This window comes from Cryobacterium luteum (assembly GCF_900110125.1).
Taxonomy (GTDB): domain Bacteria; phylum Actinomycetota; class Actinomycetes; order Actinomycetales; family Microbacteriaceae; genus Cryobacterium; species Cryobacterium luteum.
Genome location: NZ_FOCN01000004.1, coordinates 1 through 114,073, shown reverse-complemented (window position 1 = coordinate 114,073; position 114,073 = coordinate 1). Strand labels below are relative to the sequence as shown.

Annotated in this window: 104 protein-coding genes and 2 riboswitches (1 of these 106 cut by a window edge); of the genes, 50 read left to right on the top strand and 54 right to left on the bottom strand. The window is 65.5% G+C overall.

The features are described 5' to 3' along the window. Positions 1-1,429: the 3' portion of a DEAD/DEAH box helicase gene (locus BMW72_RS06225; RefSeq protein WP_092108372.1), read on the top strand. It extends 161 nt beyond the left edge of the window; only the last 1,429 of its 1,590 coding nucleotides appear in the window; its start codon lies off the left edge, out of view; its stop codon occupies positions 1,427-1,429. A gap of 237 nt (positions 1,430-1,666) precedes the next feature. On the opposite strand, the gene BMW72_RS06220 is transcribed toward BMW72_RS06225, so the two are convergent. After that, positions 1,667-2,536: a PHP domain-containing protein gene (locus BMW72_RS06220; RefSeq protein ID WP_092108370.1), complete on the bottom strand. Its 870-nt coding sequence runs from the start codon at positions 2,534-2,536 to the stop codon at positions 1,667-1,669. Between the two features lie 88 nt (positions 2,537-2,624). Between BMW72_RS06220 and BMW72_RS06215 the strand changes: the two genes are divergently transcribed. After that, positions 2,625-3,671 carry an endonuclease/exonuclease/phosphatase family protein gene (locus BMW72_RS06215; protein ID WP_092108368.1) on the top strand — a complete coding sequence of 349 codons (1,047 nt, stop codon included), beginning with the start codon at positions 2,625-2,627 and terminating at the stop codon, positions 3,669-3,671. A 119-nt stretch (positions 3,672-3,790) separates the two neighbouring features. Continuing rightward, on the top strand, positions 3,791-5,335 hold the full coding sequence (locus tag BMW72_RS06210) for an aminopeptidase P family protein (RefSeq protein WP_092108366.1): 1,545 nt from the start codon (positions 3,791-3,793) through the stop codon (positions 5,333-5,335). Between the two features lie 69 nt (positions 5,336-5,404). Here BMW72_RS06210 and BMW72_RS06205 read toward each other — a convergent pair whose 3' ends face one another. Next, positions 5,405-5,932: a YflT domain-containing protein gene (locus tag BMW72_RS06205; protein ID WP_092108364.1), complete on the bottom strand. Its 528-nt coding sequence runs from the start codon at positions 5,930-5,932 to the stop codon at positions 5,405-5,407. A 95-nt stretch (positions 5,933-6,027) separates the two neighbouring features. Between BMW72_RS06205 and BMW72_RS06200 the strand changes: the two genes are divergently transcribed. Genes BMW72_RS06200 through BMW72_RS06190 form a run of 3 tightly spaced genes read left to right on the top strand, consistent with a single transcriptional unit; the run spans position 6,028 to position 9,111 of the window. Then, positions 6,028-7,359: a magnesium transporter MgtE N-terminal domain-containing protein gene (locus tag BMW72_RS06200; RefSeq protein WP_092108362.1), complete on the top strand. Its 1,332-nt coding sequence runs from the start codon at positions 6,028-6,030 to the stop codon at positions 7,357-7,359. Beyond that, positions 7,346-7,948, top strand: a complete 603-nt coding sequence (locus BMW72_RS06195; protein ID WP_174721743.1) for a DUF1003 domain-containing protein — start codon at positions 7,346-7,348, stop codon at positions 7,946-7,948. Before BMW72_RS06200 ends, BMW72_RS06195 begins: the two co-directional genes overlap by 14 nt. A gap of 11 nt (positions 7,949-7,959) precedes the next feature. Continuing rightward, positions 7,960-9,111 carry an Mrp/NBP35 family ATP-binding protein gene (locus tag BMW72_RS06190; RefSeq protein ID WP_092108360.1) on the top strand — a complete coding sequence of 384 codons (1,152 nt, stop codon included), beginning with the start codon at positions 7,960-7,962 and terminating at the stop codon, positions 9,109-9,111. Between the two features lie 4 nt (positions 9,112-9,115). Here BMW72_RS06190 and ppk2 read toward each other — a convergent pair whose 3' ends face one another. Beyond that, positions 9,116-9,940 (bottom strand): polyphosphate kinase 2, encoded by an 825-nt coding sequence (gene ppk2 / locus BMW72_RS06185; protein WP_092108358.1) that lies wholly within the window; start codon positions 9,938-9,940, stop codon positions 9,116-9,118. Positions 9,941-9,963: 23 nt separating this feature from the next. Next, positions 9,964-10,353, bottom strand: coding sequence for a sec-independent translocase (locus BMW72_RS06180; protein ID WP_092108356.1), 390 nt, complete (start codon positions 10,351-10,353; stop codon positions 9,964-9,966). An 87-nt stretch (positions 10,354-10,440) separates the two neighbouring features. On the opposite strand from BMW72_RS06180, the gene BMW72_RS06175 reads away from it, so the two are divergent. Continuing rightward, complete coding sequence (locus BMW72_RS06175; RefSeq protein WP_092108354.1) at positions 10,441-11,073, top strand: O-methyltransferase; 633 nt, start codon at positions 10,441-10,443, stop codon at positions 11,071-11,073. Positions 11,074-11,202: 129 nt separating this feature from the next. On the opposite strand, the gene BMW72_RS06170 is transcribed toward BMW72_RS06175, so the two are convergent. The 3 genes from BMW72_RS06170 to dapE all read right to left on the bottom strand — a co-directional run bounded on the left by BMW72_RS06170 (position 11,203) and on the right by dapE (position 13,823). Further along, positions 11,203-11,379 carry a DUF3117 domain-containing protein gene (locus tag BMW72_RS06170; RefSeq protein ID WP_092108645.1) on the bottom strand — a complete coding sequence of 59 codons (177 nt, stop codon included), beginning with the start codon at positions 11,377-11,379 and terminating at the stop codon, positions 11,203-11,205. 93 nt (positions 11,380-11,472) lie between these two features. Beyond that, positions 11,473-12,687: a hypothetical protein gene (locus BMW72_RS06165; RefSeq protein ID WP_241983894.1), complete on the bottom strand. Its 1,215-nt coding sequence runs from the start codon at positions 12,685-12,687 to the stop codon at positions 11,473-11,475. Between the two features lie 14 nt (positions 12,688-12,701). Further along, positions 12,702-13,823 (bottom strand): succinyl-diaminopimelate desuccinylase, encoded by a 1,122-nt coding sequence (gene dapE, locus BMW72_RS06160; protein ID WP_092108352.1) that lies wholly within the window; start codon positions 13,821-13,823, stop codon positions 12,702-12,704. Between the two features lie 17 nt (positions 13,824-13,840). On the opposite strand from dapE, the gene dapD reads away from it, so the two are divergent. Together dapD and BMW72_RS06150 are read left to right on the top strand one after the other, a co-directional pair. Continuing rightward, positions 13,841-14,827: a 2,3,4,5-tetrahydropyridine-2,6-dicarboxylate N-succinyltransferase gene (dapD, locus tag BMW72_RS06155; RefSeq protein WP_092108350.1), complete on the top strand. Its 987-nt coding sequence runs from the start codon at positions 13,841-13,843 to the stop codon at positions 14,825-14,827. 87 nt (positions 14,828-14,914) lie between these two features. Further along, positions 14,915-17,524 (top strand): penicillin acylase family protein, encoded by a 2,610-nt coding sequence (locus BMW72_RS06150; protein WP_092108348.1) that lies wholly within the window; start codon positions 14,915-14,917, stop codon positions 17,522-17,524. A 445-nt stretch (positions 17,525-17,969) separates the two neighbouring features. Here BMW72_RS06150 and BMW72_RS06145 read toward each other — a convergent pair whose 3' ends face one another. The 6 genes from BMW72_RS06145 to BMW72_RS06120 all read right to left on the bottom strand — a co-directional run bounded on the left by BMW72_RS06145 (position 17,970) and on the right by BMW72_RS06120 (position 26,242). Next, positions 17,970-20,060 (bottom strand): DUF222 domain-containing protein, encoded by a 2,091-nt coding sequence (locus BMW72_RS06145; protein ID WP_092108346.1) that lies wholly within the window; start codon positions 20,058-20,060, stop codon positions 17,970-17,972. Positions 20,061-20,385: 325 nt separating this feature from the next. After that, entirely contained in the window at positions 20,386-21,858 is a 1,473-nt protein-coding gene (locus BMW72_RS06140) for a nitronate monooxygenase (protein ID WP_241983893.1), read from the bottom strand. A 427-nt stretch (positions 21,859-22,285) separates the two neighbouring features. Further along, on the bottom strand, positions 22,286-23,572 hold the full coding sequence (locus BMW72_RS06135) for a citrate synthase (RefSeq protein ID WP_092108639.1): 1,287 nt from the start codon (positions 23,570-23,572) through the stop codon (positions 22,286-22,288). Positions 23,573-23,789: 217 nt separating this feature from the next. Next, positions 23,790-24,899, bottom strand: a complete 1,110-nt coding sequence (gene dapC, locus BMW72_RS06130) for a succinyldiaminopimelate transaminase (RefSeq protein ID WP_277871548.1) — start codon at positions 24,897-24,899, stop codon at positions 23,790-23,792. 9 nt (positions 24,900-24,908) lie between these two features. Next, positions 24,909-25,232, bottom strand: coding sequence for a ferredoxin (gene fdxA, locus BMW72_RS06125; RefSeq protein ID WP_092108342.1), 324 nt, complete (start codon positions 25,230-25,232; stop codon positions 24,909-24,911). A gap of 59 nt (positions 25,233-25,291) precedes the next feature. Continuing rightward, entirely contained in the window at positions 25,292-26,242 is a 951-nt protein-coding gene (locus BMW72_RS06120; RefSeq protein ID WP_134450362.1) for a PIG-L deacetylase family protein, read from the bottom strand. 160 nt (positions 26,243-26,402) lie between these two features. Here BMW72_RS06120 and efeU point away from each other — a divergent pair, with 160 nt between their 5' ends. The 3 genes from efeU to efeB are packed head-to-tail and all read left to right on the top strand — an operon-like array spanning position 26,403 to position 29,793. Continuing rightward, entirely contained in the window at positions 26,403-27,272 is an 870-nt protein-coding gene (efeU, locus tag BMW72_RS06115; RefSeq protein WP_092108338.1) for an iron uptake transporter permease EfeU, read from the top strand. Positions 27,273-27,301: 29 nt separating this feature from the next. Then, on the top strand, positions 27,302-28,471 hold the full coding sequence (gene efeO, locus BMW72_RS06110) for an iron uptake system protein EfeO (RefSeq protein WP_092108336.1): 1,170 nt from the start codon (positions 27,302-27,304) through the stop codon (positions 28,469-28,471). Then, the gene (gene efeB, locus BMW72_RS06105; RefSeq protein WP_092108334.1) at positions 28,468-29,793 is read left to right on the top strand and encodes an iron uptake transporter deferrochelatase/peroxidase subunit; all 1,326 of its coding nucleotides are present in this window, start codon (positions 28,468-28,470) and stop codon (positions 29,791-29,793) included. Before efeO ends, efeB begins: the two co-directional genes overlap by 4 nt. Before the next feature lie 78 nt (positions 29,794-29,871). Here the strand turns inward: efeB and typA are convergent, their stop codons facing one another. Both typA and BMW72_RS06095 read right to left on the bottom strand, forming a co-directional pair. Further along, positions 29,872-31,782, bottom strand: a complete 1,911-nt coding sequence (gene typA / locus BMW72_RS06100) for a translational GTPase TypA (protein ID WP_092108332.1) — start codon at positions 31,780-31,782, stop codon at positions 29,872-29,874. A 133-nt stretch (positions 31,783-31,915) separates the two neighbouring features. Continuing rightward, the gene (locus tag BMW72_RS06095; RefSeq protein WP_092108330.1) at positions 31,916-33,703 is read right to left on the bottom strand and encodes a dipeptide ABC transporter ATP-binding protein; all 1,788 of its coding nucleotides are present in this window, start codon (positions 33,701-33,703) and stop codon (positions 31,916-31,918) included. A 59-nt stretch (positions 33,704-33,762) separates the two neighbouring features. Between BMW72_RS06095 and BMW72_RS06090 the strand changes: the two genes are divergently transcribed. Continuing rightward, positions 33,763-34,371, top strand: a complete 609-nt coding sequence (locus BMW72_RS06090; RefSeq protein WP_092108328.1) for a PH domain-containing protein — start codon at positions 33,763-33,765, stop codon at positions 34,369-34,371. Positions 34,372-34,391: 20 nt separating this feature from the next. Here the strand turns inward: BMW72_RS06090 and BMW72_RS06085 are convergent, their stop codons facing one another. The 7 genes from BMW72_RS06085 to BMW72_RS06055 form a co-directional block, all read right to left on the bottom strand. After that, positions 34,392-35,426, bottom strand: a complete 1,035-nt coding sequence (locus BMW72_RS06085; protein ID WP_092108326.1) for an ABC transporter permease — start codon at positions 35,424-35,426, stop codon at positions 34,392-34,394. Continuing rightward, positions 35,427-36,959 (bottom strand): ABC transporter permease, encoded by a 1,533-nt coding sequence (locus BMW72_RS06080; RefSeq protein WP_092108324.1) that lies wholly within the window; start codon positions 36,957-36,959, stop codon positions 35,427-35,429. A gap of 122 nt (positions 36,960-37,081) precedes the next feature. Then, on the bottom strand, positions 37,082-38,866 hold the full coding sequence (locus BMW72_RS06075; RefSeq protein ID WP_092108322.1) for an ABC transporter family substrate-binding protein: 1,785 nt from the start codon (positions 38,864-38,866) through the stop codon (positions 37,082-37,084). 332 nt (positions 38,867-39,198) lie between these two features. Continuing rightward, complete coding sequence (locus tag BMW72_RS06070; RefSeq protein WP_092108320.1) at positions 39,199-40,947, bottom strand: ABC transporter ATP-binding protein; 1,749 nt, start codon at positions 40,945-40,947, stop codon at positions 39,199-39,201. Then, positions 40,944-41,891 carry an ABC transporter permease gene (locus tag BMW72_RS06065; RefSeq protein ID WP_092108318.1) on the bottom strand — a complete coding sequence of 316 codons (948 nt, stop codon included), beginning with the start codon at positions 41,889-41,891 and terminating at the stop codon, positions 40,944-40,946. Before BMW72_RS06065 ends, BMW72_RS06070 begins: the two co-directional genes overlap by 4 nt. Then, positions 41,881-42,810 carry an ABC transporter permease gene (locus BMW72_RS06060; protein WP_092108637.1) on the bottom strand — a complete coding sequence of 310 codons (930 nt, stop codon included), beginning with the start codon at positions 42,808-42,810 and terminating at the stop codon, positions 41,881-41,883. Before BMW72_RS06060 ends, BMW72_RS06065 begins: the two co-directional genes overlap by 11 nt. A gap of 129 nt (positions 42,811-42,939) precedes the next feature. After that, on the bottom strand, positions 42,940-44,595 hold the full coding sequence (locus BMW72_RS06055; RefSeq protein WP_241983892.1) for a peptide ABC transporter substrate-binding protein: 1,656 nt from the start codon (positions 44,593-44,595) through the stop codon (positions 42,940-42,942). Between the two features lie 344 nt (positions 44,596-44,939). Here BMW72_RS06055 and BMW72_RS06050 point away from each other — a divergent pair, with 344 nt between their 5' ends. Then, entirely contained in the window at positions 44,940-45,728 is a 789-nt protein-coding gene (locus tag BMW72_RS06050; RefSeq protein ID WP_092108314.1) for a CPBP family intramembrane glutamic endopeptidase, read from the top strand. 171 nt (positions 45,729-45,899) lie between these two features. Here the strand turns inward: BMW72_RS06050 and BMW72_RS06045 are convergent, their stop codons facing one another. The 7 genes from BMW72_RS06045 to BMW72_RS06015 form a co-directional block, all read right to left on the bottom strand. Further along, positions 45,900-46,421, bottom strand: a complete 522-nt coding sequence (locus BMW72_RS06045; RefSeq protein WP_092108312.1) for a hypothetical protein — start codon at positions 46,419-46,421, stop codon at positions 45,900-45,902. 10 nt (positions 46,422-46,431) lie between these two features. Then, positions 46,432-48,102, bottom strand: coding sequence for a hypothetical protein (locus tag BMW72_RS06040; RefSeq protein ID WP_092108310.1), 1,671 nt, complete (start codon positions 48,100-48,102; stop codon positions 46,432-46,434). After that, entirely contained in the window at positions 48,095-48,973 is an 879-nt protein-coding gene (locus tag BMW72_RS06035; protein ID WP_134450361.1) for a hypothetical protein, read from the bottom strand. The genes BMW72_RS06040 and BMW72_RS06035 overlap by 8 nt, the downstream gene beginning before the upstream one ends. Before the next feature lie 128 nt (positions 48,974-49,101). Continuing rightward, positions 49,102-52,002 carry an aminomethyl-transferring glycine dehydrogenase gene (gene gcvP / locus BMW72_RS06030; protein ID WP_092108306.1) on the bottom strand — a complete coding sequence of 967 codons (2,901 nt, stop codon included), beginning with the start codon at positions 52,000-52,002 and terminating at the stop codon, positions 49,102-49,104. A gap of 8 nt (positions 52,003-52,010) precedes the next feature. Continuing rightward, on the bottom strand, positions 52,011-52,382 hold the full coding sequence (gene gcvH, locus BMW72_RS06025; protein WP_092108304.1) for a glycine cleavage system protein GcvH: 372 nt from the start codon (positions 52,380-52,382) through the stop codon (positions 52,011-52,013). Positions 52,383-52,428: 46 nt separating this feature from the next. Further along, positions 52,429-53,580 (bottom strand): glycine cleavage system aminomethyltransferase GcvT, encoded by a 1,152-nt coding sequence (gene gcvT / locus BMW72_RS06020; RefSeq protein WP_092108302.1) that lies wholly within the window; start codon positions 53,578-53,580, stop codon positions 52,429-52,431. A 65-nt stretch (positions 53,581-53,645) separates the two neighbouring features. After that, positions 53,646-53,747, bottom strand: a riboswitch (glycine riboswitch). Between the two features lies 1 nt (position 53,748). After that, positions 53,749-53,844, bottom strand: a riboswitch (glycine riboswitch). A 27-nt stretch (positions 53,845-53,871) separates the two neighbouring features. Then, a complete protein-coding gene (locus tag BMW72_RS06015; RefSeq protein WP_092108300.1) occupies positions 53,872-54,498 on the bottom strand; it encodes a DNA-3-methyladenine glycosylase I in 627 nt (208 codons plus the stop codon). 80 nt (positions 54,499-54,578) lie between these two features. Here BMW72_RS06015 and BMW72_RS06010 point away from each other — a divergent pair, with 80 nt between their 5' ends. Both BMW72_RS06010 and BMW72_RS06005 read left to right on the top strand, forming a co-directional pair. Continuing rightward, positions 54,579-55,559 carry an ABC transporter ATP-binding protein gene (locus BMW72_RS06010; RefSeq protein WP_092108298.1) on the top strand — a complete coding sequence of 327 codons (981 nt, stop codon included), beginning with the start codon at positions 54,579-54,581 and terminating at the stop codon, positions 55,557-55,559. Beyond that, positions 55,556-56,389 (top strand): ABC transporter permease subunit, encoded by an 834-nt coding sequence (locus tag BMW72_RS06005; protein WP_241983891.1) that lies wholly within the window; start codon positions 55,556-55,558, stop codon positions 56,387-56,389. The genes BMW72_RS06010 and BMW72_RS06005 overlap by 4 nt, the downstream gene beginning before the upstream one ends. Positions 56,390-56,461: 72 nt before the next feature. Here BMW72_RS06005 and BMW72_RS06000 read toward each other — a convergent pair whose 3' ends face one another. Continuing rightward, positions 56,462-57,064 (bottom strand): LON peptidase substrate-binding domain-containing protein, encoded by a 603-nt coding sequence (locus tag BMW72_RS06000; RefSeq protein WP_092108296.1) that lies wholly within the window; start codon positions 57,062-57,064, stop codon positions 56,462-56,464. A 272-nt stretch (positions 57,065-57,336) separates the two neighbouring features. Between BMW72_RS06000 and BMW72_RS05995 the strand changes: the two genes are divergently transcribed. Then, positions 57,337-57,696, top strand: a complete 360-nt coding sequence (locus tag BMW72_RS05995) for a LysR family transcriptional regulator (protein ID WP_092108294.1) — start codon at positions 57,337-57,339, stop codon at positions 57,694-57,696. A 126-nt stretch (positions 57,697-57,822) separates the two neighbouring features. On the opposite strand, the gene BMW72_RS05990 is transcribed toward BMW72_RS05995, so the two are convergent. From BMW72_RS05990 to BMW72_RS05980, 3 genes are all read right to left on the bottom strand, one after another. Further along, positions 57,823-58,617: a bacteriorhodopsin gene (locus tag BMW72_RS05990; protein WP_241983890.1), complete on the bottom strand. Its 795-nt coding sequence runs from the start codon at positions 58,615-58,617 to the stop codon at positions 57,823-57,825. 236 nt (positions 58,618-58,853) lie between these two features. Beyond that, positions 58,854-60,518, bottom strand: coding sequence for an ABC-F family ATP-binding cassette domain-containing protein (locus BMW72_RS05985; protein ID WP_092108290.1), 1,665 nt, complete (start codon positions 60,516-60,518; stop codon positions 58,854-58,856). 205 nt (positions 60,519-60,723) lie between these two features. Further along, positions 60,724-61,134: a rhodanese-like domain-containing protein gene (locus BMW72_RS05980; RefSeq protein ID WP_198410989.1), complete on the bottom strand. Its 411-nt coding sequence runs from the start codon at positions 61,132-61,134 to the stop codon at positions 60,724-60,726. A gap of 123 nt (positions 61,135-61,257) precedes the next feature. On the opposite strand from BMW72_RS05980, the gene BMW72_RS05975 reads away from it, so the two are divergent. From BMW72_RS05975 to BMW72_RS05965, 3 genes are read left to right on the top strand one after another with little or no spacing between them, the layout of a single operon-like run. Continuing rightward, positions 61,258-62,517, top strand: coding sequence for an MFS transporter (locus tag BMW72_RS05975; RefSeq protein ID WP_241983889.1), 1,260 nt, complete (start codon positions 61,258-61,260; stop codon positions 62,515-62,517). Between the two features lie 40 nt (positions 62,518-62,557). Continuing rightward, complete coding sequence (locus BMW72_RS05970) at positions 62,558-62,914, top strand: thioredoxin family protein (protein ID WP_092108286.1); 357 nt, start codon at positions 62,558-62,560, stop codon at positions 62,912-62,914. Positions 62,915-62,918: 4 nt separating this feature from the next. Beyond that, positions 62,919-63,473, top strand: a complete 555-nt coding sequence (locus tag BMW72_RS05965; protein ID WP_241983888.1) for a DUF4395 domain-containing protein — start codon at positions 62,919-62,921, stop codon at positions 63,471-63,473. Positions 63,474-63,497: 24 nt separating this feature from the next. On the opposite strand, the gene BMW72_RS05960 is transcribed toward BMW72_RS05965, so the two are convergent. Then, on the bottom strand, positions 63,498-65,345 hold the full coding sequence (locus BMW72_RS05960; RefSeq protein ID WP_092108284.1) for a sigma-54-dependent Fis family transcriptional regulator: 1,848 nt from the start codon (positions 65,343-65,345) through the stop codon (positions 63,498-63,500). 167 nt (positions 65,346-65,512) lie between these two features. On the opposite strand from BMW72_RS05960, the gene BMW72_RS05955 reads away from it, so the two are divergent. The 5 genes from BMW72_RS05955 (at position 65,513) to BMW72_RS05935 (ending at position 73,299) form a co-directional block, all read left to right on the top strand. Continuing rightward, positions 65,513-67,369, top strand: coding sequence for a hydantoinase/oxoprolinase family protein (locus tag BMW72_RS05955; RefSeq protein ID WP_092108282.1), 1,857 nt, complete (start codon positions 65,513-65,515; stop codon positions 67,367-67,369). A 46-nt stretch (positions 67,370-67,415) separates the two neighbouring features. Continuing rightward, positions 67,416-67,883 (top strand): acetone carboxylase subunit gamma, encoded by a 468-nt coding sequence (locus tag BMW72_RS05950; RefSeq protein WP_092108280.1) that lies wholly within the window; start codon positions 67,416-67,418, stop codon positions 67,881-67,883. A 2-nt stretch (positions 67,884-67,885) separates the two neighbouring features. Continuing rightward, positions 67,886-70,012 (top strand): hydantoinase/oxoprolinase family protein, encoded by a 2,127-nt coding sequence (locus tag BMW72_RS05945; RefSeq protein WP_092108278.1) that lies wholly within the window; start codon positions 67,886-67,888, stop codon positions 70,010-70,012. A 52-nt stretch (positions 70,013-70,064) separates the two neighbouring features. Next, positions 70,065-72,401, top strand: a complete 2,337-nt coding sequence (locus BMW72_RS05940; RefSeq protein ID WP_092108276.1) for a hydantoinase B/oxoprolinase family protein — start codon at positions 70,065-70,067, stop codon at positions 72,399-72,401. A gap of 100 nt (positions 72,402-72,501) precedes the next feature. Then, complete coding sequence (locus tag BMW72_RS05935) at positions 72,502-73,299, top strand: hypothetical protein (RefSeq protein WP_092108629.1); 798 nt, start codon at positions 72,502-72,504, stop codon at positions 73,297-73,299. Positions 73,300-73,374: 75 nt separating this feature from the next. On the opposite strand, the gene BMW72_RS05930 is transcribed toward BMW72_RS05935, so the two are convergent. From BMW72_RS05930 to ychF, 5 genes are all read right to left on the bottom strand, one after another. Further along, the gene (locus BMW72_RS05930; protein WP_092108274.1) at positions 73,375-74,094 is read right to left on the bottom strand and encodes a DUF2461 domain-containing protein; all 720 of its coding nucleotides are present in this window, start codon (positions 74,092-74,094) and stop codon (positions 73,375-73,377) included. A gap of 9 nt (positions 74,095-74,103) precedes the next feature. Further along, positions 74,104-74,673, bottom strand: coding sequence for an HhH-GPD-type base excision DNA repair protein (locus tag BMW72_RS05925; RefSeq protein ID WP_092108272.1), 570 nt, complete (start codon positions 74,671-74,673; stop codon positions 74,104-74,106). A 116-nt stretch (positions 74,674-74,789) separates the two neighbouring features. Further along, positions 74,790-75,008, bottom strand: coding sequence for a DUF4177 domain-containing protein (locus BMW72_RS05920; protein WP_174721742.1), 219 nt, complete (start codon positions 75,006-75,008; stop codon positions 74,790-74,792). A 96-nt stretch (positions 75,009-75,104) separates the two neighbouring features. Continuing rightward, positions 75,105-75,779, bottom strand: coding sequence for an SDR family NAD(P)-dependent oxidoreductase (locus tag BMW72_RS05915; protein ID WP_092108268.1), 675 nt, complete (start codon positions 75,777-75,779; stop codon positions 75,105-75,107). 200 nt (positions 75,780-75,979) lie between these two features. Beyond that, positions 75,980-77,053, bottom strand: coding sequence for a redox-regulated ATPase YchF (ychF, locus tag BMW72_RS05910; RefSeq protein WP_092108266.1), 1,074 nt, complete (start codon positions 77,051-77,053; stop codon positions 75,980-75,982). Positions 77,054-77,129: 76 nt separating this feature from the next. On the opposite strand from ychF, the gene BMW72_RS05905 reads away from it, so the two are divergent. Then, complete coding sequence (locus BMW72_RS05905) at positions 77,130-77,744, top strand: exonuclease domain-containing protein (RefSeq protein ID WP_092108264.1); 615 nt, start codon at positions 77,130-77,132, stop codon at positions 77,742-77,744. 72 nt (positions 77,745-77,816) lie between these two features. Beyond that, positions 77,817-79,256 (top strand): DNA recombination protein RmuC, encoded by a 1,440-nt coding sequence (locus BMW72_RS05900; protein ID WP_092108262.1) that lies wholly within the window; start codon positions 77,817-77,819, stop codon positions 79,254-79,256. A gap of 100 nt (positions 79,257-79,356) precedes the next feature. Here the strand turns inward: BMW72_RS05900 and glpX are convergent, their stop codons facing one another. Continuing rightward, on the bottom strand, positions 79,357-80,289 hold the full coding sequence (gene glpX / locus BMW72_RS05895; protein WP_092108627.1) for a class II fructose-bisphosphatase: 933 nt from the start codon (positions 80,287-80,289) through the stop codon (positions 79,357-79,359). 208 nt (positions 80,290-80,497) lie between these two features. Here glpX and fbaA point away from each other — a divergent pair, with 208 nt between their 5' ends. Both fbaA and BMW72_RS18355 read left to right on the top strand, forming a co-directional pair. After that, entirely contained in the window at positions 80,498-81,523 is a 1,026-nt protein-coding gene (gene fbaA / locus BMW72_RS05890; RefSeq protein WP_092108259.1) for a class II fructose-bisphosphate aldolase, read from the top strand. 39 nt (positions 81,524-81,562) lie between these two features. Further along, on the top strand, positions 81,563-82,153 hold the full coding sequence (locus BMW72_RS18355; RefSeq protein WP_134450360.1) for a DUF6264 family protein: 591 nt from the start codon (positions 81,563-81,565) through the stop codon (positions 82,151-82,153). A 36-nt stretch (positions 82,154-82,189) separates the two neighbouring features. Here BMW72_RS18355 and BMW72_RS05880 read toward each other — a convergent pair whose 3' ends face one another. Next, positions 82,190-83,230 (bottom strand): 4-hydroxy-3-methylbut-2-enyl diphosphate reductase, encoded by a 1,041-nt coding sequence (locus BMW72_RS05880; protein ID WP_092108625.1) that lies wholly within the window; start codon positions 83,228-83,230, stop codon positions 82,190-82,192. Positions 83,231-83,377: 147 nt separating this feature from the next. On the opposite strand from BMW72_RS05880, the gene xseA reads away from it, so the two are divergent. From xseA to BMW72_RS05855, 5 genes are all read left to right on the top strand, one after another. Next, positions 83,378-84,619 carry an exodeoxyribonuclease VII large subunit gene (xseA, locus tag BMW72_RS05875; protein ID WP_092108255.1) on the top strand — a complete coding sequence of 414 codons (1,242 nt, stop codon included), beginning with the start codon at positions 83,378-83,380 and terminating at the stop codon, positions 84,617-84,619. A 5-nt stretch (positions 84,620-84,624) separates the two neighbouring features. Next, a complete protein-coding gene (locus BMW72_RS05870) occupies positions 84,625-84,879 on the top strand; it encodes an exodeoxyribonuclease VII small subunit (protein ID WP_092108253.1) in 255 nt (84 codons plus the stop codon). After that, on the top strand, positions 84,876-85,529 hold the full coding sequence (locus tag BMW72_RS05865) for a DUF4245 domain-containing protein (protein WP_092108251.1): 654 nt from the start codon (positions 84,876-84,878) through the stop codon (positions 85,527-85,529). Before BMW72_RS05870 ends, BMW72_RS05865 begins: the two co-directional genes overlap by 4 nt. Next, on the top strand, positions 85,526-86,176 hold the full coding sequence (locus BMW72_RS05860; RefSeq protein ID WP_092108249.1) for a carbonic anhydrase: 651 nt from the start codon (positions 85,526-85,528) through the stop codon (positions 86,174-86,176). Before BMW72_RS05865 ends, BMW72_RS05860 begins: the two co-directional genes overlap by 4 nt. A 67-nt stretch (positions 86,177-86,243) precedes the next feature. Beyond that, positions 86,244-87,668, top strand: coding sequence for a class II fumarate hydratase (locus tag BMW72_RS05855; protein ID WP_092108247.1), 1,425 nt, complete (start codon positions 86,244-86,246; stop codon positions 87,666-87,668). A gap of 58 nt (positions 87,669-87,726) precedes the next feature. Here BMW72_RS05855 and phoH2 read toward each other — a convergent pair whose 3' ends face one another. The 3 genes from phoH2 to BMW72_RS05840 all read right to left on the bottom strand — a co-directional run bounded on the left by phoH2 (position 87,727) and on the right by BMW72_RS05840 (position 91,280). Continuing rightward, positions 87,727-89,037, bottom strand: coding sequence for an RNA 5'-3' helicase PhoH2 (phoH2, locus tag BMW72_RS05850; RefSeq protein ID WP_241983907.1), 1,311 nt, complete (start codon positions 89,035-89,037; stop codon positions 87,727-87,729). 271 nt (positions 89,038-89,308) lie between these two features. Then, positions 89,309-90,430 (bottom strand): aminotransferase class V-fold PLP-dependent enzyme, encoded by a 1,122-nt coding sequence (locus BMW72_RS05845; protein ID WP_092108245.1) that lies wholly within the window; start codon positions 90,428-90,430, stop codon positions 89,309-89,311. 64 nt (positions 90,431-90,494) lie between these two features. Beyond that, complete coding sequence (locus tag BMW72_RS05840; RefSeq protein ID WP_092108243.1) at positions 90,495-91,280, bottom strand: isoprenyl transferase; 786 nt, start codon at positions 91,278-91,280, stop codon at positions 90,495-90,497. Positions 91,281-91,349: 69 nt separating this feature from the next. Between BMW72_RS05840 and trhA the strand changes: the two genes are divergently transcribed. Further along, entirely contained in the window at positions 91,350-92,051 is a 702-nt protein-coding gene (gene trhA, locus BMW72_RS05835) for a PAQR family membrane homeostasis protein TrhA (RefSeq protein WP_092108241.1), read from the top strand. Between the two features lie 14 nt (positions 92,052-92,065). Here the strand turns inward: trhA and BMW72_RS05830 are convergent, their stop codons facing one another. Both BMW72_RS05830 and mca read right to left on the bottom strand, forming a co-directional pair. Continuing rightward, complete coding sequence (locus tag BMW72_RS05830; RefSeq protein WP_092108239.1) at positions 92,066-92,323, bottom strand: hypothetical protein; 258 nt, start codon at positions 92,321-92,323, stop codon at positions 92,066-92,068. After that, on the bottom strand, positions 92,320-93,186 hold the full coding sequence (mca, locus tag BMW72_RS05825) for a mycothiol conjugate amidase Mca (RefSeq protein ID WP_241983887.1): 867 nt from the start codon (positions 93,184-93,186) through the stop codon (positions 92,320-92,322). The genes BMW72_RS05830 and mca overlap by 4 nt, the downstream gene beginning before the upstream one ends. An 81-nt stretch (positions 93,187-93,267) precedes the next feature. Between mca and BMW72_RS05820 the strand changes: the two genes are divergently transcribed. Continuing rightward, positions 93,268-93,756: a DUF4307 domain-containing protein gene (locus BMW72_RS05820; protein ID WP_092108237.1), complete on the top strand. Its 489-nt coding sequence runs from the start codon at positions 93,268-93,270 to the stop codon at positions 93,754-93,756. Between the two features lie 95 nt (positions 93,757-93,851). Further along, positions 93,852-94,343, top strand: coding sequence for a transcription elongation factor GreA (greA, locus tag BMW72_RS05815; protein WP_092108235.1), 492 nt, complete (start codon positions 93,852-93,854; stop codon positions 94,341-94,343). 198 nt (positions 94,344-94,541) lie between these two features. Here greA and ilvA read toward each other — a convergent pair whose 3' ends face one another. Both ilvA and BMW72_RS05805 read right to left on the bottom strand, forming a co-directional pair. After that, a complete protein-coding gene (ilvA, locus tag BMW72_RS05810) occupies positions 94,542-95,777 on the bottom strand; it encodes a threonine ammonia-lyase (RefSeq protein ID WP_092108233.1) in 1,236 nt (411 codons plus the stop codon). A gap of 3 nt (positions 95,778-95,780) precedes the next feature. Continuing rightward, the gene (locus BMW72_RS05805) at positions 95,781-97,190 is read right to left on the bottom strand and encodes an AI-2E family transporter (protein WP_241983886.1); all 1,410 of its coding nucleotides are present in this window, start codon (positions 97,188-97,190) and stop codon (positions 95,781-95,783) included. Between the two features lie 114 nt (positions 97,191-97,304). Here BMW72_RS05805 and BMW72_RS05800 point away from each other — a divergent pair, with 114 nt between their 5' ends. Further along, positions 97,305-98,525 (top strand): winged helix-turn-helix domain-containing protein, encoded by a 1,221-nt coding sequence (locus tag BMW72_RS05800; protein ID WP_092108231.1) that lies wholly within the window; start codon positions 97,305-97,307, stop codon positions 98,523-98,525. 5 nt (positions 98,526-98,530) lie between these two features. Here BMW72_RS05800 and BMW72_RS05795 read toward each other — a convergent pair whose 3' ends face one another. After that, entirely contained in the window at positions 98,531-99,415 is an 885-nt protein-coding gene (locus BMW72_RS05795; RefSeq protein WP_092108229.1) for a M48 family metalloprotease, read from the bottom strand. An 11-nt stretch (positions 99,416-99,426) separates the two neighbouring features. Further along, the gene (locus BMW72_RS05790; protein ID WP_092108227.1) at positions 99,427-99,993 is read right to left on the bottom strand and encodes a LemA family protein; all 567 of its coding nucleotides are present in this window, start codon (positions 99,991-99,993) and stop codon (positions 99,427-99,429) included. Positions 99,994-100,211: 218 nt separating this feature from the next. Between BMW72_RS05790 and BMW72_RS05785 the strand changes: the two genes are divergently transcribed. After that, positions 100,212-100,961 carry an ABC transporter ATP-binding protein gene (locus tag BMW72_RS05785; protein WP_092108617.1) on the top strand — a complete coding sequence of 250 codons (750 nt, stop codon included), beginning with the start codon at positions 100,212-100,214 and terminating at the stop codon, positions 100,959-100,961. Continuing rightward, a complete protein-coding gene (locus BMW72_RS05780; RefSeq protein WP_092108225.1) occupies positions 100,958-101,692 on the top strand; it encodes an ABC transporter permease in 735 nt (244 codons plus the stop codon). The genes BMW72_RS05785 and BMW72_RS05780 overlap by 4 nt, the downstream gene beginning before the upstream one ends. A 10-nt stretch (positions 101,693-101,702) precedes the next feature. On the opposite strand, the gene BMW72_RS05775 is transcribed toward BMW72_RS05780, so the two are convergent. Then, the gene (locus BMW72_RS05775) at positions 101,703-103,160 is read right to left on the bottom strand and encodes a glycoside hydrolase family 1 protein (protein ID WP_092108223.1); all 1,458 of its coding nucleotides are present in this window, start codon (positions 103,158-103,160) and stop codon (positions 101,703-101,705) included. A gap of 211 nt (positions 103,161-103,371) precedes the next feature. On the opposite strand from BMW72_RS05775, the gene BMW72_RS05770 reads away from it, so the two are divergent. The 4 genes from BMW72_RS05770 to BMW72_RS05755 are packed head-to-tail and all read left to right on the top strand — an operon-like array spanning position 103,372 to position 107,545. Next, positions 103,372-105,594, top strand: coding sequence for a hypothetical protein (locus BMW72_RS05770; protein WP_134450359.1), 2,223 nt, complete (start codon positions 103,372-103,374; stop codon positions 105,592-105,594). Positions 105,595-105,620: 26 nt separating this feature from the next. After that, positions 105,621-106,547 carry a Ppx/GppA phosphatase family protein gene (locus BMW72_RS05765; RefSeq protein WP_092108219.1) on the top strand — a complete coding sequence of 309 codons (927 nt, stop codon included), beginning with the start codon at positions 105,621-105,623 and terminating at the stop codon, positions 106,545-106,547. Between the two features lie 37 nt (positions 106,548-106,584). After that, positions 106,585-107,136, top strand: coding sequence for a dihydrofolate reductase family protein (locus tag BMW72_RS05760; protein WP_092108217.1), 552 nt, complete (start codon positions 106,585-106,587; stop codon positions 107,134-107,136). Positions 107,137-107,152: 16 nt separating this feature from the next. Continuing rightward, entirely contained in the window at positions 107,153-107,545 is a 393-nt protein-coding gene (locus BMW72_RS05755; RefSeq protein ID WP_092108615.1) for a RidA family protein, read from the top strand. Between the two features lie 166 nt (positions 107,546-107,711). On the opposite strand, the gene BMW72_RS05750 is transcribed toward BMW72_RS05755, so the two are convergent. Together BMW72_RS05750 and BMW72_RS05745 are read right to left on the bottom strand one after the other, a co-directional pair. After that, positions 107,712-108,260, bottom strand: a complete 549-nt coding sequence (locus tag BMW72_RS05750; protein ID WP_092108215.1) for a hypothetical protein — start codon at positions 108,258-108,260, stop codon at positions 107,712-107,714. A gap of 9 nt (positions 108,261-108,269) precedes the next feature. Then, positions 108,270-108,815 carry a DUF7010 family protein gene (locus BMW72_RS05745; RefSeq protein WP_134361292.1) on the bottom strand — a complete coding sequence of 182 codons (546 nt, stop codon included), beginning with the start codon at positions 108,813-108,815 and terminating at the stop codon, positions 108,270-108,272. A 177-nt stretch (positions 108,816-108,992) separates the two neighbouring features. Here BMW72_RS05745 and BMW72_RS05740 point away from each other — a divergent pair, with 177 nt between their 5' ends. The 5 genes from BMW72_RS05740 to BMW72_RS05720 all read left to right on the top strand — a co-directional run bounded on the left by BMW72_RS05740 (position 108,993) and on the right by BMW72_RS05720 (position 112,696). Beyond that, positions 108,993-109,433, top strand: a complete 441-nt coding sequence (locus tag BMW72_RS05740) for a VOC family protein (protein ID WP_092108211.1) — start codon at positions 108,993-108,995, stop codon at positions 109,431-109,433. 116 nt (positions 109,434-109,549) lie between these two features. Further along, positions 109,550-110,206, top strand: a complete 657-nt coding sequence (locus tag BMW72_RS05735; protein WP_092108209.1) for a GNAT family N-acetyltransferase — start codon at positions 109,550-109,552, stop codon at positions 110,204-110,206. 101 nt (positions 110,207-110,307) lie between these two features. Continuing rightward, positions 110,308-111,201: a dihydrodipicolinate synthase family protein gene (locus BMW72_RS05730; RefSeq protein ID WP_092108207.1), complete on the top strand. Its 894-nt coding sequence runs from the start codon at positions 110,308-110,310 to the stop codon at positions 111,199-111,201. A 723-nt stretch (positions 111,202-111,924) separates the two neighbouring features. After that, positions 111,925-112,395 carry a hypothetical protein gene (locus BMW72_RS05725; protein ID WP_092108205.1) on the top strand — a complete coding sequence of 157 codons (471 nt, stop codon included), beginning with the start codon at positions 111,925-111,927 and terminating at the stop codon, positions 112,393-112,395. Further along, complete coding sequence (locus BMW72_RS05720; RefSeq protein WP_092108203.1) at positions 112,385-112,696, top strand: transcriptional regulator; 312 nt, start codon at positions 112,385-112,387, stop codon at positions 112,694-112,696. The genes BMW72_RS05725 and BMW72_RS05720 overlap by 11 nt, the downstream gene beginning before the upstream one ends. Positions 112,697-112,923: 227 nt before the next feature. On the opposite strand, the gene BMW72_RS05715 is transcribed toward BMW72_RS05720, so the two are convergent. Then, positions 112,924-113,556 carry a LysE family translocator gene (locus BMW72_RS05715; protein WP_092108201.1) on the bottom strand — a complete coding sequence of 211 codons (633 nt, stop codon included), beginning with the start codon at positions 113,554-113,556 and terminating at the stop codon, positions 112,924-112,926. Positions 113,557-113,714: 158 nt separating this feature from the next. Between BMW72_RS05715 and BMW72_RS18960 the strand changes: the two genes are divergently transcribed. Further along, on the top strand, positions 113,715-114,073 hold a 359-nt coding region (locus BMW72_RS18960), incomplete at its 3' end, for a hypothetical protein (RefSeq protein ID WP_208598213.1).

Sequence of the window (114,073 nt, the reverse complement as noted above, 5' to 3'; positions counted from 1 at the left end):
CTTCGGCCTCCCGGTCATCCAGCGCCTCGGCCTCGATCCCGAGCCGGGCGTGCAGGCCCTCATCGTCGTTCCGACCCGCGAACTGTGTGTGCAGGTCTCCGAAGACCTTGAGCTCGCTGCGGCCGGCCGCAAAACCAAAATCGTCTCAATCTACGGCGGCAAGGCCTATGAGGGGCAGATCGAAGCGCTCAAGGCCGGCGCGCAGATTGTCGTCGGGACCCCCGGCCGCCTGCTCGACCTTGCCAGCCAGCGTCTGCTGACCCTCGCCAACGTGCGCGAAATGGTGCTCGACGAGGCCGACAAGATGCTCGACCTCGGTTTTCTCTCCGACATCGAAAAGCTCTTCGCGCAGACCCCGTCGACCCGGCACACCATGCTCTTCTCGGCGACGATGCCCGGACCGATCGTGGCGCTGGCACGTCGGTTCATGAACCGCCCGATCCACATTCGGGCGACCGACCCCGACGAAGGCCTCATGCAGGCCAACATCGAGCACCTCGTCTACCGGGCCCACAACATGGACAAGGATGAGGTCATCGGCCGCATCCTCATGGCCGAGGGCCGCGGCAAGACCATCATCTTCACCCGTACCAAGCGCGCCGCGGCGAAGCTCGTCGAGGAACTCGGCGACCGCGGCTTCAACGCCACCGCCGTGCACGGCGACCTGAACCAGGAACAGCGCGAACGCGCCATGGCCAGCTTCAAGAGTGGCAAGAAAGAAATCCTGATCGCAACGGATGTCGCCGCGCGCGGCATCGACGTCGAAGACGTCACCCACGTGATCAACCACACCATTCCCGAAGACGAGAAGGCCTATCTGCACCGCGTCGGCCGCACCGGTCGCGCCGGTAAGACCGGTATCGCGGTCACCTTCGTTGACTGGGACGACCTGCACAAGTGGTCGCTGATCAACAAGGCTCTCGAGTTCGGCCAGCCGGAACCGATGGAAACCTATTCCTCGTCGCCGCACCTGTACACCGACCTGAACATCCCGGCCGGCTCGAAAGGCCGCCTGCGAGCGACCCCGGTGAAGGATGCCAGCGCCCATGAAGGGCGTGCTGGCGATGCTCGTACCGGCGGCGCCGGCCGTTCCGGCGGTGCCCGCTCGGCGGGTGCGGGAAGCCGTTCCGACGCCGGTCGGTCCGGTGCGGCCCGACCGGCTCGCTCCGAGGGTGGACGCGGCTCCGGCCGCGGCGACTCCACGCGCAACGTCGACCGTGCGGCGACAAGCCCCGTGGCCGACGATGCCGGCCGGCCCACCCGGTCGCGCACCCGCGTCGGTTCGAGCACCAACCCGGATGCTCCGGCCGCGACCCCCGCTGCCGGCACGCACGATGGCGGCGGAGCCGAGCACCACGACGGCAACAATGCTCCGCTGCGTCGCAGCCGCACCCGTCGTCGCTCGCCGCAGACCGGCAGCGCCATCTAACAGCTGTTCAGTTTCACGCGCGCCCGGCACTCGGGCTGCCCTTGCTTCGGCCTTGGCAGTCTCGGTGGGCGGGCGTTGTTGTTCACAACAGCGGAAATTCCCTGCTCAGAGCCCCAAAACCGGCGATGCCTGACCGGTTCCGTAGCAATCTACGCAGTTCCCGCGACGACCGTCGTGGCGACCCCGTCGGCTGGGTCAGGCACTGAGCTGCGCACCGCGGCCCGATCAAGACGGTAGTCAGCCGTAGACGGGAGTCGACCCGCGGCCCTCCGCGATGATGCGCTCGAGCACGTCGGGAGCGGTGGTGTTCTCGCCGAGCCGGTTCGGTTTTCCGGTGCCGTGGTAGTCACTCGACCCGGTCACGAGCAGCCCAAGCTTGGCGGCGAGTTCGAAGAGATGCGCGGTGGGTTCTGGCTTGTTCTCGCGGTGCCCCAGTTCAAGACCGAATAGTCCGGCTTCGGCCATGGTCGTCAGCCGGGCCTCCGAGACGACGTCGCCGATCCCGCGTGTGGCGGGGTGCGCGATGATCGGCACACCCCCGGCCGCGCGCACGAGCTCAATCGCCCGCAGCGGGTCCGGGGCGTAGTGCGGTTGAAAATAGCCGGCCTTCCAGTGCAGAATATCGGCGAAGGCGGCACTGCGATTCAGGGCGTGTCCCCGGGCGACGAGGGCGTCGGCGATGTGCGGCCGGCCCACGGTCGCGTCGGGAGCCGTCTGGGCGAGCACGTCGGCCCAGCTCAGGTCGTAATCGACACCGATGCGGGCGACCATCTGCTCGGCCCGGCTGAGACGGGCAGCACGCACCCGGGTCATTTCGGCCAGCAGCGCCGAGTCGGCCGGGTCGAAAAGATATGCCAAAAGGTGCACACTGGCGTACTGCACCCGGGTACTGAATTCCATTCCGGGAATAAGTGTGAGGTGCTCGTGCCGCGCGGCAGCGGATGCCTCGGCCCAGCCAGCCGTCGAATCGTGATCGGTCAGCGCAATGGTGCCGAGACCCGCGGCGGACGCCGCCCGAACCAGCTCGGCCGGGGTCTCGGTACCGTCCGAGACGCTCGAATGAGCGTGCAGGTCGACCGGACCCTGGAATTGCCGCGCGACTACCATGACCCCATGCTAGTTGGCCGCTTGCAGCCGGTCCGCGCTGCCTGCGTCGTTGGGGATTCCCCAGAAATCTGATCTAGGGTTCAGAGCAATGTTCCCCCGTCTCCTTCGCGCCCTGATCTTCATCGGCGCCGCCGTTATTCTGCTGGTCCTGACCTGGCCGCAGGCATTCGGCCTGCACAACACCTGGGTTGTCGCCCACCTCGTCTCGTTTCGCGCGCTCGCTGTCATCGGCGCGAGCGCCGGGCTCATTCTGCTCGGGCTGTTGCGCTTCATCAGCCCACTGCGTCGATCCCTCGGCATGGCGATGGTGTTGCTCGCCCTGTTCGCCGTGGCCAATGTCGGCATTCTGGCCTCTCGCGGTTTCATCGCGAGCAGCGCGCTGGCCACCGAGGGCAGCATCGAACCGGATGCCGGTTCGGTGACGGTACTCAGCTGGAACACGCTCGGCGATGCCCCGGGAGCGGAGGTCATCGCCGACCTCGCGGTGGCGCAAAGCGCCGACGTCGTGACACTGGCAGAGACCACGGAGGAGACCGGCATTCTGATCGCCGAAGCGATGCGCGACGCCGGCCGCCCCATGTGGGTGCACACTCTCGCATTCGACCTGATCTCCAAGGCGCGTTCCACGACCCTGCTGATCAGTCCGGACCTCGGCGAGTACGTTGTGAGCAATGCGGCGGGATCCGGCCCGCCCGGCAACACCAACGTGCTGCCGACCGTCGTGGCCGAACCGGCGGACGGGACCGGCCCGACCGTAGTGGCCGTGCACGCGGTCGCCCCGATCCAGTACGAGATGTCGAACTGGCGCAGCGACCTCGACTGGCTCACCACCCAGTGCCTGGGTGAGAACGTGATCATGGCCGGCGATTTCAACGCGACCCTGGACCACATGGCGGGGCGGGCCGATGGGGCCGCCGGCGCCGTTCTCGGCAACTGTGCCGATGCCGCTTTATCGGCCAGTGCGGCCTCGACCGGCACCTGGCCCACGAGCGTTCCCGCGCCGCTCGGCAGCCCGATCGACCACGTGATGGCCACCCCGAACTGGTCAGTGACCGCGCTGCAGGTGGTCGAATCCCTCGATGCCGCGGGCAGCGACCACCGGCCGATCGTGGCGACACTGAGGCCGGCCTCCTAAACGCCGGCCTCCTAGACACCGGAGGACGCAGCGCATGACGCGCGCGCAGCATCCGCTCGTCGCAGCATCTTCAGCCGCGTGATCGGCCGCCGCCCAGAGTGCGGTGCGAGAATGGAGGAATGGCTGATACCACTGCTCCCGTTCTTGTCCCCGCCGCTCGCTCGAATGAGAACCGTTCGACGACACCGGGATCCACCGGTTTCAAATCGTTCATCGGGAGCGGCTGGGCCGCGCGCACCGACGCACTGCCGTCGGCCCGGGAGCAGGCGCCGTTCGCCGCCGCGCGCCGCGCCCGTATCTCCGCACAGTACCCCGGCCAGCGCCTGATCATCCCGGCCGGCCGGCTGAAGCAACGCTCCAACGACACCGACTATGCCTTTCGTGCGCACTCCGCCTTCGCCCACCTCACCGGCTGGGGTAGTGACAGCGAGCCCGGCGCCGTGCTCGTGCTCGAACCGGCGGCCGCCGGCGGCCACGATGCGACCCTGTACTTTCGGGAACGGGCCGGCCGGGACTCCGACGAGTTCTACGCCAACCCCGATATCGGTGAGTTCTGGATCGGCCCGCGCCCATCCGTCGCCCAGGTGGCGAGCGACCTGGCCCTGGCGGTACGCGGCATCGCGGAGCTTGCCAGCGTGCTGCACAGGGTCGACAGTGAAACCCTCGTGCTGCGGGAATCCGACCCGGCCTTCACCGAGCAGGTCGACGAAGCCCGTCTGCGGTTCGCCGCCGAACGGGTACTGGGCAGCAACGCCACCGACTCCCCCTTCAGCATCGAAATCAATGCCGAGCACGAGCCCGACGCTGCGCTGGCCCGCGACCTCTCCGAACTGCGCCTCGTGAAGGACGCCTGGGAGATCGCGCAGATGCGCCTCGCCGTCGCGGCCACCGCCCGCGGCTTCGACGACGTCATCGCCGACCTCCCCCGGTCGAGCGTGCATGCCCGCGGGGAACGCCTGGTCGAGGGTGTGTTCAACACCCGCGCCCGCAGCGACGGCAACACCGTCGGCTACGACACCATCGCCGCGTCCGGCCCGCACGCCTGCATCCTGCACTGGACCCGCAACGACGGCGTCGTCGCTCCCGGTGACCTCATTCTCGTCGATGCCGGCGTTGAGCTCGACAGCTACTACACCGCTGACATCACCCGCACCCTGCCGGTCAACGGTGTCTACAGCGAGATTCAGCGCCAGGTCTACGAAACGGTGCGGGAAGCAGCGGATGCCGCCCTCGCCATCGTTCGCCCCGGCGCGGTGTTTCGCGACGTGCACGCCGCCGCGATGGCCGTCATCGCCCGGCGCACCGCCGAGTGGGGCATGCTTCCGGTCACCGCGGAAGAGGCACTGCAGCCGGAGAACGGGCAGCACCGCCGCTACATGGTGCACGGCACCAGCCACCACCTCGGGATCGACGTGCACGACTGCGCCCAGGCCCGCCGGGACATGTATATGGACGGCGTGCTCGAACCGGGCATGGTCTTCACAATCGAGCCTGGACTGTACTTTCAGCCGGACGACCTCACCGTGCCGGTCGAATTCCGCGGCATCGGCGTGCGCATCGAGGACGACATCCTGGTGACTGCGACGGGTGCCGAGAACCTCTCGGCGGCGATCCCCCGCACCGCCACCGAGGTCGAGGCGTGGATCGCCGCGTCGCAGCGCTAACCCTGGACGCGAAAGCGGGTGAAGTGTCACCGGAGCCGGCTGCAGCAGCACTTCACCGCTCTCGCGTGACTATTCAGAGGTGGTGGGCGATACCGGCGGCTCGGGGTCGCGTTGGCCACCGAGCAGGTTGCGGGCTCGGTTGACCAGCTCGGGGTCGACGACGACCTCATAGCTGGTCGCAATGACCTGCATCGTCGAGGTGAAGTCACGCCGGCGCCGGTTGATGGCGTAGCTGGCAATGCCCAGAAGCATGCCGAACCCGGCGCCCATGATCAGGGCGGCAAACACGAACGGCAGGCTCGAACCGGTCGGTGAGAACAAAAAGAACAGAATTCCGAAGAAGATTCCGAGCCACGCACCGGATGCCGCTCCCGCGAGCGCAACCCGGCCGTAGGTGAGTTTGCCGGTCACCCGTTCGACACTCTTCAGGTCGTTGCCCACGATCGAGAGCTGTTTCACCGGAAAGTCGGCCTTGGCGAGGGTGTCGACAGCGGCCTGCGCGTCGGCGTAGGTGGCGTAGGTGGCGAGTACCTCCCCGCGCGGCAACACGGGGGGCAGCACCGGGCGGCGTCGGGAGAAAAGGCTCTGGTTGCTCATGGCGCCATTCTTCCACGCCCACCTGACCCTGCGGAGAAATGACGACGCGTTTGTGGCGGGCCATTATTTTCAGGCCAGTGCCCTACATTTATAGGGTGAGTGCCTCCAGAGTTTTTGTTGCCCGACTGGCCGGGTGCACCGTTTTCGACCCTGCGGGCGACCGCGTGGGCAAGGTGCGCGATGTTCTCGTGGTATATCGAAAAAACGACCCACCCAGCGTTGTCGGCCTGATCGTGGAAATTCCGGGCAAACGACGCGTGTTCGTGTCGATCAACCGGGTCACCAGCATCGGCAGCGGCCAGATCATCACGACCGGCCTGATCAACGTGCGCCGCTATGCACAGCGTGGCGGCGAAGTGCGTGTCATCGCCGAATTGCTCGGCCGCAAAGTGGTCTTCAAGGACGGTTCGGGCGAGGCCACGATCGAGGACGTCGCCATCAAGGAAGGTACCGAGGCCGACTGGGCCATCAGCCAGCTGTTCGTGCGCCGGCCCAAGTCCAGCCCCTCACCCTTCGTCAAGGGTGTCACAACCTTCACGACCTGGGCCGAGGTGCACGAGAAAGAGACCAAGGGCCAGGCGCAGTCGGCCGAGCACCTCATTGCGACCTATTCCGACCTGAAGCCGGCCGACCTCGCCAACACCCTGCTCGACCTGCCCCGCGAGCGCATGTTCGAGGTGGCCGGCGAACTGCCGGACGATCGCCTCGCCGATGTGCTCGAGGAGATGCCGGAAAGCGACCAGGTCGGCATCCTGACCAGCCTCGGCGACGCCCGCGCCGCCGACGTGCTTGATCAGATGCAGCCCGACGACGCAGCCGACCTCATCGCCCAGCTGCCGGAGGAGCGCGGTGAGCAACTGCTCGACCTGATGGAGCCCGAAGAAGCCGAAGACGTGCGTTTTCTGCTCTCCTACGCCCCGGACACCGCCGGCGGACTCATGACGACCGAGCCCATCATCGTCTCGGCCGATGCCACCGTCGCCGAGGGGCTCGCGCGCATCCGTCGTTACGATCTGGCTCCCGCGCTCGGCGCGGCGATTTGCGTCACCCTGCCCCCCTACGAAGCGCCCACCGGCCGTTTTCTGGGCATGGTGCATTTTCAGCGGATGCTGCGCTACCCGCCCCACGAACGCCTCGGCACGCTTCTCGACGCAGGGCTGGACCCGGTGACCGCCGACACGTCGGCCGCCGAGGTCAGCCGCATCCTGGCGAGCTACGACCTGGTTTCGGTGCCCGTGGTCGACGAGAATTACCGACTGGTCGGGGTGGTGACCATTGATGACGTGCTCGACTACCTCCTGCCCGACGACTGGCGCAGCCACGACGGCAACGATGATGTGCGGCGCCGTACTGCCGCACGCAGCGAGCTGAGAACCGGCAGCATTCCGCTGCCCGGAGCGCAAAGGACACCTCGTGGCCCGCAATAACCGCGCCGACCTGCGTCTGGACGTGCCGAAGGGCCTCAGAACCGGCAACATCGTGGGCCTCGGTCGAAGTGGTCGCGGTCTCAACCGGGTCGGTCGGGACCGGTTCGGCCGCTTCACCGAAGCCATTGCCCGCGGCATGGGTACCCCTTGGTTCCTGCTCGGCCTCACCCTGTTCGCCGTCGCCTGGATCTCCTGGAACACCCTGGCCCCCGAAGCCTGGCGCTTCGACTCCGTCGCCCTCGGGTTCATCGCGCTCACCCTCGTACTCTCGATGCAGGCTTCCTATGCCGCGCCGATGATCCTGCTTGCCCAGAACCGGCAGGACGACCGCGACCGGGTGCAGTTCGAACAGGACCGGCAGCGAGCCGAACGCACCCTCGCCGACACCGAGTACCTCGCCCGGGAGGTGGTGGCTCTGCGCATCGCGATCAAGGACATGGCCTCGAAGGACTTCATCCGCGCGGAACTGCGCACCTTGCTCGAGCACTTAGATGAGCGCAGTCACTTGGACGAGCGCAGTCGCCTGGACGAGCGTTCAGACCCCGACAGCACCAGCACCAGCACCAAGGAAAGCCGCCCCACCGCATGAATTCTGCCGCAATGGCGTCAACACCGGACAGCATCCGCTCGCGCGTTCTCACCGCTCTGGCCACAGTGACCGACCCGGAGATTCGCAAGCCCATCACCGAGCTGGACATGGTGTCGGGGGTGACGGTGAGCGATACGGGGGTGGTGACCGTCGGCATCCGCTTGACCATTGCCGGTTGTCCGGCCGCTGCACGCATTGAGAGCGATGTTCTCGCCGCCGCCGAGGCGGTGTCGGGCGTGGGGCGCGCCAACGTCAAGGTCGCCGTCATGACGCGCGAGCAGCGCACCGCGCTCACCGAGAAGCTGCGCGGCGGCCAGGTGGAACGCAGCGTGCAGTTCGGCCCGGAGTCGCTCACCCGGGTCTACGCGATCACGAGCGGCAAGGGCGGGGTCGGTAAGTCCACCGTCACCGCGAACCTGGCCGTGGCCCTGGCCGCAGAGGGACTGCGGGTGGGCATCGTCGACGCCGACGTGCACGGTTTCAGCATTCCCGGCCTGCTCGGCCTCGTGCACGACGGCCTCGCGGTCAAACCGACCCAGGTCGGCGACATGATCCTGCCGCCGATCGCGCACAACGTGAAAGTCATCTCGATCGGCATGTTCATCGACGACGCCTCGGCCGCCGTCGCTTGGCGCGGTCCGATGCTGCACCGCACCATCAAACAGTTTCTCACTGATGTCTACTTCGGAGACCTCGACGTGCTGCTGCTCGACCTGCCGCCCGGAACCGGCGACGTTGCTATCACGGTCGGCCAGCTGCTGCCGCACGCCGAGGTCATCGTGGTGACCACCCCGCAGGCGGCGGCGGCCGATGTGGCCGAGCGCAGCGGCATCGTGGCCCGTCAGACCGGTCAGAGCGTGTTCGGCGTGATTGAAAACATGTCAGCGATGGTGCAGCCCGATGGCAGCCTGCTCGAACTGTTCGGTTCGGGCGGCGGCGCGGAGGTCGCTCGGCGTCTGTCGGTCGGCCAGACTGTGGCCGTGCCGGTACTCGCGCAGGTTCCGCTGAGCCTGGCCCTGCGCAGTGGCGGGGATGCCGGGCTGCCCGTGGTTCTCGGGGCGCCGGATGACCCCGCAGCGCGCGCCATCCTGACGCTCGCCCGCAGCATGAAGACGCGCGCCAGGGGCCTGGCCGGACTGAGCCTGGGCCTCCGGCCTCGCTAGCGCGCTACTCCTTGAGCTTGACCAGTGTCGCCGCGTGGTCGGGAACCTGGTGGTTCTCCTCGCGCGGCGGCCGCTCATAGTCCGAAGCCGGCGGGCGCGGCGGAATGTGCACCTTCGGCGGGTCGGTTTTCTCGTAGGGCACGAGCGAGAGCAGATGGCTGATCACGTTCAGCCGGCTGGCCCGCTTGTCTTCGCTTTCGACGACCCACCAGGGGGCTTCGGCGATGTCGGTGTGCACGAACATCTCGTCTTTCGCCTTGGAATAGTCCACCCATTTAGTGATCGACAGCACGTCGGTTTCGGAGAGCTTCCAGCGGCGCATCGGGTCGTTCAGCCGTGACCGAAAGCGCCGTTCCTGTTCCAGGTCCGACACCGAGAACCAGTACTTGACCAGCAGGATGCCGTCTTCGACCAGCATCCGTTCGAACAGGGGGGCCTGGTGCAGAAACCGACGGTATTCATCGCTGGTGCAGTAGCCCATGACCCGTTCGACGCCGGCCCGGTTGTACCAGGAGCGGTCCATCAGCACGATCTCACCGGTAGACGGCAGGTGATCGATATAGCGCTGAAAGTACCATTGGCCGCGCTGACGTTCGGTCGGCATCGGCAGAGCCACGATGCGGGCGACCCGAGGGTTGAGGTACTCGGTGATGCGTTTGATCGCCGAACCCTTGCCGGCGGCGTCGCGGCCCTCGAAAATCACCACGACGCGGGCACCGGATGCCTTCACCCACTGCTGCATCGTGACCAGTTCGGCCTGCAGGCGGGCCAGTTCGGCTTCGTAGACCTTCTTCTTGACGCGCACAACCGTCGGGGGGCTTTTCGACATCGGATCTCCTTTGCGAACGGGCTTCAGGTGGCCTCAGAATCGAACGGGGCCGGCTCGAGCGCGGCCAGGGCCGCCTCCCGGGCACGCTTGCGTTTCAGGTAGGCGCCCTCTGGATTGGGTTCGGCGCGAGAAATCGTCGCCGATTGTTCTTTGAGGGGGTCTTCGTCGGCGAGGGCTTCCCGGATTATGCGACGCGGGTCATACTGGCGCGGGTCCAGCTTTTTCCAGTCCAGATCGTCGAACTCCGGGCCCATTTCGTCGCGCATGCGATCCTTGGCCCCATTGGCCATGTCGCGCAACTGGCGCACGAGACGAGCGAGTTGGGCGGCGTAGTGCGGTAGTTTGTCGGGGCCGAGCAAGAAGACAGCGATAATCCCGATCAGAAGAATCTTCTCGAAAGTCAGCCCAAACATGTCCTTAGAATAACTGTCCGGCGAGGCATCCACAGACCACACGCGCCCCGGCCCTAGTCTTGACCTAATCATCTACTGGAGTTATCTGTGTCTGACATTGAATTGAACTGGAAATTCTCCGACGACTGTGTCGTGGAGTCCGAAGCCATCGCCCGAGCGCGCCAGCAATCCCTGGAGCTGGGGATCGACGCGATCGCTCCCTCGGTCGGGGCGCAATCGGCCGTTCTGGCCGCCGCCACCGGGGCACGCAGCATCCTGGAGGTCGGCACGGGAGCCGGAGTGTCGGGCATCTGGTTGCTGACCGGGGCTCCGGGCGCCACCCTCACCTCGATCGATACCGAGGTCGATCATCTGCAGCACGCGAAGGCGAATTTCACCGAGGCGAAGATTCCGGCCAACCGGGTGCGCCTGATCACCGGTAAGGCCAGCGAAGTTCTGCCACGCATGAACGAGAATTCCTACGACATCGTGTTCATCGACGCCGACCCGCAGTCGGTCATCGAATACGTCGAGCATGGCCTGCGCCTGGCCCGCCCGGGGGGAACGGTGCTCGTCGCGCACGCCCTGTGGCGCGGCCGGGTGGCCGACCCAGCCCAGCGCGACGATGTCGCAACCGGGTTCCGCACGCTGCTGACCGAAATCGCCGCGTCGAGCGCCGTGATCAGCGCGCTCTCCCCCGTTGGCGACGGGCTGCTGCAGATCACCAAGCTGCGCGCCTGACCGAACGCAGACACGCAGACACAAAGGAACGGCTGCTTTCGCAGCCGTTCCTTTGTGTTGCTGAGGGCCTTTGTGTTGCTGAGAGCCTTTGTGTCGCTGAGGCCCTTCGTATTGCTGAGGAACGCGAGGCTACTTCGCCGCGGCGACAACCCCGGCGAGTGCATCGTGAAGTTCCTTGGCCTCGGCGTCGTTCACTGAGACAACGAGGCGACCCCCACCTTCGAGCGGTACACGCACGATGATCAGGCGCCCCTCTTTTACAGCCTCCATTGGACCGTCTCCGGTCCGTGGCTTCATGGCCGCCATGAACTCCCCTTCCATTCGTCTGTGTCTGTCCATTATCGACCATCTCGGCCCGAGACGTAAATTCGAGTCAGTTTCGGGGTCGAGCGCCACTCGTTACGGTGGCGTCCAGTCGTACCCGTCCACGCCCCAGCAGATCAGCAGCCACCCCCACTGGCCGGCGATGAAGAGCAGCACGATCGACACCCGGTAGAGCCTGCTGCGCGGCAGCGCGGCCGCTCCGAGCAGCGGAAACATGGGCATGAGCAACCGAAACGTGCTCGATTGGGGGAAGAACACCGCGAGCAGGTACAGGCCGTAACTGGCCACCCACAGTCGCAGGTCCACGCCGAGCCCACGCACCGCCGGCGTGAACAGCAACACGGCACAGGCCAGGATGAGGGCGGTGACCACCACGATGCCCCACGGGCTGCCCAGCCACCAGACGCCACTCTGAAACCACGCGGTGAACGGCACCAGTTCCTGATAGCCGATGTACGGCGCCCGCCAGGCCAGCTCGGTATCGGTGTACGCCATGAGGTCGCCGGTGACCACCCCGGCCGTGATGGGCCAGGCCAGTCCCAGGAGTGCGCTGAAGACGGCGACGGATGCTGCCAGCATCCGCTCACGAGGTGCAAACGGGTCGCGGGAACGCGTGACGAAGCGATAGATCACGTGGAGGCCGAGGGCCAGGGCGAAGGCGAGGCCGCTCGGCCGGGTCAGTGCCATCACCGCGATCACCGGGAACAGCAACCAGTATCGGCGTTCGAGGAGCAGGTAAAGCGCGAGGGTCAGAAAGAACAGGTACATCGATTCCGCGTAGGCGAACTGCAGAATCGGCGACAGCGGGGCAACGCAGAACAACACGACCGAGAACAACGCCGTCGCCGGTGACTGCACTCGTATCATCAGGCGGTAGAGGAGCAGGGCGGTGCCGAGACTGAACGCGACCGACACGAACACCGCGACCGGCGCCCACGGCAGGGTGCTCAGTTCCATCAGCAGCCGGGCGAGCACCGGGTATCCGGGCATGAAGGCCCAGGCGCTCTCGCCGATCTGCCCGGCGTCGGTGACCGGCAGCACGCTCGGGTAGCCGCCGATCGCGACGATGTTGTACCAGCGGCCGTCCCACATGGTGGCGAAATCGGTGTATTTCGGACTCGCGCCGGTCCACGCGTTCGGGCCCTGCACGCTTGCCAGTACGAGCACGAGACTCGTCGTGACCAGGCGCGACAGAGCCCAGACCACGAGCACTTTGCCCCACCACGGGGTCAGCCGGTAGCGGGCGAGCCAGGCGGCCGGCAGCCGGTGCGCACGAAGTGGGCCCAACACGGGTTTCTCGGGCGTTAGCGAACGGATGCGGTCAGCCAGGCGCGCAGACCGTTCTCACACGCCGTGATCTCGGCCAGGGCCACACGTTCGTCGTCGGCGTGTGCTTTGAGCGGGTCACCGGGGCCGTAGTTGACGGCCGGAACGCCGAGGGCTGAGAAGCGGGCGACGTCGGTCCAGCCGTACTTGGGGGTGGCGACACCGCCAACGGCGTTCAAGAATTCGCGGGCGAGCGGGGCGTCGAGACCCGGCCGGGCGCCTTCGGCGCGGTCCACCACGGTGAGGTCGTAGCCGGCGAACAGTTCGCGCAGGTGGGCGACGGCCTCGTCGCCGCTGCGGCTCGGGGCGAAGCGGTAGTTGACGTGCACCATGCATTCGTCGGGGATGATGTTGCCGGCGACACCGCCGGTGATGCCGACCGCGTTGAGGCCTTCGCGGTAGACGAGGCCCTCGACTTCGACCTCGCGGGCCTGGTAGGCGGCCAGAATGTTGAGGATCGGCGCGGCCTTGTGGATGGCGTTGTCGCCGACCCAGCTGCGGGCCGAGTGCGAGCGCAGGCCGAACGTGCGAATTTCCACGCGCAGGTTGCCGTTGCACCCGCCCTCGATCCGGCTCCTGGTCGGTTCGCCGAGAATGGCGAAATCACCAGCGAACAGGTCGGGACGGTTGCGGGCAAGACGGCCGAGGCCGTTGAGGTCGTCGGAGACCTCTTCGTGGTCATACCACATCCAGGTCACGTCGACTCCTGGATCGCTCAGCTCGGCTGCGAGCTTGAGCTGCACGGCTACGCCGGCCTTCATGTCGACGGTGCCGCGGCCCCAGAGATACTCGGTGCCGTCGATCGTCTCGTAGCGGGTGGGCAGGTTGTCGTTGAGCGGTACGGTGTCGATGTGACCGGCGATGACGACCCGCTGGGCACGACCGAGGTTGGTGCGGGCGACGATGGTGTCGCCGTCGCGCATGATCTCGAGGTGGTCGAAACCTTGCAGGGCGGCGACGATCGCGTCGGCGAGGTCGGTCTCAGCGCCCGAAACCGACTCCATGTCGCAGATCTGCCTGGTTAGTTCGATGGACGTGGCCGTCAGGTCAAGCACGGTGAGTGGTGCGGGAGCGCTGGGGTCCGGAGTCGAAGAAGTCACCCTACTAATCTAGAGGTATGCCCTCCGTTGTTTCCGAAAACGCCCTGCCCGCCGTATCAACCCAGGCCTGGGGGTATGGTCTCGCGACTATCGCCGTTGACGGCACCGTGCTCGACACCTGGTTTCCGTCCCCGGCACTCGGTGCGCTGCCGACCGGGCGGGATCGCTGGATTGTTCCCGCCTCTCTCAGCGAAGCGGCTGGCGACGATGCCCGCCGCGCGGTGCGCCTCGAAGCGGTCACGGTGGAGATCACCCTGACTGCGGCGCCGGCCAGTACCTCGGATGCCTATCTGCGCCTGCACCTGCTCTCCCACCTTCTGGTTCTGCCGAACAGCATCAACCTCGACGGCATTTTCGCGCACCTGCCCACCGTGGTCTGGACCAATGCCGGCCCGATGCTGCCGGTCGACTTCGCCCGCCTGCGCCCGGCCCTGCAACGCGCCGGCATCCAGGCGAGCGGCGTCGACAAATTCCCGCCGCTGCTCGACTACGTCGTACCGGCCGGTGTGAGAATAGCGGATGCCTCCCGGGTGCGGCTCGGCGCCCACCTCGCCCCCGGCACCACCGTGATGCACGAAGGGTTCGTCAACTTCAACGCCGGAACCCTCGGCTCCTCCATGGTCGAGGGCCGGATCTCGCAGGGCGTCGTGGTCGGTGACGGCGCGGATATCGGTGGCGGGGCATCCATTATGGGCACCCTCTCCGGCGGCGGCACCCAGCGGATTTCGATCGGCGCGCGTGCCCTGCTCGGCGCCAACTCCGGTGTCGGCATCGCGATCGGCGACGACAGCGTCGTTGAGGCCGGGCTCTACGTCACGGCCGGCACCAAGGTTGTTCTGGTTGGCGAACCCCGACTCACCGACGGCACGTTCGCGACGGTGAAGGCGGTCGAGCTCTCCGGCGTGCCGAACCTGCTGTTTCGCCGAAATTCCGTCTCGGGCGCCGTCGAGGTACTCGCCCGCAGCGGCAGCGGAATAACGCTGAACGCCGCGCTGCACGCGTAACACCCGCACCGGATGTCGGTGGGTTCCGCTAGCATCCGGGTAGCGGCATCCGCTTGGTAGGGATCGCGCAATTCACGAGGGAGTGATGTGGGCACCGACGCACCGCGCAGCAAGGGGCACCGACGGGTTCGGCGGTTATTGATCGCGCTCGCGGTCGTGGCCGGCCTGGTCCTGGTCACCGCGGGGCTCGGAGTATGGACGGTCACTCGGTCGTTCCCGACGCTCGCGGGCACCGTCGACATCGCGGGACTGACCGACCAGGTCACCGTCGTTCGTGACTCGGCGGGAATTCCGCAGATCACGGCGAAGACCGCGGCCGACCTGTTCATTGCGCAGGGCTATGTGCATGCCCAGGACCGGTTCTGGGAGATGGACTTTCGCCGCCACGTCACGAGCGGCCGATTGTCGGAGCTGTTCGGCGAGAGCCAGGTCGGTACCGACACGTTTGTGCGCACGCTTGGTTGGCGGGCCGTCGCCGAGCAGGAAGTCGCCCTGCTCGACCCGGTCACGCTCGGCTATTACCAGGCCTACGCCGACGGAGTGAACGCCTACCTCGACACCCATCGGGGCGCCGACCTGTCGCTCGAGTACGCGGTGTTAAGCGTGCAGAATCCCGGCTACGAGGTAGAACCGTGGACCCCGGCCGACTCGGTGGCGTGGTTGAAGGCCATGGCCTGGGATCTGCGGTCCAACCTCGACGATGAGATCGACCGGGCCCTGCTGTCGACGACACTCACCCCCGCCGAGGTGACCCAGCTGCACCCCGATTATCCGGTCGGCCAGCACCCCACCATCACCGGCACTCAGGCGGTCACCGCGCCGTCAGCCGGTGCACCCGCCGCCGAACGGAGCCTCGATGTAACGGATACGCCCGCCGCCCTGGTCGACCCCGACACCTATACCCAGGCTCTCGGTGAGCTGCGCGCTTCGCTCAGCTCTGTTCCCGAACTGCTCGGACCGGCCGGCGGTGAGATCGGCTCCAATTCGTGGGTGGTCTCCGGTGCACTCACCGACACCGGGCTGCCCCTGCTGGCCAATGATCCGCACCTCGGACCGGCTCTGCCCTCGGTTTGGTATCAGGTGGGGCTGCGCTGTCAGTCAATCAGCGAGGAGTGCCCGTTCGACGTTGCCGGGTACAGCTTTTCGGGTATGCCCGGCGTCATTATCGGTCACACCGAGCGTATTGCCTGGGGCTTCACCAACCTCGGCCCCGATGTCGCCGACCTCTACATCGAAAAGGTCACGGGCGAGAGCTACGAATTCGACGGTGTCGCCAAACCGCTGCTGCTGCGCGACGAGAAGATCTCCGTCGCCGGCGGTGACGACGTGAAGATCGAGATTCGATCGACCGAACATGGCCCGCTCCTGAGCGGCTTCGAGGGCACCGTCTACCCGCAGATCGCGAGCGATTTTCCCGAGGCTGCGCAACTTCCTCCGGCCCCGGAAGCAGCGGCGGGCACACCACCGACCACGTATGAGCTGTCCCTGCAGTGGACGGCTCTGACGCCGGGCCGTACGGCATCCGCTATCTTCGCCCTGAACCGGGCGACCGACTTCACCAGTTTTCGCGCAGCGGCCGCCCTGTTCGACGTACCGGCGCAAAACCTCACCTACGCCGACGTTGAGGGCAATATTGGCTACCAGGCGCCGGGGCTCATCCCCATTCGGGCCAGCGGCAACGGCACCCTGCCCGTGCCGGGCTGGACCAGCCAGTACGGCTGGGCCGGCTACATTCCCTTCGACGCCCTGCCGAGCACGTTCAACCCGCCGAGCGGATACATCGTCACGGCCAACAACGCGGCCGCCGACCCCGGGAATCCCTACCTGCTGACCGCCGACTGGGACCTGGGCTACCGGGCGAATCAGATCACGGCCCGGTTGAACGAACTGATCGCCGCGAAAACCCCGCTGACAGCGGAGTTGATGAGCGACATTCAGGCTGACAATTACAGTGCCATCGCGGCTGCTCTCGTTCCGGCCCTGCAGCAGGTGCGCCTGGGCGGTGACGCCGCCGAGGCGCAGAAGCTGCTCGATGGCTGGGACTATCAGGTCGACGCCGACAGCGCGGCGGCCGCCTATTTCAACGTGATCTGGCGCACGCTCCTGCACGATATGTTCACCGGCAAGATCGATGATGGAGCGGCTCTCACGGGCGGCGACCGCGCCTTCTCGGTGGTCACGAGCCTGCTCGGGCAGCCCGATTCCCCATGGTGGTCTAACCCGGCCTATGGCACTGTCGGGCAAGAGAGCATGCTGCGGCGGGTGATGACGAATGCGGCGAAGGAGGCCACCGATCTGATGGGCTCAAACCCGACCGCCTGGCAGTGGGGTAGCATCCACACGCTGGAGCTGAAGAATGCCAGCTTTGGCGAATCGGGCATTGCACCGCTGGAGTGGCTGTTCAACCGCGGCCCGTATGAGCTCGCCGGAGGTTCAGCCGTCGTCAACGCGGTGGGTTGGGATGCGACCCAGGGGTATCAGGTGGACTGGGTACCGTCGATGCGGCAGGTGATCAGCCTGGAAAACTTCGACGACTCCACCTGGATCAACCTCACCGGAGCATCCGGTCACGCCTTCCACTCCAACTACACCGATCAGGCACCGCTCTGGCGTGACCATGAGACCCGCCCGTGGTTGTTCACTCCGGCTGCCATCAACGAGAACGCGTCCAACACCTTGACCCTCGAGCCCGCCTAACGTCAATGGAGCGGCAGCGCCAGCTTGCTAGTAAGTTATATGGGATTGTAGTAATCCGGTCTATGGTGTGCGCACGCGAATTCCGCCGCGTCGCGCCGTCGTCGCAGCCAACGAACCCACCGTGCTCGTCGCCGAAGACTGCAACACCAACCCCCGCGGACCCGGTTGCTGACCACGGCCGCGCCGGCCAAAAAAGATCCAAGCTGAGGATCGTTTGCAAAGACACTACTATTCAGACTCGTTGCCCGTGAAAGCAGATGTGCTTTCGAAAACTACGGTGCACTCCTCACGGAAGCAAACGTGCATCTCACGGGCGCCCTGAAGCGGGCGGCTCTGTCTCTGGTCGTGGCAATCCGCTGGTCGAGCACGTCGGGACCGCTATATCCGAACGTGCCGCTGACTAGGGAACAGGCAGTGGATTTCTCGGGCGCAGCAACCCGGTGCATCACTGCGGCGAGTCAAGCAGGAGCGGCTCCAGCATGAGCGGGTTCTTGCTGGGCAGGGCGATGAGCGTCTGCGCCGGGTCGATTTCGACGGCGGGTTGCAGCCAGTATTCGTCGTCTCGGAGCAGGATTTTCCAGTGTCGGTTGTGGAGCAGTAGGTGGTGCAGGGCGCAGAGCAGAATCGCCTGGTCGATGTTGGAAAGTCCCTGTTCGGCCCAGTTTTCGAGGTGGTGCGCTTCGGTCCAGGAGGGTGGTCGGTCGCAGTCGGGCCAGCGGCAGCCGCCGTCGCGCACGGCGAGGGCTCGGCGTTGTTCCCGGTTGAACAGGCGTTGGTCTCGTCCCATGTTGAGGGGTTGCCCGGCCTGGTCGAACAGGATGCCGAGATAGCCGGAGTCGCACAAATGTCGGGCAATGGTCTCCACTGAAACCGGTGCCGGGTTGCCCTCGAGATAGCCGAACGACCCTCTAGTCCCGGCACCCGCCAACGTTTCAGTGGGTGTAGCACCCCCGGTGCTCCCGGTGCTTCCGCTGGTTCCGCTGGTTCCGCTGGTTCCGGTAATTCCAGTGGTTCCGGTAATTCCAGTGGTTCCGGTAATTCCAGTGGTTCCGGTAATTCCGGTAATTCCGGTGGTTCCGGTCGTTCCGGTCGTTCCGGTCGTTCCGGTCGTCCCGGTCGTTCCGGTCGTTCCGGTCGTCCCGGTCGTTCCGCTGGTTGTGTTGGTGTCGGTGATTCCGGTGATCCCGGTGGTTGCGGCTGTTCCGGTCGCGGTGCGCTCGGCAGGTTTCGTCGGTGTCGGTGTCGCGCTGCTCGGTGAGGGGGTGCGGGCATCCGCTGTGGCGACTGGCGCGGCCGGGGCAGGGATGGTGGTGGGGCGGTCGTGCTCGGTCACGATGACCTGCACGACCGGGCGACGACCACCGAACAGCGTGTTCGGATCGGCGTCGGCGCCGAGCTTGAGCAGCTGAGTGAAGGAATCCGCGGCAATCTGATCCACCGTGCGCGGGTCGTCCTTGACGCTCTGCGCCCACGCTGCCCGCTGCGGGTCGACGAACCGTACTCCGCCGCGGCGCGGGCTGGTCAGCGCGTCGTAGGTCGCGATCCACAATTCGCCCTGCTCCGGCGGCAACAGCGCGTGCAGCGTCACCATGCCATCGGCCCGACGCCACAGCGACCAGGTCGTGTCGTCCCGGGCCTGCTTCTCCCGCGCCAGAATGCCCGCCGCGTCCAGTTCGTCACGCAGCCGGCGGGCGCGTTTGTAGGCCTGCTCGGTATTCAGCGCCGGAGCCTCCGCCAGCAGCACCTGCAGGGCGGCGGTGAGTTTCTTCGCGGTGATCGCCTGGTCCAGGGTGCCCAGGCCGCGCAGCAGGGCGTCACCGACACCGGGCGAGAAGATGCCGGCCGCGACAGCGTGCACGATCGGCGCCTGCCACGGCACCACCACCACCTCGACCAGCGGCGTCGGCAGCGTCACCGCGACCGGCGGGACGACCGGGACGACCCGGACGACCGGCCCGACCGGGCGGGGCACGGCCTCCGGCAGCGGAAGGTCGGGGTGCAGCTCGGCCCAGGCCGCGGCCCGATCCGCTTCCCGGGCCTCCCACTGGGCGGCTTCCCAGTCGGCCTGCCGTTGCGCCTGAGCCCCAGCGAGAGCCGCCGCGTCCAACGCTTCCGCGGCAGCAACAGCGGCGGCCGCAGCCGCCGCGTCGGCCGCGGCCTGCGCGACCCGCTGCGCCTCTCGGGCCTCGGCCGCCCGGCGTTCGGCCATCTCGGTCTCCCGCATCAGCACGCCGACCGCGAGCAGCCGGCCCGCCTCGATACGGCTCAGGCCGGTCGCGTGCTGCACCATCAGCGTGGGGTTGCCAAACCCGTGCCGCGCTGCCAGGCCGGACTGGCCCAGCCGTGGCCGGGACCGCTCAGCGATCGTGCCCGCCAGCAACGCCGCCGCCGTATTCGTCAACCGCAACAGCGCGGCGATCGGACCCCGAGCGGCGAGCACCTCGGCATCACTCAAACCGGCGAACTCGGCGCTGGACCCGCCGAGCGCGGCCACAACGACCGCCGCCCGGGTGAGCTCCAATGCCAGGTTGTTCATGATTCAACTCAACACCCGACCACCGACACGAGCAAATGTCACGTTCACTGGCGCTAAACCGGGCAAAACCAACAGGGAGTCCCCCAGAGGATGCTTTGACGCCGTTTCCGCCGCAAGCGACGGGCCTTCACCGCGACACCGGATCGCACCTCGACTCCGATCGCGGATCGATCGCCCCGCGGGCGCAACAGCCAGATGACAGTGGCGTCAAACGTTCAGCGCCGCTCATTCATCGAAGGAAAGGCTCGTGGCCCACGACGAGTCGCCTGGCTATCCCCGGTGGGGGGCGAGATTGGTCCCGAGCGAGGGTGGGTGGCTGTCCGAATCAGGCCTCGAGGTACGCCACGGCTTCGGCGGCAGACCAGCCGTCCGGGTACCGGGCGCGCAGGGCCATGACCCCAACCAAATCGGTGCCGAGAGTGACCAGCGGCACCTCCCGGTATCCGTCGCGCCGAGTCTGGCCGAGACTCACGTTGGCCAGCAGAGCGTTGCACAGGCACTTACGGCCGGCAGCCTCTTCACTGGAGCCGCCCTTGCGCACAAAAGTCGCGACCGGTTCCGCCGGGCACCGATAACCGATCACTCCCGGCGTGCGTTCGTAGGGCACCCGCAGGTATCCGAGGTCGCAGAGCCGCGGTCGCTCTTCGTACAGGGTGTCATCCGACAGGGTTTCGGGCAACGTCGCGACTTTGAAGGGGAATCCCGTCGAAGAGGCTAGCGGGTCGGTGCGAATCTGCAGCCCGGGGCCGTCGATTTCACCGAGCAGCTGTGCCCGCAGGGTCTCATCAAGGCCGGACTCGGCAGCGAGGGCGAACAGTGTGCCGACCTGCACGCCCGCAGCACCGAGCGCGAGGGCTTCCCGAACCCGGTCGGGGGTGCCGTAACCGCCGGCGACCCAGAATGGCAGGCCGACCGCAGCGACCTTGGCCAGGTCAGCGTCGTCCCGGGGGCCGTAGACCGGCTGGCCGTCATCGTCGAGGGAACCGCGCCCGCGTGGCGGTGCGTTATGCCCCCCGGCTCGTGGGCCTTCGATGACGAAGCCGTCAGGGCGGGTCGACTCCTCGCGAGTCAGGTACACGGCGAGCACATGAGCGGCGACGATGGCCAAGAACCGGGGCCGGTGTAACGGCGGCAGCTGCCCGCCGATCAGTGCTTGTGGGTTGAACTCGACGGAATAGCGGGTGGTCGAGTTCTCGACGTGCAGATCGAGCGACCGGGTCTCGTGCTCGGCCAGCCCGGTGAGCAGTGCGGGAATCTCGGCCGGGATTCCCGCCCCCATCAGCACGTAGTCGACACCGGCCAGCATGGCTCCGTAGGCCGCGCTCGGTGTGGCCAGCTGCACCTTTTCGAGAAAGTTGATTCCGACCAGGCCGTCATGGCCCTCCTTGGCCAGCCAGACCTCGACGAAGTTCGCCACGACAGAGAGTTCCAGCGATTTCACGAGCGGATGCTGGCTGGGCTTGGCGATCGGAAGATACGGAATTTCCGGGCCGCGACCGCCGGCGCGAAAGTACTTGCGCAGCACCCGGTCGGCGAGGGCCGACACCGGAAAGTGCTCGAGGGCGCGGCGCACGTGTCCGCCCTGGTCGCCGTCCTGCAGGCGTCGCGCGATGACGGTGTCGAGGGCGGTGCCGCTGACGACGCCGAGCTGCCCGGTCTTCGACACAGCACGGGCGAGCTCCCACGACGAGACACCGACGCCCATGCCGCCCTGAATGATCGTCGGCAGCGTCCGTGAGGAACGCAGAATCGGGGCTGTTGCGAGTGTCGCGGAGGCGGTCGTCTCGAGCAGAGTCATGGCGAACCTTTCGGTTACGGACACCACGGCTAGGAGCCCTCACCCAGCGTATTCCCGTGCATATTCCGCCTCGCGAATACATTCCGGGAAACCCCCGGGCATCTCTTGAGCGGCGGCAGCACCCATCCTGCGACGCACCGGCCGAGACCGCACCGGCGACACACCTCGACCAGGGTCTGGGGCAGATCTCTCGGGTACACCGGTTGCCTCGGTGTGACGCGGCCTGGTGCGCACCGCCGGGAACCCGAACGGATGCGTGCGGGCGGTCTGCGGTGACCCGCCGGGCATCCGCTTTCGCGGTACCGCACGGTGTCAGACCAACCCCGACCGCATCCGGGCACGGCCTCGACGCGTCCATGGCATAGACATGGCATGTCCATGGCACGTCCATGGAGCGAGCCGTCCGACGGCCGCGTCGACGTGGCTGTTAGCGCACCGGGTAGTCGCGGGCCGGGGACCCCACGTAGAGCTGCTGTGGGCGGCCGATCTTGGTAGCCGGGTCCTCGTTCATTTCACGCCAGTGCGCGACCCAGCCGGGCAGACGGCCGATCGCGAAGAGCACGGTGAACATGCGCGTCGGAAAGCCCATCGCCTTGTAGATGACTCCGGTGTAGAAGTCGACGTTGGGGTACAGGCGACGTTCCTTGAAGTAGTCGTCGTTGAGCGCGATGTGCTCGAGCTCCTGTGCGATGTCGAGCAGGTCGTCCTGCACGCCGAGGGCGGCGAGCACTTCGTGGGCACTCTCCTTGACCAAGGTGGCACGCGGGTCGTAGTTCTTGTAGACCCGGTGGCCGAAGCCCATGAGCTTCACGCCCTGCTCCTTGTTCTTCACCCGTTCGACATACTTCTCGACGCCCTGACCGGAGGCCTGGATCTCACCGAGCATCGACAGCACGGCTTCGTTGGCGCCGCCGTGCAGCGGGCCGAACAGAGCGTTGATGCCGGACGAGACCGACGCGAACAGGTTGGCCTCGGTCGAACCGACGAGGCGCACCGTTGACGTGGACGCGTTCTGCTCATGGTCTTCGTGCAGCATGAGCAGGCGTTCGAGCGCCTTGCTGACGACCGGGTTGACCTCATACGGCTCGGCCATGTTGCCGAAGTTGAGCTTGAGAAAATTGTCGACGAAGCTCAGGGAGTTGTCGGGGTAGAGAAATGCCTGGCCGACGCTCTTCTTGTGGGCGTAAGCGGCCATGACCGGCAACTTCGCCAGCAGCCGAATGGTCGAAATTTCGACCTGTTCCGGGTCCTTCGGGTCGAGCGAGTCCTGGTAGAACGTCGACAGCGCCGAGACACCGGAGGCGAGCACGCTCATCGGGTGCGCCTTGTGCGGCAGCGAATCAAAGAACCGTCGCATGTCTTCGTGCAACAGCGTGTGGTGACGGATGCGATCGTCAAAGTTGGCGAGTTCGCTCGCGCTGGGCAGCTCACCGTAGATGAGCAGCCAGGCGGTCTCGAGAAAGTTCGAGTTTTGGGCGATCTGCTCGATCGGATACCCGCGATAGCGCAGGATGCCGGCATCGCCGTCGATGTAGGTGATCGCGGAGCGCGTCGCCGCGGTGTTCACGAAACCGTAGTCCAGCGTGGTGAGGCCGGTCTTCTTGGTCAGTGTGGAGATGTCGATGCTCGACACGCCGTCCACACTGGTCAGGATGGGGAACTCTGCGCTCCCGCCGGGAAAGGTGAGGGTGACCTTGTTGGGGTCAGCGCTCATCGGTGCGCCGGATGTTGTCTGCTGCGCGACGTCGGTCACGGAGCCTCCTCGGGTATCACTGCCGGATGAAATGTGGCGACGCGTCACTGAGCCGGCCAGGTGTACAACTGCTGTGGTCGAATCTGTCGCGACTACAGCCTAATCGGCCAGACCGCCTACTGTTGCATCAGCTAAGAGTTCGGGCGGTTCGTTGGTGGAAGTCCACAGTGACGACCCCCTACTCGGGGCTGGCACGAAGGCGTGCGGCTGCGGCAGCAATGCGTTCGTCGGTCGCCGTGAGCGAGAACCGCACGTGTTGCGGGTAAACATCGCCGTAAAACGGACCGGGTCCGGCCAGAATTCCGCGGGAGGCGAGCCGTTCGATGGATTCCCACGCCGGTCGTTCTTCCGTGGCCCAGAGGTAGAGACCGGCCTCGCTCCGGTCGATGCGAAAACCGGCTTGCTCGAGGGCTGGTCGCAGCACGTCACGTCGGGCCCGGTAGCGCTTTTTCTGCACTGCAACGTGCTCGTCGTCGTCGAGGGCGGCGATCATCGCCTCCTGCAGCGGCGCCGGAAGCATGAGCCCCGCATGTTTGCGTACGGTCAGCAGGCGCCCGAGAACGCCGCCGCAGCCGGCCGCGAAGGCCGCGCGATAGCCTGCCATGTTGGACTGCTTGCTGAGTGAGTAGATCGCCACAATGTTGCGTCGGTCGCCCTCGATCACGCGTGGGTCGAGGATGCTGGGGATCGGTTCGGTATCCCACGGGGAATCCCAGCCGAGTTCGGCATAGCATTCGTCGCTGACGATGACGGCGTCGAGTTGCCGCGCGCGGGCGACGGCCGTCCGCAGCTCGTCCACCGACAGCACCCGGCCATCCGGGTTTCCGGGGCTGTTCAGCCAGATCAGCCCGGTCGATTCCGGCCATTCGGCCGGATCATCGGACGCCAGGGACGTGGCGCCGGCGATTGCGGCCCCAATCGCGTACGTCGGGTACGCGGCCAGCGGATGCACGATCGTGTCGCCCTCGCCGAGGCCGAGCATGAACGGCATGAGTGCGACGAGCTCCTTGGAGCCGATCGTGGGCAACACGTTTTTCGGCTGCAGGCCGGTGACACCGCGACGGCGGGCATACCAGGCAATAATCGCCTGCTGCAGGGCGGGCGTACCGACAGTTTGCGGGTAGGCGTGGGCATCCGAAGACGTGCGCAGCGCCTGCTGCACCACCTCGGGGGTGGCATCGACCGGTGAACCGATCGACAGGTCGACGATTCCGTCCGGGTGCTGCCTCGCCTGCGTGGCAAAGGGGACCATCTGATCCCAGGGGTAGTCCGGAAGCGGCTTCAACACGAAATTTGCTTAGTGCGCAGCCTGCGGCGGCAGTGCGGAGATGACGGGGTGGTCCTTGGCGAGTACGCCGATCTTGGCCGCGCCGCCCGGGGAGCCGAGGTCGTCGAAGAATTCGACGTTGGCTTTGTAGTAGTCGGCCCACTGTTCGGGCAGGTCATCTTCGTAGTAGATGGCCTCGACCGGGCAAACCGGTTCGCAGGCTCCGCAGTCGACGCACTCGTCCGGGTGGATATAGAGGGAGCGTTCGCCCTCATAAATGCAGTCCACCGGGCATTCGTCGATGCAGGCACGATCTTTCACATCAACGCAGGGCAGAGCGATCACATACGTCACAGGCTGGGGATTCCCTTCGAGAGCGGACTCCTGATTCTACGCCCCCCGGTCGTGACCCCTTATCGGCCGCGCGGCGGCAGCTTCGGCCAGGCCAGCACGAACGCCGCGATGAGCGCCGGCACGACAGTCCACAGGGTTCCTGGCAGGCCGGCCGGCACGAGTACCGACCCGCCCGAGCCCCGCAGCGACAGCACGAAAATGGTCAGGAGCAACCCGGCGGCAGCCAAGCCCACCACGAACCGGTCCCGCACCACGAGGCGCAGTCCGAGCAACAGCGCACCGATCCCGATAAACGCGATGGTCAGGCCGATCGGCAGCGCTACTCCGAACAGAGTCAGGGTGGCCTGGTGCGCGATGGTGCCCAGCACACCGAAGAAGATGCCCAGCAGCAGCCCCCCGAGACCAACCAGCGATCGGTTCGTGAGCGTGGGGCGGGCGGGCGCGGCCGGCGGCGGGAGGGCCGGGCGCGGGGCATCCGCTCGCTGATACGTTTCGGTGTCGGTGATCAGGGCGGTGCTGCCGTCGGCGAGGGTGCGGGTGCGTTCGTTCAGGCTCCAGCGCGCGGGAAAACGCCCGAGCGCGCGCAGCTTGGGCGCGAGGTGATCGCCGATATCGATTGCCACCAAGCGCTGACCGGGCGCCTGACGCACCGTGCGAGCCAGGAAAACAGGCAGGCCGACCTCGTGCGCTGCGGCCGTCACGGAGCCTCGCAGATCGTCATCCACGGCGCCGACGACAACGGCGGTCGCGTCCAGGTGCTCGATGGCCGCGTCGACGGCCGTGGTGATTTCAGCCGGGGTGCCCGGTGCCAGGCGGTACCAGCTGCGCGCACCCAGATCGACCAACGCCGCGGAGGCTGCGGCGGCATCCGCTTCGTCGACGTCTGCGGCATAGAGCACGACGACCCGCGCCCCATCGGCGCGCAGCCGGGCGATGGTACCGCCGGTGAGCGCCGCTTCGTCACCGGGACGGGCGTGCACAAACAGGATTCGCTCGCCGCTGCCGGACATGACCATGGGCTGACGCACCGTTTCTGCTCAGTTGTCGTACTGGGTGATCTCTCGGCCCAACTGACATCATAACTAGACACCATCGTGGCATTGGGGCTAGAGTCGGCTCAGGTAAGGTTAGCCTTACCAAATTTTTGCCCGAACCTGATGAGGAACCACCGTGCTCGCAAACTACCTGATCGGCCTGCGCGAAGGCCTTGAGGCTGCCCTGATCGTGACGATCCTCATCGCCTACGTCGTGAAGATCGACCGACGTGATTTGCTCGCGCGCATCTGGCTCGGCGTCGGCCTGGCCGTACTTCTCGCCCTCGGCATCGGCGCCCTGCTCACCTACGGCACCTATGGGCTGTCCTTCACAGCGCAGGAGACCATCGGGGGCGTACTGTCGATCGTCGCGACCGGCCTGGTGACCTGGATGGTGTTCTGGATGCTGCGCACCGCCCGCGACCTCAAGGGTCACCTGCACGGCAACATCGACAAGCACCTCGTCGGCAGCGGCCTCGGCCTCGTGCTCGTCGCCTTTCTCGCGGTCGGCCGTGAGGGAATCGAAACCGCCCTGTTCCTCTGGGCCGCCGTGCAGGCCACCGGCGCGACGACCATGCCACTGCTCGGTGCAGCCCTCGGCATCGCGACGGCAATCGGCCTCGGCGCACTCATTTACGCCGGCATGCTCAAGATCAACCTCGGCAAATTCTTCACCTACACCGGCGCCATCCTCATCATCGTGGCCGCCGGCGTGCTTTCCTACGGTGTGCACGACCTGCAGGAGGCCGGCATCCTGCCCGGCCTTCACGCCCTCGCCTTCAACGTGAGCGCCGCCGTGCCGCCGGACAGCTGGTACGGCACCCTGCTCAAGGGCACCCTCAACTTCTCCCCCGCCACAACCTGGCTGGAGATGTTCGCCTGGCTGGCCTACGCGGTGCCCACCCTGACGCTCTTCATCACCAAGAGTCGCCACGGGCGCACGAGCACCCGGCCAGCCACACACACACCACAGGCGTCGGCGTCAGCGCCCCTCGCCGCGCACTAGCTCGCACGTTTCCCAGTCAAAGGATCTTCATGCCTCGTGTTATTCGTTCTGCCCGCCTGCTCGGCGTCAGCCTGCTCGGTGTTGGCTTACTGAGTGGTTGTGTCGCCAACAACCCGACCGGTGAGAGCGTGGCGCTGACGGTGGAGAGCAGCGCAGACGGATGCACCGTCTCGGCCACCGAGACGCCCGCCGGTGCCGCCAGCTTCAGTATCACCAATACCGGTGACCAGGTCACGGAGTTCTACCTGCTCGGTGACGACGGGCTGCGTATCGTCGGCGAAGCGGAGAATATCGGCCCCGGACTCACCCGGGACCTCGTCGTGCAACTGGCCGAGGGCAGCTATTTCACCGCGTGCAAGCCGGGCATGACCGGCGACGGAATCGGCAAAGCGGCGTTCACCGTCACGCCGTCCGCGTCCGGCACGGTGGTCAACACTGACCTCGACGCCCAGGTGGACACCGCCAACGAGAACTATACGTCCTACGTCAAGGACCAGATCAGCCAGCTCGTCACCGGAACGGATGCCTTCGCGACGGCCTACCTGGCTGGCGATGACGAGACGGCCCGCGCGCTGTACGCCCCTACTCGCATGCACTGGGAGCGGGTCGAGACGGTCGCCGAATCGTTCGGTGATCTCGACCCGAAGCTCGACCTGCGCGAGGCCGACCTCGAAGAAGGCCAGGACTGGACCGGCTGGCACGCGATCGAGAAGGACCTCTGGCCGAACGACGCCGAAGGCGAATTCGAGCCGTACAGCGCCGAGAAGCGAGCGGCACTGACCGAGCAGCTCGTCACCGACACCGCGACCCTCGACGCGAACGTGCAGGAACTCAGCTTCACGCTGTCGCAGCAGACCAACGGCGCCATCGGCCTGCTCGACGAGGTCGCCACAGGCAAGGTCACCGGCGAAGAAGAAGCGTGGTCGCACACCGACCTCTGGGATTTCCAGGCCAACATCGACGGCGCCAAGGTGCTTTACGCCGGGGTGCGCGACATTCTGCTGGAGGAGGACCCCGACCTGGCCGCCTCGCTCGACACCGAGTTCGCCGCCCTGCAGACCCTGCTTGACGCCGAGCGCATCGGCGACGGTTTCACCCTCTATACCGATCTCACGCCGGCGGAGATTCGCGCCCTCGCCGACCAGGTCAACGCGCTCGGCGAGCCGCTGAACCGGCTCACCGCCGCGCTCGTCTTGTGACCCGCGCCAAGCGCACCGCGTCCACCGACCCGGCCAGTCCGGGGCGAGGACTGTCCCGACGTGGGCTGCTTGGCCTCGCCGGGGCCAGCGTCGCCGGTATCGGGCTGGGAGTAGCCGGGGATCGGGTCGCGCTGGCGGCGACGACGACACTGGGGTCGGGGTCGGGTGCGGGCGCGGCATCCGCTTCGATGGTGTACCCGTTCTACGGCAGCCACCAGGCCGGCATCGTCACGCCGGCGCAGGACCGCCTGCACTTCGCTGCGTTCGACGTCTCGGCCGGTGTGACGCGGGCCGAACTGATCGAGTTGCTGCAGGACTGGACCATCGCCGCTGCCGCGATGAGCGCCGGCCGGGACGTGGGTGAGTACGGCGCCGTCAGCGGCCCCTACGACGCTCCCCCGCAAGACACCGGCGAGGCGCAGGGTCTGCCGCCAGCCGGTCTCACGATCACGTTCGGCTTCGGTCCTACCCTGTTCGAAACAGCGGATGGCGTCGACCGCTTTGGCATCGTCGGCCGTCGGCCGGCCGATCTGACGCCGCTGCCGCATTTTCCGCGCGACGACCTCGATGACGGGCGCAGCGACGGTGACCTCTGTATCCAGGCCTGCTCGAATGACCCGCAGGTGGCTGTGCACGCCATTCGCAATCTGTCGCGCATCGCGTTCGGGCGGGCGGCCCTGCGCTGGTCCCAGCTGGGGTTCGGGCGCACCTCGTCGACGTCGACCTCCCAAGCCACCCCGCGCAACCTCTTCGGGTTCAAGGACGGCACGGCCAACATCAAGGCTGAGGAACCCGACGTCGTCACCGACCAGGTCTGGGTGTCAGCGGCCGACGGACCGGCCTGGCTGGCCGGCGGCTCCTACCTCGTGGCGCGGCGCATTCGCATGACCATCGAGACCTGGGACCGCTCAATTCTGCGCGAGCAGGAGGCGGTGTTCGGCCGCACCAAGGGGGTCGGCGCGCCGCTGTCCGGCGGTACCGAGTTCAGCGAACCCGACTTCGCGCTGGCAGGCCGGGAGGACCAGCCGCTCATCGGAGCCGCAGCGCACATGCGGCTCGCGCATCCGACCCAAAACCACGGCACCAAAATGCTGCGCCGCGGCTACAACTTCGTGGACGGCAACGACGACCTGGGGCGTCTGGAGGCCGGACTGTTCTTCATCAGTTTTCAGCGGTCACCGACCCAGTTCACGACGGTGCAGCTGAACCTCGCCAAGCACGATGCGCTCAACGAGTATATTCGTCACGTCGGCAGTGCCCTGTTCGCCGTTCCCGCCGGCACGCCGGACGGAGGCTACGTGGGCGCGGCCCTCTTCGCCTGACCGGCATCCGCTTGTCGGGTTAACGTGAAAACCCCCGAAGCCTTGGCTGCGGGGGTTTTCACGTAGGAGAGCTGCGAGTTAGTTCGCGTCCATCTTCTTGACGCGCGACACCTGACGTGAGCGAGCGGATGCCGTCAGCTCCACCTTGCGGATACGCACGGCGGCCGGGGTGACCTCGACGCACTCGTCTTCGCGAGCGAATTCGAGGCATTGCTCGAGCGAGAGCTGCTTGGGCGGCGTCATCGACTCGAACGTGTCGGAGCTGGACTGACGCATGTTGGTCAGTTTCTTTTCCTTGGTGATGTTCACGTCCATGTCGTCGGCGCGCGAGTTCTCGCCGATGACCATGCCTTCGTAGACCTCGCTGGTCGGCTGCACGAAGAACGACATGCGCTCCTGCAGGTTGATGATCGCGAACGGGGTGACCGCACCAGAGCGGTCGGCCACGATGGAACCGTTCGTACGGGTGTTGATCGTGCCGGCCCAGGGCTCGTAGCCGTGCAGGATCGCGTTGGCGATGCCGGTACCACGCGTGTCCGTGAGGAACTGCGTACGGAAACCGATCAGGCCGCGCGAGGGAACGATGAATTCCATGCGAACCCAGCCCGTGCCGTGGTTGGCCATGTTCTCCATGCGGCCCTTGCGCGCGGCAAGCAGCTGCGTGATGGCGCCGAGGTATTCTTCGGGCGCATCAATGGTGAGGTGCTCGTAGGGCTCGTGGATCTTGCCGTCGACGCGCTTCACAACAACCTGCGGCTTGCCGACGGTGAGTTCGAAGCCTTCACGACGCATCTGCTCGACCAGGATGGCGAGGGCCAGTTCTCCACGACCCTGCACCTCCCAGGCGTCCGGGCGTCCGATGTCGACGACCTTGAGCGAGACGTTACCGACGAGCTCGCGGTCGAGGCGGTCCTTGACCATGCGGGCGGTGAGCTTGTGGCCCTTGACCTTGCCCATGAGCGGCGAGGTGTTGGTGCCGATGGTCATCGAGATGGCCGGGTCGTCAACCGTGATGGTCGGCAACGGGCGCACGTCGTCGGGGTCGGCGAGGGTCTCACCAATGGTGATGTTCTCGATACCGGCGACGGCAACGATGTCGCCGGGGCCGGCGCTGTCGGTCGGGTAGCGGTCGAGCGCCTTGGTGATGAGCAGCTCGGTGATCTTCACGTTGCTGACGGTGCCGTCCTGCTGCACCCAGGCCACGGTCTGGCCCTTCTTGATGGTGCCCTGGAAGATACGCAGCAGTGCGAGGCGGCCGAGGAACGGCGAGGCGTCGAGGTTGGTGACGTGCGCCTGGAGCGGGTGCGTGTCATCGTAGGTCGGAGCCGGGATGTGCTTGAGGATCGCGTCGAACAGCGGTTCGAGGTCGTCGTTGTCGGGCAGGGTGCCGTCTTCGGGCTTGTTCCAGCTGGCGGCACCGTTACGACCGGACGCGTAGACGACGGGCACGTCGAGAACGGCGTCGAGGTCGAGGTCGGGAAAGTCGTCGGCCATGTCGCTCGCGAGGCCGATGAGGAGGTCCTGGCTTTCGGCCACAACCTCATCGATGCGCGCGTCGGGACGGTCCGTCTTGTTGACCAGCAGGATGACGGGGAGCTTGGCTTCGAGCGCCTTGCGCAGCACGAAACGGGTCTGCGGCAACGGTCCCTCGGAAGCGTCCACGAGGAGAACGACGCCATCGACCATGGACAGGCCGCGCTCGACCTCGCCACCGAAGTCAGCGTGGCCAGGGGTGTCGATCACATTGATGGTGATGGGACCGTCGGTGGCGTGGATGCCCTTGTACGAAACTGCCGTGTTCTTGGCGAGAATCGTGATGCCCTTTTCGCGCTCGAGTTCGTTCGAGTCCATCGCGCGCTCTTCAACGTGTGAGTGGTCAGCGAAGGAGTCGGTCTGCTTGAGCATCGCGTCGACCAGGGTCGTCTTACCGTGGTCAACGTGAGCAACGATTGCAACATTTCGGAGGTTATTGCGTGTAGCAATCGCCATAAAAATAGATCCTTACGAAGAATGAGTGCCGCAGAGTCTCGCGCGCGACGAAGAATGGATACCAGGGGTCATAATGTGACCCAAAGTACTATCCTACCGTATTATCTGAACCCGACTGGTGGGGCTCACGCGGCTAGTCGTTGATGCCGGAAGCCAGCAATTCGCGGCGCAGCTCGCGGCGGGCTCGCTGTTCGGTCGGGTCGGGGATCGGTACCGCAGCGAGCAGGCGCTGGGTATAGGGGTCTTTCGGGTAGCGCAGGATCTCATCGCGGGTGCCGGTTTCCACGATGCGCCCGTGGTGCATAACGGCGATGCGATCGGCGAGCACGTCGATGACGGCGAGGTCATGGGTGATGAACAGGCAGGCGAAGTTCATCTGCTGCTGCAGCGACTGGATCAGCTGCAGCACTCGGGCCTGCACCGACACGTCGAGGGCGCTGGTCGGCTCATCGGCAATGAGCACCTTCGGTTCGAGTGAGAGCGCACGGGCTATACCCACCCGCTGCTTCTGCCCGCCAGACAGTTCGTGCGGAAAACGGCTGCGATAGGCGCGCGGTAGTTCGACGCTGTCGAGCAGCCGTTCCACCTCGGCGCTGAGCCCGGCCCCCTTCAACCCCTTCGCCAGCTTGAGGGGTTCTCCGATACTGTCGCCGATGGGCATCCGGGGGTTGAGCGACGACGACGGGTCTTGAAAGACGATGCCGACGCTCTTGTGCAGCCGGTGAATCTCGTCCCGGCTGGCCTTGGAGATGTCCTGGCCGGCCACGTGCAGCGAGCCCTCGGTGATCGGCAATAGGGCGATGGCCGCGCGACCGAGGGTGGTTTTGCCGGAGCCCGACTCCCCCACGAGGCCGAGAACCTCTCCTTGCCGCACGAACAGGTTGACCTTGTCGACGGCGCGAAAGGCCGCGACGCGACCGTGCTTGGGGTATTCGATGACGACATCGTCGAACTTGACGACCACTTCACGTTTGTCCCGTCGCGCCTCGCTGGCCGCCTCGTTGGCCAGCCGCTCGTTGACCTCGATGCGCGCGGCGAGTACGGCGTCGACGACAATGTCGGTGCCGATGGCGAGCGCCGCCGTCATATCGATGGCTTCGTCACCGCGCTGCCCGAGGTGCGGAACGGCCTGCAGCAGCGCGATCGTGTACGGGTGGGTGGGTTCGTTGAAGATTTGGTCGACCGTGCCACGTTCCACAATGACACCGCGACGCATCACGGCGATGTCATCGGCGAGGTCGGCGACCACGCCCATGTCGTGGGTGATCAAGAGGATGGCGCTGTCGAGCCGGTCGCGCAGGCTCCGAAGCAAGTCAAGGATCTCGGCCTGCACGGTCACGTCGAGGGCGGTCGTCGGTTCGTCGGCGATGAGCAGCTGCGGATCGCAGGAGATGGACTGCGCGATCATGGCCCGCTGGCGCTGCCCGCCGCTCAACTGATGCGGGTAGGAATTGAAAGCTTTGAGCGGATCGGGCAGCTCGACCATGTCGAGCAGCTCCAGTGCCCGCGCCTTGGCCTCTGAGGGCGACATGCCGAAATGCGCGCGCAGGGTTTCGATGATCTGGAAGCCGATCGTGTAGACGGGATTAAGGGCGGTCATCGGCTCCTGGAAGATCATAGCGATCTGGCCGCCGCGCACCTTGTGCATCTGCGCCGGCTTCAGCCCCATCAGTTCCCGGCCGCTGAGCTTGACGCTGCCCGAAATGCGGCTGTTCTCGGGAAGAAGATCAAGAATGGCCATGGAGCTCGCGCTCTTGCCCGAACCGGACTCGCCGACGATGGCGAGTACCTTGCCCCGTTCGATCGAATAGTTCAACTTGAGGGCGGCCGGCACCCACACGTTGTCCACGCCGAAGTGCACGGTCAGGTCGCGCACCTTCAGCACCGGGCCGGAGAATGTGGTCGTCACCTGGTCGGTCATGAGGTCCTGCTTTCGCTGCTCGTGCGGTGGGTGCGGTCAATATCTGGCAGCATGGCTGCATGCCCGTCGCTGCCGACCCGAATGTCTTCTACTCGCGGTTCAACCGCATCATCGCCGCCGTGTTCACGGCGGTCGCGGCGCTCAGCGCGCTGAGCCTGTTCCTGCTGCCGACCGCGCAGAATCGAGTTCTGGTCATTCCGGCCCTGTTCGTGGTGGTTTTTGTCTGGGAGGTACTGTGGCGGCCCGACCTCACGGTCAGCGACACGGCCGTGACCGTTCGCAATCCGCTGCGCACCATCGTCGTGCCGTGGGCGGCGCTCGTGCACGTCGATACCAAGTTCGCGCTCACCCTGTACACGCCGGGGCGTAAGTTCGCGGTGTACTGCGCGCCGGCTCCCGGCCGCAGCCTGACCAGTGCCGGTCGCCGGAAGACCACCGACCCCGTGCCCTACGTCACCGGGGAGCCGCGCCCCGGCGATCTGCCGGGGAGTGAGTCCGGGGAGGCGGCGCAACTGGTGCGCGCGCGCTGGGATGCCCTGCAGAAAAGCGGCCGGGTGGACGGCGGGCTCGCGGCCCAGACGCCCGTGTCGGTCGGGTGGAGCTGGGGTCGCGTTGCCGTGCTGGTGGCTGGCGCTACGGCATCCGTTGTGGCGATACTGATTTCTTAGAGCACACCGACGGCGCGGCATCACGGCTTCAGCTCCGGTTCCGTCCGGGTCTCGCGCATCTTGCTGAGCTTGAACCGGCGGTGCCGGGGGTCGAACGCGTCGCGCAGGCCGTCACCGACGAAGTTCACCAGCAGTGCGAGCGACACGATGAACGCGCCGGGCCACCAGAACAGCCACGGCCGCGTCTGGAACGCCGACTGGTTGGAGCTGATCAGCAGGCCGAGTGACACATCGGGAGAGCGGATGCCGTATCCGAGGAAGCTCAACGCCGTCTCCAGCAGGATCGCTGAGGCCATGATGAGCGTCGCCGACACGATGACCACTCCCATTGCGTTGGGCAGAATGTGCTTGAAGATGATGCGGGCGTCTGATGCCCCGGCTACCCGCGCTGCCTCGACGAATTCACGTTCGCGCAGGGAAAGGAACTCGCCGCGAACCAGCCGGGCGATACCCATCCAAGAAAAGAACCCCAGCATGATCGCGAGCACCGGGGCGCCGAGGCTGCCGAACCAGTGGCCGACGACCGAGCCAATGACGAGCGCGGGAATCACAATGAAGACGTCCGTGATCCGCATCAACACGGCATCGACCGTGCCTCGGTAATACCCGGCGACCGCGCCGACCACCACGCCGACGACGGTCGCGATGAGGCCCAGCACAACCATGACGAGGGCGGAGTTCTGGATACCCCGCATGGTCATCGCGAAGTAGTCCTTGCCGATGCGGTCCTGGCCGAACGGATGCTCGCCCAGCGATACCCCGTTGCCCCCGAGAAACTGTGGCACCAGCGACAGGGTTGGGTCACCACCGTTGACCTGTTCGTTGAGCTCCTTGAACCCGAACTTCCACCAGCCGGGAATGGGGCCGATTCCGATGGCGGAAAAGGAGAACAGGATGATGGCCAGAAGGATCACGATCGAAGCGACGGCCACTTTATTGCCGATAAATCGTCGCCAGATCAGTCGGCCCTGGCTTTCGGGAACCGAGCTGGCGACGGCGAGCTCGTCGGCGGGCACTTCGGGCGGTGTCGGCCCCAAACCAATCGGTGTGGACATTTAGCGGATCCTCACTCTCGGGTCGAGCCCGGCATAGGCCATATCGGCCAGAAAGTTGAAGGTGATGGCCATGGCGGCCACGATCAGGAAGTAGCCCATGACCGGATTCAAATCACCGCGCTCGAGCCCCGCATTGAACAGGCTGCCCATGCCCGGTATGGCGAACACCTTTTCGGTGATGATCGCGCCGCCGAGCAGGGCACCGACGTCGAAGGCCACCAGGGTGGTCAGGGGAATGAGCATGTTGCGGAACGCGTGCCGCACGATAACTGTGCGTTCCGGAAGGCCTTTGGCCCGGGCGGTGCGAATGTAGTCAAGGCTGAGCACCTCGAGCATGCCGGCCCGGGAATATCGGGTGTAGCCGGCAAACGAGATCAGCAGCAGCGCGACCGTCGGCAGGGTGAGGTGTGCGAAGGTGTCGAGGCCCGCGAGCCACACGTCACCGGACAGCCCAGGCGTTTTCGAACCCACCGTCGCGATCGGTCGCCCGTTGGTGGCGCTGAGCAGGTCGCCCCAGGACTGCATGAAGCGATCCAGCAGCACGACGGCTCCGGAGAACAGTGCCGTGACCAGACCGACGCGCATGTTCTGGCCGCGGTCGTAGCCACCGGCCAGGAAGCCACTGAGGAGCCCGACGGCGATCGTGGCGAGCGCCAAAATGAACAGGGTGGCGGCGCTCGACACATCGAACAGGGGCTGCAGCAGAAAGTACGCCGCGATGGCGATCCCGCCGTTGATGCCGGCGGTGATCACGGCCCGCCGGTTGCGCAGCCCGGCCAGCAGGGCTGCGGCCCCCAGGGCGATGGCCGCCACGAGAATGATGATGGGGATCGGCCCCAGCCCCGGATTCTCGAACCAGCCAGTCGCGCTCATCAATAAGAGCACACCGGATGTCGCCAGTCCCGACACGAGGAACACCACGAGTCGGCGCAGCCCGTCACCACCGAGCAGGGACTGCCAGATGGCACCAGCGACGAGGCCGATGACGACCAGCGCGAGTCCACCGATCACGGGATCGCGCAGAAAGTCGTTGAAGCCGATGGCGATGAATTCCTTGAGAAGTACAGCCACGAGAAAGGCGGGCAGTGAATAGAGGAAGAAGCTCACGAAGGTGACCGTGTTGTCGAGGCCGCTGTACTGACGCAAAGCGGTGATGATGCCGATCGTCACGCCGAGCAGAATGGCGAGCACGAGTGCCAACGTGACCAGCTGCAGGGTCGCGGCGAGGGCGTTGGGGAGGATATCTACGACGGGCGCGTTGGAGATCGTCGACCCGAGGTCGCAGGCATTGGCGAACGGGATCGCACACTTGGCGACGCCACCAAGCCAGAGCACCCAGCGCAGCGGCGGCGGCACGTCAAGGTCGAGTCGGTCGACGCGGGCGTCGATCAGCTGCTGTTTGTTGGGCGAGCTGCTGCTCAGCAGGTCCTGGAGCGGCTGCGCCGAGTAACCGACCATGACGTACATCACAAACGATGCGGCGATGAGGATGAGGATGGAAACGAGAATTCGTCTCAGGATGAAACTCACCATGCCGGGCTACCTCACTGTAGGGGTTTGGCGGTACTGCGGGACACCAGTGACTTAGAGCTGCCACATCCGCGAGTTGGGCCTCTGGGCGAACCCAGAAGCCCAACTGCGCAGGAACTAGCTAGCTACTCATTAACGGACCACTGCCAGAAGTTCCAGAACGGACCGGTTTGGTTGCCCATGTACTCGACACCGCTCACGCGCTTGGATACCCCGTACACGCCCGGCAGCTGGAACAGGGGCAGGCCGTAGGCATCCGCGAACATCTGCTTGTCCATCCGCTTCTCAATGGCGATCACCTCGTCAGGATCAAGCGTCGTCTGGGTCAGGAGAGCATCATCGTTCGTTCCCGTGTACCGGCTATAATTTCCGCCCCCATCGGTCGAGAAGATCTGCGAGATGCCGGCCGACCCGACGCCGGGGCTGATCCAACCGAAGATCGACGCTTCATAGTCGCCGCCAGACAGCAGGGAACTCCAGTCGGGTGACCCCTTGTCGACGATGGTGAACCCGGCCTGGCTGGCCGACTCCTGAATGGCTTGAAAGGAATCGACCCGGTTCGGGTTGTTGGAGTTGTACAGAATGCTGACCGTCGGTGTCGCACCGGCCAGAAGCGCCTTGGCACCCTCGATGTCCACCTCGGCATAGTCGCTCGAGCCGTTATTGGCGACGGAATCGTCGTACGGCTCGTTGGCCGGAACCCAGATCTGTGAGTTCAGAACCTCCGCGTCTGGATTGATCGGCGTGATGAGGGAGTCCAGAATTTGCTGGCGCGGAATGGTCTTCAGGAAAGCCTGGCGAACCTTCAGATCAGCGAAGACCTCGGAGCCGAAGTTGAGGTCGACGTGGTCGTAAGAGAGCTGGTCGCCGGTGAGCACATCGGCGCCGGTGTTCTCCAGCGCCGTCAGGGTATCAGCGGATGCCTGCGGGTACATGATGTCAACCTCGCCGTTCTGCAGCGCGGTGACCTCGGCGTTCGCGTCGGGGATGACGCGCAGGATCAGCTTGTCGATTTTGGGCTTCATGCCAGCGACATAAAACTCGTTGGGCTCCATCGTGAAGGACTGGCCGGGGGTCCAGCCGGTCGGCACCATCGGCCCGCTCGAGACGAGCAGGTCGGGGTCGGTCGGGAACGCGGTCACGTCATAGCCGGTGTTCACGAAGTCGGCGGCCGCCTTGAAAGTGGGGTCGGCTGCGGCCGGGCTGGCCGGGTCGCCCTTGGGCAGGCTCATGATCAGTTCGGTGAGTTCGGCTGCCGAGCCGAGTCCGGCCTTCTTAGCCACGATGTGCGCCGGCTGGCCGATCGGGTTGACAATCTCCCAGTCCACGAACGGCGTTCCGTAGACCAGGGTCATCGACAGGTTATCGTCGCTGACGGTCGGCAACGCCGTCGTGTCGAGTCCGGCCGTGCTCGCAGCCAGGTCGAAGTATTGCGTACCGGTCACGACCTCGTCATTTTCGTCCTTGGTCGCGCTGTTGAAGTAGCCGGATTGCGTCGCCCAGGACAGCACCATGTCATCGGCCGTTACGGGCTCCCCGTCGGACCACTTATTGTCGGGGTTGAGCGTGTAAGTGACGGTCTGCGGGTCGTCGCTGGTCTTCTCGAAGGTGCCGAACTCCTCCTCGCGCACGAGGTTGAAGTCGGGGTCAATGTAGGCGAAGGCCGATCCGTAGTTGCCCATGAGGTAACCGATGATTCCGTTGGTGTCGAGGTTCGCCTGCGGGGTCTGGTTGTTGAACGAGGTGAAGTCGTTGACGATCGCGACGGTCACCGTTCCGCCGCCACTGGCAGCATCCGTGTTGTCGTCGGTGCTTCCGGTCGTGGTGCATGCGGTCAGTGCAAGAGCAGCGACGCCGAGAACGGCGACCCCGCTGAGGCTCTTCCTGAACAGTTTTCCTCTGATGGACAAGATTCCTCCTGGGCAAAATGATCGTCGGAGCGCGGCGGGACACCGCGGGCCGATCGTGGTTTGATACGACCCTAGAGAGAAACCCCAACTTTGCCAATCAAATGACCGAACTGTTATGAAATAGCTCCATTCTTTTTCGTCAAAGGCGGGCAATGTGCACAAATCCTGCGTATAGACCTCGAAAAATCGACGTGTGCTTCGAGTAACGGCACCACCGCAACATATTCCAGCGCGGGGTCACACCGCCGGTTTCGTGCGATCTTGTTAAAACGCTGCGGGCCCGACCGAAATTATTTCCTGGTCGGGCCCGCAGCTCGGGTGAAAGCGTTCGGCTACCGTCCGAACTCGAAGTTCGCGCCGGGGATCGCCGCGAGCAGCTCCTGCGTGTACACCTCGCGGGGGTTGTCGAACACCTCGTCGGTGGAGGACGCCTCGACGATTCGCCCCTTCTGCATGACACACACATTGTCGGCGACCAGCCGCACGACCGCGAGATCGTGCGTGATGAAGAGGTAGGTCAGTCCCAGCTCGGTCTGCAATTCGGTGAGCAGACTCAGAATCTGCCCCTGAACGAGAACGTCGAGGGCCGACACTGCCTCGTCGAGCACGAGCACGTCGGGCTTGAGCGCCAGGGCACGGGCAATCGCGATGCGCTGACGCTGACCGCCCGACAGCTCGCTCGGGTAGCGGAACTGTGTTGCGGCCGGCAGGGAGACCTGGTCGAGCAACTCCAATACCCGCTTCTGCCGTTCCTTGCGCGAACCCACGTTGTGTGCGAGCAGGGGTTCCGCGATGGTGTTGCCCACGTTGTACTGCGGGTCGAGCGAACCGTACGGGTCCTGGAAGACCGGCTGCACGCGGCGACGGAAGCTCAACAACTCACGCCCCGTCAACCCGGCGACATCACGCCCGTCGAATTCGATCCGCCCGCTCGTGGTGCTTTCCAATTGCAGGATGAGCTTGGCCACGGTGGATTTGCCGGAACCGGACTCCCCCACGATCGCGGTGGTGGTGCCCTTCTTCACCCCGAACGACACGTCATTCACGGCGAGCAGTTCGGTATAGCGCAACCCGGATTTGCGGATGCGGTACATCTTGGTGATGCCCTCGACCGAGATGAGGTCTTTGCCCGACGCCGCCAGTTCGCGGTCGGTCGCCCGCCGCATCAAGGCGGTGTCGGTACCGCCGGCCGAGAAGATCTCGGCCGGCGGGGCATCCTCATTCTTCTTGGCCTGGATGCGTCGTGACGCGAGGCTCGGAGCGGCCGCCACGAGACGCTGGGTGTAGGGGTGCTGCGGGTTGGCGAGAATCTCCTGCGAGGGCCCCGACTCGACCACTTTGCCCTTATACATCACCACGAGCTGTTCGGCCCGTTCGGCCGCGAGGCCGAGGTCGTGCGTGATGAACAGAACACTCGTGCCGTAGTCCCGGGTGAGGGTGGCGAGGTGGTCGAGAATCTGGCGCTGCACGGTGACATCGAGCGCACTCGTCGGCTCATCGGCGATGAGCAGCTTCGGCCGGGCCGACAGCCCGATTCCAATAAGCACGCGTTGGCGCATTCCGCCGGAGAACTGGTGCGGGTACTGCTTGAGCCGGTCGGCGGCATCGGCCAGGCCCGCCTCCTGCAGTACTTCAATGGTGCGCTGTTTCAGTGCCTTGCCGCGCAGGTCGCTGTTGGCCCTGATCGCTTCGGCCACCTGGAAGCCGATGTTCCACACCGGGTTGAGGTTGCTCATCGGGTCCTGGGGAACGTAGCCGATCTCGCGACCGCGCACGTTTTGCATCTCTGCTGCGGTCAGCGCCGTCAGGTCGCGGCCCTCGAACAGAATCTGCCCACCGGTTACCTGGCCGGTGCCGGCCAGCAGCTTGATGATCGCCTGGGCGGTCGTGGTCTTGCCCGAGCCGGACTCCCCCACGATGGCGAGGGTCTGCCCGGGGTAGAGCGTGAGGCTGACACCGCGCACGGCCGGCACGATGCCCCGCTGCGTCCGGAAGCCCACCTCGAGGTCGCGGATTTCCAGGAGCGGTGCGGAGTCGGTGGACGGAATCTGATTCACGGTTTCGGTCGCTAACTGGGTCATCGGCGTGCCCTCGCCTGGGGGTCGAGCGCATCGCGCAGCACGTCGCCGAGCATGAGGAAGGCCAGCACGGTCAGGGACAGCGCGATCGAGGGGTACAACAGCACCTGCGGGCTGGTGCGGATGGAGGTTTGAGCTTCGCCGATGTCACGCCCCCACGACATGGTGCCCGGTCCGAGGCCGATGCCGAGGAACGAGAGCGTGGCCTCAGCCACGATGAACGTTCCGAGCGAGACCGTCGCGATGACGATCACGGGGGCGATGGCGTTGGGAATCACGTGGCGCAGCAGAATCTTGAACTTCGACACGCCGAGCGCGACCGAAGCTACGACATAGTCCGAGCTCCGCGCGGTGAGCACGGCGCCGCGCATGATGCGGGCCACCTGCGGCCAGGCGAAGATCGAGATGACCAGCGCAATGACCACCGGGGTGCGGTCGGGCAACACCGAGAGCAGCACGATAGCGCCGAGCACGGTCGGAACGGCGAAAAAGATGTCGCCGATCCGCGAGACGACCGCGTCGAGGAATCCGCCGTAGTAGCCGGCGAGGGCACCGACGATTAGACCGAACAGGGTCACGATCGCCGCGGCCAGCATTCCCACGGTCACCGAGGCACTCGTTCCGAAGATGATTCGCGAATAGACATCGCAGCCCTGAAACGTGAATCCGAGCGGATGCCCGGACTGCGGTGACCCGTTGCTGTCCGACAACTGGCACTGCGTCGGCGAGACCGAGGCGAACCAGGTGGGAAACAGGGCGACCAGAACGATCAGGACGATGAGTCCGGAAGCGATCCAGAAGGTGGGCCGACGACGCATCGCGTCCCAGGCATCTGCCCAGGTACTGCGCGCCTTCGCTGTCTCGTCGAGGCGGTCGATGGCGACGAGCGGGGTATCTTCGAGCGCGGCAACGAAGTGCGGCTGCGCGCCGTGATTCTTACTTGGCATAACGGATCCTTGGGTCCAGAGCTGCGTACAGCAGATCGACGAGCAGGTTGGCGAGTACGAAGATCACGACCATCACGGCGATGAACGAGACCACGGTGGGTCCTTCGCCGAGGCGAATGGCCTTAAAGACGGTTCCACCCACTCCGTTGATGTTGAAGATTCCCTCGGTGACGATGGCGCCGACCATGAGCGAGCCGATGTCCACTCCGAGAAAGGTGATCACGGGCACGAGGGAATTGCGCAACACGTGCACGGTCACCACGCGGGGGCGGGAGAGGCCCTTGGCCGTTGCGGTGCGAACAAAGTCGGCGTTGAGGTTGTCTGACACGCTCGCGCGGGTGAGGCGCACGATGTACGCAAACGAAACGGATGCCAGCACCAGCGCTGGCAGGATCAGTTCGTCTATCGGTGCTGCGCCACTGACCGTGGTGCGGGCCCAGCCGAGCTGCACGCCGAACACGAATTGCAGCACGAAGCCGATCACGAAGGTCGGCACGCTGATCAGCAGCAGGCTCACGACGAGCGCGCTCGCGTCGAACAGTTTGCCCTTGCGAAGGCCGGCGATCAAGCCGACGAGGATGCCGAAGACGGCTTCGAAGGCGAGGGCGAGCATGGCCAGTCGCGCCGTGATCGGAAAGGCGGAGGCCATGACATCGGAGACGGAGCGACCGGAGTACGTAGTGCCGAGGTCGCCCTGGAAGAAGTTGCCGATGTAGAGCAGGTACTGCACGATGAACGGCTTGTCGAGGTTGTACTCGGCGCGAATCTGCGCCAGGACGGCGTCTGATGGCGGCCGTTCGCCATAGAGCGCGGCGATCGGATCTCCGGGGAGGGAGAACACCATGAAGTAGATCAGGAACGTGGCGCCGAAGAACACGGGGATCATCTGGAGAAGACGTTTGCCGGTGTACCAGAGCATCAGGTCGCCGCGGGCTTGGTTGACACTGCGGAGGTCGGGAGCATGAAGAATCGCAATCATTAAGTGGAACTCGAGAGGCCCGGGGAATGACCCCCGGGCCTCTCGTAACGACGTACTGGGAACGAACGGTTAGTTCTTGGTGATCGCGCTGTAGAGCGGCACGGAATCCCAGCCGAACTCGACGTTGCTCACGGTGTCCGACCAGACACCGGAGGTGTTCTGGTACCACAGCGGGATGGTCGGGAGGTCCTGCAGCAGAACTTCCTGAGCCTGGACGTACTTGGCGGTGGCGTCTTCAACACTGGACGCCGCGGCGCCTTCCTTGAGGAGCGTGTCGAAATCTTCGCTGCTGTAGCCTTCGTAGTTCGAGCCGGCACCGGTCTGGTAGAGCGGCGCGAGGAAGTTGTACAGCGAGGGGTAGTCGGCCTGCCAACCGGCGCGAGTGCCGCCGGTCAGAGCCGAGGCTTCGCGGTCATCGACTGCGGCCGCGAAGGTCGGGTACGGCTTGCCGACCGCGTCGATGCCGAGCGTGTTCTTGACGCTGTTGACGACGGCATCGACCCAGACCTGGTGCGGTCCGTCGGAGTTGTAGGCGATGTCGAAGGTGCCGGTGTACGGCGAGATGGCATCCGCCTCGGCCCAGAGGGCTACGGCTTCTTCGGGGTTGTACTCGAGAACTTCGGAACCCTCGAGGGAATCGGAGTAGCCGTCGATCACCGGGGAGGTGAAGTCGGTGGCCGGGGTGCGGGTGCCCTGGAACACGACATCGGTGATCTCGGCACGGTCGATGGCCATGGAGAGAGCTGCGCGACGCAGCTTGCCCTCATCGCCCGACCAGTGCTCGAGATAGTAGGGCATGTTGAAGGATTGGAAGACCGCCGCCGGCTCGTTCACGAAGGAGTCCGGAAAGTCGGACTCGTAGCTCGCGAGGGCAGACTCGGGAATCTGGTCGAGTACGTCAAGGTCGCCGCCCTGCACGGCCGCATAGCCGGCATCGAACGAGGCGAAGAAGACGATGGTCAATCCATCGTTGGCGGGAGTGCGCACCCCCGAGTAGTCCGGGTTCGTGACGAGGTCGATCTGCACGTCGTGCTGCCAGGCGTCGTCGCCGGCGAGCTCGTAGGGGCCGTTCCCGATCGGGTTTTCACCGAAGGCATCCATGTCCTCGAACGCCACGGTCGGCAGCGGGGAGTAAGCCGAGTAGCCGAGGCGGAGGGGCCAGTCGGCTTCTGCACCGGAAAGCTGAACGGTGAACGTGGTGTCGTCGACGACCGTCAAGCCCGACATGGTTTCGGCGAGGGGGTCGGGGATCTGCAGGACCGCACCGGATTCATCGGTGGCTCCGGTCGGGTCGTCCTTGGTGTTGGAGACGTCGGAGTAGCCGGCGATGTTGTCGAAGAAGCCGGACGAGCCCTGGGCATTGGTGACCAGCGCGCCGTAGTTCCAGGCGTCGACGAAGGAGGAGGCCGTGACCGGCTCGTCGTTGGTGAAGGTCCAGTCGTCCTGGAGGGTGACGGTCCAGTTGATGCCGTCCTCTGACTCGATCGACTCGGCGACCTCGTCTTCGATCTCACCCGTCGCAGAGTAGGAGACCAGCCCGGCGAAGATCGACGTGATGATCTTTCCGCCACCCACCTCGGTGGTGTTGGTCGGGATCAGCGACATCTGCGGCTCGGTGCCGTTCGTCGTGATGATCGAGCCGCCCTCAGCGGATGTCGTGCCGCCAGCGCAACCCGAGAGCGCGAGGGCTCCGGTCGACGCGAGAGCGATGGCGACAATGCCCATTCTCCTGATTTTCAATTTTCCTCCAGTGCGCAAAAGAGCGTCTGACACAGCTCTTGACCGTGTCACACGCCCGTCGAGTCAATCCAATTCTGGCCGCGAGCTACCGACACAAGATTGGGGGGTTGTTACGACCCTAGTTTGAATTTTTCCCATAATGGGCACATCCGGGTGAACTGTTACATGCGCGCAATGTTTACCGCAACTAATGAGCGCTGGGCAGGGCTGAACTGCACATATGTTGCTTGGGGGTAGTCCTGTGGGGGAGCGCTGATCCACTTCGTATCGGCCGTGGCTTCGGCCGCGCAGGTACCGGCAATGTGTGGCCGCACTGGCAGGATAGAGCCATGCCGCCAGCATCCGTTCTGCGCCTTTCGGGGCTTGACCGCACCCGTACTTTCTGGGAGATCGGCATCGTGCTCGCCCTGTCTCTCGGGGCGTCGGCCGTTTACTCGATCGTGTCGATCGTGGCTCGGCTGACCGACACGACACCGCTCGCCGAGCAGTCGGCGACGCTGAACGGGTCGCAATCGCCGCGGGAGTGGCTCGACTTCACCTACCAGTTTCTGGGTATCGCCTTCGGGCTAGCAGCGGTGGCCCTGGTGTTGTTTCTGCTCTGGCGGCCCGGGCAGAACCCGTTCACCCGGCTCGGCTTCGACCTGACTCGGCCCGGGCGAGACCTGCTCGGCGGATTCGGGCTGTTGCTCGTGATCGGCATTCCGGGACTCGCGCTCTACCTCGCCGGACGGGCACTCGGTTTCACCGTGGCCGTCGTGCCCTCGCCGCTCGATACCTTTTGGTGGACCATGCCGATCCTCGTGTTCGCCGCGCTGAAGGCTGCGCTGCTCGAAGAGCTCATCGTGGTGGGCTACCTGTTCACCCGGCTGCGCGAGCTCGGGTGGTGGACCTGGACCATCATCCTGAGCTCGGCCGTGCTGCGCGGCAGCTACCACCTCTACCAGGGAGTGGGCCCCTTTTTCGGCAACGTGGCCATGGGCGTGGTGTTCGGCTGGTGCTACCACCGCTGGGGCCGCACCATGCCGCTCGTGGTGACGCACTGGCTGCTCGACATTCTCTCGTTCGTCGGCTACCCGCTCGCGCTGGCCTGGTGGCCGGGCCTGCTCGCCCCGGCCTAGATCCAGATCACCAAGCGGTCAATCACACACCGCAACGCGCAGGAAGGCGATGCTGGAACGACGCGGGGCAGGGCTCAGCCCGCCGAGCGGGCAGGCAGGCAGGCAGGCAGGCAGGCAGCCCAGTCGTCCGGTTCCGGTGTCGCCCTGTCAGGTGCCGACTCCTACCCGAACTCAACCTACCGGCAGGGCGGGAACCGCGCCCGGCCACGAACCCAAATACTCCGGACCATCGAGGTACACACTGTACAAGAGCGGGAACGCCGGGCTGTCGACTCCGGATATCACGTTCGCCTGGTCTTGGAGATCTAGCCGGGTTCCGTGGTTCCAGACGGTCAGGCTGAGTTGTGACGGCTCCTGGGCTAGCGCCGTCGCCCACCCGACCCGCAGCACGTAATCGAGAACCCCGGGGGCAGTGATCGCGGACGCGTCGTCAACGGAAACCTCCATGACGATCTCTGTGGACAAGCCGGAGATATGAGAACCGATATCGGCGTCCGTCAGGCCGGGAACCGCATTGAGGAGCCCCGCAGCATCGTCGCGGCTAATGGCCGATCCCCGACCGGATTCAGAGGTCGTCGCTGCGGGCGTCGGAGGCACCCTTTCACTCTGCGATGCGCAGGCGGTTAGTACCGCTGCAACGGCCACGGTCACGACTGCGCTCAGCATCACTAACGAACGGCGGCTCAAGTTCATGTTTGCGTCCTCATCGTGTTGCTTTGTAGTCATGCACGGTCACGTCGCCTCCCGTGAAAAAGCCCTGCGCGGACGTGGTGAACGTGCCGGCATTCGGATCGCCCGAACCTTGAAATTCTCCCGCCGTCACCGCGTACTTGACCGCGTTGTGGGGTTCCGCGTTGTCGCCCATCATTGGGGCGTCGGCGTGCACGGTGACCTGGTTGGTCGTGGCGGGATTGTCTGACCCGTCCCCGGCCGGCACTAGATCGCCGGTGTGTTCGAAGGAGAGCACGTTGACGTCAGAGGGAATGTCGAAGTTACCGATCGATGCACCGGCGGTGACGACATTCGTGATGTTGTAGTGCTGGTTCATCCAGGGGTCCTGGCTCATCAGGCCTGCGGTGATTCCGCCGAGGCTGAAACCGGCAAACATGACCGGATCGTGCGATGTCACACCCGCATCCTCCATGGCTTGCTTGACGGCCGCCATGAGTACGGTTTGATGCTGCGCCATCGACGCCAGGTCGCTCGGTAGGTCGTTCGTGGCGATGCCGGGTGCCAGCCCCCAGTTCTGGGTGCTGGGAATCTGGACAATCCAGTGCTTCACTCCATCGACTGCAACGCGTTCCACCAGCCGAATGTCAGAGAAGTCGCCAGTGGAATCCCCATTGGGATCACCGTTGGCGTCGATTTCTTGGGCACCCAAAAAGAGCGTCGATAGGTCGGTTGGCGCGATCTGCGCGATGATCTCTCCCGCCTCGTTCGTAAATGATTCCGAGGGGATGGGAGCGACGGTCGGCTGGCCGGTCGCGTCGTCGAAGACGCCGAAGCGCCCGCCGCCGGCGATGATGCCTTCCAGGAGCTGGTCGTAGTCGAGCGGCGGCCAGGGTGCGCCGGTGAGGGAAGTCGTTCCGACGATGGCCACTGGGCCGAGGGCGAAGGTCGCTCCAGCGAGGAGTCCGGGGGCGAAGTTGATGATCGTCTGCACCAGGTCGGTGTGCTCGCGCGCCCAGGCCTGGATCGCGTCCGCATCCGGGGCGCTTACGAGCAGGGCCGCGAACTCGTCCGCGAGCCGCCGGTTGGCTGCGGCGGCGGCATCCGCTGGTGAATAGGCCGACGCAAAAGCGCTCGCTCCGGGCAACATGAGCGCCCCCACATCGCCCGGCACCAGCACGGTGGCGAGGAGCCACGGATTCTGCTGCACCTGGTCGCCGATCGCTTCCACGGCGGCCCCCGCCGAATCAGTCACTTCCGCGACCTGATAGCCCACCGCGACACCGGCCGCGTAGAGCGCTGCCCCACCGGCCACGACCGTCGCCCCGGCAACGACGACAACGCCAACCGCGAACCCGCCCACGAAGTAGAGGCCATCTGCGGCCGTGGCCAGTGCGGAATCCACCGTCTCATAGGTGACGACGGCGCCGTCGATGAAGAGTTGCAGCACCGCCACCCTGGCAGTCTGCACGAGGTACACGGCTGCGGCCTGCAGGATCTTGGTCTCAGCGTCCGCGAAGGTGGCGGGCGAGAGGATCGCCGATTCGAGGAGGTCACCGCCGGCCGCCACGGCCGCGATCTGCAGGCTCTCGGTGGCGAGATACTCCTGCACCAGGCCGAGCTGGGTCGAGAATGTGCGCATGTCCTCGAAGGTCGCAACAAGGGGGGAGGTATTGGTGCCGCCGCTGACCGTGAAGTCACTCATGGGCCATCTCCGTAACAGTGATTTCTGCACAGAGGGAGGCGACTTCCGCCTGAATAGCGGCGTGCGTCACGGCGGCAATCGTGATGGTTCCCGAATCGACCACCTGTTCTGCCGTCGGCAGGCCGTCGGATCCGGCCGGAAGCCTTACGTGCACACTGCGCCAGCCGGCGGCGCCACGCACATAGTTCAGCACCCGAACCGGAATTCCATCCTGCCGCGAGAGCCGCAACTCGAATCCCGCGTCGAGATCACCGGCGAGGCCCGAAAGCGCCCGCACAGCATCGGGGCCGCCGATTCGGCGGGACAGTTCCTCCTTCAGCAGCGAGTCATTGGCACGGAGAACCTCGATGCCGCCACGGCTGTCCGTGAGGGACATCGTCACCAGCGGCCCGTTACCGCCCGCCTCCCCACCGGACGGGATCGCCAAGGCCAGTTTGTCGGCCAGGTGCGAAAACGGCACGACCGCGAACTCGAGGCCAGCCAGGTCACCGGTCGATCCACGCCCGTTGGCGATCTCGACGTTCTGGGCCCGCGCCAGTGTCGAGCCGAACCCGCCCCGCGCCGAAGCGACCAGCAGGAGCGTCGACTCTCGGGTCCACGCGGACACCTCGAACACCCAAGCCGGAACCATGTGCAGCGACAGAAAAACCAGGAACGACTCAAGCAGCCAGTCGCTCAGATTCGCGGGAATCGGGCCGCGCGGGACATCCGCTGCGACGAGGCCCTTAGCGACCAGGCCGGCGAGCGCCGCCTGTTCCCGGTCTGCGGCCTCAGCCGGGCCCAGATCGCTGGTCCAGTCCTGACGGAACCGCGGCGGCAACTGCAGGGAGGGCACGTGGTCCTGCACGAGGTGCAACTCGTCAGCAGTCAACAGAACACGCGGTACCGACGTGCCCGCCCCCAACGACTCACTCGTCATCATGCGCTCCCCCGTGTGCTCCTGCCCAGCCTACCGAGAATGCGCGCACACCCGCCGCCGGGCGGGTGCACGATGAGCGCCTACTCGAACGCTTCGGGCGGCGGGCAGGCGCAGACCAGGTTGCGGTCGCCGTAGGCGTTGTCGATGCGACGCACCGGCGGCCAGTATTTGTTCCGCACAAGCGAGGCGAGCGGATACACCGCGGTCGCCCGGTCATACGGATGCTCCCACTCCCCCTCGATCACCGACTGCGCCGTGTGCGGGGCGTTGTGCAGCGGGTTGTCGTCGGCGGGCCAGCGGCCGGCGGCGACGGCATCCGCTTCAGCCTTGATCGCGATCATGGCGTCGCAGAAGCGGTCGATTTCGCCGAGATCCTCACTCTCGGTGGGTTCGACCATGAGCGTTCCGGCCACCGGAAAGCTCATGGTCGGGGAGTGAAAACCGTAGTCGACGAGGCGTTTGGCGACGTCGTCGACGGTCACGCCCGTGGCCGCCGTGAGCGGTCGCAGGTCGAGGATGCACTCGTGCGCGACCAGGCCGTTCTCACCCGAATAGAGCAGCGGGTAACTGTTCTCGAGGCGTTTGGCGACGTAGTTGGCGGCGAGCACGGCGGCGCCAGTGGCCTGTTTGAGGCCGTCGATCCCCATCATGCGCACGTAGGCCCAGGAGATGGGCAGAATGCTCGGGCTGCCGTAGGGCGCGGCCGACACCGGTCCGCCGGCGTGCACGACGTTGGCGGTGGCTCCCCCGCTGCCGAGCAGGTAGTGCTCGTCACTCTGAGCGAGCGGATGCCCCGGCAGGAACGCCGCGAGGTGCGCCTTGGCCGCGACCGGACCGACGCCCGGCCCGCCGCCGCCGTGCGGGATGCAGAAAGTCTTGTGCAGGTTGAGGTGCGAGACGTCGCCGCCGAAATCGCCGTAGCGGGCGAATCCGAGCAGGGCGTTGAGGTTGGCGCCGTCGACGTAGACCTGGCCGCCGGCGTCGTGCACGGCCGCACAGATGGTGGCGACCTCGTGCTCGTAGACACCGTGGGTGGACGGGTAGGTGATCATGAGCGCGGCCAGATCGGCGGCGTGCTCGGCGATCTTGGCGTGCAGGTCGGCCAGGTCGACGTTGCCGAGTTCGTCGCAGGCCACGACCACGACGCGCATGCCGGCCAGGGCAGCGGATGCCGCGTTGGTGCCGTGTGCGCTCGACGGGATCAGGCAGACCGTGCGGGCACTCTCCCCATTGGACTGGTGGTAGCCGCGGATGGCGAGCAGCCCGGCCAGTTCGCCCTGACTGCCGGCGTTCGGCTGAAGCGAGACGGAGTCGTACCCGGTGACGTCGGTCAGCCAGGTTTCCAGCTGGCGCACGAGGTGCAGGTAACCCTCAACATCCGCTTTGGGGGCGAAGGGGTGGATTCCGGCGAATTCGGGCCAGCTGACGGCCTCCATCTCGCTGGCCGCGTTGAGTTTCATGGTGCAGGAGCCGAGCGGGATCATGCCGCGGTCGAGCGCGTAGTCGTAATCGGCGAGGCGCTTGAGGTAGCGCATCATGCTGGTCTCGGAACGGTGCGTGTTGAACACCGGGTGGGTGAGGAACTCACTCTCACGGTCGAGGTCGCCCGGCAGTCCGTGCTGCACGGCGTCGAAGTCGACGTGGCCGAACGCGTCGCGGCCACCGAACGCTCCGACGATGTACGAGAGGTCGGCAAGAGTGGTGGTCTCATCGACCGACACGCTGATGGTGTTCGCATCGATCTGGTGCAGGTTGTAGCCGCTTGCGGCGGCCTTCGCGACGACTTCGTCGGCGCCGGCCGGCACGTTGATCTGGATCGTGTCGAAGAACGCGTCGCTCCGCACGTCGACGTCGATCGCGCGCAGGGCGGCGACGAGCGCTCCGGCCCGCTCGTGCACCCGGGTCGCGATCTTTTTCAGGCCCTCGGGCCCGTGGTAGACCGCGTACATGCCGGCCATGACGGCGAGCAGTACCTGGGCGGTGCAGATGTTGGAGGTGGCCTTGTCGCGGCGAATGTGCTGCTCGCGCACCTGCAGGGCCAGGCGGTAGGCCGGGTGTCCCGCCGCGTCGACGCTCACGCCGACCAAGCGGCCGGGCAGTTGGCGTTCGAGGCCCTTGCGTACGGCCATGTAGCCCGCGTGCGGTCCGCCGAAGCCCATCGGCACGCCGAAACGTTGGCTGGTGCCGACGGCGACATCGGCGCCGAGGTCGCCGGGCGACTTCAGCAGCGTGAGGGCGAGCAGGTCGGCGGCCACGACGGCGAGCGCCTTGTGTTCGTGGGCGAGATCAATCACGTTCTGCGGGTTCCAGATGCGACCGGAGCCGGACGGATACTGCACGAAGATACCGAAATAGTCGCCGAGATCATCGGCCGTGGTCTGCTCGGTCAGGGCCACCGGAGCGAGTTCGATGCCGAGCGCGGCGGCGCGGTTGGTGAGCAGCGCGTGGGTCTGGGAGAAGGCATCCGCGTCGACGATGAACCGGCGCGAACCCGACTTCGACGCGCGCAGGGCGAGCAGCATGCCCTCAACCACTGCCGTGGACTCGTCGAGCATCGACGCGTTGGCCGTGGTCAGCCCGGTGAGATCGGCGATCATGGTCTGAAAGTTGATCAGCGCTTCCAGCCGCCCCTGCGAGATCTCGGGCTGATATGGGGTGTACGCGGTGTACCAGCTGGGGTTCTCGAACACGTTGCGCTTGATCACGGCGGGCGTGAACGTGTCGTAGTAGCCCTGGCCGATCATCGAGCGTTTGACCGTGTTGCGGCCGGCGAGGGCGCGCAGTTCGGCGACGGCCTCGTTCTCGGTCGCGGCGGGCGGCAGGGCGCTGTCGCCGTCCTGCCGGAACAGGTCGGCGTGGATCGACGCGGGCATGGCGGCGGAGACGAGATCGTCCACCGACTCGTAGCCGAGAATCGTGAGCATATGGGACTGGGAGTCGTCATCGGTTCCGATGTGACGCTGCGCGAAAGCCTGAGTCATAGTGAGCGTCACTCCCCGATCAGGGCGGAATACTCGGCAAAGGTGAGCAGGGTGGGTAGGGCTTCGAACTCGACCTTGATCAGCCAGCCCGCGCCGAACGGGTCACTGTTGACCAGTTCGGGGCTCTCGATCACCTGGTCGTTGGTGGCCGTGACGGTGCCGTTGACCGGAGCGAACAGCTCGCCGACCGACTTGGTCGATTCGATCTCGCCGACGACCGTGCCGCCGGTGACCGTGCTGCCCACCTCGGGCAGTTCGACGAAGACGACGTCGCCGAGCTTCTCAGCGGCGTAGGCGGTGATGCCGACGGTCGCGATGCTGCCCTCGACCAGGACCCATTCATGTTCAGCGGTGTACTGGAGCGTTGATGTGTCTGTCATGGTGTTGCCTTTCGCAGGTTGCACGGATTTCAGAGGAAGAACGGGACTACTTGACACGCTTATAGAAGGGGAGAGACGTGACGGTCGCGGGAAGGCGGGTGCCCCGCACGTCGACGTACACCTCGGTGCCGAGGCGGGCCAGGTCGGGGGTGACGTAGGCCATAGCAATCGGGTAGCCGAGGGTCGGCGAGAGGGCGCCGCTCGTGATCACGCCGTCGGCGGTTTCAGCGTCAAGGCTGCGGAAGATGGCATAGTCGGCCCGCCCAGCTCGTTTGCCGGCGGCGATCAGACCCACCAAAACGGATGCCCCCGCTGCCGGCCCCGCAACGCTCGCGGCCCGACCCACGAAGTCGTTTTCCTTGTTCAGGTTGACCACCTTGCCGAGGCCGGCCTGGGCCGGGAAGGTGGTGAGGGTGAGTTCGTGGCCGTAGAGCGGCATGCCGGCTTCGAGCCGGAGGGTGTCGCGGCTGGCCAACCCGGCGGGAACCAGCCCGTGTTCGTCGCCGGCACTCATCAGTGCATCCCAGAGTTCGCGGGCGTGCTCGGCCGCGAGGTAGAGCTCGAATCCGTCTTCGCCGGTGTACCCGGTGCGGGCGACCAGCAGGGTGTGGCCGCGGAAGAGGGCATCCGTGATGCGGTAGTACTTCATGAAGCGCAGGTCATAACCCAGGTCGGTCACGCCCGCGGTAGCGTCGAGAATGGCGAGGGCGTTCGGGCCCTGCACTGCGATGAGCGCGTAGTCGTCGCTCTGGTCGATGACAGCGACATCGAAGTCGACGGCGCGCGCGAGCAGCGCATCGAAGGCGGCGAACCGGTTGCCGGCGTTCGCGACGACGAGGAACCGGGTTTCGTCGAGGCGGTAAACGACGAGGTCGTCGATGATGCCGCCGTTCTCGTTCAGGAGCAGGCTGTATTTGGCCTGCCAGAGCTCGATGACGGAGAGCTTGCCGGCGAGCGCATAGTCAAGGTAGGCACCGGCATCCGGGCCGTCGACCAGGATCTCGGCCATGTGCGAGAGGTCGAACAGACCGGCCTGGTTGCGCACGGCGTGATGCTCGGCGAGGTCGCTCGAATAGCGCACCGGCATCTGCCAGCCGGCGAAATCGGTGAAGCTCGCGCCGGCATCGACGTGTGCCTGGTGCAGGGGCGAGAACCGTTCGGTGCTGGAGGCTGGGGTAGTGGAATCGGCCGAGGTCATGAGTTCTCCGGGTGACAGGGCCGAACAGGCCGCGTGTGCGCGGCTCGATTGAGCCGCGTGGGAACTCCCCCTCTGTCGCTCGTGCCTGAGAGCTTCACCAGCGCGTGAGCACTGACTTTCACCGTGGGCGAGACCGGCAAGCGCGCCCGGTCTTCTTTTCAGAGTGGCCAGTTCGATGCGGTACGAGTACCTGAGAGATTGTCGGGGAGGATTGCTCCTTCGGTGTCCGTGCGCTGTCGCGTCGAACTCTCCCGCATCGTGCATATAGCCCGATATTCAGTTTTGCCCAGCCTAGCCCCACACCCCGCTGCTGCCGCGACGATGACTGTCGAGCAGGTGGGTATCGATAATGCCGATCGCCTCCATGAGCGCGAACATGGTGGTCGGGCCGACGAAGACGAAACCAACCTTCTTGAGGGCTTTCGACAGCGCAGCGGATGCGGCGGAGCTCGTCGGCACGTCGGCCTGCGTCTTGGGCCGGGGAGTGTCGTCGGGTTGGAACGACCAGACGAAGTCGACCAGTCCGCCGTGCTCCCGCAGGGCGACGGTGGCCCGCGCGTTGGTGATCGTGGCGCGCACCTTCAGGCGGTTGCGTACGATCTTCTCGTCGTCCAGCAGTCGGGCCACATCGTTCTCGTCGAAGGCGGCGACCCGGTCGGGGTCGAAGTCGGCGAATGCCGCCCGAAATCCGGGACGCTTCCGCAGGATGATGGCCCAGGACAATCCGGACTGGAACGCCTCGAGACTGATGCGCTCGAACAGGGCGTGTTCCTCCCGAACCGGAACGCCCCACTCGGTGTCGTAGTAGTCGCGCAGCATCGGATCAACCGAGGCCCAGCGCGGCCGTGCCAGGCCGTCGGGGCCCTGGATCGCGTCGGAGGCGGGGAGCGGCGCATCCGCTGGCGTGATTTCGGTCATTCAGACCATTAAACACCCCCTTGGACACCGGCTGGTGTGCACGCGAGGACTAAAATCGCAGCCACAGCCAAGGAGCCGTCATGAGTCATGTTGCAATCACCCAAACCACCGACGTTCGCGGCCCCGGCCACACGCCGGACGCTGCCATCGACGTGGTCGACCTGGTGAAGCAGTTCGGCCACAACCGCGCACTGAACGGCGTGACCTTTCAAGTTGCCCGCGGCACGGTATTCGGGGTGATCGGGCCAAACGGTGCTGGCAAGACCACGATCATGCGGGCGCTCCTCGACATCATTCGCCCTTCCGGCGGCCAAGCCACGGTGCTCGGCACCCCCTCGCGGAATGCGGGCCCGCAGTTGCGGAGGCGTATCGGCTACCTGCCCGGTGAGTTGATTCTGGAGGGGCGCACGAGCGGTCGAAGACTGCTGGCCCACTACGCCGACATCTCGGGGCCGGTACCGGCCGGCCACGTGCAGGAGTTGGCCGAGCGGCTGGGGCTCGACCTTGACCGTCCGGTGCGCAAGTTGTCAAAGGGCAACAAGCAGAAACTCGGCATCGTGCAGGCGTTCATGCACCGGCCGGAGCTGCTCGTGCTCGACGAACCCACGAGTGGCCTCGACCCGCTCATGCAGCAGGAATTTTTGAAGATGATACGCGAGGCTCGCGACCGCGGTCAGACCGTGTTTCTGTCGTCCCACGTGATCAGTGAAATTCAGCAGGCCGCCGACGAGGTGGCCATTCTGCGGGACGGCCGGATCGTCACGATCAACAGCGTGGAGGAACTGCGCAGCACCGCAGTGCGGCACCTGCGCCTGGTGGCCAGCGGTGTTCGGCCGACTGATCTGGCCGCGCTTCTCGGCGGGCTTGAGGGAGTGACGACCCTCAATTGTTCCCTGACACCGACCAATGATGCCGAAGCCGTCGCGACTCTGAGCGGCGAGATCGCGTCGTTCGTTCAAGCCATTTCGGTCCTGCAGCTGCGGGACCTGGTGTTGGAAGAACCCGACCTGGAGGAATCCGTGTTGAAACTGTACTCGACTCCCGCCTTGGTGCCGCAGTGAGCATCGTGCAAGACCGTGCGCTGAACGTGCGCCGCGCGCCGCTGCCCCTGTTCGGCAAGGTGTTCACCGATTCCTGGCGCGGACTGGTCGGTTGGGGCATCGGCCTGGCTGCCGCCGCGTTTCTGTACCTGCCGATTTACCCGAGCATGCGCGGCGCATCGGGCATGCAGGCGCTCATCGACCAGCTGCCGCCGGAGCTGATCAAAACCCTCAACTACGACCAGATCGGCACGGGTGCCGGGTACGCCCAGGCCACCCTGTTCGGCCTGCTCGGGTTTGTGCTGCTGACCATAGCGGCAACCGGTTGGGGTGCCGCCGCGCTCGGTGGCGATGAAGAATCGGGGCGGCTCGAGCTCACCCTGGCGCACGCGGTCACCCGAGTGCAGGTGGCGGTGGCCCGGTTCTGCGCCATCGCGGTGAAAATCCTCGCACTCTCCGCGTTGCTGTTCGCGGTCGTTCTCTTGCTCAACGATTCCGCGGAGCTGCAGATCGAGGTGGGGAACCTGCTCGGTACGAGCCTGTTGTTCGGCGGGGTGTCGCTCCTGACGGCATCCGTTGCGCTGCTCGGCGGTGCGCTCACCGGGCGGCGCATCGGCGGCATCGCGAGCGGTGCCGGGGTGGCGGTGCTCGGCTATGTTTTCAATGCGCTCGGCAACCAAAGCGCGAGCCTGCACTGGCTGTACAACCTCAGCCCGTACTACTGGGCTTTCGGCGACAGCCCGCTGAGTTCGGGGGCGAATGTGACGACGATCGTCACGTTCTACGCGATCTCCCTGGTGCTGGCCGCTTTCGCCGCGCTGGCGTTGCGCCAGCGCGACATCGGCGCCTAGGTTCGCCGCCGAGGTGTGAGTTCGGGGCACATTCCTCGACTTTTCGGCGCGAAACTCACACCTCGGTGGCGGTCACCAGGCTAACGACTCGGCCGCAGCCTCGGTGAGTTCAATAATGTTTTCGAGCAGGTCAGCCATGGTGTCGGAGCGCAGCAGCACGATCTGGTCAAGCGGTCCGACCGGGGCAATTGCGGCGAGCTGCCAGGCAGCCGCGATCGGGTCGTGGGAGAGCTCGACATCGGGCGACCACTCCTGGTCGACGAACTCGCTGGCGAGCGACAGGGTGCGACGAACAAGATGCTCAGCCTGTTTGCGGCGCTGTAGCAACGAGTCGTCCCACTCCAGGTCGGGCAGCTCCCGCACGCGGGCGAGCGGATGCGGGTCCTCCGGCATCCACTCGGTCACCTCGAATCTGCGCTCGCCCTGCACGACCAGGCTGAGGTAGCCCTCCGGCGCCTCCAGCTGGGTGACCCGGGCGACGGTGCCGACACCGAAGCGCCGTTCACCGCCGCCGACCTCCTGACCACGTTCGATGAGAACGATGCCGAATTCGGCGGGCGCGGAGTCAAGCACCCGGGCCAGCATGATCAAGTAGCGTTCCTCGAACACGCGCAGTTGCAACGGCATATAAGGGAACAGCACGGATCCCAGGGGAAACATCGGCAGGGTCGTCATGTCTCCAGCGAACCACGTCGGCAGCGCCGCGCCTAGCCCCCGCCGGGTGTTCGCTGATTCGCTGGGGCGAGGACCGCGGTGCCCCGCCGATGGGTGACTCCGCCGCACGGGCTCGGGTTTGCGCCACGGCAGCGATACCGTACTGAGCACGGGCGGCTTCGCCCGGGGTGAATCGATGGGGACATCCGTGGGGTCGGCGGTGGGGTCGGCCGGTTTCGCCGCGTAGCCTAGGAGGGCGGCGCGCACCCCGCGCAACCGACGAGAGGCACCACGTGGACATCACCCTGCTGGCATATTTCGTGGCGGCCGCTGAGGCACCGGACTTCACCCACGCCGCGCAGTCGCTCGGTGTCTCGCGTGACGCCCTAAGCGCGTCGATGAAGCGAGTTGAGGCCGAACTCGGTTATGCGCTGTTCGATCGTGCCGCAAAAAGCACGACCCTCACTGAGATCGGGGTTGCCTTTCTCGACGACGCGCGGCTCGAGCTGGCACAAGCTGCCGGTCGCGGTGGGCAAGCCGGCGGCGGTGCAGGTGGTTCAGGTGGCGGCAAGGCGAAGGCGAACAAGGGCAAGGGCCGCGCCCCCGCGGTGAAGGGCCAGCCGAAGCTCGGCAAGAAGCGCCAATCGCGCTGATCCGAGCACGCTCGACGAGCGATCAGTGCCGGGTCGCACCCACGCTCGCTGTGTGACACAACGAAAACGCGCCCACACGACCGATTGCCAGTCGCGCAGGCGCGGTGACTTCGCAGGTTCTCTCGACTATTTCTTCCGCTCCTGAACGACAGGCAGCTTCAGGCTCGTCGCCTCCTCCAACGAAAGTTCGACCTCGGCAAAGGCGTGATCGTCAGAGAATGACTTCATCCGTGCGATGCGGAAGATGATCAGGGCATACAGGCACTTTGCCAGGATATCTGCCACGGAATAGCCGATCTGCAACCCAACCCAGGCGTCAGACCCATCGATACCCAGTCCGGGCAGCAGATAGGCAATCGGGTAGACGCCCCAGGTTGCCAACAGAAGCAGTCGGAGCAAGCTGATGGTCTTGCGCACGGTGGCAGGCTGGCGAGCGAGCGATCTCGTCAGTTCCACGAAAAGCACGTAAAGGATGTAGGCGAAGGGAACTGAGGACAGTAGACCGAAGATGCCCCGAGTTAGGTTGTCCGACGCCATCTCGCCTGGGTATCCCAAAGCGATCATGAGGGCGGCAGCAGGAATGAGACGCTTGAGCAGACTGCTTTGCACTTTGCGAGCCAGTGCCAGAACAGCCACAAGCTCGAGAAGAAGCAACGGAACCGTAAGCAGCCAGTCGACGTAGCGATATCCCTCGTTGAACGATGCTCCTGCGACCTGAACGTAATCACCGCGACCGCCGACAGCCTCGGTCACGAATGCTTCGGTGAAGGAATTGAATATCCGGAAGTAGTGGTACGCCGCGATACCGCAGACGACGGCTGCGACTGTCAACGCCTGACGGTACCGCGGCAAAACGCGCGGCAGGCTGATGACCAGAAAAATAGAGGTGAAAAGTTGCGATGCAATTACAAGGGAGAACACGTTGTAGATGGTGTCGTATTGGATTTGGGTTAGTGAATCAGGTATCAAAATAGCCTCTGATGCTCGAAGAAACGCTGAAGATACGGGAGTTCAATCTTACAACTAGGTAACTAAGCTAGTTATATCAGATAACCTAGTCCAAATTTGGTGTGACGGCTCGTGCTTCTTTGCCGTCGTTCAGTGGATGGGCCCGTTCGCCATCGCAGCCAACCCGTTCGGTCTTCAGATTTACAGAATTAGAGCTCTGTGACCTGGCCGGCGTCGACCTGCCAGTGCCGGTCGGTGTTCACGTTGGCGAGCATGCGCCGGTCGTGGGTGACCAGCAACAGCGTGCCCTCGTAGCTGTCGAGCGCCTGTTCGAGTTGCTCGATCGCCGCGAGATCGAGGTGGTTGGTGGGTTCGTCGAGCACCAGCAGGTTGACACCGCGAGCCTGAAGCAGCGCCAGACCGGCGCGGGTTCGCTCCCCCGGTGACAGTTCGTCGACCGGGCGGTTCACGTGGTCGGCCTTCAGCCCGAACTTGGCCAGCAGGGTGCGTACCTCGGCGGGTGAGAGCGCCGGCACGAGCAGTTCGAAGCTCTCGGCGAGCGGTCGCGTACCGGCCAGCAGCGCCCGGGCCTGGTCGATTTCGCCGATCGAGACGCTGGGGCCGAGGTGAGCGCTGCCGGCATCCGCTTTCTGGCGGCCGAGCAGGGCCCGCAACAGGGTGGACTTACCAGCGCCGTTGGGGCCGGTGATGCCGATGCGTTCGCCGCCGTTGACCTGCAGCGACAGCGGACCGAGCACGAAGTCGCCCTGGTGAAACTCGGCGTTGCTCAGGGTCGCGACGACGGCGCTCGAGCGCGGGGCTGACCCGATCGTGAATTCGAGCTGCCATTCCTTGCGCGGTTCGTCGACCTCGTCGAGGCGCGCAATGCGGCTCTCCATCTGCCGCACCTTCTGCGCCTGCTTCTCGCTTGATTCAGCCGAGGCCTTGCGGCGGATCTTGTCGTTGTCCGGTGCCTTCTTCATGGCGTTGCGCACCCCCTGGCTCGACCATTCGCGCTGGGTTCTGGCCCGCCCGACCAAATCGGCTTTCTTGGCGGCGAACTCGTCGTAGTTCTCCCGGATATGCCGGCGGGCGGTTTCGCGTTCCTCAAGGTAGGACTCGTAGCCGCCTCCGAAGACTCGGTTCGCGCCCTGAGCGAGGTCGAGTTCGAGCACTCGGGTGACGCAGCGGGCGAGGAATTCGCGGTCGTGGCTGACCAGGACGATGCCGCCGCGCAAGGCCCTGACGAAGGCTTCGAGGCGTTCAAGTCCGTCGAGGTCCAGGTCGTTGGTCGGCTCGTCGAGCAGCACGATATCGAAGCGGGAGAGCAACAGCGCGGCGAGTCCGACGCGGGCGGCCTGGCCGCCGGAGAGCGCGGTCATCAGGCTGTCGGCGGTGAGCGTCGTGCCGAGCGCAAGTCCGAGATCGGCCAGCACGATGGGCAGCCGCTCGTCGAGGTCGGCGGCTCCGCTGGCCAGCCAGCGGTCGAGGGCGGTCGAATAGGTGTCGGCCGGGTCGCGTCCGTCTGCCCGCGGCTGGGTGTCACTGAGAGCGGATGCCGCGGCATCCATTTCCAGGGTCGCCTCGGCACAACCGGTGCGCCGAGCGATGTAGCCGGCGATGGTCTCGCCAAGAACGCGTTCGTGTTCCTGCGGGAGCGTGCCGACGAAGGCATCCGCTGGGCTGAGCGAGATGGTACCGGCTTGCGGTTCTGCGAGGCCTGCCAGCAGGTTCAACAGCGTGGATTTGCCCGCGCCGTTGGCACCGACCACACCGATGACGTCGCCGGGGGCGACCGTGAGGTCGAGCGATTCAAACAGGGTGCGGTGTGCGTAGCCGCCGGCCAGGCCCTTGGCCACGAGTGTTCCGGTCATTACTCCATATTCTCATTGCGGCGACGCGGCCGGCGACCGCCCGCTGCTTTAGCGGCAGGTGCACTGCTCGCTGGCCGGGATGCCGGCCATGACCTCGTCAACGTGCTGGCCGCAGCCGGTCCAACCGATTTTCGAACAGTTTTCGCAACGAATGGGACTGCACATGGTGTCTCCTTGATCAATGGTGGGTGTGGTGGGGTGAGAATTACGGGGCGGTGACGATCTCCAGGCCAGTGGATGCCGCGGCGTCCGACATTCCGTGGGCGTCGGTCAGGCCGGTGAAGCCGAGGTCGGTCATGCGGGCGACGGCCGAGGCCGACCGATTGCCGGAAGCGCAGTAGACGACATAGTCACCGTCGGCCGGCAGCGCGGACAGCTCCGCATCAAACGTCGCCGACTGCACGTCGATGTTGACGGCGCCGTCGAGGTGACCGGCCGCGTATTCGCTCGGCGTGCGTACGTCGATGATGACGGTGCCCGCGGCCAGCGGGGTCGGTTCGATGGCGGCCGAGCACGCCGCCAGACCGAGCGCGATGGTGACGGCGATGGCCAGGGCGGCGAGGGTCTTCTTCATGAGCTGCTTTCGGTGGGCGGTGCGGCTTGGGGCCTGACTCATTTATACCCTAGGGGGTATGCTGCGTTGAGGCAAGTCCGGGTTTGCGAAGGCTCGCTAGAGTGTTTTCAGGCGCTCGCCACCGGTCGGGCCGGTCCGTATCGGCCGTAAACAAGGGGAACGATTGTGAACAAGGACACGACACACGTCGACGCGGCGGCGCCACCGGCTGCGCACACCACCCTGCAGAAGCGCGTGGTGCGGGTACTCATCACCGGCCAGATTCTGGGCGGCATCGGCATGGGAGCGACCCTGTCGCTCGGTGCGCTGCTCGCGGCCGAGCTGTCGGGGTCGAGCGCCTGGTCGGGCATGGCCGCGACCATGAGCACCCTGGGGGCCGCGATCGTGGCCGTGCCGCTCGCCCGGCTGGCGCAGGCTCGCGGACGTCGCGTGTCCCTCGCGACCGGTTCGCTCGTGGCCGGCGCGGGCGCAGTGCTCGCGATCACCGCGGTCTCCGTCGACACCTTCGCCCTGCTGCTGCTTGCTCTGATGCTGCTCGGGGCCGGCTCCGCGACGAATCTGCAGGCCCGCTTCGCGGCAACCGACCTGGCCACCTCGCGCTTTCGGGCCCGTGATCTGTCGATCGTGGTCTGGTCCACGACGATCGGTGCCGTACTCGGCCCGAACCTGTTCGGACCGGGCGAAGCACTCGGCGCGGCCCTCGGACTTCCGGCGATGACCGGGGCGTTCGCCTTTTCCCTCGCCGCCACGGTCGCCGCGGCGTTCGTCTACGCGCTCGGACTGCGACCCGACCCCCTACTGACCGCGCTGGCAGCACGCACAACGAGCGCCGGCATCCGTCGGGCCAGCGGAGGCCTGACCATTCTGCGCGGCAATACGGCGGCTCGGTATGCCGTTGTCGTCATCGCGCTCAGCCACGCCACCATGGTGGCGCTGATGTCCATGGCACCGGTGCACCTGCGCGACCACGGAGCGACCCTCACGATCGTCGGGCTCACCATCAGCCTGCACGTGGCCGGCATGTACGCCCTCTCCCCCGTGTTCGGCGCACTGTCCGACAAAATGGGACGACTTCCGGTCATCCTCGGCGGGCAGTCGATGTTGCTGGTTGCCCTGACCGTGGCCTGGCTCAGTGACGGGTCGCAGGGTACGATGACGCTGAGCCTGATCTTTCTGGGACTGGGCTGGTCGGCATCCGTCGTGGCGGGTTCGGCCCTGGTTTCCGAGGCCGTCGACATTGAGGATCGCTCGTCGCTGCAGGGGTTCTCCGACCTCTCCATGAACGCGGCCGGCGCGCTCGGCGGCGCGATCGCCGGACCGATTCTGGCGCTGGCCGGATACGCCGGACTCGGCCTCGCCGCCATGGTGCTCGTTGCCGTCGTCGTTGTGTGGTCGGTCGTACGACTGCGCGGGACGCACGCCTGACCACCATCACAAGATACCCCCATGGGTATATAATCACACCATGGCCACCATAGACATCACCGAGAAAACGTTCGACGCGACCATCACCGACAATGCCATCGTGCTCGTCGATTTCTGGGCCGGATGGTGCGGCCCGTGCCGCAATTTCGCCCCGACCTTCACTGCAGCATCGGTGAAGTACCCCGAGGTCATCTTCGCCAAGGTGGACACCGAGGCCGAGCAGGCGCTCGCGTCGGCCGCGGGCATCCGCTCCATTCCGACCCTGATGGCCTTTCGCGACAAAATACTGGTGTTCTCGCAGCCCGGGGCTCTCAACGCCGCGGGCCTGGACGACGTGATCCGTGGCGTGCAGGCCCTCGACATGGCCGAGGTGCGGGCGAGCATTGCTGCCCGCTGACGCGATGGCAGCCCAGAACCCAATCTTCGGCGAGCTCGTGGACGGCATCGACATTCCCGTCTTCAACGAGCGTGCGATTCGCGCCGCCGCCGGTCTGCTCTTTCTGCTCGGCATCATCGCGTTCATGACCGCAGCGCTCACCGGCTACTTCCAGCCACTGCGCGCCTTCGGATTACTGTTTATGGTCGACATGATGCTGCGCTTGTTCGTGAGCGCCCGGTATACCCCGAGCCTGATGCTGGCCTCCCTCCTGGTACGCCGCCAACGGCCGGAATGGGTCAGTGCCGAACCGAAGAAGCTCGCCTGGGGTCTCGGGCTCGGAATGGCCTTCGTGTCGTGCCTGGCCATGGGATTGCTGGGCCTCGACCCGCTGGTCACCCTCGCCCTGTGCAGCGTATGCCTCACCCTGCTCTTTCTGGAGACCGCCTTCGGTATCTGCGTGGGCTGCGAACTCTCCCGTGTTTTCTCCAGGACGAAACCGACGCTGTGCCCCGGCGACACCTGCAACTACACGCCGCCGCCGCGTGCTCGCAAGGCAGCGGTCGTACCGCGACCCTAAACGAGCGGATGCCGTCGGTTCCGCCTACGACTCCGTGACCGTAATGCCGAAGCTTTTGAGCTTGCGGTAGAGGGACGAGCGGGCGATCCCCAGGGACTCGGCCGCGCGCATCCGGTTGCCTGCGGCTTTGTGCAGCGCACCGACGATGAGGTCCCGTTCCCCCGCTTCCAGCGCCGACAGAAGCCGCGGGGCGCCGCCATGGCAGTACGCGGGCAGGTCTTCGGCTTGAATCGCGCCGACTGGTCGGGTGAGCAGGGCGGTGTCGAGGGCTTGTTCAAGCTGGCGGATGTTGCCGGGCCAGGGATACCGGGAAATCACCCGCATCGCTCCCGCGCTCACGGTGGCGGGGCGGAGGCCAGCCCGCCGCGCGAGCACCCGGGTGACGATATCGGGCAGGTCGTCGATGCGATGGCGCAGCGGTGCGACGGTAACTGAGGTTTCGAAGTGGTGCAGCAGCCTCGTGTAGGGCCGAGCCGCAAGCAGATCTGCATGAAGGTCGGGTTGCGACACTGTGACGGCGACCCCGTCCCGCGGCCGGCCGCTCGTTGCGCGCTCACGGAGGAAGGCATCGAGTTCGGCGACCGCTGCCGGGGTGAGCCGATCGATATTGCGAAAGACATAGAGCGTGGGCTGAATCGACGCCGTCGACCGCTCGTCCTCGAGCTGATTGCCCAGACCGTGATCATTCACGTCGTCGGCACAGTGCACGACGGTGCGGCCAGCGGGCACGACGTGACGATACAGCTCGGCCAGGAGCGATACTTTGCCGCCGCCGGCTTCGCCCAGAACGAGCAGGGCGGCGCCGACGTCAAACGCCGCGACCAGGCTGCTCGAGGCCCGTTTACCGAGGAGCGACGAGGCGTCGCTGAGGATTGCCGATTCCGCAGCGGCCGGGATCGGCTGCGTGACGGTCAAATCGGCGGCGGCCGGCCGTTCCTGCCCCGTCACGAGCACCGGCTCAGACTTGATGTCGACGACGACGACGATACCGGCGACGTCGGGGCCGACCACGACCCGTTTGCCACGAATCTGCACGATCTTGCCGGACGAGAGCTCGATCTGGTCGATCGGCTGCCCCGGCGAGATCATCAGGTAGCGGGCGTGCTCATGAATGGTCCACTGTTCATCGGGGGCGAACAGGCTCTGCGCGACGGCGTTGCCCATCACGACCGTGCCGCCGATCGCCATGACGGCGCCGCGGGTGCGGGCATCCACCCGCACGTATGCCTCGAACAGGGCCTGCTGCCGCTGGCTGCGATCAACGAGCAGGTTGCGCTCAATCTCGTGGGCGGCCGACCGCACCAGGGAATGCATGAGCGGGCTGGCATCCTCGCTCAGACAGCTGATGTCGAGCACACCCTCCACCCGCCCGGTGAGCGGGTCACGAATGGGACTGCCAGCGCAGGCGAACGGCTGCAGGTGCTCCAGAAAATGCTCGGGACCCACGATGTACAGCGGCTGGCCGGACTCGAGAACGGTGCCGATGCCGTTGGTGCCGACACTCGCCTCGGCATAGTTGAATCCCGGGGCCAACGACACCTCGTCGAGCAGGGTTCCGATCGTCTTGTCGGTCTCTGACCGACTCAGAATTCTCGCCCGATAGTCGGTCAGCACGATCGACAGCGGCATCTGGGCCATCTCGTCGCTCAGCCGGGCAATGACCGGTTCGGAGCAGCGCATCAGCCGACCGGTGAGATCCAGGTCGCTGTGGAATGCCGCCTGAGATGAGACGGCATCGACGCCGGCCGAGAAGGATCGCTGCCAGGAGGCCGCCACCAGGCCGGGAACAGATTGGGTCTCGGCGTGGCCGAAGCGCAGAAAATCGGCGCGAGCAGCGGCAATCTTGATTCGCCGATCAGCGACTCTGTGCATATCTACTCCCTTGTGGACTCTGCAAGCATGCCCTCTGCGACCCGCGAGCGCCAGCCGTGCAGTGTCCCAATCTGGGACACGCCACGGTGCGGGTGCGGGGTCACTCTTACTGGAGAGGCTCTTCCGGGAGCGTCGATCACTCACAACTGCATCGCAAAGGAGCGCTCATGGAACGATTGATCAACATTGACAATGGTGGAACACTCACCGACATTGTCGTCGCCAGCGGCACCGATTTCACGTTCACCAAGACCCTGACCACCCCGGTCGACCTGTCCCAGTGTCTCTTCGACGCCATGACGAAGGCGTCGGCGCAGATCTACGGTGAGGCCAACCTGGCCGACCTGCTGCACTCGACCCAGCACATCCGCTATTCATCTACCCAGGGCACCAACGCACTGGTGCAGCGCAAGGGCCCGCTGATCGGGCTGATCACCGACGATCCCGCCCTGCCAGAGGCGCTCGGAACCTCGGACGAGACGGCGGCGCTGTTCACGGACCTGATCGGTGGCCGTATCGGGATCATCTCGGCCGACGGCACCCCGGAGGAACTCTCCCAGCAGCTCGTCGCCGAGATCAACCGGCTGACCACCGCCGGTGCCGAACGTCTCGTCGTCGCCGGCCTGAGTTCGGAACGCGAGCACCTGTTCAAGCGCACCATGCTCAAGAATTTTCCCCGGCACCTGCTCGGCTCGGTACCGATCCTGTTCTCCCGTGAGTTCGCCGCCGACACGTCGCGGCCGCGTCAGGTCTGGTCCGGCATTCTCAACTCCTTCCTGCACCCCACGGTCGAGCGTTTTCTGTACAGCGCCGAACACCGGCTGCGCGCCTACAAGGTGAAGAACCCGCTGTTGATCTACCGCAACGACGGTGCCTCCTCGCGCGTCGCCAAGTCGGTCGCGCTCAAGACCTACTCCTCCGGACCCCGCGGCGGACTCGAGGGCACACGCGCTCTCGCCGAGGCCTATGGTCTCGACAACGTGCTCATGATCGATGTCGGCGGCACCACAACGGATGTCGGCGCCGTCTCCAACAAGGCGATCGCCGTCGACCGGCGCGGATCGATCCAGGGCGTCGACATCTCCTATGAGATGAGTGACGTGCGTTCCACCGGAGTGGGCGGCAGCTCGATCATCGCCGTGCACAACGGCGAGATCACCGTTGGACCGAACAGCGTCGGTGCCGCGCCCGGGCCGGCCTGCTTCGGTTTCGGCGGCACCTCGGCGACCATCACAGACGTCAACCTGCTGCTCGGCGTTCTCGACCCGACCACCTATCTCAACGGTGAGATGGCCCTCGATGCCGGGCGTTCTCGCGCGGTCATCATGAAGACCGTTGCCGACCCGCTCGGAATCACCCTCGAGGAAGCGCTGATTCGCATGGAGGCCAGCTATTCCAGCCACCTGGCGCGCTCCTTCGCCGACCTCCTAAGCCCGACCGGCGACACCACGGTCGCGGCGTTCGGTGGCGGCGGACCGATGAACGCCTGCAGCGCCGCCCGCATCGCCGGGGTGAACCGGGTGCTCGTGCCGCGCCTCGCCGCGGTGTTCTCGGCGTACGGCATCAGCTTCTCGGACATCGCCCAATCGTATGAAACCAGCGTCACCGGTTTCTCGCCCGCAGAAATCACGGCGGTACGCACCGCCATGCAAGCGGATGCCGGCAAGGACATGTTCCAGGAAGGGCACGACCTGAGCGAGTGCGAACTCGACTGGTCGACTTTGGTCGAAAACGGCGAGGAGATTCTCGCCCTCAAGGCCACCTACCGGCTGCCGCACCCGACCATTGCCAACGGAGCACCGGCAGCGGCGAGCGCCGCAGTGGCCGCCGGAACGCGGCAGGTGCGTTCGGCTCCCACACAGATCGACAGCGTGGCCGTCTACCAGCTCGACGACCAGAAGCCGGGTGCCACCGCAGCCGGCCCGGCCATCGTCGAGGGCCCATTCTTCACCGCGCGAGTGCCGCTCGGCTGGACTCTCACGGTCTCCACCGCCGGCGACCTGCAGCTCACCGACACGCACTGACCCCGAACCTCGACCCACTTTGTTTCCCCAGGAAGGTACAAACAAAATGCGCGTTCCCATGACCGAATACCTGCTGATCGACCTCGACACCGAACGCTGGATCTGCCGCGTCTGCGCCCACGACTTCGGCGACGCCCGCGGCAACTACAAGGAAGGAACCCTGGTCTACGACCGGGACCCGCGGGAGATCCATCCACCGGTGATCGACCCGGAGAAGTACGAGTTCACCTTCTCCCCCGACCCGACCTTCTGCCGCATTCTGGAGTTCTACTGCCCCACCTGCGGCACGCAGATTGAAGCGGAATACCTGCCGCCGGGACATCCGCCGACCGTCGACATGCTCTGGGACATCGACTCGCTGCGCGAAAAATGGGAAGCCCACGGCGGCAACCCCGAAGAGGTCGTCAACTACGGTCCCGGCGAGAACGCCGAGACCGACCTCAGCGCTCGGTTTGATTCCGTATCCGCACATTCCCACTCCCACTCGCACGCCGACCACACCGAAGGGCACTGACCGTGAAACGAATTTCCGTAGATATCGGCGGCACATTCAGCGACTGCTTCTTCGTCTGGGATGACGTGTACATCGAGTCGAAGGCACTCACCACCCACCACAATCTCGCCCTCGGTTTCAACGAAGCGCTCGACCGGGCGTGCGAGCGGGCCGGCATCAGCCGGGAAACGGCGCTCAAAGAAGTCGACTCGGTGCGCTACGCGACCACGCTCGGCACCAACGCCCTGATCGAGGGCAAGGGGCCGCGAGTCGCCGCGATCGTCACGCACGGCTTCGAAGACACCATCCCGCTCTCCCGCGGCCGTGGCTACGGTGAAGGACTCGACGGGGTCAAGCAGGGCGACATGCCCGACGCCCAGCGGCCCGACCCGCTCGTGCCGCGCCGGCTCATCCGCTCGGTCAAGGAACGCATCGACTCGGTCGGTGAGGTTCTCGTGCCGCTCATGTACGACGATGTGCGCACCCAGGTGCGTGAACTCGTCGACAACGGCGCCGAGGCCATCGTCATTGCGCTGACCAACGCGACCGAGAACTCGGTGCACGAGGATCGTATTCTCGAGATCATCCTCGACGAGTACCCGACGCACGAGCTCGGGTCAATTCCGGTACTGCTCAGCAGCCAGGTGTCGGGTCGCAAGGGCGAATATGTGCGGGCGATGGCCACCATCGTCGACGCTTTTCTGCACCAGACCATGTTTCACGCGCTCAACCAGCTCTCCAACAACCTGCGCGATTCCGGGTATGAGAAGCCGATGCTCGTCATCCACAACTCGGGCGGCATGGCGCAGCCCAACTCAACGGATGCCCTGCAGACGATTCACTCCGGACCAATCGCCGGCGTCGGCGCGGCCCAGCACCTGTCGGAATCGACCGGGCTCGGCGACGTCGTGTCGATGGACATGGGCGGCACCTCCTTCGATATCGGCCTGGTACCGGAGGGCGGGGTGCGACACTACGACTTCCAGCCCACCATTGGGCGCTGGATGGTCTCTGCCCCGATGATCCACCTCAACACCCTCGGCGCGGGCGGCGGCTCGATCGCCGCCTACAACCGCATCCACCACGCCATCCAGATCGGGCCGGAATCGGCGGGCAGCGATCCGGGCCCGGCGTGCTACGACCGTGGCGGGCTGCGCCCGACCGTGACCGATGCCGACCTCGTGCTCGGCTACCTCGACCCCGACAACTATGCCAACGGGCACATCAAGCTCAATAAGAAGCGTTCGATCTACGTCATCGACGAGACGCTCAGCGATGAGCTCGACCTCGACGCCGTCGAGGTGGCCAAGGTGATCAAGAAGACCGTCGACGAGCAGATGGCGATCGGCATCGAGAAGGAGCTGCGCTCGCGCGGCGGCCTGATCGAGGATTACACGATGCTCGCTTACGGCGGTAACGGCCCGCTGCACGCCTGCGGCATCGCGGCGAGCGCCGGCATCAGCCGCATTCTGTTCCCGCCGTTCGCGTCGGTGTTCTCAGCGCTCGGCGCCGGCAACATGCGACCGCTGCACATTCACGAGCGCAGCGCCTACGTCGTGCTCTACGAAGCGATCAAACGAAGCCTGTACAACCAGTACGACGCGCTCAACGGCTACATCGAGGAACTCGAAGCGAAGGGCGCCGAAGACCTCGTGCGCCAGGGCTACGACCGAGCGGATGTTCGCTACCGCCTCGAAATGGACATGCGCTACGGCAACCAGCTCGTCACAACGGCCGTCGCGTTCGACATCAACCGGGTCAACGGGGTCGCCGACGTGCTGCACCTGATCAAGACTTTCTCCGAGATCTTCGGCGAGCGCTATGGCGAGGGAACGCAGGCACCGGAGGCGGGCATCCGGGTGCAGACGATTCGGGTTGCGTCCTACATCGAGGGTGAGGTCATCCAGTTCGAGTCGATCAAGATCGGCGGCGAGAAGACCAAGCCGGCTCCGGTCTCCCACCGCTCGGTGCACTTCACGAGCATAACCGGAGCGGTGGACACCCCCGTCTACGACGCCGAGGCGCTCAAACATGAGTACGTGATTCACGGGCCGGCAATCGTCACGACCGAGAACACCACCTATCTGGTTGAGCCGGGCTGGCGCCTGGAACCGACCGTGCAGGGTGCCGTATGGCTACTCAGCGACTGACCGCTTCCCTCATCCCCGTAACACCTCGCATAAGCAAAGGAGCTTGAGCACCATGACACTGACAACCGACGAGTTCGTGCCCACCAGCGGAAACGACGACGACGCAACCCAGCTGCTGACCGACCAGGAACAGCAGTGGGTCGACAAATTCATGGACGAGACGACCCTCTTCCTCGGACCTGACCCGGCCATCATGCGCCACCACGAGATCATGCCGCGCACCGCCTACGAGGAGGAATGCATCGCGCAGGGCATCGACCCACTCGAGATCGACCGCATCCGTAAGCGCCTGGCCGGCGCCCTCGACGAGGCCTTCGAGATGTGCGAGAGCATGGGCGCGGCGCCCGGCGCCAAGTGGGCCGACCTGTCCTGCGCCGTTTACACGGCCGAGGGCGACGTCACCTACCTCTCCAACCGCGGCGTGATCGCCTTCTCCGCGGTGCTGCACCACCCCATCCGTTACATCATGAAGAACTGGAAGGACGAACCCACCGTCGGCATCAACGAGGGTGACGGTTTCTTCCACAACGACTCGCGCTTCGGCATGGTGCACAACACCGACCAGTCCATGCTGGTGCCGGTCATTCGCGGCGGTATCATCATCGCCTGGGTCGGTGCGACCATTCACGAGGGTGAGAACGGCGCCTGCGAACCCGGCGGTATGCCCAGCGGCTCCGAGACCCCGTTCGACGACGGCCTGCGGGCCTCGCCGATCAAGATTGTGGAGAGGGGTCACCTGCGCCGCGACCTGCTGACTTTTCTGCAGCACTCCACGCGTGACCCGAAGCTCATGCTCGCCGACATCAAGGTGAAGATGGGTGCCGTCAAGCGCATCATGGACACCGTCGACCGGCTGATCGACGAGGTCGGGCAGGAGACGTTCGTCGCCTCGCTGCGGGTCACCGTGGAAGACGTCGAGACCGAGGTGCGTCGCCGCATCGGCGAACTGCCCGACGGCACCGTGACCTTCAACCAGTTCGTCGACTCGACCCTCAAAGAGAACATCCTGATCAAGTTCGCCTGCAAGATCACCATCAAGGGCGAACGCATGATCGTGGATCTCACCGGCACCGGCCCGGAGATTCTCAACCGCGCCATCAACTCCCCCCTCGCCTCGACCAAGTCGTTCATGGCGCAGGCCATTTTGTCGTACTGGTGGCCCGACCTGCCCCGCTCGACCGGAGCCCTGTCACCGATCGAGGTCATCACCGAAGAACACAGCTGGGCGGATGCCGGTTACGACGCTCCCGTGGGTCAGTCGCTGCAGGCTTCCTTCCGCGGTTTCTCGGCCCTGCAGACCGCCTTTGCCAAGATGCAGTTCTCGTCACCGCAGAAATACTCCAACGTCGTCGCACCCTGGTTCAACCAGATCAACGACTTTCTCTGGGGCGGCACCACACAGAACGGCGAGCAGGTCGGCAACCTGTGCGCCGACCTGAACGGCATGGGCGGCGGCGCGAAGGCGTTCCGTGATGGTGAAGACGCGGTGGCCCCGCTGTTCTGCGCCATGGCCGACATCGGCGAGCAGGAAGTGATGGAAGAAGAAGTCCCCTTCCTCCAGCTCGTCAGCAAGCGTCTGGTGCGCGACAACCAGGGCTTCGGCAAGTTTCGCGGCGGCATGGGGTACGAGATGATCGTCGCCTCTCGCGGCACCCCCAGCTGGGGCTTCATGACCGTCACGAGCGGGTCGAAGTTCTCGTCGGTGCCGGGCATGTTCGGCGGTTACGGCTGCCCGGTGTACCCGCTCGCGATGGTGAAGAACGTCAACATCTACGACATCATCCAGAAGGATCCCTCCCAGTTCAACCTGTCGATGGAACGAGTGATGAACGAGCAGCCGTTTGAGGGCGGCGACTATCAGTCGGCGCACATGGGCCTGCAGTTCGACGTGGCGAAGGAGGGCGAGCTCTACATGATCGCCCAGGGAGCCGGTGGTGGTTACGGCGATGTGCTCGAACGCGACCCCGAGCTCGTGGTGACCGACCTCGAACTCGACCGGATCAGCGCCCACACCGCCTCGACCATGTACGGCGTGGTCTGGGAACCCGGTACCTACGTGGTGCACGAGGATCAGACGGTGGCGTTGCGGGCGCAGATGCGCCGCGACCGCATCTCCCGCGGCACGCCCTACAAGGAGTTCGTGAAGAACTTCGTGAAGGAAGAGCCGCCGGCCGACCTGCTGTACTTCGGGTCGTGGGGTCAGGACGACGACGAGAACCTCATCGCCACCCACTGGGGCGGACTCGAGCCGGAACGGGTCAAGGGCAGGCTCGAGGACCTTCCGCTGATCATGGTTCCCGATCGTCGGGTGCTCAAGATCAGCAAGCTCGAGGCCCGTGTGCGGGAACTCGAGGAGAAATACGGCGAGGTGGTCGAGCACAAATCCTGATCAACACCCGCTGACCCGGCTGCGGGGCCGTCTCCTTACGGCCCCGCAGCCGCTGCTCGAACGACGTGATTCACTGATTGCTTGATTGATGGGAGACACCGTGACACTTTCGCTGACTGACCTCCTCGCTGAGCCAACCTCGGGCCGCCGCCGAGCGGTGGTGCTCGACAGCCATGACTATGCCCAAACCGTCTTTCTGCAGGGCAAGCCGGTGCCGTGGCAGGAGCCGATGGCCTACGCGAATTTCTTCGGCCAGGTTCAGGGCGTGCTGGGGTCTGACCTGGCGCTGCTCAGCCTCGACCGGTACTACGCCCAGCGGGTCGCCGCCGATCCGGCGTTGCAGTCCGCCATGGGCGCGAAATCCCGCACCGGCTATGCCCTGCGCACCCTGCTGAACGATGCGGAGACGACGGCATCCGTCGTCGAACTGGCTACGGTGTTCAGTCAAACCCAGCGGGTGCCGGTCGTTCTGCAGATTCCGTCACCGATGCAGTGGCTGGCGCGCACGCATCCGTTTTCAGGGTCGGACGACGTCCTGGCGCTCGACGCCGATAATGCCGAGAACGCTTCGATGTATGTCGCTGACTGGCTGCGCGGATTCGCCGCGCTTCCGTTGATCGCGGTTCTGCTCGATGACCGCGGCCCCGTTCTTGAGCCGGTGCCGCTGTCGACGTACTCGCCGATCGCCAACGTGACCGACCACTACCGGTGGGCGCTCGGCCAGCGGCACGACGATCGGGTCGAGCTGCACGGCAGCGCGCTGCGCGGGGCGGTGATCGGAACGGACTTCTGGTCGACCGACGCCGACCCGCTGCCGGAGGGCGATTTTCTGGTGGGCGAGGTGCCGCACCAGGCGGTTCCGGAGCAGGTCCTGAGCCGCATCACGGCGCTGATCTGAGCATCACGGCGCTGCTCTCAAGCGGATGCCGCCGGTCGCGAGATATCGCGGCCCGCGGCATCCGCTCTGCCGGTTTCAGGCCAAGCGTCGCCGGCCCGTCGCGGTCTCCTGCTCGAGCGGGGTGGCGGTGGCCAGCGGAATGTTGAGAAAATCAACGACCGGCGCGAACGCCCGAAACCGCTCGATGACCAGGTCGGTGAAATTCTCATCGAGCGCCACATCGCCGGGCAGGTGGGCGACCAGCGCCCAGCTGCGGTTCAGCAGCAGGTCGGCCGCCGGATGCTCGACCGGAAATCCGCGCGGCGGGCGGATGAGCTTGTTACCGCCGAACGGCTGCGCCATCGTCGTGAGGGCGGGCGTGGCGAGCAGGGAGCGCAGCTTCAGGTGGTGGCCCAGCACATAGTCACGGATGGCGCGCAGCTGCGGCGGTTGCGGACTATAAGCGCCGCCGGCCAGCATGACGCCGTGCACGCCCACCTGGAGAAAGTATCCGGCTCCGCCCGCCTTCTCCAGCCCGCGGGGCGGCCAGTGCGCGGCCAGATGAGTCTTGTACGGTGATTTGTCGTTGGAAAACCGTACGTCACGGTAGATGCGCAGCATGGACTTGTTCGGTGGGCGCACGCAGTCAGCGGCGAATTCGCCCAGCGCCAGGTTGAGCACTTCGATGACGGCGAGCATCCGCTCCTTCAACTCGACTTCGTAGACCGGTTTGTGTTCCTGGAACCATTCGCGTTCGTTGCGATGCTCGAGTTCGTCGAGAAAGTCGAATGTCTGTTCGCTAAAATGAGGGCCCACCCCGCGAGACTACGCCTTCGCGGCTGCCTTTTCGGCCCGCTTGGTCGCGCGCACCCGAGTCAGCGATTCGGGATCGACGATGTCGGCCACCGACCGGTAGGCCCCGTCTTCGCCGTAGGGTGCGGATGCTTCGCGCCAGCCGTCGGCGTCGACCCCGAACCGTTTGCCGAGGAGTGCGAGAAAGATCTTCGCCTTCTGCTCGCCGAACCCGGGCAGGGCTTTGAGCCGTCGGAGGATCTCGGCGCCGGTGGGATTGTCGGCGGTCCAGATCGACGCCGTGTCGCCGTTCCAGTCGCTCACGATGACCGCGGCGACCTCCTGCACGCGTTTGGCCATGGAGCCCGGAAACCGGTGCACGGCCGGCGACTGGCGGAACACGTCGATGAAGGCATCCGCTTCGTAGTCGGCGATCATGGCAGGGACGAGGGCGCCGATGCGGTCACGAATCTTGGCCGGGCCGGCGAAGGCGGTCTCCATGGCAATCTGCTGGTCGAGCAGCATGCCCACGAGCAGGGCGAACGGGTTCTCGCTGAGAAGGGCGTCGGCAGCGGCATCGCCGGTGAGGTGCAGTGTGGTCATGCGCCCATTGTGGCACTGCGCCGGCGTCAGCGTTTCAAACCGGCCGAAGGGGCGCGCCTCTGACGTGCAGCAAGGGCGCCCTGCCTTCAGATTCGCTCTTACCCGAGCGGCGAACGCTACACGATCCGTTCGAACACCAGCGTCGCCTGGATACGGTCGCCGCCGCCGAAACCCTTACTGCCCGCCGCCGCGGTTGTAATGGTGTGCAGTCGATAGCCGAGCGCAGCCTGCTTGTTGATTGAGTCCTCCAACTCCGTGAGATTTCCGGAGCCCGTACCCAAAAATTTCTCTTTGAGCACGATCTGGAGCACGACGTACATTCCATTTGCGGCCATCTGCACTTCACCTTTCACGACTCCGCAAATCGGAGTGCCATCAGGGATAATACAGGCCCCGGTCAGGTTCAGATGCGTGTGATACTTCTGCGTGCCCTACTCCCGTCCGTCCTCGAGGGGGATAAGCATGGTGCGGAACGGACCGGCACTGGCGTGGAGGGCCCAGATGCGATCAGCGACGTCGTCGATGCCGTTGGGCAACTGAAGCTGGGGGATGCCGCCGGGAATCACCAGTTGGTTGACCCGGATGCCCTCGTCCTCGAGGGCATCGTGGAGCATCTCGCCGTAGGCGCTCTCGGCGGGGAAGGCGATCGAGGTCCCGGCGAATCCAGCGCGGGCCTTCACGGAGGTGCCGCCGTTGATCATGATGATGCTGCCGCTACCCGCCTGCCGCATCGTCGGGAGCACCGCACGCACCGCGTGGATGAGCCCAAGGGCCGAGAATTGCAGGGCCTCCAGGGCCAGCTCCGGAGTCAGGTCGAGCACCGGTTTCAGATACTCACGGGACGGAAGTGGGCTGTACTGCAGTGCGGTGATGGGCCCGAGCTCGGCCGCGGCACGCGCAAGGGCAGCTTCGAGCGACGCCGGCGTGCGGACATCCGCAGCGTACGCACTGGCGGTGAAGCCGACAGCGGTGAGCTCGGCTGCCATGACGTCTAGTTTCGACTGGTTCCTGGCGATCAGGGCGATGGAGAAGCCTTCGCGCCCGAACCGGCGTGCAACGGCTGCGCCGAGTCCTGGTCCGGCTCCGATGATGGCAATGACGGGCACGGTAGGCTCCTTCTGTCGATGATGCTGTGGTGATGCATGAGGCGAGCTCGAGCCTAGACGTTGAACCTGAACTCGACGGCGAATCGGCCAGTTCACCCCATGACACCCTTGACATACTGCTCGTGCCAGATCTTTGCAGTGCCTGTGGTACCGAATGACCTGATCACACGATCAGTGCATAACGCATCGCGTCAATAACGCTAGACGTTGAAGCGGAACTCGACCACGTCGCCGTCCTGCATGACATACTCTTTGCCCTCGATGCGGGCCTTGCCCTTGGAGCGGGCCTCGGCGATCGATCCGGCTTCCATAAGGTCGTCGAAGGAGAAGATCTCGGCCTTGATGAAGCCCTTCTGGAAGTCGGTGTGGATGACTCCGGCGGCCTGCGGTGCGGTCCACCCCTTGTGGATGGTCCAGGCGCGGCACTCCTTCGGGCCGGCCGTGAGGTACGTCTGCAGGCCGAGGGTGTCGAAGCCGATGCGGGCGAGCTGGTCGAGACCGCTCTCGGCCTGACCGGTCGAGGCGAGCATCTCCGCGGCGTCTTCGGCGTCGAGTTCGCTCAGCTCACTCTCGAGCTTGGCGTCGAGGAACACGGCGTTCGCCGGAGCGACGAGCGCAGCGAGGGTGTCGAGCTTGGCCTGGTCCTGCAGCACCGCCTCGTCGACGTTGAAGACGTAGATGAACGGCTTCGCGGTGAGCAGGCCGAGCTCACGAATCGGCTCGATATCGAGCGTGGCCGACGACAGCGGCTGGCCGCCGTCGAGAATGGCCTGCGCCTTGAGCGCGGTCTCCAGCACGATCGCGGGCAGCTTGCGGCCCTTGACCTCTTTCTCGAAGCGCAGCACAGCCTTCTCGAGGGTCTGCAGGTCGGCGAGGATCAGTTCGGTGTTGATGGTTTCCATGTCGCCGGCCGGGTTGACCTTGCCGTCCACGTGCACCACGTCGGGGTCGGCGAATCCGCGAATGACCTGGGCGATGGCATCCGCTTCGCGAATGTTGGCGAGGAACTTGTTGCCGAGCCCCTCTCCCTCGCTCGCGCCCCGCACGATGCCGGCGATGTCGACGAACGACACTGGGGCCGGCAGCAGGGCCTTACTGCCGTAGATGGTTGCGAGATCAGCCAGGCGCGAATCGGGGAGGTTCACGATTCCAACGTTGGGCTCGATCGTTGCGAACGGGTAGTTCGCCGCGAGCACGTTGTTCTTGGTCAGCGCGTTGAAGAGGGTGGACTTGCCCACATTGGGGAGTCCGACGATTGCAATTGTAAGAGCCACGAGAGATTATTCTACCGGCCGCGCCGCCGCAGGCCGTGTCGGCGTCTCGTGTCGGTGGCCCGTGAGACCATAAGATGTGCTGAACTTCACCGCGATCGACTTCGAAACCGCCAACTCCTCGGGCGCCTCGGCGTGCTCGGTCGGCCTGGTGAAAGTGCGTGACGGCGTGGTCGTCGACTCGGCCTACTGGCTCATTCAGCCGCCGCCCGGCCACGATGCCTTCTCGGAATGGAACACCCGCATCCACGGCATCATCGCAGCGGATGTCGTGGGTGCGGCCACCTGGGCGCAGCAGCTTCCCGAGCTGGTCGCCTTCGTCGGTGACGATTATCTGGTCGCCCACAACGCCGGTTTCGACCTCGGCGTGATCAAGACGGCGTCGCTCGTAACGGGCCAGCCGGTGCCCGACTTTCGCTACATCTGCAGCTTGCAGGTGGCCCGCCGCACCTACCACCTGGAGTCGTATCGACTACCGGTCGCAGCCATGGCGGCGGGCTTTGAAGACTTCTCGCACCACAACGCGCTCGCTGACGCCGAGGCCTGCGCGGCCATCATGATTCACGCGGCCGCACGTCACGAGGCCGACACGCTCGAGCAGCTCGCCCACGTGACCCGGGTCAAGGTGGGCGTGATCGGGCCGGTCGCCACCCAGGAGCACGCGTCGACACACGGGCCGATGGCGCTCAACTAGCTTCTTGTTCAGCAATTCGGCTGGTCCGAGTGTCATTCCGGTAATGTCGGTGGGCGCTGGCAGACTTAATGCATGGATCCACTGCTGAGTTTGATTGTCGGTCTGATCGTCGGTGCCGCTGTGGGCGCCCTGTCGGCCATGCTGCTGCAACGTCGTCGCACCGAGGGTGCCGCCGAGGGAGCCCTCGACCCGGCCGTGGTGGAGGCACGTCACCAGGTTGCTCTCGCCGAGGCCCGGGCGAGCGAGGCAACCGTGCGGGCGGCCCTGCAGAGCGAATTGTCGGCTGCCCTCGCAACGGTCGATGGCCTCACCGCCCAGATCGACCACGACCGCGCCACGGCGCGCGAAACAGTTGAACGGCAGCGCTCCGACCAGCAGCTGCAGTCCGAGCGGGAGAAGCGGGAACACCTCGTGTTAGAAGCACTCAGCCCGGTGCGGGAGACCCTGCGCACCATGCAGGAGAAGGTCACCGAGCTCGAGACGCAGCGCAGCGAACAGTACGGCTCGCTGTCTGAGCAGCTCAAGCAGGCACAGATCTCCGATCAGCAACTTCGGGTGACCACCGAGTCGCTCGCGAGCGCGCTGCGCTCCAACAGCACCCGCGGCGTCTGGGGTGAGACCCAGTTGCGGCGCGTGGTCGAAGCGGCCGGCCTCGCTCAGTATGTTGACTTCAACACCCAGACCAACATCACAACGGATGCCGGCCTCGGCCGCCCCGACATGGTCGTGCGCCTGCCCGGCAACAAGTCGATCGCAATCGACGCCAAGGTGCCGCTCGAGCACTACATCGAAGCCAGCACCATTCCCTATACCGCCACCGGCGAGGAGGGCGCACGCCGCAAGTTGCTGATCGACAAGCATGTGAAGGCCGTGCGCGCCCACATCGATGCGCTCGCCAAGAAGACCTACTGGGAAGGCTTCGATGCGAGCCCGGAGTTCGTGATCGCGTTCATCCCGAGCGAGTCGCTGCTGTCGGCGGCGCTCGAAGCCGATCCGTCGATTCTCGACTACTCGTTCAGCAAGCGGGTGGCTCTGGCATCGCCGGTGAACCTGTGGGCGGTGCTCAAGACGGTGGCGTTCACCTGGCAGCAGCAGGCGGTCACCGACGAGGCGCAGAAGCTGTTCGACCTCGGCAATGCCCTGTACCAGCGGCTCGGTGCGCTGAGCGGGCACGCCGAATCGTTGCGCAAAGCACTCGAGCGCACGGTGGACAGCTACAACAAGTTCGCCAACTCGTTGGAGTCCCGGGTACTCGTGACCGCCCGGCAGTTTCCCGGGATCGATCAGACCAAGATCGGGCTGCTCACCGAACCGGCGATCATCCACGATTCCCCGCGCAAGCTGACCGCGCCCGAGCTGGAGGCGCCGGCATCCGTTTCCGACGAGCTGGACCTGCCCGTTCGACAGGACGACGTTGAGCTGAACGGTGCCGAGTTGAATGAGGCGAGGCACAGCGTGATCAACCGGCGTCTCGCTGATGTCGACGAATCTGATTACGAGGTCCACGTGTAGGGCGACCACGACGTCAGAGGTGCAAACCAACAACTGCACGCCCCGAGCATGAACGAACAGACCGGGACGTGCAGTTTCGGTTACACCGGGGAAGTAGCGCTTACAGCCACTTCTCGGCGAGGTGCTCCGCGATGACCCGACGTGCCGTGCCCGAACGCGAACGCAGAACGATGCTCTCGGTGCGGATCATCGGACCCTTGCGACGCACACCGTCGACGAGTCCGCCATCGGTGACGCCGGTTGCCACGAAGAAGGTGTTGTCGCCGCTGACCATGTCGTCGATCTCGAGCAGCTTGTCGATGTCGAGGCCGGCCGCGACGCCGCGGGCACGTTCCGCGTCGTCCTTGGGGGCGAGGCGTCCCTGCATGTAACCGCCGAGCGCTTTGAGGGCGCAGGCCGTGGTGATGCCTTCCGGGCTTCCGCCGATACCGACGCACATGTCGATGCGGGTCTCGTAACGGGCGGCGTTGATGCCGCCGGCCACGTCACCGTCGAGCATGAGGCGGGTTCCGGCGCCGGCGCTGCGAATCGCATCGATCAGGCCGGCGTGGCGCGGGCGGTCGAGTACGGCGATGGTCATTTCACCGATCGGCTTCTTCATGGCCTGAGCCAGGTCGCGAATGTTGTCGGCGATCGACTGGTCGAGGCTGACGACGCCGCGCCCGGCCGCACCGGTGACGATCTTGTCCATGTAGAAGATCGAGGAGGCGTCGAGCATGGTGCCGCGATCCGAGACGGCGATGACCGAGACGGCGTTCTGGCGGCCGGCGGCCGTGAGGCTGGTTCCGTCGATGGGGTCCACGGCGATATCGCAGGCCGGGCCGCGGCCGTTGCCGACGTGCTCACCGTTGAAGAGCATGGGGGCTTCATCTTTTTCGCCCTCACCGATAACGATGAGGCCGTCGAAATTGACGGTGCCGAGGAAGGCGCGCATGGCGTCGACGGCGGCTTTGTCTGCGGCGTTCTTGTCGCCGCGGCCGATGAAGGGCACGGCGCGGATGGCGGCGGCCTCGGTGGCACGCACGAGCTCCATGGCGAGGTTACGGTCGGGGTGTTGAAAGAGAGTGGCGGTCTCGGTGCTGTTCAAAAGGTCCTCCCGGACGTTAGTTCGACTTCGAATACGACGGATGCGCGGCGGGTCGCGCGGATTGTCCGCCCGAGTCACCTTATCGCGACCGACCGCACCGAGGCGGGCTTGGCTAGACTCGGGTCACACCCCCGCACACTCTCGAGGAGAAGCAATGCCCATCGCAACCCCCGACCAGTACGCCGCCATGCTCGACAAAGCGAAGACGGGCGGGTTCGCCTACCCGGCGTTCAACGTGTCATCGTCGCAGAGCATCAATGCCGTTCTCCAGGGCCTCACCGAAGCCGGATCCGACGGCATCATCCAGGTCACCACCGGCGGCGCCGACTACTTCGCTGGCCACACGGTGAAAAACCGGGCGTCCGGCGCACTCGCCTTCGCCCGGTTCGCGCACTCCGTCGCCGACAACTACCCGATCACCGTGGCACTGCACACCGATCACTGCCCGGAGGGCGCACTGGGTGACTTCGTTATTCCGCTCATCGAAGCCTCCGAGTCGGCGGTGGCCGATGGCGGCCACCCCATCTTCCAGTCGCACATGTGGGACGGTTCGGCCATCGCGCTGGACAGGAACCTGGAGATCGCCACCGACATTCTGAAGCGCACCCGCGCGATCAACGCCATTCTCGAAGTTGAGATCGGCGCTGTCGGCGGCGAAGAAGACGGCGTACAGGCCGACGTGAACGAGAATCTCTACACGACCCTCGACGACGCGATCAAAATGGTCGAGGCCCTCGGCCTCGGCGAGCAGGGCCGCTACATGGCCGCTCTCACCTTCGGCAACGTGCACGGCGTCTATAAGCCCGGCAACGTGAAGCTGCGCCCGGAACTGCTCAGGGAGATTCAGACCGGGCTCTCGGCCAAATTCGGGCTCGCTGCGCTGCCGCTCGACCTGGTCTTCCACGGCGGTTCCGGCTCGACCGACGCCGAAATCGCTGAAGCCGTCGCCAACGGCGTCGTCAAGATGAACATCGACACCGACACCCAGTACGCCTTCACCCGGTCCATCGCCGACTACATGCTCAAGAACTACGACAGCGTGATCAAGGTCGACGGCGAAGTCGGCAACAAGAAGGTCTACGACCCGCGCGCCTGGGGCAAGGTGGCCGAGTCGGCCATGGCCGCCCGCGTCGTCGATTCCACCCGCCAGCTCGGTTCCGCCGGGCACTCGAACAGTTAGCGCAACGACAACAGTTAGAGCAATGACAGTAGTTGAATTATGACCGAGAAGCCGGACTCCGTTCCCCCCGCGAAAGACCCGCGCCCGCGCCCACAGTACGGCGAACTCGCCCCTGAAGGCTGGACCTGGCAACCGCCGCAGGACGAAGACCGGGCTTCACCCGCTCCCTCCCCCACCGCCGGGGCGGGAGCGGGTACACCACCCCTCAGGAACCATCCGGCCTTCCCGTCGACGCCGCCACCGTCGAGGCGAACCGGCCAACGCACCGCGCCCGGCTGGGACCGGCCGCTAACGATCGGATTGCTGACCTTCGGGCTTCTCGTCACCCTGTACGGCGCGTTTTCGCTCGGGGCGCTCCCCGACGCCATGCAGCTGATCTACACGCAGCAGAACCTCGGGACGTACACGCCGGCGGCCGGCATCGGAACACTGACAACGGCGGGGGCTATTCTCGTTGTGTTCGTCTGGCTGGCTACCACCGCGGTATCAGTGCGCTTGCTGTTGCAACACCGCCGAGCCTTCTACGTGCCCATTATCGGCGGAGCGGTGTCGATCGTGGCACTGTTCGCGTTCATGCTCGCCGCAATGCTCAACGACCCGACCCTGATCGAGTTCCTCAGCCGCCAGTAACGGCCGCGCCGGCGACTTCGGCTTCTACTCGCCCGTCTATTCAGCGGCGGCGGCGCGCCCGCCGAATGCGCGGGCATCCGTTTCACCGGAAAGGTCTTTGCGCAGCTCCTTGGGCAGCGAAAAGATCAGATCTTCTTCGGCGGTCTTGACCTGTTCCACATCGCTGTAGCCGGCGTCGGCGAGAGCTTCGAGCAATTCGTCGACGAGTTCTTCGGGAACGGATGCCCCGCTCGTCACCCCGACGGTCGTCGCGTTGTCGAGCCATTCCTGTTTCACCTCGCTCGCGAAGTCGACGCGATACGCCGCCTTCGCGCCGTATTCCAAGGCGACCTCGACCAGGCGCACCGAGTTGGACGAGTTGGCGGAACCGACCACGATCACCAGGTCGGAGTCGCGAGCGACCTTCTTGATGGCCACCTGGCGGTTCTGGGTGGCGTAGCAGATGTCGTCGCTCGGCGGATCCTGCAGATTGGGGAACCGCGCCCGCAGCCGACGCACGGTCTCCATGGTCTCGTCGACGCTGAGCGTGGTCTGCGACAGCCAGACCACGCGGTCGGGATCGCGTACCACGACGGTGTCGGCTTCGTCGGGGCTGCCGACCAGGGTGGTGTGCTCCGGAGCTTCCCCGGCGGTGCCCTCCACCTCTTCATGGCCTTCATGGCCGATCAGCAGAATCTGAAAATCGTCACGGGCGAAGCGCACGGCTTCGCGGTGCACCTTGGTCACGAGCGGGCAGGTCGCGTCAATGGCCTGCAGTCCACGCTCGGCTGCGGCGTTGACGACGGCCGGGGAGACGCCGTGGGCGCTGAAGACAATGTGCGCGCCGTGCGGCACCTCGTCAACCTCGTCGACGAAGATGGCGCCGAGATTCTCGAGCTCAGAGACCACGTGGATGTTGTGCACGATCTGCTTGCGCACGTAGACCGGGGCGCCATAGTGCTCCAACGCCTTCTCAACGGCGATGACCGCTCGATCGACTCCGGCGCAGTAACCGCGCGGGGCGGCGAGCAGCACCCGCTTGTGTCCGACCACGGGGGTATCCTTAAGCCTGTTGCGAGCGCTGGGAATGCGCGGCATACCCAGGCCGATAGCGGTCGGCTTAGTTTGGGTGTGCATGCTGGTGTTCACCGCTTCAGTCTACGCACGCACGACCGAAGAACTCTGGGAGGACCCGCCTGTGCCCCACGCCAGCGCCACGATCAGCAGCAACACCAGGACCACCGCATGACGGATGCCCCCGCCACCGTCGAAACACCGTGGCCGGTCGCCCTGCTCTCCAATAAAATCCGCGGCTATATCGAACGTCTCGGCATGGTGTGGGTCGAGGGTGAGATCACCCAATGGGGCGCGAGCGGCGGCAACGTCTACGGCAAGCTCAAAGACCTTTCTGAAGACGCCACCGTGAGCTTCACGATCTGGTCGTCGGTGCGTGCCAAGCTCGGCAACGATTTCAAGGCCGGTGACCGCGTCGTCGCGCTGGTCAAGCCCAACTTCTGGGTCAAGGGCGGCACGCTCACCATGCAAGCCTTCGAGATGCGGCATGTGGGGCTCGGTGATCTGCTCGAACGGCTCGAACGGCTGCGCAAGCAGCTCGCGAGCGAGGGCCTGTTCGACGCCTCCCGCAAGAAGCGGCTGCCGTTTTTACCGCATTGCATCGGACTCGTCACCGGCAAGGACTCCGACGCTGAGAAAGATGTCATTCGCAACGCCCAGCTGCGCTGGCCGGCCGTGAACTTTCGGGTTGCGCACGCTGCGGTGCAGGGCGATCGCGCCGTCGGTGAGGTGACCAGCGCGATCCAGAGGCTCGACGCCGACCCGGAGGTCGATGTGATCATCGTCGCCCGCGGCGGCGGCGACTTTCAGAACCTGCTGACCTTCAGCGATGAGGGTCTTGTGCGCGCCGCAGCCGCCTGCGTCACGCCGCTGGTGAGCGCGATCGGGCACGAGGCCGACCGCCCCCTGCTCGACGAGGTGGCCGATCTGCGAGCCTCCACCCCGACGGATGCCGCCAAGCGCGTCGTTCCCGACGTCAGCGACGAACTGAACCGGGTGCAGCAGGCGCGGGCACGCCTGAGCAGCCGGCTCACCGGCATCCTCTCATCGGAGATCGACCGGATCTCGCAGCTGCGCAGCCGACCGGCGCTCGTCGACCCGCGCTGGATCATCGACTCCCGCAGTGAAGACCTCACCCGTTATGTGGCTCGCGGCGCCGAACTGACCGGGCGCGTTCTCGAGCGCGCCGGGTCCGCCGTGGTGGAACTGCGCTCCCAGCTGCGCGCGCTGTCGCCGCAGGGCACCCTCGATCGTGGCTACGCGATCGCCCAGCTGCCCGGCGGGCAGGTGCTGCGCAGCGCCGGCGGCGCCCCGGCCGGCACCGAGCTGCTACTCACCCTGGCCAGCGGCACGGTACCCGCCACCGCGAACGCTGCCGTGCCCGCCGCCGTGCCCGCCACCGCCCTGACCTAAATAGAATGGATGCCATGACCTCGCCTGCCGCAGACACCAGTGAACTCAGCTACGAACAGGCCCGCGATGAGCTCATCCGCGTGGTCAACGAGCTCGAACAGGGTTCGAGCACGCTGGAACAGTCGCTCGCGCTGTGGGAGCGCGGCGAAGCCCTCGCCCACCGCTGCGAAGAATGGCTGATCGGGGCGAAAGCCCGACTCGATGCCGCCCGTCTGGCAGCGACGACGCCCGCGAGCGACGATTCCGCGACCACCAGATGAACCGCGCCCCCAAGCCGCCGCGCGTCGTCGCCGAACTGGGCCGGCCGGAGACTCCGCAGGAGACCGCCGAGCGACTCGCCGAGAACTCGCGCAAGTACCGCTCGCACAAAACGGTGAACAACCTGGTGCTCTCCCTGCTCGTGACGGTGGGCGCCGTACTCGTGCTCGTTCTCCTGGTTCCGCGCAACGACAACCCGATCACCCGCGACATCGACTATGCGAGTGTGGCCGCCCAACTGCAACCGGTCGTCGACCATGCCCTCGCCAGCCCCGAGCTGCCCGAAGGGTGGAGCGCCAACATCGCCGAGTGGCAGGCCGGAACCAACGGCCAGGTGCCGTCCTGGTACATCGGACTGCTCACCCCCGACAACCAGTTCATCGGTATGAGCCAGGCCTTTGATGCGAACCCCACCTGGCTCGCCCAAAAACTCCCCGACTCGCCCGTCGTCGACACTGCCAGCATCGCCGGCGTCACCTGGGACGTCTACCGCAACAGCGCGGCGGAGGCTGATCGAGGCAATTTCGACTACGCCTTGGTCACGACCGCCGGCGCGAGCACCTACGTGCTGATCGGCACGGCACCCACCGGCGACTTTGAGACCCTCGCGACCGCGCTGGCCGCCAACGTGACAGAAAACGCCGCCGAATGAACCGCACCTGGACGACTCCCCCATCGCCGGCCGAGGCCTGGAACGAACTGCGCGAAGGCAACGTGCGCTTCGTCGCCGGCACCCCCCGCCACCGCGAGGATGTCGACCGGCGGGCCGAGCTCGTCGGCCAGCAGACCCCGCACGCCGCACTGTTCGGCTGCAGCGACTCCCGCCTCGCCGCCGAGATCATCTTCGACCAGGGCCTCGGCGACCTGTTCGTCGTGCGCAACGCCGGCCAGATCATCTCGGAATCCGTACTCGGTTCGCTCGAATATGCCGTAGCCGTGCTGCACGTTCCGCTCATTCTGGTGCTCGGCCACGACGAGTGCGGTGCGGTGCGCGCCGCGATCGATTCGCAAAGCCCGGATGCCCCGGCCCTGCCCGTTCATATCGCGCACGTGATCGAGAAGATCGTCCCGGCGGTGCGGCGCGTGAGCGGGCAGCCGGCATCCGCTTTCGTCGAGCCAACCACGATCGATGCCGGTCAGGTGGGCCGGGAACACCTCAAAGACACGGTCACCGAATTGCTCGAACAGTCCGAGGTGATCAGCGCGGCCATCGCAGAAGGTACATTGGCTATCGTCGGTGCAAACTACGTTCTTCGCGAAGGGCACGCCGATCCTCACATCCGAGTGGGTCTCCTCTAGACCCACGGAGTTTTTTTATCGCGCACCCGTTGCGCACAGCACGACCCTCATACAGCACCGAAAGGGAATGCACACAGTGGTGGACACCTCCGCAAACGCCGGCTACCGGATCGAACACGACACGATGGGTGAGGTCCGCGTTCCAACGGACGCGCTCTACGGTGCCCAGACGCAGCGAGCCGTGGAGAACTTCCCGATCTCGGGCTCCACACTGGAGTCCGCGCAGATCGCGGCCCTGGCTCGCATCAAGAAGTCCGCGGCACTCGCGAACGCCCAGCTCGGGGTGCTCGATGCGGACATCGCTGACGCGATCGCCGCGGCCGCCGACGAGGTCATCACCGGCCGGTACGACACGGAGTTTCCGATCGACGTGTATCAGACCGGCAGCGGCACCTCGTCGAACATGAACATGAACGAGGTCATCGCGACCCTCGCGACCCGCGCTCTCGGCCGCCCGGTGCACCCGAACGACCACGTGAACGCGAGCCAGTCCTCCAACGACGTGTTCCCCACTTCCGTGCACATCGCCGTCACGAGCGCCCTGATCGACGAGCTCATTCCCTCGCTCGATCACCTCGCCGTCGCGTTCGAGGCCAAGGCCGAACTGTGGAAAGAGGCCGTCAAGGCCGGCCGCACGCACCTGATGGACGCCACCCCGGTCACCCTCGGCCAGGAGTTCGGCGGCTACGCCCGCCAGATGCGCCTCGGCATCGAGCGCATCCGCACGGCACTCCCGCGCGTCGCCGAGGTTCCCCTCGGCGGAACCGCGGTCGGCACCGGCATCAATACGCCCTACGGTTTTCCGCAGCTCGTCATCGAACTGCTCGTCGCCGAGACCGAACTGCCGATCACCGAAGCGCGCGACCACTTCGAGGCCCAGGCCAACCGCGACGGCCTCGTCGACGCGTCCGGCGCCCTGCGCACCATCGCCGTCTCGCTGACCAAGATCAACAATGACCTGCGCTGGATGGGTTCAGGCCCCAACACCGGGTTCGGCGAGATCAACATTCCCGACCTGCAGCCCGGCTCCTCGATCATGCCCGGCAAGGTCAACCCGGTCATTCCGGAAGCCGTGCTCATGGTGTGCTCCCGCGTCATCGGCAACGATGCCACCATCGCCTGGTCCGGCGCTTCGGGCTCGTTCGAGCTCAACGTCGGCATCCCGGTGATGGGAACCGCTCTGCTCGAGTCGATCCGTCTGCTGTCCAACGCGACCCGCGTGCTCGCCGACAAGGCCGTCGACGGCCTCGTCGCCAACCTCGAGCACGCGCGTGCGCTGGCCGAGAAGTCGCCGTCGATCGTCACACCGCTCAACCGAGTCATTGGCTACGAAGCCGCCGCCAAGGTGGCCAAGAAGGCCGTGGCCGAAGGCCTCACCGTGCGGGAGTCGGTCATCGCCCTCGGCCACGTCGAACGCGGTGACCTGACGCTCGCCGAGCTCGACACGGCCCTCGACGTGCTCAGCATGACGCGTCCGCCGCAGAAGAAGTAGCAGCAGCAAGACAAACCGCCCGGCCTCTGACAGGAGCCGGGCGGTTTGCTGTCTTCCGCTACATGACTTCGTTGCCCTCCAGCATCTCGGTCACGAGGGCTGCGATGGCGCTGCGCTCCGAACGGGTCAGGGTCATGTGCGCGAACAGCGGATGCCCCTTCAACGTTTCGATCACGCTGGCCACGCCGTCGAAGCGGCCGACCCGCAGATTGTCCCGCTGGGCGACGTCGTGGGTGAGCACCACGCGCGAGTTCTGACCGATGCGGCTCAGCACGGTCAGCAGCACGTTGCGTTCGAGTGACTGCGCCTCATCGACGATGACAAAGGCATCGTGCAGGCTGCGGCCACGAATGTGGGTGAGCGGCAGCACCTCGAGGATGCCGCGCTCCATCACCTCCTCGACCACATTCTCCGACACGATCGCCCCGAGGGTGTCGAAGACCGCCTGCGCCCACGGCCCCATCTTCTCGCCCTGGTCCCCCGGCAGGAAGCCGAGGTCCTGGCCGCCGACCGCATACAGCGGCCGGAACACCATGATCTTGCGGTACTGCTGGCGTTCCAGCACCGCTTCCAGGCCCGCGCACAGGGCGAGCGCCGACTTCCCGGTTCCGGCCCGCCCGCCGAGCGACAGAATGCCGATCTCCGGGTCGAGCAGCAGGTCGATGGCGAGCCGCTGCTCCGCCGAGCGGCCGTGCAGTCCGAAGACGTCCCGGTCGCCGCGCACCAGCTTGAGCGTGCCCCGGCCGGTGACCCGGCCGAGGGCCGACCCGCGGTCGGAGTGGATGACCAGGCCGGTGTTGATCGGCATGTCCTGCACCGTGCGTGAGTCGAGTGTCTCCTTGTCGTAGAGCACACTCATCTGCTCAGCGCTGAGGGTAATCTCGTCCATGCCGGTCCAGCCGGAATCCACGGCGAGTTCGTGCCGGTACTCATCAGCAGCGAGGCCGAGGGACGCAGCCTTCACCCGAAGCGGCAGGTCCTTGGAGACGACGGTCACGGTCATCCCGTCGTTGGCCAGGTTGAGCGCCACGGCGAGGATGCGGGAGTCATTGTCGCCCAGTTGCAGGCCCGACGGCAACACCGACATGTTGGAGTGGTTCAGTTCTACTCGCAGGCTGCCGCCCTCGCCGACCGGAATCGGGAAGTCGAGGCGCTCATGCTTGAGCCTCAGCTCGTCGAGGTTGCGCAACGCCTGCCGGGCGAAATAACCGATCTCCGGGTCGTTGCGCTTGGACTCCAGTTCGCTGATCACCACCACGGGCAATACCACAGCGTGCTCGGCAAAGCGGAAAATCGCTTTCGGATCTGACAGAAGCACCGAGGTGTCCAGCACAAAGGTGCGCTCGGTTTGCGAAGCGGATGTCTTCACCCGGTCAGTCGCATTAAGGTCGGTTCTCGCGCCGTCATTTCGAACGTCGGTCACAGCCACTCCCACCCTGCGCCACGAGGACGCGGATCACTTTGGCGAGCTGGCCATCAAGCAATTCTCGAGCCGTACTTATATGGCCGTCTCGATCAGGTGCCGTACCTGATGCAAGAGACGCTACGTCTTGCGGGTGCAAAAGGGAACCCGACACGCCCACGGAAATCTGTCGTTCACCTGACGTTGGGGCAGACCCTCGGTCTACACCGGAAGATTGTTAGTACGTGGCTGCGAGAGCGTAGGCGGTGAGGGCACCCCTCAGCATGGTCACCGTATCGGGATCGAGGGCCGCGTGCACGCTCAATCGCACGGTGGTTCCGCGGGTGGTCGCGGTGATGCCGTGGTTGTGCAGGCTCGCCACGAGGGTGGTCAGTAATTCCGCCGGCGGCTCGAGCACGACAATGCCGGCGCGTTCCCGCGCATCGCGGGGCGAGACGATGTCGATGATGAATTCGTCGACGAGTTCGATGATCTGGGAGACGTTGTCATTCATGGCGGCCTGGATCACGTCCACACCGACATCACTGGTCTGTTCCAGGGCGGCGGCAAACCGGGCCTGGGCGATAGCATCACCATTGGTCACCCGAAACGCACGGGCGCTGTGGCTGGGCGGGGGGACTTCGTCCCAGGGGTCGTCGGTATCGGTGCCGACGTAGCCGGAGTACACCGGAACGAGTCGTTCGAGCGCTCGATCGCTGAGGGCGAGAAAACCGGTGCCCCAGCCGGCTCTGGTCCATTTCTGACCACCGGAGGCGACGACATCCGCTGCTTCGTAGGCGGCGTCGACAACGCCGAAGCCCTGGATGGCATCGACGATGAGCAGTCGGTCGCCGATGACTTGGCGGATGCCGTCGAGATCGGCACGGTACCCCGTGCGAGAGTCGACGAGGCAGACCGCGACGGCCGCGACAGCCGGGGTGAGCTGGTCGCGGATCTGACCGGGAGTGACGCGGCCCTGCAACGTCTCCAACCAGAGTGGGGTGACCACGTGCAGGGCCTCGGCGGCCCGCACGGCCGCGAACGGGACGCTGGGAAAATCCCCGGCGGACAGCAGCACGCTGCCGGTCAGGCCGAACATGGCCTGCATCAGTCCCGAACTGGTGTTGGGCTGCAGCACGACCTGGTCCGGCGTGAAGCCGGTGAGAGCGGATACCCCGGTGCGGGCCCGCAGATCCTGCTCGACGAGGTGGTCGAGGCTGCCATAGCGGGCGCGGGAGAGCACTTCGGTCTGGCCGAGCGTCTCGGCGACGACTACCTCGGAGAGCGGGCCGACGCGGCCGAAGTCGAGGTAGCCGGGCTCGTCACGAAAACCGTCGGTGAAGCTCAGGAGTGAAGTCATAGGAGCTGGTCCAATCGGTTGTCAAAAAATACTCCCCCAGCTGTGTCGCCCCAAGAGACGCGGTCTACCCGCCGAACCGACGTTGGCGCCGCGAGAAATCCCGGAGAGCCCGCAGAAAATCGATCTGCCGAAGGTCTGGTCCAAGGGCTTCCACGAAGTAAAACTCGCTGTGCGCGCTCTGCCAGAGCATGAAGTCGCTCAGCCGCTGCTCGCCCGAGGTGCGAATGACCAGGTCGGGGTCTGGCTGACCACCGGTGTACAGGTGTTGGCCGATCAGTTCGGGTGTGAGGGTCTCCGCGAGGTCCTCCAGCGTGCCGCCGTGCGCGTGGTGGGTGGCGACGATGCTGCGCATCGCGTCGGTGATCTCGGTTCGGCCGCCGTAGCCGACCGCGAGATTAACGTGCAGTCCGGAATGACCGCTCGTGCGGGCATCCGCTGCATCGAGCGCTGCGACCAGCGGAAGGGGCAGTCCGGCCTTCGACCCCACCTGCTGCACCCGCCAATTGCGGTAGTGCGACAGTTCCTCGGCAAGATCGGCGATGATCTCGATCAGATCGGCGAGTTCGTCACTCGGGCGTTGGGTGAGGTTGTCGGAGGAAAGCAGGTACAGGGTGACGACCGAAATTCCGAGGTCGTCACACCACTCCAGAAATTCGCGCATCTTGGCGGCACCGGCCCGGTGCCCGTGTGCGGCCGTTTGAAAGCCCAGCTGCCGGGCCCAACGACGGTTTCCGTCGATGATCATGGCCACGTGGCGCGGCAGGTGCTCCGTCGTCAGCCCGCGCTTCAGCCGACGCTGATAGAGCCTGTAGAGGAGGCCGCGCGCTGAGGGGACTTGGGGTTTCTGCACACAGTTACGCTAGTCCACTCCGGCGAGGGTTCGGGGCACGCCGGCCTGGCCCTGTCGTATCCTTGCAGCATGGCCACCGAGCACGATATCCCTAATCTGCCACTGATCGAGGCGGCTGACGCCCATCCGGAGGACGTCAAACCGACCTGGCGCGGCTGGATTCATGCGGGAACTTTTCCCGTGACGATCGTGGCCGGCATTGTGCTGCTGATTCTCGCCGAAGGCTCGGCGGCGAAGATCAGTTCGGCCGTCTTCGTGCTCAGTTCGATGCTGTTGTTCGGCAATTCGGCGCTGTATCACCGGTTCAACTGGCAGCCGCGCACCCGCATCATTCTCAAGCGCATCGACCACGCCAACATCTTCCTGCTAATCGCCGGATCGTACACACCGATCACCGTGCTCGCGCTGCCGCCGGAGAAGGCAACCCTGCTGCTCTGGCTGGTGTGGGGCGGAGCCGGGCTGGGCATCCTCTTTCGGGTGTTCTGGATCCACGCCCCGCGCTGGCTGTACGTGCCGCTCTACCTGGTGCTCGGCTACGGCGCGCTGCTGTTCATCGTGGACTTTTTCCAGGCCAACGCCACCATGATGACGCTAATTCTGGTCGGCGGCCTCTGCTACACGGTCGGTGCGGTGGTCTACGGGCTCAAGAAGCCCAACCCGGTTCCGGGGGTCTTCGGCTTCCACGAGATCTTCCACACCCTCACGGTTGTGGCATTTCTGTGTCATTTCGCGGCGATCCTGCTGATCGCCACGCATCCGCTCTACCCGTAACGGGGCAAGTGCGACTACTCGGTCTTGTCGTCGCGCGGTGCGTCGGGTTCGGCGTCGCGGGCCGCGAGTTCGGCGTCGAGGCGTTCCTTGATCTCTGCGCGATAGGTGGTGCGACGGATGCGCCGGACAACGTCGAGACACAGCAGCAGGGTAGCCACCGCGATCAGGAAGAAGACCACGAACCCGACGACCCCGGGGGTGACCGTGTTCGGGTCGAAATCAGGGTCCGGGGTGGGGGTGGCGGCGAGCACGACGGTGATCAGCGAGATCATTCGTCGTCCTGAATTCCGGCGAAGAGATCAGATTCGGGCATGACGGTGTCTACTTTCGATTCGACGAGTTGGAAGTCTTCGTACGGCCAGGCCTCGCGCACGAGATCGTTGGGCCAGAAGAAGAAGCTGCTGTCGGGTGAGACCTGGCTCGCGTGCGCGCGCAGGGCCGCGTCGCGCACTTCGAGGAAGTCCCCGGCCGGAACGTGAGTGGTGGCGAAATTCGGGTAATTCTCCATACGTTCCCGCGCCGCGCCGAGGGGTTCGAGGAGCGGAGAATCCGGCTCAGCCACGCTCAACGCGAGGTACATCGCGTCGATGCGCTCGAGGTTGAAGATGCGGTCGTAGTACAGTTTGTCGATCTGCCACGGCGCACCGGATTCCGGATACCGGTCGGCGTCGGCGGCTGCGCGGAACGCTTCGAGGGAGACCTCATGGCAACGAATGTGATCGGGGTGCGGGTAGCCGCCGTTTTCGTCGTAGGTGACCAGCACCTGGGGCCGGAACTCGCGCACAAGGGTGACGAGCGGTTCGGCCGAATATTCCAGCGGGATAGCGGCGAAGGAGTTCGGCGGCACCGATTTGTCGTCATTCATGCCGGAATCTTCGAAGCCGAGCCAGCGATGCTGCACACCGAGGGCCTGCTGTGCGGCCAGCATCTCGACGCGGCGGAGGCCCGCCATGTCTCGGTCGGCCATGGCGTGGCCCTCGAGGGCGGGGTTCAGGATGCTGCCGCGTTCACCGCCGGTACAGCTCACAATGAGCACTTCGACGCCGCGGCTGCGGTAGTAGGCGTAGGTCGCAGCACCCTTGCTCGACTCGTCGTCGGGATGGGCATGCACAGCCATCAATCGCAGCGTCACCATACTCCTCAGGAATGCCGGATAACCTTAGGCCAGATAACCTAGTTACCAGCCTAATCGCTCCCGTGAAAGTGTGAATCACCAGTGCCCCTCAACAGCACGCCTGCCGGAATTCAACCGAGCCCCGAGCCCAACCGCCTCGACGAATCGGATGACTTGGCCGCCCCAGCGCCGATCGAGAGCGGAATGATTCAATCCCGGTATGGGCGCACGCCCTCCCGCAAGCGACGCGACCGTCGAATTCTGTGGGGGTTGGGCAGCATTTTTGTGCTGGTGCTGGGAGCGTGGGTGCTGTGGACCGGGCTCGATGGAGCATCCACTCAAATCGAGGCGCGCGATATCGGGCACACCATCATCGACGAGCACACGGTGAGCGTCACCTTCGAGGTGGCGCTTCCGGTGAACCGCACGGCGAGTTGCGCGGTTCAGGCCCTCAACGAGAGCTATTCTGTGGTCGGCTGGAAGATCATCGATCTGCCGCCGTCGACGCTGTACAACCGCTCGTTCACCGAGCTTCTGCGCACCACGGACCTGAGCAACACGGGTTTGATTTACGAGTGCTGGCTGACCTAAACTGACGTATTCGCCTCGACAATCGTCGGGGCGTCGACCGTATCTGCGCGGCCTCCGGGCCTTTCCGCGCTCGAGCGCATTAAGGGAGATCACTCGTGACAACCGACACAACGGTCACCTGGCTAACTCAGGAGGCCCACGACCGCCTCGCAACGGAACTGGCGACACTGAGCAACTTTGGCCGGATCGACATCGCGAAGAAGATCGAATCCGCCCGGGAAGAGGGCGACCTCAAGGAGAACTCCGGCTACCACGCGGCGAAGGAAGAGCAGGGCAAGATGGAGGCGCGCATCCGCACGCTCACCCTGCTGCTGCGCACCGCCGAAGTCGGTCACGCCCCGGAGAGCAACGGCATCGTCATGCCGGGCACCGTGATCACGGCCACCATCGCCGGCGACGAGAGCCGCTTTCTCATCGGCAGCCGCGAGATTGCCGCCAACAGCGACCTCGATGTGTATAGCGAGCAGAGCCCGCTCGGCACCGCGATTATCGGCCTCAAGGTCGGCGCGAAGACGAGTTACACCACGCCGAACGGCAAGGAGATCACCGTCGAGATCTCCAATGTGGAGACCTTCACCGGAGCTTGATCTGCTGTAACCGGCCTTCCGGTTCTCGTGCGGCCCCAAATTCCGGCGCGCTGGTAGGCGTCCGCCGTGGCTAATTCAGGAATTCTGTGCCAAAATGCCCGGGTGCCTGTCGTGCTTACAGGGTGGTCACAGTATCTGCTGGCGGAATTCCTGAATTCGCCACGCGAACGGGCCGGGACGGCGCCCGAAAGAGCGCGACTAGTCGATCTGCGGGTCGTAGCCGGCCGCGCGCAGGGTGTCGACGACGTGCTGGCGGTGCTCTGGGCCCCGCGTCTCAACGCTGACATCGAGTTCGACCTCGCTGATCCGCAGACCGACCCCGTGCCGAGTGTGCAGTACCTCGATGACGTTGGCGGTAGCCTCGGCGAGCAGCTCGGAGATGCGGGCCAGCTGGCCCGGGCGGTCCGGCAGCATGATGCGCAGGGTCAGGTAACGACCCGACGCGGCGAGGCCGTGGCTGATCACCCGCTGCATCAGCAACGGGTCGATGTTGCCGCCGGAGAGGATGGCGACGGTCGGCCCGGTCGGGGTGACCTTGCCCGCCAGGATAGCGGCGACGGCTACGGCTCCGGCCGGTTCGACGACGAGCTTGGCGCGTTCAAGCAGAACGAGCAGCGCCCGCGCTGTGTCATCTTCGCTGACCGTGACGATCTCGTCGACGGTGTCGCGCACGATTTCAAAGTTGAGCAGTCCGGGCTTGGCTACGGCGATGCCGTCGGCGATGGTCGGCAGGATGTTGATCATCATGGCCTCACCGGCCTCGAGGGACGGCGGGTAGGCGGCTGCGTTCTCGGCCTGCACCCCGATCACCCGGATGTGGCGTCCGTCCCGGGCGGCACGCTGCTTGAGCGCACTGGCGACACCGGAGATCAGCCCGCCGCCCCCGATAGGAACGACGACCGTGTCAAGATCGGGCACCTGGTCGAGGATTTCCAGCCCCAGAGTGCCCTGCCCGGTGACAACATCCGCGTGGTCAAACGGCGGAATGAGGATCGCGCCGGTCTCGCGTGCGTATTCAGCTGCCGCGAGGAGCGGTTCGGTGACGGTCGTGCCGCGCAGAATCACCTCGGCACCGTAGTCACGCGTGGCCGACAGCTTGGGCAGCGCTACGCCGACCGGCATAAAAATGGTGGCTTTGATTCCCAGCTCGCGCGCGGCGAAGGCCACGCCCTGGGCGTGATTGCCGGCCGAAGCGGCAACGACGCCGCGTGCTTTCTCCGCGTCGGTGAGTTTGGACAAGCGGTTGTAGGCGCCGCGAATCTTGTATGAACCGGTGCGCTGCAGGTTTTCGCACTTGAGGTACACCGGCGCGCCCAGTACGTCGGCGAGGTACCGCGAACTCTCCATCGGGGTGACATCGGCGACCCGGGCGACAACCGCGCGCGCGGCTTCGAATTCGGCGAGGGTGGGCGCGGCGAGGGTGGTCTCTGGCATGGATTAGTTCTCCGAACTGTCGTGCGGGGCGCGAGGTGCGCTCAAATCTGAGGGCGTGCTGCGAGCGGACCCGTTTCGGGTTGTGCGGATGCTCTGCGGCCGCATTCGTGCGGTGCGAGCCGGTGCGCCCGTCGGTCGGTAACCCGGTCGGCTTTGCGGCACCGTCTGCCACAACACCGATCCGGTCGAAGACACCGCCGCCGGCGGACTCGAGCGCCAGGTGCCGCCGGCGATATAACTCGTCATTGCGTTCAGCACCGCTGCGATCGGAACGGCGAACAGTGCCCCCGGAATTCCGGCGAGCAGAGCTCCGGCGGCGACCACGAGCACGACGGCAAGCGGATGCACCTTGACGGCGGTTCCCATGATCAAAGGCTGCAGAACGTGTCCTTCTACCTGCTGCACGAGCAGCACGACGCCGAGCATGGCGAGGGCGACGGCCCAGTTGTTGAAGATCAGGGCGATGACGATGGCAACAGAACCGGTGGCTACCGCCCCGACGATGGGAACGAAGGAGCCCAGGAACACCAGGATGCCGATCGGGATGGCCATCGGCACTCCGAGCAGGGCGGCACCGACTCCGATACCGACCGCGTCAATCGACGCGACCAGAATCTGCACGCGAGCGAAGTTGCCGAGGGTGGTCCAGCCGGCGATGCCGGCTCCATCGACGGCGGCACGGGCACGCAGGGGAAAGAATCGCACAATCCAGCCCCAGATCGCTTTGCCGTCAATGAGAATGAACAGCAGGCTGAACAGGGCGAGCAGCAGCCCGGTGAGCAGGTGCCCGAGAGTGCTTCCTACCGAGAGTGCACCGCTGATGAACACCGCGCTGTCATTCTGGATGGCTGTCCATGCCTGCTGAAGGTAGTCGCTGATCTCAGACTCTGACAATTGAAGCGGAGAAGCGGCCAGAACGGACTTCAGGCTGTCAAAACTCCGGTTGAGGCGGTCGGTCAGGCCGACGGTGCCCTCGGCGATTTGCGTGGAGGCGAGGGTGACCAGCCCGGCGACGAGCACGAGGGTACTAACCATCGCTGTCGCAACGGCGAGCCCTTTAGGCCAGTGGTGTCTCACCAGAAAGGCGACGAGGGGAACGAGCAGGGCGGACACCAGCACCGCGACGAGAAGCGGAATGACTATGAGCCGCAATTGAATGACCAGGAAGATCAAAATGGCGATGGCCGCAGCGATCACAATCAACCGCCAGGACCACGCACCGGCCAACCGGATGCCCGACGGCAGGTTTTCGTCGACACCATTCGACACGGGTTTCGGCGTGAGTACCTCCACCGGGGCCAGGACGAGGTCGGATCCGGCCGGATCAGTGTTGGCGCGTGCGCGCTCAGCGGTGCGCCGCCGGCGCAGACGTAACAGAGCGCGTGCGCCCGGATTGCCCGTAGATTCACTCACCCGATCAGTCTAGGACTGCGGCGTGGCCGCATGACGCGCCACTCCCGGAGCAACGTCACGGATAATGAGGCAGCCTCATGGCGGGCAAACAATTCGCCGGATAGAGTCGAAACGATGGTTCAGACAGTCTCCCCTGCGACGATCTCGCCCGCATTGGCGCGGCGAATTGCGCTGGTCGCACAGGGCTTCGGTGCGCGCCCGACCACTGCCGCGGGCATCCGCCAGCTGACCGCCCTGGTGAACCGGCTCGAACTCTTGCAGATCGATTCGGTCAATGTCTTCGAACGCAGCCACTACATGCCGGCCTTCAGCCGACTTGGCCCCTACGACAAGGCACAGCTTGACCGCCTCACGACCGGGCGGGAGGCTCGCTTCACTGAATACTGGGCGCACGAAGCTTCTTTTCTACCGATCGACGTGTGGCCGCTGTTCCGCTGGCGCATGCAGCAGTATCGCGACCGTTCCGCCCGCACCCCGGAGGCCTGGTCGCAAGCCAACCAGCCGATGCTCGACTGGCTTCTGGCCGAACTGGCCGCCAACGGGCCGATGCGGGCCAGCGAGATCGAGCACGACGCGAACAAACGCAGTGGGCCGTGGTGGGGCTGGTCCGACGTGAAGACCGGGCTCGAGGTGCTGTTCCGGTGGGGCGATGTGGTGAGCGCTGGGCGCATCCGCTTCGAACGGGTGTATGCCCTGCCGGAGCAGGTGTTTTCTGCCGAATTGCTCGGGCAAACTATTTCGACAGCGGATGCCCACCGCGAGCTGGTGCGCCGCTCGGCTCGCGCTCACGGCATCGGCACGGTCAAGGACTTCGCGGACTACTTTCGGCTGAAGTCAGCGCCGACCTTGCTGGCTGTTCGCGAGCTGACCGAGGCCGGCGAACTCCTTGCGGTGGAGGTTCCCGGCTGGGGGCCACGCGGCGCGGCTGGTGCGGCCTGGCTGCATCGGGATGCACGGCTACCCCGGGCGATGAACGCCCAGGCCATATTGTCGCCGTTCGACCCGGTGGTTTGGGAACGCGCCCGAGCCCTGCGCCTGTTCGACTTTCACTATCGCATCGAGATCTACACGCCGGAACGCAAGCGGATCTACGGGTACTACTCACTGCCTATTTTGCTCGACGACACGGTCGTCGGCCGGGTCGACCTCAAGAACGACCGCCAGGCGGGAGTGCTGCGGGTGCAGGCGGCCTGGGCCGAACCAGCTGCCCCAGCGGATGCTGCCGGTCGGCTCGCACAGGTACTGCGGGAGGCGGCTGCGTGGCAGGGGCTCGATGAAATCGTTGTCGTTCCCCGAGGCAACCTGGCTGACGGTCTGGCCGCCGAGCTGCGGTAGTCAGGTCAGAATTTGCTGCCCATAGCTGTGAGACGCTCGATGCGGTCTTCGAGGGGCGGGTGGGTGGCGAACAGCTTCGCCATGGCGCCCTTCTTGAGCGGGTCAGCAATCCACAGGTGAGCCATCGAGGTGTTCTGCTTCTTCATCGGGCGGCCATATTCGCCGAGCTTGGCCAGTGCCGAAGCAAGGGCGTCGGGGTGGCGCGTGGTCAACGCCCCCGTCGCATCCGCCAGGTATTCACGCTGCCGGGACACGGCGAGCTGCACGACCGTCGCGATCAGCGGAGCCACGATCATGGCGACGAGTCCGAAGACCATGACGACCGGGTTGCCGTTGCTGTTGTTGTTACGGCCGAAGAAAGCCATGCGCAGAAAGATGTCAGACACGAATCCGATGGCGACGACCAGGCCGAACACGATCATCGACAGCCGGATGTCGTAGTTGCGCACGTGGCCCATCTCGTGCGCCATCACACCCTCGAGTTCGGCGTCATCCATGATGTCGAGCAGGCCGGTGGTGGCGGCGACGATCGCGTGCTGGGGGTCGCGGCCGGTGGCGAACGCGTTCGGCGCCGGGTCGTTGATAATGTAAACCTCCGGCATCGGCGTACCGGTGGTGATCGACAGGTTCTCGACCGTACGCCACAGCCGCGGGTGATCGGACTGGCTGTTGACCCGAATTCCGCCGCTCATCGAGATGGCCTGCCGACCCGCCGCGAAGTACTGGAACCACGCGTAGGCAGAGGCGATCACGAGCGTCAGGATGAGGGCGGTATACCCGTTCATGCCGTAGGCCACGCCAGCCAGCCAGCCGAGGCCGGTGATCAGGGCGAGAAAGAAAATGATGATGAAGACGGTATTGCGTTTGTTTTTGGCGATCGCGCTGTACATCTAGTGCTCCGTTAGAACTGCACGCGGGGCGGCTCCGCGATCGCTGCGGAGTCGGCCACCTCGAAGAATTCGCGTTCGGTGAAACCGAGGTTGACGGCGAACAGGTGGTTCGGGAACACCTTGATCTTGGTGTTCATCTCACGCACGCCACCGTTGTAGAACCGGCGTGCGGCCTGGATCTTGTCTTCGGTGTCGACGATCGCGCCCTGCAACTGCAGGTAGTTCTGGCTGGCCTGCAGCTGCGGGTAGGCCTCGGCCACGGCAAAGATGCTCTTCAGCGCGGTCTGCATGTGGTTCTCAGCAGCGGATGCGTCGGCCGGGCCCTGCGCGGACAGCGTCTCGGCCCGAGCCTTGGTCACGTTCTCAAAAACGCTTTTCTCGTGTGCTGCGTAGCCCTTGACCGTTTCGATCAGGTTGGGCAGCAGGTCGGCACGACGCTTGAGCATCACCGTGATGTCGCTCCACGCTTCGTCGACGCGCACGTTGAGCGTCACGAGGGAGTTGTACGTCGACCACAGGTAGATACCCACGATGGCGACGAGTGCGACAACGATCAAAACCGGGATGAGCCATTCCATGGCAGCGTCTCCTTGCAAATTGGCACGATGTGTAGGTTGGCACGGAGACATGAACTGGCCAAAACGACCCCCCGTGCGTACCTGCCTATACTAACCGCGACCCCGGAGGCTCCCACCCGCTTCCCATAACACTCCAAGCAAGCTCTGGGCGCACGAGGAAGCAGGAAATCGCGCGTTGTCAGCTTGACATGGAGGGTGCAGCGGCGGAGAGTTCGATCATGGTGAACGAATCCGCCTCCGCGGTCGAGGTGACCGATCTGCACGTGCGACGGGGGAAGCATCCGGTGCTGCACGGGTTGTCGGTCAGTGTTCCCCGCGGCGTTGTAGTGGGCTTGCTCGGCCCGAGCGGATGCGGCAAGACCACCCTCCTCCGAACAATCGTCGGGGTGCAGGTGGTGCAGTCCGGCACGGTGACGGTGCTCGGGCGGGAGGCCGGGTCGGCGTCGCTGCGCCACCGGGTGGGGTATGTGACGCAGGACGCGAGCGTCTACGACGACCTCACCGTGCGGCAGAACCTGCAGTATTTTCGTGCCGTGCTGGGAGCCCCGCGCAGCGATGTCGAGCGGGTCCTGTCCTTGACCGACCTCACGAGTCAGGCTGGCCAGCTGGTCGGATCGCTCTCCGGAGGGCAGCGCAGCCGAGTGTCTCTGGCCGCGGCTCTGCTCGGGTCCCCCGACCTGCTCGTGCTCGACGAACCGACCGTGGGCCTCGATCCGCTGCTGCGGGTGGAACTGTGGACCCTGTTCCACCAGCTCGCCGCCGCGGGAACGAGCCTGATCGTCTCGAGCCACGTGATGGACGAAGCCAGCCGGTGCGACCGGCTGCTGCTGATGCGGGACGGGGAGATCCTGGCCGATGACACCCCGGCGGGGTTGCTTACTTCGACCGGCACCGAGGATACCGAGGGGGCGTTCCTGGCGCTGATCCGGAAGCATCCGCTTGATTCAAGCGACCGGAGCGACTCATGAACCCGCAGCGAACGCTCGCGACGGCCGGCCGGGTGCTCAGCCAGGTGCGGCACGACCCGCGCACGATCGCGCTGCTGCTCGTGGTGCCGAGCCTGCTGATCGGGCTGCTCGCCTGGATTTTCTCTGACACGCCCGTCTTCGCCACGATCGGGCCGGGCATGATCGCGTTGTTCCCGTTCATCGTGATGTTTCTGGTGACGAGCATCACGACCCTGCGCGAGCGCCGCACCGGCACGCTCGAGCGCCTGCTGTCGATGCCGCTCGGCAAGGGCGACCTCATCCTCGGGTACACGCTGGCGTTCGGGCTGCTCGCGGTGGCGCAGTCCTCGGTGGCCGTGGGGTTCGCGGTGTGGGTGTGCGGGCTCGAGATCAGCGGATCGATCTGGCTGCTGCTTGCGGTCGCGGTCGCCGATGCGGTGCTCGGCACGACGCTCGGCCTGCTCGCGAGCGCGTTCGCCCGCACGGAATTTCAGGTGGTGCAGTTCATGCCGGCGCTGGTGTTTCCGCAGATTCTGCTCGGCGGTATCTTTCTGCCGCGTGACCAGCTGCCCGATGTGCTGCGTGCCATCAGCGACTGGTTGCCGCTGTCACACGCGATCGACGCGTTGCAGGCGGTCGCAACCGACGCGCAGGACGCCGCCTATGTCGGCGGGGAGCTGCTCATCATCGGCGCGTGGATCGTGGGAGCGGTCGTGCTGGGGTCGGTGACGCTGCGGCGCCGCACACCCTGACTCGTCTGCGTCAGCGGTTGGCCAGGGCGTGCTGCAACCAACGGAAACTCTGCTTGGGGGTGCGCGTGCGGCGGTCGTCCGTGAAGTCGACGTGCACGAGGCCGGTCGGCTGCGTGTAACCGGCATCCCATTCGAAGGCGTCGAGCAGTGACCAGAAGGTGACGCCGGCGAGGTCGATAGCTTCGGCCGAGGCTCCGGGCACGGTCGCGTCGAGGGCCGTGACGAGGTGTTCGGCGAGGTAGTCGATGCGGGCGGGGTCGTGCACCTGGTGGCGGGCATCCGCTTGATCGAAGAAGGCACCGCCGGCCAGTGAGAGGTAGACGGGAGGCAGGTCGGCATATCGACCGGCCAGTTCGGCGAGCGCTACGGCCACATATTCCGGTGCATTGACGGCGCCGGTCGACGTGGTGGGGTGTTCGCGAAACGGTTCGAAGTGGAACGGCCACGACGGGGTGGGAATGGGCTGGCCCTCGGGGGTTGTGCGCACCGTCGGGCCGGCGCTTACGCGGGCGGGTTCGGTGTAGCTCAGGCCGTAGAAATCAAGCGGCTGGTGAATCGTGCGGAGGTCGGCGGGGTCGGTCTCGAGCATGCTGCGCAGCTCGACGGCGAACGGTTCGAGCGGGTCAGGGAAGCGACCGAGCAGCACCGGGTCGGCGAAGAGGCGGTTCACCATCAGGTCGTAGAGCGCAGCATAGGAACGGTCCTGGTCCCGATCAGTTGCGGACTGCACGGGGGTGTGCGAATTGACCAAGCCGATGCGCCCGCGCACGTCGGCGGCGCGCAGCGCCTGCACCGCGAGTCCGTGCCCGAGCAGCTGATGGTGCGCGCTCGGTAACGCGTCAAACAGCAGTGCTCGACCGGGCGCGTGGGTGCCGAGGGCGTAGCCATTCGCGGTGACCGTGGCTGGCTCGTTCAGGGTGATCCAGGCGTCGAGGCGGTCGCCGAACGCCTCCCCCACCGCGTGGGCGTAGTCGGCGAAGCGACCGGCGGTGTCGCGGTTCAGCCAGCCGCCGCGCAGGGCCGCCGGGGTGTCCCAGTGCGAGAGCGTGGCGGTTGAACGGATGCCGTCGGCCAGCAACGCGTCGAGCAGACGATCGTAGAACGCGAGTCCGTTGCGGTGCAGCGCCCCGCGACCGTCCGGCTGCAGCCGGGTCCAGCCGAAGGAGAACCGGTAGGAATCGACGCCGAGGTCGCGCAACAGGGCGGTATCGTCGGCATAGTTCTTCACGTGGTCGGCGGAGACGGAGGCGTTGGAGCCGTCGCGGATGCGCCCGGACTGTTGGCTGAAGGCATCCCAGACGCTGTCGCCGCGGCCACCGTCACGGGCGGCACCCTCAACCTGAAAGGCGGAGGTGGCCACGGCCACCTCGAACCCGGTCGGCAGGCGATCGCCGAGCTCACCGGCGCGGTGCTCCCAGTCGCGGGCGGCGACGGCGCGGGAGGAGGGTGAGCTGGGCGTGGGATTCATCAGGGTGCGGCTTTCCTCGGCGGTCTCGGGCTGGGCATCCGCTTCGCGTTAAGGGTGTCACGTTTCGGGCGGGCGGAGGCGCCTGGAAGAATTCCCGGGGTTTGTTCCGTCATTTCGGGCGTGGACGGTTGACTTTCGCGCTGTCTGCCCCTCAAATTGGGGCAGGGGGTGAGCGGTGTTTGAGTCGGCTCGAATCGAGGGATCGGGCGCTTTGACGCGCCCGCGACACTCGCGCAGCCTGGCATGGGTCGCGGCCCTGCTGCTCGGCTGTGCCCTGGCCCTCGCGGCGCCGGTGCTGCCGACCGCCCAGGCCGAAGAAGCTCCGGTTCCGGCCGCGGCGCAGTCGACGTCGGCGGCGACCGAGGACCCAGTACCGAACGCGACCCTCACGCCCGGGACGAGTCCGCAGATCGAAACCCCAGGCGACGCCCAATTCATCGGCAGCAATCGCACGACAGTGTCCGGGTCGAAGGCGGCCAACCAGGAGATCCAGCTGCTCTCGCCGCGCGGTGGGGACCCGCTGTGCATCGTCGGCGATTCGTCGACTTCGTGGAGCTGCGACAACGTTTATCTGCAGAACGGCCCCACGATCACGCTGCGCGTCGTCGTGACCGGTGCTCCGGGGCTGAGTGATGAGATCGCCGTGGCCGTGCTCGGCGCTCCGACAGTGCTCGGCGGCCTGACCGGGCCGGAATCCAACGGCTGGGTGCGCGGAACCGGGCACCCCCAGGCCATCGTGACCGCAACGCTGCCCAACGATGACACCTGCACCAGTACTGTCGACAGTTCCGGCGCCTGGGCCTGCCTGTTCTCCGGTCTGAGCGATGGCAGCCGGGGCGTTACGGCGAGCCAGACCTCGTCGTTCAGTAAACCGTCATCGTCGAACGCGAGCGCGCCGGTCACGATCGTGTTCGACGTCACCGCACCGGATGCCCCGGTCCTCACGGCTCCCGGTGTCGGTGCGCAGGTTCCGATCGCCGGCACCCAGTACACCGGAACCGGCGAAACGGGTGCAACGGTCACGGTCTTCGCCGGCGCGTACTCGGTCTGCTCCGCTGTGGTGACCGGAGGAAGTTGGAGCTGCTCGGCCGGCGGCGTGGCCGCCGGGTCGTACTCGGTCGTCGCCGTGCAGAAAGATGTCGCCGGCAACGTCGGCGCGGGCAGCACTCCCCGGTCGGTCAGCTACATCGCCGAAACGACGCCGACGCCTGCTGAGTCCGACGCGACAACGCCACCGGTCACGCCGACCCCGAGCCCAGCGGCCTCGCCATCACCGGATAGCTCGGTGGCTGTGCCCGGCCCGACGGCCCCGCCGTCGCCGTCGTCGACGCCGGGGCCGCAGGCCGACTCTCCCGATCCGGAGGCTGCGGAGCCAGGCGAGGTTGGGGCATCCGCTTTTCCCGGCCAGTGGAATGACCCGACCCGGTTTGCGGCGGCCATCGGCCCGACCGGCACCGGATCGCCGTTTCCCTGGCTGCAGGCCGGCTTGCTCGCTGTCGGTGCCCTGCTGCTGATCGCGGTGCCTCTGCGCCTGCTCGCCGGCACTATCTCGCGCACCCGCGGTGGGCGACCGCTGCGGGGAATTCCGTCCCTGGCAGGACGGAATCGTATTCGCGAAGAATTCGACGTTGCCCCGACGGTGCGCCTCAACCGCTGGTTGCGCGGTGGCGCCGCGCTGCTGGCCGCGGCGACGTTCGTCATGCTCTCCGGGCCGGTCGTGGATCAGCCGGCCTACCTGCGCCTGCTCGTGGCCGTGGTCATCGGGCTGGTTCTGGTGAACGCGGTGGCCATTCTGGTTCCGCTGTGGTGGTGTTCGCGCGTGCTGCGGCTGCACGGAACGGTCACCTTTCTGCCGCGCTATCTGCTGCTGATCGCGGCCGCCGCGATCGCGTCCCGGGTGTTCGACGTGCATCCCGCCCTGTTGTTCGGTCTGCTCGGCAGCGTCACGATGACCGCCACAGCGGATGCCGGTGGCCAGGCCGGCGCGCAGCTCCAGCCCCAGCAGCCCCGGTCCCAACAACCCACGACTGCGCAGCGCGGCCAACTCGCCGCCGTGCGGGTGGGCGCTCTCACTTCGCTCGCCGTGCTCGCCTGGTCGCTGGGATCGCTGCTGCCCGGCGCGAGCACTTTCGCCACGTCACTCGCTGCGGAAACGGGCAACACCATCGTGCTGGCCGCAATCGGCTCAGCGGTGTTGATTCTGGTGCCCGTCGGCCATACCAGTGGGCGACGTATTCTGGCCTGGTCGCCGCTCGTGTGGACCGGCCTGACCGTCGTCGGCTATGGAATTCTGTTTGCGGCGCTCGCCCCCATGGTCGAACAATGGCAGAGCGAGGGAACCGGGATGGCTCTCTGGATCGCCGCTGCAACCTTCGCCGCGCTCTGTGCCAGCGCGTGGGCGTGGCAGCGGTTCGTGGCACCGAGCCAACGCTAGGGCGCCGCAGGCTGTAACGTACACATGTGCGCCTAGGAGTTCTCGACGTCGGTTCGAATACCGTCCATCTGTTGGTCGTCGACGCGCACGAAGGCGCTCCGCCCGTGCCGATGGCCGCCGACAAGAGCGTGCTGCGTCTCATGCGCTACATCACACCCGACGGTGCCATCAACGATGAGGGTGTCGCTGCAGTCCTCTCCGCCGTGCAGCACGCAGCGGATGTCGCCCAGCGGCACAATATCGATGAACTGCTGCCGTTCGCCACGTCGGCACTGCGCGATGCGACCAACGGCCCGGAGTTGCTGGACCGGGTCGAACGCGAGACCGGTGTCGCCCTGCAGGTATTGTCGGGCGAAGACGAGGCCCGGCTGACTTTTCTCGCGGTGCGACGCTGGTATGGCTGGTCGGCCGGCAATATTCTGCTGTTCGACATCGGCGGCGGGTCGCTGGAAATCGCGGCCGGCGGCAGTGAATTTCCCGATGTCGCCGTGTCGCTCCCGCTCGGCGCTGGGCGCAGTACGATCGGATTTCTGCACCACGATCCGCCGCTGCCGGAGGAGGTGTCTGCGCTTCGGGGGCACGCGGCATCCGTTCTGCGCGATGCGGTGGGTGCGTTCGCGCAGTTGCCGGCGCCGCAGCACATCGTCGGGTCGTCGAAGGCGATTCGTTCACTGGCGCGCCTGGCCGGAACGACGTCCGACGGCGTCGGAGCCGCGGATCGACTGCGGCTGGGCCGCACCGAACTCGACGACTGGGTGCCCCGTCTCGCACGCATTCCAGCCGAAGCCCGCCCAGCCCTGCCCGGCATCACCGCCGACCGCACCTTTCAGATCGTCGCCGGAGGGATTGTGCTCGGCGCGGCGATGGCGGCGTTCGGAGCGACGGAACTCGAGGTATCGCCGTGGGCGCTGCGCGAGGGTGTCATTTTGCGCTATCTCGACCGACTGCGCTGATCGGTACTAGCATTTCACCGACTTTGGGAGAACTCTGATGCGAAAACTAACCGCCGGCCTGTTCATGTCCCTCGACGGCGTGGTGGAGTCGCCGAATCTCTGGCAATTCGACAGTTTCGACGAGGAGCTGGGCAGAGAAATGACCGCCATGATCAACCGCGTCGACGCGGTGCTGCTCGGTCGAGTCGGCTACCAACAGTGGGCAGACTATTGGCCGAACGCCGAGAATGACGACCCGTTCGGGGCCTTCATCAATCCGGTGCCGAAGTTTGTCGCCTCGCGCACCCTGACCGGGGACCTGACCTGGCAGAATTCCACGCTGATCACCGGCGATCTCAACGAATTCGTAACCGACCTGAAGAACACCGAGGGCGGCGAAATCTCGCTGGTCGGCGGCATTTCGCTGGTGCGTCATCTATTCTTCGCTGGCCTGCTGGATTCCCTCACCGTGATGACGCACCCCGTCATCGCGGGCGAAGGTCGGCATCTGTTCGAACCAACCGATCCCCTGACCCGGCTGACGTTGCAGAAGTCCTTGATGACGAGCAAGGGCAATGCTCTGCTGACCTACGGCCTGCGTGCCGAGTGACGCACGGGACACCACGATGACTTCGCACCCCACACCGATCGACCCACCCAGGCTTTTTCGCAGTCCAGCCTTCGCGCAGGGCATGATCGCTTTGGCGGGACCGACACTGTACGTTGGCGGTCAGAACGGTATCGACAGCACGGGCGCGCTGCTCGACGGGCTGGGAGCGCAGACCGAACAGGCGCTGCGCAACGTGCTTGCCGTGCTGGCCGAGGCTGGGACCGGCCCCGAATACGTGGTCAAACTGACGGTTTATCTCGCCACGGGCATCGACCCCCGTGAAGCCTACGCCGCCACCGCAGCGGTCTGGGGAGATCGCCGCACCGCCGTCACGGTGCTCGCCGTCACCCCGGCGCGAGCAGGCGCGCTGGTCGAGATCGACGCGGTGGCCTCGATCCCCGGTCGCTAAAAGTTTTGGTCTCGCGGCTACTGGCCCTCCACCCCCGAGGAGCGGGCCGAGTTCGAGGTGTTCTGCGCACGTCGAAATTGCCGAGTGCCTCGGCAAGTTCACCCCGTGCGACACCCTCGACCCCGTCGACACTGCACCGAGACTCACCACGGCGGCGCTGCCGTGATCAGAGTGCTGCGAGTTGAGTCTTCCAATAGGTCTTGCACTCAGCCGCCGCCTCGGGCGAGACAAGTTGACTGTGCTGCACCGCAACGCGACACTTGCCGGACGCCGTTTCGTTGACGGTGACATTGACCCGGGAGTCATCCTCTAATTGGCAACGCCAATAACGCCACTTGGCGGTCGCGGAAGTGGTGGGCTCATCCGTCACGTCAAGCCCGTTGAACGACGTACGCCCGGCGACCAGGGCTATCCAAGCGGTTATCGCCGCATCCATCGAGCCCGATACCGACTTGCTGGCACTGGCTGCGAACGTGCCGTCCCCTTGCTGTCCAGGGATGCGGCGCCCGATGTGCTGTTCGTATGCGATCGTGATGCCCTGCGCCCACCACCCGTGGTTCTTCAGATCCAGATGCGCGATCGCATCCTGCACGAGCGGCACGATGTCGGGATGAGCCAGTTCCCTGCCGCCGAACCCGTCAATCAAGGCAACCCACTCGGGCCACCCGCGTTGCGTCACTTTCACGTACGGGCCGACGCCTTGTGGTTTCGTCATGGGCCGAATCTACCCGATGACGCTCACCTCGTCCTGCGCCCGAAACAACAGCACCGCGAAGAGCAGGAAGACCCCGGAACCCAGCCAGCCGCTGATGGCTCCGAATTCTGGCGCAAAAAAGAGTGCGCTCACTCCCAGCACAATCAGCACGCCGGCCAGAACCGCGAAAATGCGCATGCCGTAGAGGGAGATGAAGACGAGATAGTGCGCTCCAACGACGATAAGCGCCGCGGGAAAGAAGAGAACAGGCTCATAACTGCCGAGCACGATGGCCGGGAGCAGTCCGAGCGGCACAGTAAGCGCGCACTGCAAAGCCAGCGCTGCTGACGGATGCCCCTTCGGTAACGCGGTCGGGCCGCCCAACAGCTTCATGAGCAGGGTGCTCAGCGGGAAGATCAACATGCCACCGAAGAACAGCGCAGCCATGCCGGCAGCCACCGACCCCCACGTGAAGACCACACTGGCCGCGGCCCAAACTATGGCTGAAACCAACGGCCCTGGAAATCCGGCGCGGTAGATGCGACGTACGTCGGCCTGAGCTTGTGCAACTTCCATGTCATCCCCAAAGTTCGCGGCGAAGTGAAACCCGCAGAAACGGGCAAACACGACAATGCCCCCACGTCGATCTTGGCGCACTGATCGCGACAGTACTAATCGCGCTGAACGAATCGTGCTGATTTCGACGTAGGCTCCGTCGTAACCGTGTCGAACGAGATATTGGAGGCTCAGCCCATGCCGCGAATCCTTCGGTTTGACCACGTCGGCGTCACCGTTCAGAACCTCGACCTGGCGACAGAGTTCTTCGTCGGACTCGGCCTCGAGATCGCGGGCAGAACGTTCGTGGAGGGTGACTTCATCGATACGGTGATCGCAATCCCGCATTCCCGCACAGAGATCGTCATGTTGCGCACACCCGACGGTGATACAGGTGTAGAACTGTCCAGTTTTGTGCGGCCCGACCCTGAGCGCGGATCGCCTGCGGCAATGGCGAACGAGCTCGGGTTGCGCAGCCTGTCCTTCGAAGTCGACGACCTCCAGGCGCAGGTTGATCGGCTGGCCTCGGAGGGGTACGGGCTGGTCGGCGGCATCGGCCAGTATGAGGGAGTCTGGCGTATGGCCTACGTGCGCGGCCCGGAAGGAATTATCGTCGCTTTGGCCGAGCGAATCGGCTGAGGTCGCCACCGCGCCAAAAGTGTGGAAGCGAAAGATTCAGTAGCCCTGGGCGCCGGGTCCTCGAGGGCCTCCCGTTCGACCAGAGGCTCACCTTTGAAGACCAATAGGCTGATGAAATGCCAGAACCGATAGAAGACTTATGGCCGCCGTTTGGACTTACGATCACCTGTGGCCCGGTGACCCTGACCCCTGTTCGCGACTCCGACCTACCAGACCTTGTCGCGCTCGCCCAGTCCGGAATTCATGCGCCGACCGAGATGCCGTTCGGTTTTCCGTGGACCCTGGGCTCGACTGACGAGGTGCGGCTGCGGCTCATGCAGTATCACTGGGCGCAGCGAGCGGGGATGAAGCCAGCGTCCTGGACGCTGGAGACCACGGTCCGGTTCAACGGCGAAGTTGTCGGATGCCAGAGTATCTCCACCAGGGACTATCCGGTCACTCGAACGGGCGAGACGGGTTCGTGGCTGGGCCGAAGACATCACGGCCGTGGAATCGGAACGCTGATGCGTCAAACCATTGCAGCCTTCATGTTCGATCACCTCGAGGCCGCCGAGGTCACCTCGGCGGTCTTTACCGACAATCCCGCGTCGTTCGCGGTATCGCGCAAGGTTGGCTACCGCGATAACGGCGTCGACCGCCTCAAACGGCGCGACGCTGAAGTCGCGCTGAGTCAGAAACTAGTTCTGACCGCTGAAACACTGAGTCGACCCAGACATCCGCTCGCCGTCGACGGGGCCAGCCATCTGCGGGCTTTCCTGGGGCTGACTCCCTAGACCCGGGCACCTGAGCCGGCTCGGCCCCAACGTCAGGATCCCGCACCGTCACACAGCCCCGACCACCCAAACGACTCTCACACCCCAGGATTGGAGTGCCGATGTTCACCGGCCTCAGTGCTTTCCCACATACCCCTCTCCGCGATGACGCCTTCGACGAGGCGGCTTACACCCGTCTGCTCGAACGCTTGACCGTTGCAGGAGTCGACTCGATCACCGCGCTCGGATCGACAGGCTCGTATATGTATTTCGATCGAGAGGAGCGGCGTCGCGTCGCTCAGGTCGCTGTTCGGCATGCCGGCCTGGTTCCGGTCATCGTAGGGATCGGCGCTCTGCGAACCTCTCAGGTGCAGAAGTTAGCGGAAGACGCGCAGGAGGCCGGCGCGAGGGCGGTCCTCCTCGCCCCGGTCACCTATCAAGCACTCGGGGACGACGAAGTTTTCGACCTGTTCAAAGATGTCACCGCCGACCTATCCGTGCCACTTGTGGTTTACGACAATCCCGGCACGACACACGTCACGTTCACCGATGACCTCTACGCGCGGATTGCGACCTTGCCGCAGGTGGCATCAATCAAAATTCCCGGCGTCCCAGCCGATCCTGACGACGCGGCCGCGCGCGTGCGGACGATCCGTGACCAGATCCCCGGCACCGTAACGGTTGGCGTCTCGGGCGACAGCTTCGCAGCGACCGGACTCAACGCCGGTTGTGACGCGTGGTACTCCGTTATCGGCGGCACCCTTCCCGTCCCCGCTCTGACAATCACCCGTGCCGCACTCGCCGGTGACCACGCGGCGGCTTCGGCTGAATCCGCCAGGCTGCAACCGCTGTGGGCGCTATTTGCGGCCCACGGCAGTTATCGCGTCACCGCGGCGATCGCAGAGCATCTCGGGCTCGTCGCAGCCAACTGTCTGCCCCGCCCGGTGCAGGGACTCGGGCCGGTCGCGCGGGCACGCGTCGCGCAGCTCGTTGACGAGCTGCGGCTCGATGACTGACACATGTCTCTCGGAGACGACACCTGGCCGCGAGCGCGAGGCGCGCCGCATCGTATGTGAGGGTGAACGCGCCGGCGGGATCGAGGTCGCGCAGGGTCACTGCTGCCGTGAGGTGCACCTGCGCCTGCGCTAGGTGACGTTCGCCAAGGTCACGATTGGCAGCGACCCGCGTACGGCGGCCTTGGTTGACAAGCAAGTCAACCTCGGCTCTACCGCGGTCCCCACGGTTGATCATGGGTTTTCCTCCCGAAGTTCAAGGCTCACAATCGGACGCTCGGTCAGGGTGCGCAAGAACGGGTCCGTGCTGGCAGCCTCCCACGCGGCCGCACTCACGATTCGCACGTTCACTTCGCGCCCCAGACTGCGCCCCAGACTGGTGCCGGCGAGGCGTGCCGCCTCGTTGACAGCACCACGGGGCGGGTTGCCGACGAGGAGTACATAGATGTCTGCCGGAGCGTCCCCCAGCTCCCCCGCACGGCGGGCGGCCCGTACGTCAGGGCAAGCAGTTCCGCGATGGGCCAAAAGGCCGGCGTATCAGCGCGCACTCGCACCTCGACGGACTGACCGCGCTTCTCCGTGCTGGCAAGCCCCATCTACGCGAACTAGCGGGACTAGCGTCCGGTAATGTCCCACACGCGTAAGGGCCACTGACACCGTTTTCAACGCAAGACTCGAAGTCGAATGGAGTTGCATAACTAGTAGGCAAGTGATGCACTTGATTGCATGGACAGAGCCTACTTCGACGAGCCAGACTCCGCGTTCGCTCGCGAGGCGCTCGGCATGATCGACGGCGATCGCCGCCGTCTGGCAGCTCGGTTCACTGCTGAGACGTGGTGGGCCGCTCCGGCACAGGCTCTCGCGGTTGCCGCAGTAGTCGCCTCGCCGGCGGCGGGCGTGGCTGGCCCGATGAGCGTCGTAACCGCGCTTGCCACCATCGCCCTCGTCGGCATCGATCACGCCTTTCGCAAGCGGACCGGGATCTCGACCAACCGCCCGGCCGGTCCGGTGAGCCTGGCAGTGCTGATCGCACTGTGCGCCCTGATAGTCGCAGCCTTCGTCACCTCCCTCGCCCTCGCAATGATCGGCGAACGCTCCTGGATCATCGCTTCCACGTCCGCCGGGTTCATACTCATGCTCGTTGGCGTCGCGATCTACGACAAGGCATACGCTCGGGACCTGAGACGTGCCCGCTGACCCACGCTTCGATGAGGCGATCCACGCACGCACACGGCTGCGGCTCTGTGCGCTCCTCCGTCCGCTGGACGCCGCCAGTTTCAGCACCCTCGTCGATACGCTCGATGTGAGCGAAGCGAACCTCTCCAAAACGATTCGCAACCTGATCGAACTCGGCTACGTGCACACCTCGAAGCAGACATCGCCTGAACGAGCGGACTCACGTCGCACCACCACCGTTTCGCTTACATGTCGAGGGCGCACGGCATTTGACGGGCACATTACAGCGCTGCGGGAGCTCGCTAGACCGGAAGCGCTCTAATGTGTTCGCAATCCGGACCCCGTACGGGCGGAGTCGATTCCCACGCTAGTCGCCGGCGTTCTTCGTCATCGGCAGATTCCGTGGCGGATCCGACAAGTGGACGAACCTGATCAATCTCTGGTTGAGACTGAATCAGGGCACAGCATCGTGCGTTGGAGGGAATGATCTTCAGGGGCAGCTGGAACGTCCGCTCGCTCGCCGACAAAGTTCAGGTGGGGAGGGCTTGCCTATCGGTGCTCGAGGGCGAGCGTGGCACCAAATCCGATGAGCACGGTTCCTGCAAACCGGTCAATAATGCGAAGCGCTCGGGCATGGGCCAGCCATCGGCGCGCGGCATTCGCGCCGATGATGATGATGGCGAACCAGACCAGGCTCATGAGCGCGTGAACGGCGGATAGCAGCAGGCCCATAGCGAGTGGGGAGGCGCCTTCTGGAATGAACTGAGGGATGGTGGCGATATAGAACACGCCGATCTTGGGGTTGAGCAGGTTCGTCCACGTGCCGGTAAGGAATGATCGCCAAAGGGAGGCCGATTCGGTTAGAGCAGCGGCGTGACCATTGCCCGTGCGGCGGAAGCTCTTGACGATCATGCTGACGCCGAGGTACCCCATATAGAGCGCGCCTCCGATGGTCACCACTTGGTACGCGAGGTGAGAGGCCGCGAGCAGCGCGGCGGCCCCCAGCGCTGCGGCCGCGCCCCAAATGAGCGCGCCGGTCGCGATTCCGAAGGCTGTCGCGACGGCTTGACGTCGGCCCCGCACGAGCGCAGAGCGAAGCACCAGAGTCGTGTCCAGTCCGGGAATGACCGTGAGGATCGCGGCTACTGCCGCAAATCCGAGTATCGCTTGCGAGATCGTCACCGCATCATGTTACGTGCAAACCCCGTGGCCATTGACTACGCGAGCGCATTAGACGGCGCCCGCCAGCCCTTGGGACTCACAGTTTTGGTGGGAGGAGCATAAGCATGAAGTTTCAGAAGAGAACGCCGATTGGGAGCATGTCCTTGTGGAGGTAACCCGTGAACTTTCGCCCGTACCTGGGGTTTGTGATTGTGGTTTTGGGTTTTTTCATGGGTTCCATCGCCATTCGGCGCATACTCGACGACGGGAACATTGCTGCAGACGTGATGTGGGTAGTCGGCGGCTTGGCGTCGTGTCTGGGCTTTCTCGTTTTTCCACCGCCTAACGTTCGACCCAATGAAAAGAGGGCGACTGGCGAGCACCGTGTTGCTGTGGTGGTTGGATGCGCATTCGGAGTTGTTGCCGCCTTGATCGGAGCCGACTGCGTACTCAGAGATCCGTCGTATGTCCCTGGGTGGGCGCTTATAGGGATGGGAACCGTCATCGCGCTCGTCATGTTCTTCGCGAGCGAAGGAAT

What these genes read in the sequence shown, in the direction of transcription:
- BMW72_RS06010 (WP_092108298.1), top strand. Translation starts at nt 54,579, where the DNA reads ATGAGTCATGTTGCAATCACCCAAACCACCGACGTTCGCGGCCCCGGC.
- BMW72_RS06210 (WP_092108366.1), top strand. Translation starts at nt 3,791, where the DNA reads ATGGCTGATACCACTGCTCCCGTTCTTGTCCCCGCCGCTCGCTCGAAT.
- gcvH (WP_092108304.1), bottom strand. Translation starts at nt 52,382, where the DNA reads ATGACAGACACATCAACGCTCCAGTACACCGCTGAACATGAATGGGTC.
- dapD (WP_092108350.1), top strand. Translation starts at nt 13,841, where the DNA reads ATGCCCTCCGTTGTTTCCGAAAACGCCCTGCCCGCCGTATCAACCCAG.
- ilvA (WP_092108233.1), bottom strand. Translation starts at nt 95,777, where the DNA reads ATGCCAGAGACCACCCTCGCCGCGCCCACCCTCGCCGAATTCGAAGCC.
- BMW72_RS05735 (WP_092108209.1), top strand. Translation starts at nt 109,550, where the DNA reads ATGCCAGAACCGATAGAAGACTTATGGCCGCCGTTTGGACTTACGATC.
- BMW72_RS05730 (WP_092108207.1), top strand. Translation starts at nt 110,308, where the DNA reads ATGTTCACCGGCCTCAGTGCTTTCCCACATACCCCTCTCCGCGATGAC.
- BMW72_RS06170 (WP_092108645.1), bottom strand. Translation starts at nt 11,379, where the DNA reads ATGGCGGCCATGAAGCCACGGACCGGAGACGGTCCAATGGAGGCTGTA.
- BMW72_RS05940 (WP_092108276.1), top strand. Translation starts at nt 70,065, where the DNA reads ATGACACTGACAACCGACGAGTTCGTGCCCACCAGCGGAAACGACGAC.
- BMW72_RS06065 (WP_092108318.1), bottom strand. Translation starts at nt 41,891, where the DNA reads ATGCCAAGTAAGAATCACGGCGCGCAGCCGCACTTCGTTGCCGCGCTC.
- BMW72_RS05955 (WP_092108282.1), top strand. Translation starts at nt 65,513, where the DNA reads ATGGAACGATTGATCAACATTGACAATGGTGGAACACTCACCGACATT.
- fbaA (WP_092108259.1), top strand. Translation starts at nt 80,498, where the DNA reads ATGCCCATCGCAACCCCCGACCAGTACGCCGCCATGCTCGACAAAGCG.
- BMW72_RS05775 (WP_092108223.1), bottom strand. Translation starts at nt 103,160, where the DNA reads ATGAATCCCACGCCCAGCTCACCCTCCTCCCGCGCCGTCGCCGCCCGC.
- BMW72_RS06060 (WP_092108637.1), bottom strand. Translation starts at nt 42,810, where the DNA reads ATGCTCTGGTACACCGGCAAACGTCTTCTCCAGATGATCCCCGTGTTC.
- BMW72_RS06040 (WP_092108310.1), bottom strand. Translation starts at nt 48,102, where the DNA reads ATGAGTGACTTCACGGTCAGCGGCGGCACCAATACCTCCCCCCTTGTT.
- BMW72_RS05785 (WP_092108617.1), top strand. Translation starts at nt 100,212, where the DNA reads ATGGTGAACGAATCCGCCTCCGCGGTCGAGGTGACCGATCTGCACGTG.
- BMW72_RS06220 (WP_092108370.1), bottom strand. Translation starts at nt 2,536, where the DNA reads ATGGTAGTCGCGCGGCAATTCCAGGGTCCGGTCGACCTGCACGCTCAT.
- BMW72_RS05855 (WP_092108247.1), top strand. Translation starts at nt 86,244, where the DNA reads ATGCACACAGTGGTGGACACCTCCGCAAACGCCGGCTACCGGATCGAA.
- gcvP (WP_092108306.1), bottom strand. Translation starts at nt 52,002, where the DNA reads ATGACTCAGGCTTTCGCGCAGCGTCACATCGGAACCGATGACGACTCC.
- BMW72_RS06145 (WP_092108346.1), bottom strand. Translation starts at nt 20,060, where the DNA reads ATGAACAACCTGGCATTGGAGCTCACCCGGGCGGCGGTCGTTGTGGCC.
- BMW72_RS06090 (WP_092108328.1), top strand. Translation starts at nt 33,763, where the DNA reads ATGCCCGTCGCTGCCGACCCGAATGTCTTCTACTCGCGGTTCAACCGC.
- BMW72_RS05745 (WP_134361292.1), bottom strand. Translation starts at nt 108,815, where the DNA reads ATGGAAGTTGCACAAGCTCAGGCCGACGTACGTCGCATCTACCGCGCC.
- BMW72_RS05750 (WP_092108215.1), bottom strand. Translation starts at nt 108,260, where the DNA reads ATGACGAAACCACAAGGCGTCGGCCCGTACGTGAAAGTGACGCAACGC.
- BMW72_RS06095 (WP_092108330.1), bottom strand. Translation starts at nt 33,703, where the DNA reads ATGACCGACCAGGTGACGACCACATTCTCCGGCCCGGTGCTGAAGGTG.
- BMW72_RS05755 (WP_092108615.1), top strand. Translation starts at nt 107,153, where the DNA reads ATGACTTCGCACCCCACACCGATCGACCCACCCAGGCTTTTTCGCAGT.
- xseA (WP_092108255.1), top strand. Translation starts at nt 83,378, where the DNA reads ATGACGGATGCCCCCGCCACCGTCGAAACACCGTGGCCGGTCGCCCTG.
- BMW72_RS06055 (WP_241983892.1), bottom strand. Translation starts at nt 44,595, where the DNA reads ATGGGCATTGTCGCCATCGCTCTCGCGTCGACCGGAGCCCTCGCGCTC.
- BMW72_RS06085 (WP_092108326.1), bottom strand. Translation starts at nt 35,426, where the DNA reads ATGTCCACACCGATTGGTTTGGGGCCGACACCGCCCGAAGTGCCCGCC.
- BMW72_RS05950 (WP_092108280.1), top strand. Translation starts at nt 67,416, where the DNA reads ATGCGCGTTCCCATGACCGAATACCTGCTGATCGACCTCGACACCGAA.
- BMW72_RS05800 (WP_092108231.1), top strand. Translation starts at nt 97,305, where the DNA reads ATGGTTCAGACAGTCTCCCCTGCGACGATCTCGCCCGCATTGGCGCGG.
- BMW72_RS06070 (WP_092108320.1), bottom strand. Translation starts at nt 40,947, where the DNA reads ATGACCCAGTTAGCGACCGAAACCGTGAATCAGATTCCGTCCACCGAC.
- BMW72_RS06135 (WP_092108639.1), bottom strand. Translation starts at nt 23,572, where the DNA reads ATGAGCGCTGACCCCAACAAGGTCACCCTCACCTTTCCCGGCGGGAGC.
- BMW72_RS06205 (WP_092108364.1), bottom strand. Translation starts at nt 5,932, where the DNA reads ATGAGCAACCAGAGCCTTTTCTCCCGACGCCGCCCGGTGCTGCCCCCC.
- BMW72_RS05740 (WP_092108211.1), top strand. Translation starts at nt 108,993, where the DNA reads ATGCCGCGAATCCTTCGGTTTGACCACGTCGGCGTCACCGTTCAGAAC.
- BMW72_RS05925 (WP_092108272.1), bottom strand. Translation starts at nt 74,673, where the DNA reads ATGACCACACTGCACCTCACCGGCGATGCCGCTGCCGACGCCCTTCTC.
- typA (WP_092108332.1), bottom strand. Translation starts at nt 31,782, where the DNA reads ATGGCGATTGCTACACGCAATAACCTCCGAAATGTTGCAATCGTTGCT.
- BMW72_RS06050 (WP_092108314.1), top strand. Translation starts at nt 44,940, where the DNA reads ATGCCGCCAGCATCCGTTCTGCGCCTTTCGGGGCTTGACCGCACCCGT.
- BMW72_RS05985 (WP_092108290.1), bottom strand. Translation starts at nt 60,518, where the DNA reads ATGACCGGAACACTCGTGGCCAAGGGCCTGGCCGGCGGCTACGCACAC.
- gcvT (WP_092108302.1), bottom strand. Translation starts at nt 53,580, where the DNA reads ATGACCTCGGCCGATTCCACTACCCCAGCCTCCAGCACCGAACGGTTC.
- mca (WP_241983887.1), bottom strand. Translation starts at nt 93,186, where the DNA reads ATGGTGACGCTGCGATTGATGGCTGTGCATGCCCATCCCGACGACGAG.
- BMW72_RS05980 (WP_198410989.1), bottom strand. Translation starts at nt 61,134, where the DNA reads ATGAGTCAGGCCCCAAGCCGCACCGCCCACCGAAAGCAGCTCATGAAG.
- BMW72_RS05870 (WP_092108253.1), top strand. Translation starts at nt 84,625, where the DNA reads ATGGATGCCATGACCTCGCCTGCCGCAGACACCAGTGAACTCAGCTAC.
- BMW72_RS05920 (WP_174721742.1), bottom strand. Translation starts at nt 75,008, where the DNA reads ATGGCCGCAAATGGAATGTACGTCGTGCTCCAGATCGTGCTCAAAGAG.
- BMW72_RS05865 (WP_092108251.1), top strand. Translation starts at nt 84,876, where the DNA reads ATGAACCGCGCCCCCAAGCCGCCGCGCGTCGTCGCCGAACTGGGCCGG.
- BMW72_RS05725 (WP_092108205.1), top strand. Translation starts at nt 111,925, where the DNA reads ATGGACAGAGCCTACTTCGACGAGCCAGACTCCGCGTTCGCTCGCGAG.
- BMW72_RS05795 (WP_092108229.1), bottom strand. Translation starts at nt 99,415, where the DNA reads ATGTACAGCGCGATCGCCAAAAACAAACGCAATACCGTCTTCATCATC.
- BMW72_RS05760 (WP_092108217.1), top strand. Translation starts at nt 106,585, where the DNA reads ATGCGAAAACTAACCGCCGGCCTGTTCATGTCCCTCGACGGCGTGGTG.
- BMW72_RS05790 (WP_092108227.1), bottom strand. Translation starts at nt 99,993, where the DNA reads ATGGAATGGCTCATCCCGGTTTTGATCGTTGTCGCACTCGTCGCCATC.
- ppk2 (WP_092108358.1), bottom strand. Translation starts at nt 9,940, where the DNA reads ATGTCGAAAAGCCCCCCGACGGTTGTGCGCGTCAAGAAGAAGGTCTAC.
- BMW72_RS06120 (WP_134450362.1), bottom strand. Translation starts at nt 26,242, where the DNA reads ATGTCCGGCAGCGGCGAGCGAATCCTGTTTGTGCACGCCCGTCCCGGT.
- BMW72_RS05845 (WP_092108245.1), bottom strand. Translation starts at nt 90,430, where the DNA reads ATGACTTCACTCCTGAGCTTCACCGACGGTTTTCGTGACGAGCCCGGC.
- BMW72_RS06140 (WP_241983893.1), bottom strand. Translation starts at nt 21,858, where the DNA reads ATGACTCTGCTCGAGACGACCGCCTCCGCGACACTCGCAACAGCCCCG.
- BMW72_RS06180 (WP_092108356.1), bottom strand. Translation starts at nt 10,353, where the DNA reads ATGTTTGGGCTGACTTTCGAGAAGATTCTTCTGATCGGGATTATCGCT.
- BMW72_RS05780 (WP_092108225.1), top strand. Translation starts at nt 100,958, where the DNA reads ATGAACCCGCAGCGAACGCTCGCGACGGCCGGCCGGGTGCTCAGCCAG.
- BMW72_RS06190 (WP_092108360.1), top strand. Translation starts at nt 7,960, where the DNA reads ATGGCGTCAACACCGGACAGCATCCGCTCGCGCGTTCTCACCGCTCTG.
- BMW72_RS06215 (WP_092108368.1), top strand. Translation starts at nt 2,625, where the DNA reads ATGTTCCCCCGTCTCCTTCGCGCCCTGATCTTCATCGGCGCCGCCGTT.
- BMW72_RS05965 (WP_241983888.1), top strand. Translation starts at nt 62,919, where the DNA reads ATGGCAGCCCAGAACCCAATCTTCGGCGAGCTCGTGGACGGCATCGAC.
- BMW72_RS05880 (WP_092108625.1), bottom strand. Translation starts at nt 83,230, where the DNA reads ATGCCGCGCATTCCCAGCGCTCGCAACAGGCTTAAGGATACCCCCGTG.
- efeO (WP_092108336.1), top strand. Translation starts at nt 27,302, where the DNA reads ATGCCTCGTGTTATTCGTTCTGCCCGCCTGCTCGGCGTCAGCCTGCTC.
- BMW72_RS06000 (WP_092108296.1), bottom strand. Translation starts at nt 57,064, where the DNA reads ATGACGACCCTGCCGATGTTTCCCCTGGGATCCGTGCTGTTCCCTTAT.
- BMW72_RS05900 (WP_092108262.1), top strand. Translation starts at nt 77,817, where the DNA reads ATGGATCCACTGCTGAGTTTGATTGTCGGTCTGATCGTCGGTGCCGCT.
- BMW72_RS06045 (WP_092108312.1), bottom strand. Translation starts at nt 46,421, where the DNA reads ATGAACTTGAGCCGCCGTTCGTTAGTGATGCTGAGCGCAGTCGTGACC.
- BMW72_RS05970 (WP_092108286.1), top strand. Translation starts at nt 62,558, where the DNA reads ATGGCCACCATAGACATCACCGAGAAAACGTTCGACGCGACCATCACC.
- glpX (WP_092108627.1), bottom strand. Translation starts at nt 80,289, where the DNA reads ATGGAGCTCGTGCGTGCCACCGAGGCCGCCGCCATCCGCGCCGTGCCC.
- BMW72_RS05960 (WP_092108284.1), bottom strand. Translation starts at nt 65,345, where the DNA reads ATGCACAGAGTCGCTGATCGGCGAATCAAGATTGCCGCTGCTCGCGCC.
- BMW72_RS06080 (WP_092108324.1), bottom strand. Translation starts at nt 36,959, where the DNA reads ATGGTGAGTTTCATCCTGAGACGAATTCTCGTTTCCATCCTCATCCTC.
- BMW72_RS18355 (WP_134450360.1), top strand. Translation starts at nt 81,563, where the DNA reads ATGACCGAGAAGCCGGACTCCGTTCCCCCCGCGAAAGACCCGCGCCCG.
- BMW72_RS06015 (WP_092108300.1), bottom strand. Translation starts at nt 54,498, where the DNA reads ATGACCGAAATCACGCCAGCGGATGCGCCGCTCCCCGCCTCCGACGCG.
- BMW72_RS05830 (WP_092108239.1), bottom strand. Translation starts at nt 92,323, where the DNA reads ATGATCTCGCTGATCACCGTCGTGCTCGCCGCCACCCCCACCCCGGAC.
- trhA (WP_092108241.1), top strand. Translation starts at nt 91,350, where the DNA reads ATGGCCACCGAGCACGATATCCCTAATCTGCCACTGATCGAGGCGGCT.
- BMW72_RS05860 (WP_092108249.1), top strand. Translation starts at nt 85,526, where the DNA reads ATGAACCGCACCTGGACGACTCCCCCATCGCCGGCCGAGGCCTGGAAC.